At 61.6% G+C, this 114313-nt stretch carries 104 protein-coding genes and 1 pseudogene (1 of these 105 cut by a window edge); 64 read left to right on the plus strand and 41 right to left on the minus strand.

Annotation, left to right across the window (positions count from 1 at the left end):
• From araG to FHX03_RS18150, 9 genes are all read left to right on the plus strand, one after another.
• Positions 1 to 187, plus strand: partial view of an L-arabinose ABC transporter ATP-binding protein AraG gene (araG, locus tag FHX03_RS18110; RefSeq protein WP_183854871.1) — the 3' portion only. The gene continues 1319 nt to the left of window position 1, outside the view; the window shows 187 of its 1506 coding nt (coding positions 1320–1506); the start codon falls outside the window, past its left edge; the stop codon is at positions 185 to 187.
• A 17-nt stretch (positions 188 to 204) separates the two neighbouring features.
• Positions 205 to 1155 (plus strand): L-arabinose ABC transporter permease AraH, encoded by a 951-nt coding sequence (gene araH / locus FHX03_RS18115; RefSeq protein ID WP_097629979.1) that lies wholly within the window; start codon positions 205 to 207, stop codon positions 1153 to 1155.
• Positions 1152 to 2042: an aldose 1-epimerase gene (locus FHX03_RS18120; protein WP_183854873.1), complete on the plus strand. Its 891-nt coding sequence runs from the start codon at positions 1152 to 1154 to the stop codon at positions 2040 to 2042. Before araH ends, FHX03_RS18120 begins: the two co-directional genes overlap by 4 nt.
• Entirely contained in the window at positions 2043 to 2822 is a 780-nt protein-coding gene (locus tag FHX03_RS18125; RefSeq protein WP_131711856.1) for an SDR family oxidoreductase, read from the plus strand.
• Between the two features lie 151 nt (positions 2823 to 2973).
• Positions 2974 to 3405, plus strand: coding sequence for an OsmC family protein (locus FHX03_RS18130; RefSeq protein ID WP_097629982.1), 432 nt, complete (start codon positions 2974 to 2976; stop codon positions 3403 to 3405).
• A gap of 201 nt (positions 3406 to 3606) precedes the next feature.
• Entirely contained in the window at positions 3607 to 4215 is a 609-nt protein-coding gene (locus tag FHX03_RS18135) for a TetR family transcriptional regulator (RefSeq protein WP_097629983.1), read from the plus strand.
• 50 nt (positions 4216 to 4265) lie between these two features.
• Positions 4266 to 5405 (plus strand): efflux RND transporter periplasmic adaptor subunit, encoded by a 1140-nt coding sequence (locus FHX03_RS18140; RefSeq protein ID WP_131711857.1) that lies wholly within the window; start codon positions 4266 to 4268, stop codon positions 5403 to 5405.
• 25 nt (positions 5406 to 5430) lie between these two features.
• Positions 5431 to 8577 (plus strand): efflux RND transporter permease subunit, encoded by a 3147-nt coding sequence (locus FHX03_RS18145; protein WP_183854875.1) that lies wholly within the window; start codon positions 5431 to 5433, stop codon positions 8575 to 8577.
• Between the two features lie 173 nt (positions 8578 to 8750).
• The gene (locus FHX03_RS18150; RefSeq protein WP_183854877.1) at positions 8751 to 10661 is read left to right on the plus strand and encodes a beta-N-acetylhexosaminidase; all 1911 of its coding nucleotides are present in this window, start codon (positions 8751 to 8753) and stop codon (positions 10659 to 10661) included.
• On the opposite strand, the gene FHX03_RS18155 is transcribed toward FHX03_RS18150, so the two are convergent.
• A complete protein-coding gene (locus FHX03_RS18155; RefSeq protein ID WP_183854879.1) occupies positions 10651 to 11574 on the minus strand; it encodes an ROK family protein in 924 nt (307 codons plus the stop codon). The two genes, FHX03_RS18150 and FHX03_RS18155, sit on opposite strands and share 11 nt — an antisense overlap.
• Positions 11575 to 11838: 264 nt before the next feature.
• Here FHX03_RS18155 and FHX03_RS18160 point away from each other — a divergent pair, with 264 nt between their 5' ends.
• From FHX03_RS18160 to FHX03_RS18200, 9 genes are all read left to right on the plus strand, one after another.
• A complete protein-coding gene (locus tag FHX03_RS18160) occupies positions 11839 to 12417 on the plus strand; it encodes an exopolysaccharide biosynthesis protein (RefSeq protein ID WP_179612313.1) in 579 nt (192 codons plus the stop codon).
• Positions 12418 to 12552: 135 nt separating this feature from the next.
• Entirely contained in the window at positions 12553 to 13503 is a 951-nt protein-coding gene (locus FHX03_RS18165) for a sugar-binding transcriptional regulator (RefSeq protein ID WP_003582447.1), read from the plus strand.
• A gap of 144 nt (positions 13504 to 13647) precedes the next feature.
• Positions 13648 to 14958 carry an ABC transporter substrate-binding protein gene (locus tag FHX03_RS18170; protein WP_183854881.1) on the plus strand — a complete coding sequence of 437 codons (1311 nt, stop codon included), beginning with the start codon at positions 13648 to 13650 and terminating at the stop codon, positions 14956 to 14958.
• Positions 14959 to 15095: 137 nt separating this feature from the next.
• A complete protein-coding gene (locus FHX03_RS18175; protein WP_131711872.1) occupies positions 15096 to 15968 on the plus strand; it encodes a carbohydrate ABC transporter permease in 873 nt (290 codons plus the stop codon).
• Between the two features lies 1 nt (position 15969).
• On the plus strand, positions 15970 to 16800 hold the full coding sequence (locus FHX03_RS18180) for a carbohydrate ABC transporter permease (RefSeq protein WP_064819036.1): 831 nt from the start codon (positions 15970 to 15972) through the stop codon (positions 16798 to 16800).
• 17 nt (positions 16801 to 16817) lie between these two features.
• Positions 16818 to 17816 carry an ABC transporter ATP-binding protein gene (locus FHX03_RS18185; protein WP_131711056.1) on the plus strand — a complete coding sequence of 333 codons (999 nt, stop codon included), beginning with the start codon at positions 16818 to 16820 and terminating at the stop codon, positions 17814 to 17816.
• Positions 17817 to 17899: 83 nt separating this feature from the next.
• Positions 17900 to 19381, plus strand: a complete 1482-nt coding sequence (locus FHX03_RS18190) for a mannitol dehydrogenase family protein (RefSeq protein ID WP_183854883.1) — start codon at positions 17900 to 17902, stop codon at positions 19379 to 19381.
• Between the two features lie 97 nt (positions 19382 to 19478).
• Complete coding sequence (locus tag FHX03_RS18195) at positions 19479 to 20168, plus strand: HAD family hydrolase (RefSeq protein ID WP_097628656.1); 690 nt, start codon at positions 19479 to 19481, stop codon at positions 20166 to 20168.
• A complete protein-coding gene (locus FHX03_RS18200) occupies positions 20168 to 21751 on the plus strand; it encodes an FGGY-family carbohydrate kinase (protein WP_183854885.1) in 1584 nt (527 codons plus the stop codon). Before FHX03_RS18195 ends, FHX03_RS18200 begins: the two co-directional genes overlap by 1 nt.
• A 4-nt stretch (positions 21752 to 21755) precedes the next feature.
• Here FHX03_RS18200 and FHX03_RS18205 read toward each other — a convergent pair whose 3' ends face one another.
• The gene (locus FHX03_RS18205) at positions 21756 to 22610 is read right to left on the minus strand and encodes a MurR/RpiR family transcriptional regulator (RefSeq protein WP_097628658.1); all 855 of its coding nucleotides are present in this window, start codon (positions 22608 to 22610) and stop codon (positions 21756 to 21758) included.
• 235 nt (positions 22611 to 22845) lie between these two features.
• On the opposite strand from FHX03_RS18205, the gene FHX03_RS18210 reads away from it, so the two are divergent.
• Positions 22846 to 23559, plus strand: coding sequence for a sulfate transporter family protein (locus tag FHX03_RS18210; protein ID WP_097628659.1), 714 nt, complete (start codon positions 22846 to 22848; stop codon positions 23557 to 23559).
• Between the two features lie 28 nt (positions 23560 to 23587).
• On the opposite strand, the gene nth is transcribed toward FHX03_RS18210, so the two are convergent.
• A complete protein-coding gene (gene nth, locus FHX03_RS18215) occupies positions 23588 to 24394 on the minus strand; it encodes an endonuclease III (RefSeq protein WP_179867169.1) in 807 nt (268 codons plus the stop codon).
• Here nth and FHX03_RS18220 point away from each other — a divergent pair.
• Entirely contained in the window at positions 24393 to 24890 is a 498-nt protein-coding gene (locus FHX03_RS18220; RefSeq protein ID WP_037073447.1) for a DUF2244 domain-containing protein, read from the plus strand. The genes nth and FHX03_RS18220 overlap by 2 nt on opposite strands.
• Positions 24891 to 24968: 78 nt before the next feature.
• Positions 24969 to 25841: a methylated-DNA--[protein]-cysteine S-methyltransferase gene (locus tag FHX03_RS18225; protein WP_088937521.1), complete on the plus strand. Its 873-nt coding sequence runs from the start codon at positions 24969 to 24971 to the stop codon at positions 25839 to 25841.
• 96 nt (positions 25842 to 25937) lie between these two features.
• Here the strand turns inward: FHX03_RS18225 and FHX03_RS18230 are convergent, their stop codons facing one another.
• A complete protein-coding gene (locus FHX03_RS18230; RefSeq protein WP_097628661.1) occupies positions 25938 to 26963 on the minus strand; it encodes a sugar-binding transcriptional regulator in 1026 nt (341 codons plus the stop codon).
• A gap of 417 nt (positions 26964 to 27380) precedes the next feature.
• On the opposite strand from FHX03_RS18230, the gene tal reads away from it, so the two are divergent.
• Together tal and FHX03_RS18240 are read left to right on the plus strand one after the other, a co-directional pair.
• Positions 27381 to 28346, plus strand: a complete 966-nt coding sequence (tal, locus tag FHX03_RS18235) for a transaldolase (protein WP_097628662.1) — start codon at positions 27381 to 27383, stop codon at positions 28344 to 28346.
• Between the two features lie 93 nt (positions 28347 to 28439).
• The gene (locus tag FHX03_RS18240) at positions 28440 to 29108 is read left to right on the plus strand and encodes a DUF1345 domain-containing protein (protein WP_097628663.1); all 669 of its coding nucleotides are present in this window, start codon (positions 28440 to 28442) and stop codon (positions 29106 to 29108) included.
• Positions 29109 to 29178: 70 nt separating this feature from the next.
• Here FHX03_RS18240 and FHX03_RS18245 read toward each other — a convergent pair whose 3' ends face one another.
• Together FHX03_RS18245 and FHX03_RS18250 are read right to left on the minus strand one after the other, a co-directional pair.
• Positions 29179 to 29976, minus strand: a complete 798-nt coding sequence (locus tag FHX03_RS18245) for an anti-sigma factor family protein (protein ID WP_183854887.1) — start codon at positions 29974 to 29976, stop codon at positions 29179 to 29181.
• Positions 29973 to 30722: a sigma-70 family RNA polymerase sigma factor gene (locus FHX03_RS18250; protein WP_097628665.1), complete on the minus strand. Its 750-nt coding sequence runs from the start codon at positions 30720 to 30722 to the stop codon at positions 29973 to 29975. The genes FHX03_RS18245 and FHX03_RS18250 overlap by 4 nt, the downstream gene beginning before the upstream one ends.
• A 298-nt stretch (positions 30723 to 31020) precedes the next feature.
• Here FHX03_RS18250 and FHX03_RS18255 point away from each other — a divergent pair, with 298 nt between their 5' ends.
• From FHX03_RS18255 to FHX03_RS18265, 3 genes are read left to right on the plus strand one after another with little or no spacing between them, the layout of a single operon-like run.
• The gene (locus FHX03_RS18255) at positions 31021 to 31995 is read left to right on the plus strand and encodes an MBL fold metallo-hydrolase (RefSeq protein ID WP_183854888.1); all 975 of its coding nucleotides are present in this window, start codon (positions 31021 to 31023) and stop codon (positions 31993 to 31995) included.
• 20 nt (positions 31996 to 32015) lie between these two features.
• On the plus strand, positions 32016 to 32477 hold the full coding sequence (locus FHX03_RS18260) for a tetratricopeptide repeat protein (RefSeq protein ID WP_097628667.1): 462 nt from the start codon (positions 32016 to 32018) through the stop codon (positions 32475 to 32477).
• Positions 32478 to 32536: 59 nt separating this feature from the next.
• Positions 32537 to 32983 (plus strand): DoxX family protein, encoded by a 447-nt coding sequence (locus FHX03_RS18265; RefSeq protein ID WP_165503906.1) that lies wholly within the window; start codon positions 32537 to 32539, stop codon positions 32981 to 32983.
• Positions 32984 to 33505: 522 nt separating this feature from the next.
• Here FHX03_RS18265 and FHX03_RS18270 read toward each other — a convergent pair.
• Complete coding sequence (locus tag FHX03_RS18270) at positions 33506 to 33679, minus strand: DUF1328 domain-containing protein (protein WP_003590176.1); 174 nt, start codon at positions 33677 to 33679, stop codon at positions 33506 to 33508.
• Positions 33680 to 33952: 273 nt separating this feature from the next.
• Here FHX03_RS18270 and FHX03_RS18275 point away from each other — a divergent pair, with 273 nt between their 5' ends.
• A complete protein-coding gene (locus FHX03_RS18275; RefSeq protein ID WP_183854890.1) occupies positions 33953 to 34576 on the plus strand; it encodes a YjbE family putative metal transport protein in 624 nt (207 codons plus the stop codon).
• Positions 34577 to 34717: 141 nt separating this feature from the next.
• Here FHX03_RS18275 and FHX03_RS18280 read toward each other — a convergent pair whose 3' ends face one another.
• The 6 genes from FHX03_RS18280 to FHX03_RS18305 all read right to left on the minus strand — a co-directional run bounded on the left by FHX03_RS18280 (position 34718) and on the right by FHX03_RS18305 (position 41316).
• Positions 34718 to 36145 carry a gamma-aminobutyraldehyde dehydrogenase gene (locus tag FHX03_RS18280; protein ID WP_183854892.1) on the minus strand — a complete coding sequence of 476 codons (1428 nt, stop codon included), beginning with the start codon at positions 36143 to 36145 and terminating at the stop codon, positions 34718 to 34720.
• 13 nt (positions 36146 to 36158) lie between these two features.
• Complete coding sequence (locus tag FHX03_RS18285; protein ID WP_097628670.1) at positions 36159 to 36971, minus strand: ABC transporter permease; 813 nt, start codon at positions 36969 to 36971, stop codon at positions 36159 to 36161.
• Complete coding sequence (locus FHX03_RS18290) at positions 36961 to 37923, minus strand: ABC transporter permease (RefSeq protein ID WP_097628671.1); 963 nt, start codon at positions 37921 to 37923, stop codon at positions 36961 to 36963. The genes FHX03_RS18285 and FHX03_RS18290 overlap by 11 nt, the downstream gene beginning before the upstream one ends.
• Positions 37920 to 38906, minus strand: a complete 987-nt coding sequence (locus FHX03_RS18295) for an ABC transporter ATP-binding protein (protein WP_097628672.1) — start codon at positions 38904 to 38906, stop codon at positions 37920 to 37922. The genes FHX03_RS18290 and FHX03_RS18295 overlap by 4 nt, the downstream gene beginning before the upstream one ends.
• A gap of 220 nt (positions 38907 to 39126) precedes the next feature.
• A complete protein-coding gene (locus tag FHX03_RS18300; RefSeq protein WP_097628673.1) occupies positions 39127 to 40287 on the minus strand; it encodes an ABC transporter substrate-binding protein in 1161 nt (386 codons plus the stop codon).
• A gap of 120 nt (positions 40288 to 40407) precedes the next feature.
• Positions 40408 to 41316 (minus strand): LysR family transcriptional regulator, encoded by a 909-nt coding sequence (locus tag FHX03_RS18305; RefSeq protein WP_017995223.1) that lies wholly within the window; start codon positions 41314 to 41316, stop codon positions 40408 to 40410.
• A gap of 179 nt (positions 41317 to 41495) precedes the next feature.
• Here FHX03_RS18305 and FHX03_RS18310 point away from each other — a divergent pair, with 179 nt between their 5' ends.
• Positions 41496 to 42236, plus strand: a complete 741-nt coding sequence (locus FHX03_RS18310; protein WP_097628674.1) for a hypothetical protein — start codon at positions 41496 to 41498, stop codon at positions 42234 to 42236.
• 168 nt (positions 42237 to 42404) lie between these two features.
• Here the strand turns inward: FHX03_RS18310 and lysS are convergent, their stop codons facing one another.
• From lysS to FHX03_RS18335, 5 genes are all read right to left on the minus strand, one after another.
• Positions 42405 to 43898, minus strand: a complete 1494-nt coding sequence (lysS, locus tag FHX03_RS18315; protein ID WP_097628675.1) for a lysine--tRNA ligase — start codon at positions 43896 to 43898, stop codon at positions 42405 to 42407.
• Between the two features lie 109 nt (positions 43899 to 44007).
• The gene (gene gltX, locus FHX03_RS18320) at positions 44008 to 45462 is read right to left on the minus strand and encodes a glutamate--tRNA ligase (RefSeq protein WP_097628676.1); all 1455 of its coding nucleotides are present in this window, start codon (positions 45460 to 45462) and stop codon (positions 44008 to 44010) included.
• A 242-nt stretch (positions 45463 to 45704) separates the two neighbouring features.
• On the minus strand, positions 45705 to 46454 hold the full coding sequence (locus FHX03_RS18325; RefSeq protein WP_097628677.1) for a TerC family protein: 750 nt from the start codon (positions 46452 to 46454) through the stop codon (positions 45705 to 45707).
• 157 nt (positions 46455 to 46611) lie between these two features.
• A complete protein-coding gene (locus FHX03_RS18330) occupies positions 46612 to 47451 on the minus strand; it encodes an AraC family transcriptional regulator (protein ID WP_183854894.1) in 840 nt (279 codons plus the stop codon).
• Positions 47452 to 47556: 105 nt separating this feature from the next.
• Positions 47557 to 48237 carry a TetR/AcrR family transcriptional regulator gene (locus FHX03_RS18335; RefSeq protein WP_003590194.1) on the minus strand — a complete coding sequence of 227 codons (681 nt, stop codon included), beginning with the start codon at positions 48235 to 48237 and terminating at the stop codon, positions 47557 to 47559.
• A 152-nt stretch (positions 48238 to 48389) separates the two neighbouring features.
• Here FHX03_RS18335 and FHX03_RS18340 point away from each other — a divergent pair, with 152 nt between their 5' ends.
• The 5 genes from FHX03_RS18340 (at position 48390) to xylA (ending at position 55415) form a co-directional block, all read left to right on the plus strand.
• Positions 48390 to 49610 carry an HlyD family secretion protein gene (locus tag FHX03_RS18340; protein WP_183854896.1) on the plus strand — a complete coding sequence of 407 codons (1221 nt, stop codon included), beginning with the start codon at positions 48390 to 48392 and terminating at the stop codon, positions 49608 to 49610.
• Positions 49611 to 49637: 27 nt separating this feature from the next.
• Positions 49638 to 51236 carry a DHA2 family efflux MFS transporter permease subunit gene (locus FHX03_RS18345; RefSeq protein ID WP_097628681.1) on the plus strand — a complete coding sequence of 533 codons (1599 nt, stop codon included), beginning with the start codon at positions 49638 to 49640 and terminating at the stop codon, positions 51234 to 51236.
• A 207-nt stretch (positions 51237 to 51443) separates the two neighbouring features.
• Positions 51444 to 52466: a LacI family DNA-binding transcriptional regulator gene (locus FHX03_RS18350; protein WP_097628682.1), complete on the plus strand. Its 1023-nt coding sequence runs from the start codon at positions 51444 to 51446 to the stop codon at positions 52464 to 52466.
• Positions 52467 to 52485: 19 nt separating this feature from the next.
• Positions 52486 to 53940, plus strand: a complete 1455-nt coding sequence (gene xylB, locus FHX03_RS18355) for a xylulokinase (RefSeq protein WP_183778577.1) — start codon at positions 52486 to 52488, stop codon at positions 53938 to 53940.
• Positions 53941 to 54104: 164 nt separating this feature from the next.
• Positions 54105 to 55415 carry a xylose isomerase gene (gene xylA / locus FHX03_RS18360; protein WP_097628684.1) on the plus strand — a complete coding sequence of 437 codons (1311 nt, stop codon included), beginning with the start codon at positions 54105 to 54107 and terminating at the stop codon, positions 55413 to 55415.
• Between the two features lie 61 nt (positions 55416 to 55476).
• On the opposite strand, the gene FHX03_RS18365 is transcribed toward xylA, so the two are convergent.
• Positions 55477 to 56508, minus strand: coding sequence for a LacI family DNA-binding transcriptional regulator (locus tag FHX03_RS18365; RefSeq protein ID WP_097628685.1), 1032 nt, complete (start codon positions 56506 to 56508; stop codon positions 55477 to 55479).
• A 272-nt stretch (positions 56509 to 56780) separates the two neighbouring features.
• Here FHX03_RS18365 and FHX03_RS18370 point away from each other — a divergent pair, with 272 nt between their 5' ends.
• The 5 genes from FHX03_RS18370 (at position 56781) to FHX03_RS18390 (ending at position 63148) form a co-directional block, all read left to right on the plus strand.
• Positions 56781 to 58307, plus strand: coding sequence for a sugar ABC transporter ATP-binding protein (locus tag FHX03_RS18370; protein ID WP_097628686.1), 1527 nt, complete (start codon positions 56781 to 56783; stop codon positions 58305 to 58307).
• Between the two features lie 59 nt (positions 58308 to 58366).
• The gene (locus tag FHX03_RS18375) at positions 58367 to 59371 is read left to right on the plus strand and encodes an ABC transporter permease (RefSeq protein ID WP_003590206.1); all 1005 of its coding nucleotides are present in this window, start codon (positions 58367 to 58369) and stop codon (positions 59369 to 59371) included.
• 100 nt (positions 59372 to 59471) lie between these two features.
• The gene (locus tag FHX03_RS18380) at positions 59472 to 60419 is read left to right on the plus strand and encodes a substrate-binding domain-containing protein (RefSeq protein ID WP_003590207.1); all 948 of its coding nucleotides are present in this window, start codon (positions 59472 to 59474) and stop codon (positions 60417 to 60419) included.
• 249 nt (positions 60420 to 60668) lie between these two features.
• Entirely contained in the window at positions 60669 to 61721 is a 1053-nt protein-coding gene (locus tag FHX03_RS18385) for a sugar phosphate isomerase/epimerase family protein (RefSeq protein WP_003566650.1), read from the plus strand.
• Between the two features lie 239 nt (positions 61722 to 61960).
• Positions 61961 to 63148, plus strand: a complete 1188-nt coding sequence (locus FHX03_RS18390) for a Gfo/Idh/MocA family protein (protein ID WP_097628687.1) — start codon at positions 61961 to 61963, stop codon at positions 63146 to 63148.
• A gap of 76 nt (positions 63149 to 63224) precedes the next feature.
• Here FHX03_RS18390 and FHX03_RS18395 read toward each other — a convergent pair whose 3' ends face one another.
• A complete protein-coding gene (locus FHX03_RS18395) occupies positions 63225 to 63629 on the minus strand; it encodes a DoxX family protein (RefSeq protein WP_097628688.1) in 405 nt (134 codons plus the stop codon).
• Positions 63630 to 63866: 237 nt separating this feature from the next.
• On the opposite strand from FHX03_RS18395, the gene FHX03_RS18400 reads away from it, so the two are divergent.
• Positions 63867 to 65252, plus strand: a complete 1386-nt coding sequence (locus FHX03_RS18400; protein ID WP_183854898.1) for a GH1 family beta-glucosidase — start codon at positions 63867 to 63869, stop codon at positions 65250 to 65252.
• 123 nt (positions 65253 to 65375) lie between these two features.
• Positions 65376 to 67589, plus strand: a complete 2214-nt coding sequence (locus FHX03_RS18405) for a putative bifunctional diguanylate cyclase/phosphodiesterase (protein WP_183854900.1) — start codon at positions 65376 to 65378, stop codon at positions 67587 to 67589.
• Positions 67590 to 67641: 52 nt separating this feature from the next.
• Here the strand turns inward: FHX03_RS18405 and FHX03_RS18410 are convergent, their stop codons facing one another.
• The 4 genes and pseudogenes from FHX03_RS18410 to FHX03_RS18425 form a co-directional block, all read right to left on the minus strand.
• Complete coding sequence (locus FHX03_RS18410; protein WP_183854902.1) at positions 67642 to 68571, minus strand: rhodanese-related sulfurtransferase; 930 nt, start codon at positions 68569 to 68571, stop codon at positions 67642 to 67644.
• A 175-nt stretch (positions 68572 to 68746) separates the two neighbouring features.
• Positions 68747 to 69222 (minus strand): annotated as a pseudogene (locus FHX03_RS18415) (VOC family protein).
• A gap of 122 nt (positions 69223 to 69344) precedes the next feature.
• Entirely contained in the window at positions 69345 to 70253 is a 909-nt protein-coding gene (locus FHX03_RS18420; RefSeq protein ID WP_183854904.1) for a CHAD domain-containing protein, read from the minus strand.
• Complete coding sequence (locus FHX03_RS18425) at positions 70231 to 70719, minus strand: CYTH domain-containing protein (protein WP_097628692.1); 489 nt, start codon at positions 70717 to 70719, stop codon at positions 70231 to 70233. Before FHX03_RS18425 ends, FHX03_RS18420 begins: the two co-directional genes overlap by 23 nt.
• 152 nt (positions 70720 to 70871) lie before the next feature.
• On the opposite strand from FHX03_RS18425, the gene FHX03_RS18430 reads away from it, so the two are divergent.
• The 4 genes from FHX03_RS18430 to FHX03_RS18445 all read left to right on the plus strand — a co-directional run bounded on the left by FHX03_RS18430 (position 70872) and on the right by FHX03_RS18445 (position 73298).
• Positions 70872 to 71510 (plus strand): 2-dehydro-3-deoxy-phosphogluconate aldolase, encoded by a 639-nt coding sequence (locus FHX03_RS18430; RefSeq protein ID WP_097628693.1) that lies wholly within the window; start codon positions 70872 to 70874, stop codon positions 71508 to 71510.
• A gap of 106 nt (positions 71511 to 71616) precedes the next feature.
• Positions 71617 to 72336 (plus strand): tellurite resistance TerB family protein, encoded by a 720-nt coding sequence (locus tag FHX03_RS18435; RefSeq protein ID WP_097628694.1) that lies wholly within the window; start codon positions 71617 to 71619, stop codon positions 72334 to 72336.
• A gap of 63 nt (positions 72337 to 72399) precedes the next feature.
• A complete protein-coding gene (locus FHX03_RS18440; RefSeq protein WP_097628695.1) occupies positions 72400 to 73095 on the plus strand; it encodes a GNAT family N-acetyltransferase in 696 nt (231 codons plus the stop codon).
• Entirely contained in the window at positions 73092 to 73298 is a 207-nt protein-coding gene (locus FHX03_RS18445; protein ID WP_183854906.1) for a hypothetical protein, read from the plus strand. Before FHX03_RS18440 ends, FHX03_RS18445 begins: the two co-directional genes overlap by 4 nt.
• A gap of 1 nt (position 73299) precedes the next feature.
• Here FHX03_RS18445 and FHX03_RS18450 read toward each other — a convergent pair whose 3' ends face one another.
• The 3 genes from FHX03_RS18450 to FHX03_RS18460 form a co-directional block, all read right to left on the minus strand.
• On the minus strand, positions 73300 to 74376 hold the full coding sequence (locus FHX03_RS18450; RefSeq protein WP_183854908.1) for a nickel/cobalt transporter: 1077 nt from the start codon (positions 74374 to 74376) through the stop codon (positions 73300 to 73302).
• Complete coding sequence (locus tag FHX03_RS18455) at positions 74370 to 75011, minus strand: DUF1007 family protein (protein WP_131711054.1); 642 nt, start codon at positions 75009 to 75011, stop codon at positions 74370 to 74372. The genes FHX03_RS18450 and FHX03_RS18455 overlap by 7 nt, the downstream gene beginning before the upstream one ends.
• Positions 75012 to 75143: 132 nt before the next feature.
• The gene (locus tag FHX03_RS18460; protein WP_097628793.1) at positions 75144 to 76037 is read right to left on the minus strand and encodes a LysR family transcriptional regulator; all 894 of its coding nucleotides are present in this window, start codon (positions 76035 to 76037) and stop codon (positions 75144 to 75146) included.
• Between the two features lie 529 nt (positions 76038 to 76566).
• Between FHX03_RS18460 and odc2 the strand changes: the two genes are divergently transcribed.
• The 4 genes from odc2 (at position 76567) to FHX03_RS18480 (ending at position 80982) form a co-directional block, all read left to right on the plus strand.
• Positions 76567 to 77700 carry an ornithine/lysine decarboxylase gene (gene odc2, locus FHX03_RS18465; protein WP_038691369.1) on the plus strand — a complete coding sequence of 378 codons (1134 nt, stop codon included), beginning with the start codon at positions 76567 to 76569 and terminating at the stop codon, positions 77698 to 77700.
• A gap of 94 nt (positions 77701 to 77794) precedes the next feature.
• Positions 77795 to 78385, plus strand: coding sequence for a GNAT family N-acetyltransferase (locus FHX03_RS18470; RefSeq protein WP_097628698.1), 591 nt, complete (start codon positions 77795 to 77797; stop codon positions 78383 to 78385).
• A gap of 320 nt (positions 78386 to 78705) precedes the next feature.
• A complete protein-coding gene (locus FHX03_RS18475; protein WP_183855056.1) occupies positions 78706 to 79734 on the plus strand; it encodes a serine hydrolase domain-containing protein in 1029 nt (342 codons plus the stop codon).
• 90 nt (positions 79735 to 79824) lie between these two features.
• On the plus strand, positions 79825 to 80982 hold the full coding sequence (locus FHX03_RS18480) for a GGDEF domain-containing protein (RefSeq protein ID WP_183854909.1): 1158 nt from the start codon (positions 79825 to 79827) through the stop codon (positions 80980 to 80982).
• A 64-nt stretch (positions 80983 to 81046) separates the two neighbouring features.
• Here the strand turns inward: FHX03_RS18480 and cysE are convergent, their stop codons facing one another.
• The 5 genes from cysE to FHX03_RS18505 form a co-directional block, all read right to left on the minus strand.
• Entirely contained in the window at positions 81047 to 81865 is an 819-nt protein-coding gene (gene cysE, locus FHX03_RS18485) for a serine O-acetyltransferase (protein WP_183854911.1), read from the minus strand.
• A gap of 86 nt (positions 81866 to 81951) precedes the next feature.
• A complete protein-coding gene (locus tag FHX03_RS18490) occupies positions 81952 to 82398 on the minus strand; it encodes a GNAT family N-acetyltransferase (protein ID WP_183855058.1) in 447 nt (148 codons plus the stop codon).
• A gap of 65 nt (positions 82399 to 82463) precedes the next feature.
• Positions 82464 to 83453, minus strand: coding sequence for a WD40 repeat domain-containing protein (locus FHX03_RS18495; RefSeq protein WP_097628702.1), 990 nt, complete (start codon positions 83451 to 83453; stop codon positions 82464 to 82466).
• Positions 83453 to 84550, minus strand: coding sequence for a CobW family GTP-binding protein (locus FHX03_RS18500; RefSeq protein WP_097628703.1), 1098 nt, complete (start codon positions 84548 to 84550; stop codon positions 83453 to 83455). The genes FHX03_RS18495 and FHX03_RS18500 overlap by 1 nt, the downstream gene beginning before the upstream one ends.
• A 147-nt stretch (positions 84551 to 84697) precedes the next feature.
• Positions 84698 to 85486 carry a creatininase family protein gene (locus FHX03_RS18505; protein ID WP_097628704.1) on the minus strand — a complete coding sequence of 263 codons (789 nt, stop codon included), beginning with the start codon at positions 85484 to 85486 and terminating at the stop codon, positions 84698 to 84700.
• Positions 85487 to 85571: 85 nt separating this feature from the next.
• On the opposite strand from FHX03_RS18505, the gene FHX03_RS18510 reads away from it, so the two are divergent.
• From FHX03_RS18510 to FHX03_RS18540, 7 genes are all read left to right on the plus strand, one after another.
• Positions 85572 to 86084, plus strand: coding sequence for a MarR family winged helix-turn-helix transcriptional regulator (locus FHX03_RS18510; protein ID WP_003590237.1), 513 nt, complete (start codon positions 85572 to 85574; stop codon positions 86082 to 86084).
• A 120-nt stretch (positions 86085 to 86204) separates the two neighbouring features.
• Positions 86205 to 87227 carry a LacI family DNA-binding transcriptional regulator gene (locus FHX03_RS18515; protein ID WP_003590238.1) on the plus strand — a complete coding sequence of 341 codons (1023 nt, stop codon included), beginning with the start codon at positions 86205 to 86207 and terminating at the stop codon, positions 87225 to 87227.
• Between the two features lie 28 nt (positions 87228 to 87255).
• Positions 87256 to 88212: a 2-hydroxyacid dehydrogenase gene (locus tag FHX03_RS18520; protein WP_097628705.1), complete on the plus strand. Its 957-nt coding sequence runs from the start codon at positions 87256 to 87258 to the stop codon at positions 88210 to 88212.
• Positions 88213 to 88401: 189 nt separating this feature from the next.
• Entirely contained in the window at positions 88402 to 89577 is a 1176-nt protein-coding gene (locus FHX03_RS18525; RefSeq protein ID WP_183854913.1) for a toxic anion resistance protein, read from the plus strand.
• A gap of 22 nt (positions 89578 to 89599) precedes the next feature.
• Positions 89600 to 90307, plus strand: coding sequence for a TerD family protein (locus FHX03_RS18530; RefSeq protein WP_097628707.1), 708 nt, complete (start codon positions 89600 to 89602; stop codon positions 90305 to 90307).
• Between the two features lie 70 nt (positions 90308 to 90377).
• Entirely contained in the window at positions 90378 to 91358 is a 981-nt protein-coding gene (locus FHX03_RS18535) for a hypothetical protein (RefSeq protein ID WP_312865341.1), read from the plus strand.
• 3 nt (positions 91359 to 91361) lie between these two features.
• Positions 91362 to 92141 (plus strand): VWA domain-containing protein, encoded by a 780-nt coding sequence (locus FHX03_RS18540; RefSeq protein ID WP_097628709.1) that lies wholly within the window; start codon positions 91362 to 91364, stop codon positions 92139 to 92141.
• 51 nt (positions 92142 to 92192) lie between these two features.
• Here FHX03_RS18540 and FHX03_RS18545 read toward each other — a convergent pair whose 3' ends face one another.
• On the minus strand, positions 92193 to 92972 hold the full coding sequence (locus tag FHX03_RS18545; RefSeq protein WP_097628710.1) for a gamma-glutamyl-gamma-aminobutyrate hydrolase family protein: 780 nt from the start codon (positions 92970 to 92972) through the stop codon (positions 92193 to 92195).
• A gap of 293 nt (positions 92973 to 93265) precedes the next feature.
• Between FHX03_RS18545 and FHX03_RS18550 the strand changes: the two genes are divergently transcribed.
• Complete coding sequence (locus tag FHX03_RS18550) at positions 93266 to 94372, plus strand: TRAP transporter substrate-binding protein (RefSeq protein WP_097628711.1); 1107 nt, start codon at positions 93266 to 93268, stop codon at positions 94370 to 94372.
• Between the two features lie 86 nt (positions 94373 to 94458).
• Here FHX03_RS18550 and FHX03_RS18555 read toward each other — a convergent pair whose 3' ends face one another.
• Both FHX03_RS18555 and FHX03_RS18560 read right to left on the minus strand, forming a co-directional pair.
• Positions 94459 to 95946, minus strand: coding sequence for a TRAP transporter large permease subunit (locus FHX03_RS18555; RefSeq protein WP_097628712.1), 1488 nt, complete (start codon positions 95944 to 95946; stop codon positions 94459 to 94461).
• Between the two features lie 21 nt (positions 95947 to 95967).
• Positions 95968 to 96507, minus strand: a complete 540-nt coding sequence (locus FHX03_RS18560; protein WP_097628713.1) for a TRAP transporter small permease subunit — start codon at positions 96505 to 96507, stop codon at positions 95968 to 95970.
• A gap of 327 nt (positions 96508 to 96834) precedes the next feature.
• On the opposite strand from FHX03_RS18560, the gene FHX03_RS18565 reads away from it, so the two are divergent.
• The 6 genes from FHX03_RS18565 (at position 96835) to FHX03_RS18590 (ending at position 103754) form a co-directional block, all read left to right on the plus strand.
• Positions 96835 to 99138 carry a putative bifunctional diguanylate cyclase/phosphodiesterase gene (locus tag FHX03_RS18565; RefSeq protein ID WP_097628714.1) on the plus strand — a complete coding sequence of 768 codons (2304 nt, stop codon included), beginning with the start codon at positions 96835 to 96837 and terminating at the stop codon, positions 99136 to 99138.
• Between the two features lie 143 nt (positions 99139 to 99281).
• Positions 99282 to 100034, plus strand: a complete 753-nt coding sequence (locus tag FHX03_RS18570; RefSeq protein WP_007631761.1) for an N-acyl amino acid synthase FeeM domain-containing protein — start codon at positions 99282 to 99284, stop codon at positions 100032 to 100034.
• 343 nt (positions 100035 to 100377) lie between these two features.
• On the plus strand, positions 100378 to 100602 hold the full coding sequence (locus tag FHX03_RS18575; RefSeq protein ID WP_003590250.1) for an aa3-type cytochrome c oxidase subunit IV: 225 nt from the start codon (positions 100378 to 100380) through the stop codon (positions 100600 to 100602).
• A gap of 203 nt (positions 100603 to 100805) precedes the next feature.
• On the plus strand, positions 100806 to 101954 hold the full coding sequence (locus FHX03_RS18580; protein ID WP_097628716.1) for a Re/Si-specific NAD(P)(+) transhydrogenase subunit alpha: 1149 nt from the start codon (positions 100806 to 100808) through the stop codon (positions 101952 to 101954).
• Complete coding sequence (locus FHX03_RS18585) at positions 101954 to 102352, plus strand: proton-translocating transhydrogenase family protein (RefSeq protein WP_003590253.1); 399 nt, start codon at positions 101954 to 101956, stop codon at positions 102350 to 102352. Before FHX03_RS18580 ends, FHX03_RS18585 begins: the two co-directional genes overlap by 1 nt.
• A 7-nt stretch (positions 102353 to 102359) precedes the next feature.
• Complete coding sequence (locus tag FHX03_RS18590) at positions 102360 to 103754, plus strand: NAD(P)(+) transhydrogenase (Re/Si-specific) subunit beta (protein ID WP_183778596.1); 1395 nt, start codon at positions 102360 to 102362, stop codon at positions 103752 to 103754.
• A 62-nt stretch (positions 103755 to 103816) separates the two neighbouring features.
• Here the strand turns inward: FHX03_RS18590 and FHX03_RS18595 are convergent, their stop codons facing one another.
• The 5 genes from FHX03_RS18595 to FHX03_RS18615 all read right to left on the minus strand — a co-directional run bounded on the left by FHX03_RS18595 (position 103817) and on the right by FHX03_RS18615 (position 109261).
• Positions 103817 to 104299 carry a DUF992 domain-containing protein gene (locus FHX03_RS18595; protein ID WP_183778598.1) on the minus strand — a complete coding sequence of 161 codons (483 nt, stop codon included), beginning with the start codon at positions 104297 to 104299 and terminating at the stop codon, positions 103817 to 103819.
• A 67-nt stretch (positions 104300 to 104366) separates the two neighbouring features.
• The gene (locus tag FHX03_RS18600; RefSeq protein ID WP_097628719.1) at positions 104367 to 106019 is read right to left on the minus strand and encodes a sensor histidine kinase; all 1653 of its coding nucleotides are present in this window, start codon (positions 106017 to 106019) and stop codon (positions 104367 to 104369) included.
• Between the two features lie 232 nt (positions 106020 to 106251).
• Positions 106252 to 107118: a tetratricopeptide repeat protein gene (locus FHX03_RS18605; protein WP_097628720.1), complete on the minus strand. Its 867-nt coding sequence runs from the start codon at positions 107116 to 107118 to the stop codon at positions 106252 to 106254.
• Between the two features lie 135 nt (positions 107119 to 107253).
• On the minus strand, positions 107254 to 107466 hold the full coding sequence (gene rpsU, locus FHX03_RS18610; RefSeq protein WP_003585885.1) for a 30S ribosomal protein S21: 213 nt from the start codon (positions 107464 to 107466) through the stop codon (positions 107254 to 107256).
• A gap of 175 nt (positions 107467 to 107641) precedes the next feature.
• Positions 107642 to 109261: an adenylate/guanylate cyclase domain-containing protein gene (locus tag FHX03_RS18615; protein ID WP_183778600.1), complete on the minus strand. Its 1620-nt coding sequence runs from the start codon at positions 109259 to 109261 to the stop codon at positions 107642 to 107644.
• Positions 109262 to 109477: 216 nt separating this feature from the next.
• Between FHX03_RS18615 and FHX03_RS18620 the strand changes: the two genes are divergently transcribed.
• A complete protein-coding gene (locus FHX03_RS18620) occupies positions 109478 to 111649 on the plus strand; it encodes a CHASE2 domain-containing protein (protein ID WP_183778602.1) in 2172 nt (723 codons plus the stop codon).
• A 5-nt stretch (positions 111650 to 111654) separates the two neighbouring features.
• Here the strand turns inward: FHX03_RS18620 and FHX03_RS18625 are convergent, their stop codons facing one another.
• Entirely contained in the window at positions 111655 to 112698 is a 1044-nt protein-coding gene (locus FHX03_RS18625; protein ID WP_183854916.1) for a FecR domain-containing protein, read from the minus strand.
• A gap of 298 nt (positions 112699 to 112996) precedes the next feature.
• On the opposite strand from FHX03_RS18625, the gene FHX03_RS18630 reads away from it, so the two are divergent.
• On the plus strand, positions 112997 to 114250 hold the full coding sequence (locus tag FHX03_RS18630; RefSeq protein WP_049734738.1) for a sarcosine oxidase subunit beta family protein: 1254 nt from the start codon (positions 112997 to 112999) through the stop codon (positions 114248 to 114250).
• Positions 114251 to 114313: the final 63 nt, after the last annotated feature.

Consider the following 114313-nt stretch of genomic DNA (forward strand, 5'->3'; position numbering starts at 1 on the left):
ACTTGCGGCCGGCGGCATGGCGATCGTGGTGATATCAAGCGAATTGCCCGAGGTCATGGGCATCTGCGATCGCATCATGGTGATGTGCCAGGGCAGGGTGGCGGCCAATGTCGCCCGGCAGGATTTCGACGAGCGCGCCATCCTGACGGCAGCACTGCCCGACAAGAATGCCGCCGGCACCATTTAAGATCAGGAATACGGACGATGAATGCGTTGAAAAAAATCCTTCTCGGCGAACAGGGCTTGGTGGTGATCTTCGCCGCCGCCTTCGTGATCGTCTCGCTCTTCGTGCCTAACTTCCTGACCGAGCGAAACATGCTGGGGCTGCTGCAGTCGGTGGTCACCATCGGTATCGTTGCTTGCACGATGATGTTCTGCCTGGCCTCGCGCGATTTCGATCTTTCGGTCGGGTCGATCGTCGCCTTCTCGGGCATGATCGCCGTGATGGTCTCGAACGCCACGGGCTCCATCCCTCTCGGGTTGCTCGCTGCTCTGCTGTGCGGCGCCGTCGTCGGCTTCGTCAACGGCATCGTCATCGCCCGGTTCCGCATCAACGCGCTGATCACCACGCTTGCGACGATGCAGATCGTGCGCGGGCTGGCGCTGATCGCCTCGGATGGCCGTGCCGTCGGCATCAATGATCCGGCCTTTTATCAGCTGGCCCTGTCGCGCTTTCTGACGGTGCCGACGCCGATCTGGATCATGCTGATGCTTTTCATCCTCTTCGGTTTCGTGCTCAACCGGACCGTCTTCGGCAAGAACACGCTGGCGATCGGCGGCAATCCCGAAGCCTCGCGGCTTGCCGGCGTCAATGTTGTCAACACGCGCATCTGGATCTTTGCGCTGCAGGGCCTCATCTGCGGCATTGCCGGCATCCTGCTTGCCTCGCGCATCACCTCCGGCCAGCCGAATGCGGCGACCGGACTTGAGCTGTCGGTGATTTCGGCCTGCGTTCTCGGCGGCGTTTCGCTGGCCGGCGGCCGGGCGGCGATGAGCGGCGTCATCGTCGGCGTACTGATCATGGGCATTGCCGAAAACGTTATGAATCTGCTGAATATCCAGGCATTCTATCAGTATGTCGTGCGCGGGTTGATCCTGCTGATCGCCGTGCTGCTCGACAATTTGCGATCTTCGGCTGCAGGACGACGCGGATGAGTGAAGGGCAGACCGTAAGCGACATCGAACTGAGGCACGGCGATCTCACCGTCCGGGTCAGCCCCCGAGGTGCCGCGGTTACCGCCGCGACGTTTCGAGGCATCCCCTTTCTCGTTGCGGCCGGCGGGCCCGACGGAGCGATGGCGAATTTTGCGATGGTGCCATTCGGCAATCGCGTCGAAGGCAACAGCATGTCTTTTGCCGGACGCGACTACGCCTTCCAGCCGAATACCTCAGACCCGCTCTATCGGCACGGCGACGGCTGGCTCGGCCTTTGGCAGGTTGAAGACTGCAGTTCAGAATATGCGCAATTCGTCTTTTCCCGGGCCGCCGACAGGGTTTCACCCTACGCCTATCTCACCCGGCAGGAGGTTCGGGTCGCTGGCGATGCGCTGATACTGGCGCTCTCCGTCGAAAACCGCGGCGAGGCGGCGCTTCCCTTCGGGCTCGGTCAACACCCTTTCTTCGTACGGACGCCGAAGACGCGGCTCACGATTGCGGCCGATCGCTACTGGAGCGAGCGGCCGGACCACCTGCCTGATGTGCCCGCTCCTGTGCCCGACTATTTCGATTTCAGATCGGAAAAGCTCTTGCCGCAGAGATGGATGAACAATGCCTTCGAGGGCTGGAACGGGCGGGCCGCCATCGCCTGGCCGGACCTTGGATTTCAGGCGGCGCTGGAAGCCGACGGCGCGCTCGATCGCTTCATGCTCTATATGCCGGTCGACCGGAACGACTTCTTCTGCCTCGAGCCGATGAGCCACCTGCCGAATGGCCACCATCTGCCTGATTTCGGCGGGCTCATGCCGCTTGCGCCCGGCGAAATCCTTGCCGGCTCGGTGACGATCCTGATGTCGGCGCTGCCGGCACAATCGGAGGGGAGATAGATGGGCGGCCGGCTGCAGGGCAAGCACATTCTGATAACTGGCGCCGCGCAGGGCATCGGTCTTGCGATGGCGAAGGCCTTCTTGAGGGAGGATGCGGCCGTCTTTCTCGTCGATCGCGACGCCGCACTGCTGGCGAAGTCAGCGAAAGAGCTCCAAAGCATTGGTGGCCGGCTCGGCTATCTGCCGGCCGACATTACCGATGCGGGAACGATCACGACGTTGGTCGCTCAGGCGAATGAAGAGATCGGGCAGTTGAACGCGCTGGTCAACAATGCCGGCGTCAATGTCTTCGCCGAACCACTCGAGACGACCGACGAGCTGTGGAACCGCTGCTTCGACATCAACCTCAAGGGTGCGTGGAACTGCTGCAAGGCGGTGCTGCCTGGCCTCATCGAACAGGGCGGCGGCGTCATCCTCAATATCGCTTCGACGCATGCTTTCACCATCATCCCGCACACATTTCCCTATCCGCTGGCAAAACACGCGCTGCTGGGAATGACGAAATCCCTGGGTCTCGAATATGCGGCCCACAACATCCGGGTGAATGCGCTGGCGCCGGGCTATGTCTCGACGCAGAAGGTGATCGACTACTGGAACGGCTTTGCCGATCCGGAGGCGGCCAAAGCCGAGACGATGAAGCTGCATCCCGGCGGGCGCATCGCCACGCCTGAGGAGATCGCCATGGCTGCCGTTTTCATGATCTCCGACGAGTGCCCGTTCATGAACGCCACCTGCCTGACGATCGACGGCGGTCTCGGCGTGCTGCAGCATCCGGCCTGAAAACGCTTCGGCCGCTGCTGATTTTTACAGGCCTGTCGTCTTCTCAAGATAGAGCATTATATTGTCCATCGGGGAGGCTCTCAGAACTCCCGAAGGCATGGAGCGGCGCCCTGCCGCTTGCTCGAAAGCACAATCGAAACAGGAGGACGGCATGCAGATCAATCGTACGGCTTCGGCCCATTGGACCGGTGGCCTCAAAGACGGCAAAGGCCTGATCTCGACGCAGAGCGGCGCCCTGAAGGACTATCCCTACGGCTTTGCCAGCCGCTTCGAAGGCATTGCCGGCACCAACCCGGAAGAGCTGATCGGTGCTGCCCATGCCGGCTGCTTCACCATGGCGCTGTCGTTGATCCTCGGGGAAGCCGGCTTTACGGCCGAGCATATGGAAACATCCGCCAAGGTAACGCTCGAAAGCGTCGAGGGCGGCTTTGCCATCACCGCCATCCATCTTTCGCTCACCGGCCGTATTCCCGGCGCCGATGAGGCGACCTTCACCGAACTTGCCAACAAGGCAAAGGCCGGCTGCCCGATCTCCAAGGCGCTCGCCGCCGTTCCGATCACGCTCGACGTCAAGCTGAGCTGATATCCTGCCGCCGACGATGTGCCGCGTGCTTCCGAGCCGCGGCACTTTCCATTTTACCGGGTGTTCATCATCTCTCTCTAAACCCTGACCGTCCATCGATTGACGACGCCCGCTCCTCGGCGGAGTATTGACAAATGATGCCTGATATTTTACGACTGACGAAATTCAAAAATCGTCATTCGTAATTCGGGCATCAAAACCATGGACGACATCACGGAAAATACGCTCGACGTCATCCGGCAGGAGAATGTCACCCGCATTCTTGATGCGGCCGAGCGGCTGTTTCGTCACTATGGCTACAGCAAGACGACGGTGGCCGACATTGCCCGCGATCTCGGCATGTCGCCGGCCAATATCTATCGTTTCTTTGCCTCCAAGGTGGAAATCCACCAGGCGCTCTGCGGCCGCATGCTCGCCACCGCCTATCAAATCGCCTACGACATCCGCCATCAGCCGATCAGCGCCAGCGAGCGGCTGCGCCGCTATGTCGAGACCCAGCATCAGTTGACGCTCGATCTGATGCTCGACGAAATGAAGGTCCACGAGATGATCATCGTCGCGATCGAGCGCGACTGGCATGTCATCGAGAAACATATCGACCGCGTCCATGATCTGATTGCCGAAATAATTGCCGAGGGGATTGCTGCGGGCGAGTTCGCCGAGCAGGACCCGGTCGTCGCGTCACGTTGCTTCGGCGCGGCGACGATCAATCTCTGCCATCCGCAGATGGTGGCGCAATGTCTTGCCAAAACCAACCGCGCGAGTGTCGACGAACTGATCGACTACGTGATCAGGGCGCTGAAGAAATAACGGGCGGCAGCCGCCGCCAAGACCCCCGAAACGATCCAGGAGTGCGGAAGATGTTTTCGCTCAAGACCCTCAGCCATCGCATGCCGTCCGTCGCCCGCCTCGTGTTTGTCGGCGCCATCGGCATCGGCGTTTCCGCCTGCTCGGAAGAGAAGGCTGAGGTCAAGCAAGTCATCCGGCCGGTAAAGGTCGTCGAGATCGCCAAGGCCGGCGATACCCGCAAGCTCGACTATTCCGGCTCGGTCAAGGCGCGTACGGAGATGAACCTCGGGTTTCGCGTCGCCGGCAAGATCACAGAGCGCCTCGTCGATATCGGCGACCGGGTGATGCCGGGTGACGTTCTCGCCCGTGTCGACGCCACTGATTACCAGCTGGCGGTCAAGACGGCGGAAGCCAATCTCGCCGCGGCCGAAAGAAGCGTCGAAACCGCCGATCTTGCCAATAAACGCGCCGAGCAGCTTTTCGACAAGAGCGTCGCTCCGAAATCGCAGCTCGAGCAGGCCGCCCTCAGCCACGACCAGGCGATTTCGCAGCGCGATGCCGCGCTCTCCGCACTTGACCAGGCGAAGAACCAGGTGAGCTACACCGAGCTCAAGGCCGGCCAGAACGGCATCGTCACATCAATCAATGCCGATACCGGTCAGGTCGTCGGCTCCGGCACGGCCGTCGTCACCGTTGCCGTCGACGGCGAGAAGGAAGTGCAGATCGCGATTCCGGAAAACGACATTGCCGAATTCAAGCCGGGCAAGACCGTCAAGACAAGCTTCTGGGCCGATAAAAAGCTGCTGCTCGACGGCAAGGTGCGCGAGGTTTCCGGGAGCGCCGACCAGCAGTCGCGCACTTTCGCGGTGCGGGTCAGCCTGCCGAACGATCCGCGCGTGCTGCTCGGCATGACGGCGACGATCGAGGCCGATGTCGATAACGGCAACAGCTATGTCTCCATCCCACTCAGCGCACTGGCTGAGAAAGACGGTAAGCAGATGGTCTGGACCGTCGACCGCGATACGGCGACCGTGCATGGCCGCGACATCCAGGTCGCCGATTTCACCGGCGACGGCGTGCATGTAACCGAAGGCCTCGATACCGGCGATCTCGTCGTCGCGGCCGGCACGCAGTTCATGACCGAAAATCTGAAGGTGAAGGTGCCGGACCAGCAGTCGGCGCTCGCCGATACGGAACAGACCGTCCGCTGATCGCGTCGCAAAAGGGAATAAAACCATGGACGCCAACACCACCGAAAAGCGGCCCTTCAATCTGTCTCGCTGGGCGATCGGCCATCCGAGCATAGCCCGCTTCCTTTTCGGGCTGATCATCATCACCGGAGTGCTCGGTCTGATGCGCATGGGCCAGCGCGAGGATCCCGAATTCACCTTCCGCGTCATGGTTGTTCAGGCGATCTGGCCGGGCGCTTCCATCCAGGAAATGGAAGACCAGGTCGTCAACAAGATCGAGCGCAAGCTGCAGGAAACGCCGCATATCGACTGGGTGAAGTCCTATACGCGGGCCGGCAGTGCGATCATCACCCTGCAGGTCAAGGGCGACACGAATTCGAAGGACGTGGCAGATGCCTTCTACCAGGTGCGCAAGAAGGTCGGCGACATCTCCAGCGAGCTGCCGCAGGGCCTGCTCGGCCCCTATTTCAACGACGAGTTCGGCGATACTTTCATCACGCTGCATTCGATCAGCGGCGAGGGCTATTCCTATCCGGAACTGAAGAAATTCGCGATCCAGGCGCGCGACATGCTGCTGACGACACCTGGTGTCGAGAAGGCGGTGATCATCGGCGACCAGCCTGAGAAGATCTATATCGACGTCTCGTCCAAAGCGCTCGCCGAGCGAGGCCTGACGATCCTCGATCTGCAGAACGCCATCAAGGGCCAGAACAATGTCGATCCGGCAGGTTCCGTCGATACCGGCCTGCGCTCAGTGCGCATCTCCGTCGAAGGCGACGTGAAGAAGGCGGAGGATATCCGCGAGTTGCGCCTTCGCGCCGGCGGCCAGGTGACGCGGCTCGGCGATATCGCCACCGTCAGTTCCGGGCTCGAAGATCCCTATCAGCGCAAGTATCGTTTCAACGGCCATGACAGCGTTCAGGTCGGCGTCGTGATGGCCAAGGGCTTCAACGTCACCGACGTCGGCAAGGGCGTCGAGGCGACCTATCAGCGCTTCGAGGAGGCGCTGCCTTATGGCGTTGCCGTCGATCAGATTGCCAATCAGCCCGACGTGGTGACGGATGCGGTCAGCGAATTCATGCATGCGCTCGGCGAAGCCCTGGTCATTGTGCTTGTGGTCTCGTTCCTGTCGATCGGCTGGCGCTCGGGCCTGGTCATCGCCATCGCCATTCCACTGGTGCTCGCCGCCACATTCGCGCTGATGTACGAACTCGGGATCGACCTGCAGCGCATTTCGCTCGGAGCGCTGATCATCGCGCTCGGCCTGCTCGTCGACGATGCGATGATCGTCGTCGAGATGATGGAGCGAAAGCTGGAGGAGGGGCTGGTCAAGATCGAAGCTGCAAGCTTCGCCTATTCCTCGACCGCCTTCCCGATGCTGACGGGCACGCTGATCACCACGGCCGGCTTCATACCCGTCGGCTTCGCCGCATCGACGGCCGGTGAATATGTGCGTTCGCTGTTTTATGTCGTCGGCATCGCGCTCGTCACCTCCTGGTTCGTCGCGGTCTATTTCACGCCGTGGCTCGGCTATATGATCCTCAAGCAGCGCCATCACGCCGGCGAGCATCACGACGCCTTCGACACGCGCTTCTATCGGCGTCTGCGCGGCACGGTCGGCTGGGCGGTACGCCATCGGGTTATCGTGCTGCTCTTGACGCTCGGCACCTTTGCCACCAGCCTCTGGGCCTTCCAGTTCATTCCACAGAATTTCTTCCCGCAATCGTCGCGGCCGGAAATCCTCGTCGATCTCTGGCTACCCGAGGGCACCAGCATCAAGGAGGTCGAGGTCCAGGCCAAGGCGCTGGAAGCGAAGATGATGGATGATCCTGACAAGCGGTTCATCGCCACCTATATCGGCGAAGGTGCGCCGCGCTTCTTCCTGCCGCTCGACCAGCAGCTGCGCAATCCGAACTTCGCCCAGCTCCTCGTCATGGCCAATGACGAACCGGCGCGCGAGCGGCTGATCGTCAAGCTGCGGACGATCCTTGCGGAAGATTTCCCAGAGATTCGCGGCAAGGTCGATCGGCTCTTCCTTGGCCCGCCCACAGGCTGGCCGGTGCAGATGCGGGTCATGGGGCCCGACCGCCAAGAAGTGCGGGCAATCGCCGATCAGGTGAAGGCGCGCTTTCAGGCCAACCCCATGCTCGGCGCCATCCACGACGACTGGCTGGAACAGGTGCCGGCAATGAAGCTGGTGATCGACCAGGACCGGGCCCGGGCGCTCGGCGTCACCTCGCAGCGCGTGCGCCAGATGCTGCAGACCGCCATGTCGGGTGCCGCCCTCGACGATTTCCGTGACGGCGAGGAGACGGTCTCGATCGTTGCCCGCGAGCCGGACGCCAGCCGTTCTCTGCTGTCGGCGGTCAACTCGGTCTATGTGCCGACGGATTTCGGCGGCTTCGTGCCGGTCTCGCAGCTTGCCAAGGTCGTGCCGGTTATGGAGCAGGGCATCGAATGGCGGCGCGACAGGCTGCCGACCATCACCGTGCGGGCGACGCTGCCGGATGGGGTGCAGCCGAACGACGTGGTGATGAAATTGTATGCCGACATGAAGGACATGCGCGACAGCCTGCCTGCCGGCTACAAGGTCGAAATCCAAGGCGGCGCCGAGGACGCGGCGGAAAGCCAGATGTCGATCGCCGCCAAGGCGCCGATCATGCTTGCGGTGATCATCGTACTGCTGATGGTGCAACTGCAGCATTTCGGCAAGGCGATGCTGGTGCTCGCCACCGGGCCGCTCGGCATCATCGGTGCGGCCGCCGCCCTGCTGATCAGCGGCGCGCCTTTCGGCTTCGTGGCGATCCTCGGCGTCATCGCCCTGCTCGGCATCATCATGCGCAATTCGATCATCCTGGTCGATCAGATCGACCAGGACATCAAGGCCGGCATGCACCGGCAGGAGGCGATCGTCGGGGCTGCCGTGCGGCGTTTCCGGCCGATCATGCTGACGGCGCTGACCGCCGTCCTGGCGCTGATCCCAATCTCGCGCGGCGTCTTCTGGGGTCCGCTCGCCTACGCAATGATGGGCGGCATCCTGGTTGCGACAGTGCTGACAATTCTGGTTCTGCCCGCCGGCTACGCTCTCTTCTTCGGCCGGGAGCCGAAGGCAAGGGACGAACCAGGTCGGGATGCCGACGCCATCCAGGAAGAGGCGGATGACAGACATCCGCCGGCGTTGGCAGCAGAGTGAGGACGGCGCGGCGAAAGCCGCGCCGCTTTCCTTTGCCGACGACAGGTCTTCGTCAAAGTCCGCCCCGTCTGAGTTCGCGCCGATTCCATTGAAGTCCTGAACAGGCTAAGCTGCGAAGGAATGCCGGAAGACCAGCCGTGATCCCGGCCGTTCGTTGACGGGGAGGGCGCGACATGGCCGATTATAGTCTGGAGACAAGCTGGCGCCCGGTCGAAGGCAGTTTCGGGCGCTTGACCTTCACGCTCCACAATCTTTCTGCCGAGCCGTTGTCCGGCTTCTCGCTCTGCCATACGTCGGAGACGCGGGTTGCCGGCAAACATGTCTGCGACGGCGGCAGTCTCAAGCGGCAGGTCGCGCATTTTCATGAGTTCCTGCCGCCTGAAGGGCTGAGTGTACCGCCGGGCGGGCGCTGGCGGTTCACGGTCGAGGGGCTGAGCCGAGAGCCGAAACATGTCACGGCTGGCGTCAAATCTGCTTATCTGACGCTTGCCGACGGCCGTCACCTTCCGGTCGATTTCGGCGATCTGATGCTTGAAGGCCGGGATGGCGGTGTGTCGCCGCCGCTCTTGCCGCCGGGCAAAGCCGATGAACCCTACGCGCTGCTCCCCTGGCCGCTGTCGCTCGGGCTGAACGGGGGCGACTTGCCCGCCACCCTCTATCCGGCCGAGAGGACGCGGCCTGATGCGATCAAGGCCCTGTCCCAGGTTCTTTCTCTCTATCAGCGCCTCTACTCAGCCGAAGACGCGCCGTTTTCGCTGAGTGCCGTCGAAGGCGGGCGGCGCATTCGTTTCGTCGCCGAATCGTCGATCGCTGCCTTCGCCTACGAGCTGCGTTTCACCGCGCATGAGATCGTGCTTTCAAGCGCGGATGACGCGGGCCGGCGCTACGGCCTCATCAGCCTGGCGCAGCTGCTGCATGGCGCCTGCGCCGATGGCGGGAGATTTAAATTCCCCATCTTCGGCACGATCGCCGACCAGCCGCGTTATGACTGGCGCGGCTGCCATCTCGATGTATCGCGGCAGTTCTATCCGGTCGCCGACATCCTGCGGCTGATCGATATCCTCGCCTGGAACAAGCTCAATATCTTTCATTGGCACCTGACCGACGACGAAGCCTGGCGGCTGGAGATCAAGGCCTATCCAGCGCTGACGGAGATCGGCGCGCGGCGCGGGCCGGACGAGGTCCTCGTGGGACAGCTCGGCGACGGGGCGGAAACACGCGCCGGCCATTACACGCAGGATGATATAAGGCGGATCGTTGCGCATGCCGTCTCGCTCGGTGTCGAGGTCGTGCCGGAAATCGACATTCCCGGCCACAACACCGCAACCTTGTTCTCGCTGCCCGAGCTCGTCGACGGGCAGGAAGCGCCGGACAGCTATCACGCAGTGCAGGGTTACGCCAACAATGCGCTCAATCCGGCGGTCGAATTCACCTATGAATTTCTCGGCAAGGTATTCGATGAAGTCGTGACGCTGTTTCCGAGCGAATATATCCACATCGGCGGCGACGAGGTAGCAGAGGGCGCCTGGCTTTGCTCGCCACTCTGTCAGGCACTGATGAAGCGGGAGAAGCTTGCCGGCACCGCCGAGCTGCAGTCCTATTTCCTGAAACGCATCAAGATGATGCTGTCGGAGCGCGGCAGGAAGCTCGCCGGCTGGAACGAGGTCTCGCATGGCGGCGGTGTCGATCGCGACGGCACGCTGCTGATGGCGTGGGAAAAGCCTGCCGTCGGCGTCGAGCTGGCGCAGCAAGGCTACGACGTGGTGATGACGCCGGGACAGGCCTATTATCTCGACATGGCGCAGGCCGAAGCCTGGGCGGAGCCCGGCGCGGCATGGGCAGGCTATTCGGCCCCGGAACATACCTATGCTTACGAAGCCGAGGGCGAACTGCCGCAGGCGCTGCAGGAGAAGATGCGCGGCATCCAGGCTTGCATCTGGACTGAAAACTTTCTCTCTCGCGCCTATTTCAACCGGCTGGTCTTTCCGCGTCTTCCAGCCGTCGCCGAGGCCGCATGGACACCGTCGGACCGGAAGGATTGGGACAGGTTCGCAGCGATCGTGCGGATGTGGCCTATGCTTTAGGATGCAATGCTTCGGCTTTCAGCCCGAGCAGCGCTGCGCCGATCAGGCCGGGTTCGATGCGGCATTGGCTGCGCACCACCAGCGGCCGGTCGAACTTGCGCAGGATGCGGGCGCGCACGGCGTGGTCGAGTTCAGCAAGCAGCGGCTCGACATTGGACAGGCCGCCGCCGACGGGCACGATGGTCGCGCCGGTGATGTTGATCGTCAGCGCCAGGGGCGAGGCGACGAGATCGACATAGACGTCGATCGTCCGTGTCGCCTTCTCCTCGCCACGCTGCCATTGAGCGATGATCTCTTCGCTCGAAAGGTCGAGATCATGCAGCGTCTTGTGCAGGCGCTCCAGGCCACGGGCGCCGCCGACGGTGTCGACGCAGCCTTTCTGGCCGCAGCCGCAGGCATAGGCGGGAATGGCGGCAGGCGGATTGCCGGCTGCCGAGGCGATGATCGGCCCGTGACCCCATTCGCCGGCAAAACCGCCGGCCTCATTGACGAGGCGGCCATCGGCAATCAGGCCGCCGCCGACGCCGGTGCCGAGGATGGCGCCGAAGACGATGCGGTGGCCGCGACCGGCGCCGAGGCCGGCCTCGGCCATGGCGAAGCAGTCGGCGTCGTTGGCGATCAGTGCCGGCAGACCGAGTTCGGCTTCGAGATCGGCGGCCAGAGTGCGGCCATGGATGCAGGGAATGTTGGCGCAGATCAGCCGCTGCGTGTCGGGATCGACGACGCCGGCGATGGACAGTGCAATGCGGCTCGGTTCTTCGCCGGTTTCGGCGATGATGGCACGCAGGGTGTCGACGAAAGCGGCGAAATCATCTTTCGGCGTCGGGCGCCGGCCGAGGGGGACGATGTCGGTCTCGGAACGGGCAATGCCACCCTTGATGGCGGAGCCGCCGATGTCGAATGAGATGATCATTGCCACCCTGCCGTTTCTCTGGTCTGTGGTGTCTGCTCGCACTGTTGGCGGGGAATTACAAGCCTTCATTCGCCGGCCTGCCATGCGCTCGCGGCCTCAATCGCTATTCGGTTCCGCAAGTCATTCAATTGGCATATTGCGTGGCCACAATCCGAGCCTGCACGTCCATCACTCACTGGTATCATGACCATCGAAAACGCCGATTCCCACAGACGCAGAAGACCCCGTCCACCCCGTCCCAAAGGCCGTCGCCTTTCATCCATCCTGCGGCAGCTGGCCGCCGACCGGAGTCGGGAGCGGATTTCGATCGGCGATCTGTTCCAGACGATGGGCGACCGGGCGATCAGCGCGTTGATGCTGATCTTCGCGCTGCCGAACGCTTTTCCGACGCCGCCCGGAACGTCGGCCGTGCTCGGCGCGCCGTTGGTCTTCCTGGCGGTACAGTTGACCTTCGGGCTGAAGCCCTGGCTGCCGAGGGTGATTGCCGACCGTTCGATGCGGCGGGAGGATTTCGAAACCATTGTCGGCCGCATCCATCGCTGGCTCGCCTGGGCGGAGCGGATGCTGAAGCCGAGGTTGGCGATCTTCGCCGAGCCGCCGGCGGAATATCTCGCCGGGGCCGCATGCCTGCTGCTGTCGATCGTGCTGTTGCTGCCGGTGCCGCTCGGCAACATGCTGCCGGCAATCACGATCTCGGTCTTCGCTTTCGGCATACTGGGCCGCGACGGGCTCTTTGCGCTGATCGGCTTCATCATGACGGCCGTGTCGCTGGTCGTTGCCGGCGGCGTGATTTACGGCCTGGTGAAGGCGGCGATCTATCTCGTCATGCAATGGTTTGCCTAAGCAGCGTCGGTTATTTGGCGGAGCTCTTTGCAACAGGCTCGACATTTGCCTGATTTTTGTTTTGATCTGGCGCGATACAATTTCAAATCATGTTCGGCGGCGGCACGCCGGCTCACTTTGCGTGGTAGGCATTCAATGGCAAAAAGATCCGAGACCGCGGCACGCCTCGACGATGCGGCACGTGCCGGCTGGCTCTATTACGTCGCCGGGCGCACGCAGGATGAAATCGCCGCCGCGATGGGCATCTCGCGGCAATCGGCGCAGCGGTTGGTGTCGCTGGCGGTCGCCGAGCGTCTGATCAAGGTGCGGCTCGATCATCCGATCGCCGCCTGCCTGGAGCTCGCCAGCCAGCTGCGGCGGAAATTCGGGCTGAAACATGTGGAGGTGGTGCCGAGCGATTCCGGGTCGTCGGCGACCGTCGGTATTGCCGAGGCGGCGGCGGCCGAGATCGAACGATGGCTGAAACGGGCCGAGCCGATCGTGCTTGCCGTCGGTACCGGCCGTACGCTGAAGGCGGCTGTCGACCAGCTGCCGGCGATCGAATGTCCCAATCACCGCATCGTCTCACTGACCGGCAATATCGCCCCCGACGGATCGGCCGCCTATTACAACGTCATCTTCAGCATGGCCGATGCGGTGAAGGCGCGGCACTATCCGATGCCGCTGCCGGTGCTCGTCACCTCGGCGGAAGAGCGGGAGCTGCTGCACGGCCAGCAACTGGTGCGCTCGACGCTCGATATGAGCGCGCAGGCCGACGTCACCTTCGTCGGCATCGGCGAACTCGGTATCGACGGGCCGCTCTGCGTCGACGGTTTCCTCGAGAAGGACGAGATGATGGAGCTGATGCGCGGCGGCGCCGTCGGCGAGATCTGCGGCTGGATCTTTGACGTCGATGGCAGGTTGCTCGACAACCCGATCAACGAACGCGTCGCGTCGGCGCCGATCCCGTCCCGCGACGCGTCGATGGTCATCGGTCTGGCCAAGGGCAAGCGCAAGTTTAAGGCGATCCGGGCCGCGGTTGTCGGCCAGCAAATCAACGCGCTGATTACCGACGAAGAGACGGCTGAGTTTTTGCTCAGGAATTGAGCAAAAAACACTTGTTTTAAATCAATGGGATAGCTTCCTCCTTCGGCACCGCAGCAACGATTGCCGATTGACATTCTGTATCATTTGTTGAGTAATTGCCCATGAGCGAAGCGAATGCTCACACCCATCTTCTGGGAGGAAGATATGACATTGAGAACTTTTCTGCTGGGCGCCTGCTCAGCACTGGCGTTTGCCGGCATGGCTTCGGCTGAAACGCTGACAATCGCGACCGTGAACAACGGCGACATGATCCGGATGCAGAAGCTGACGGATGATTTCAAGGCGAAGAATCCGGGCATCGACCTTGAATGGGTAACCCTCGAAGAGAATGTGCTGCGCCAGAAGGTCACGACCGACATCGCGACCAAGGGCGGCCAGTACGACGTGCTGACGATCGGCACCTATGAAGTTCCGATCTGGGCGAAACAGGACTGGTTGCTGCCGCTCGACAATCTCGGCGCCAACTACGACGTCGACGACCTGCTGCCGGCCATCCGCAGCGGCCTGACTGTAGACGGCAAGCTCTATGCTGCGCCGTTCTATGGTGAAAGCTCGATGGTCATGTACCGCAAGGACCTGTTCGACGCTGCCGGCCTGAAAATGCCCGACGCGCCGACCTGGGACTTCATTGCCGACGCTGCCCGCAAGATCACCAACAAGGATAAGGAAGTCTACGGCATCTGCCTGCGTGGCAAGGCCGGCTGGGGCGAGAACATGGCCTTCCTGACGGCCATGTCCAATTCCTTCGGCGCCCGCTGGTTCGACGAGAAGTGGAAGCCGCAGTTCGATCAGCCGGAATGGAAGGACACGCTCGATTTCTACGTCAAGCTGATGAAGGATGCCGGCCCTCCGGGCGCTTCCTCCAACGGCTTCAACGAGAACCTGGCGCTGTTCCAGACCGGTAAGTGCGGCATGTGGATCGACGCAACGGTTGCCGCTTCCTTCGTCGCCGATCCGAAGCAGTCGCAGGTCGCCGACAAGGTCGGCTTCGCGCTCGCCCCGGACAAGGGCCTCGGCAAGCGCGGCAACTGGCTCTGGGCCTGGAGCCTCGCCATCCCGGCAGGTACCCAGAAGGCCGAAGCTGCTGAGAAGTTCGTCGCCTGGGCAACCAGCAAGGAATACAGCAACCTCGTCGCCGAGAAGGAAGGCTGGCTGAATGCACCTCCGGGCACCCGCAAATCGCTCTATGCGAATGCGGACTACCAGAAGGCGGCGTCGTTTGCCAAGATGACGCTCGACTCGATCGAGGCGGCCGATCCGACCAAGCCGACCGTCAAGCCGGTCCCCTATGTCGGCGTCCAGTTCGTGGCGATCCCGGAATTCCAGGGCATCGGTACGGCGGTGGGTCAGCAGTTCTCGGCAGCCCTTGCCGGCCAGATTTCGGTCGATCAGGCGTTGAAGAGCGCGCAGCAGCTGGCAACCCGGGAAATGACCAAAGCCGGCTACATCAAATAACAACCTCCTGAGCAAGAGGCGGATTCTTGACAATCCGCCCCTCTGGGCCGCCGATGCCCGAACTGCATCGGCGGCCGCTTTTTCAGACAAAGCCTTCCTGCGGCCGCTCCCCGCTTCAGATCAGATCGGTGATTGCCATGGCAACCTTGCATACCCGCTCCGCAGCGCGCCTGATGATTGCGCCCTCCGTGCTGCTCCTCTTTGCATGGATGATCGTCCCACTTGCGATGACGATCTATTTCTCGCTGCTGAACTACAATCTGCTCAGCCCCGGCATGGAGAGTTTCGTCGGTCTGCTCAACTACGAATACTTCCTGTCCGATCCGGCCTTCATCGCGGCGCTGATCAATACGCTGCTGCTCGTTGCCGGCGTGTTGCTGATCACCGTCATCGGCGGCATCGCCTTTGCGCTGCTGCTTGATCAGCCGATGTACGGACAGGGCATCGTGCGCATCCTGGTGATCGCGCCGTTCTTCGTCATGCCGACGGTGGCAGCACTGGTCTGGAAGAACATGTTCATGAACCCGGTCAACGGCCTGTTTGCCCATCTTGCCAAGGCGCTCGGCCTGCAGCCGATCGACTGGCTGGCGAATGCGCCGCTGTTCTCCGTCATTCTGATCGTCGCCTGGCAGTGGCTGCCCTTTGCCACCCTCATCATGCTGACGGCGCTGCAGTCGCTTGACGAGGAGCAGAAGGAAGCCTCCGAAATGGACGGCGCCGGTCCGATCTCGAAATTCATCTACATCATCCTGCCGCACATGGCGCGGGCCATCACCGTGGTGATCCTGATCCAGACGATCTTCCTGCTTTCGGTCTTTGCCGAAATCCTCGTCACCACCAATGGCGGGCCGGGCACCGACAGCACCAACCTCACCTACCTCGTCTACGCCCAGGCACTGCTGCAGTTCGATATCGGCGGCGCTTCGGCGGGCGGCATCGTCGCCGTCGTGCTTGCCAATATCGTCGCGATCTTCCTCGTCCGCCTCGTCGGCAAGAATCTGGAGGCTTGAGATGGCCAGAAAAGTCACAACGCAGCGCAAGGTCATCGTCACCGCGATCGCCTGGACGCTCGGCATCCTGATCTTCTTCCCGATCCTCTGGACGTTCCTGACCAGCTTCAAGTCGGAAGCCGATGCCATCGCCTCGCCGCCGCAGTTCCTGTTCTTCCACTGGACGACGGAAAACTATGCGGAGGTGCAGAGCCGGTCGAACTATCTCAGCCACTTCATGAACTCGGTGATCATTTCCTTCGGCTCGACGCTGATCGGCCTGATCATCGCTATTCCCGCCGCCTGGGCGATGGCGTTTTCGCCGACCAAGCGGACCAAGGACGTGCTGATGTGGATGCTGTCGACCAAGATGATGCCGCCTGTGGGCGCGCTGATCCCGATCTACCTGCTGTTTCGCAATTCGGGCCTGCTCGACACGCGCACCGGCCTGGTGATCGTGCTGACACTGATCAATCTGCCGATCATCGTCTGGATGCTCTACACCTACTTCAAGGAAATCCCGGGCGAAATCCTCGAGGCGGCCCGCATGGACGGGGCATCGCTGATGAAGGAGATCGTCTACGTGCTGACGCCGATGGCGGTGCCCGGCATCGCCTCGACGCTGCTTCTGAACATCATCCTTGCCTGGAACGAGGCGTTCTGGACGCTCAATCTCACCGCCTCCAAGGCGGCGCCGCTGACGGCCTTCATCGCTTCCTATTCCAGTCCGGAAGGCCTGTTCTACGCCAAGCTGTCGGCGGCATCGACGATGGCGATCGCGCCGATCCTGATCCTTGGCTGGTTCAGCCAGAAACAACTCGTCCGCGGCCTGACCTTCGGCGCTGTGAAATAAGATAAAGGGAGACAAACATGGGCAGCATTACCCTTCAGAAGGTTTCCAAGGTCTTCGGCGAAGCCAAGGTCATCCCTTCGATCGATCTCGATATCAAGGACGGCGAATTCGTCGTCTTCGTCGGCCCGTCGGGCTGCGGCAAGTCCACGCTGCTCAGGCTGATCGCCGGTCTCGAGGATGTCTCCGGCGGCAAGATCGTCATCGACGGCAGGGACGCCACCGAAAAGGCGCCGTCGGAACGCGGCCTGGCCATGGTGTTCCAGTCCTATGCGCTCTATCCGCATATGAGCGTGCGCAACAACATCGCCTTCCCGCTGAAGATGGCGGGCGTCGACAAGGCTGAGATCGACCGCAAGGTGACGGATGCCGCCCGGGTGCTGAACCTTACCGATTATCTCGAACGCAAGCCGCGCCAGCTTTCCGGCGGCCAGCGCCAGCGCGTGGCGATCGGCCGCGCCATCGTGCGCCAGCCTTCGGCCTTCCTGTTCGACGAGCCGCTGTCGAACCTCGACGCAGCGCTGCGTGTCAACATGCGTCTCGAAATCAGCGAGCTGCACCAGCAGCTGAAGACGACGATGGTCTACGTCACCCACGACCAGGTCGAGGCGATGACCATGGCCGACAAGATCGTCGTCTTGAACAGGGGCAATATCGAGCAGGTCGGCTCGCCGCTCGAACTCTATAGCCGCCCCCGCAACCTCTTCGTCGCCGGCTTCATCGGTTCGCCGAAGATGAACTTCATAACGGGCCAGAACGCCGCACAGCTCGGCGCCCATACGATCGGCATCCGCCCCGAGCACATGCTGTTGTCGATGGAGAGCGGCGACTGGAAGGGTAGGGTCGTGGTCGCCGAGCATCTCGGATCCGACACTTTCCTGCATATCGATGCCGACGGCATCGGCATGGTGACGGCGCGCGGCAGCGGTGATTTTGCCGCCAAGGCTGGAGACACGGTCTATCTGACGCCGGACCGTTCGCGTATTCACAAATTCAACGAGGGCGGCCTTGCCATCTGAGGCAGGCCGCCGGCTGGGGGCAGGCATGCGAGCCGGGCGATGGCGCCCGGCCGTTTCGGCAAGACCTTCAAGAGGACTGAAACATGACGTGCAAACTATCGCTGGCAACGCTTTCCGACGCGGCGCGCACCGCCGCCGTCCCTGGATATGACAGGGCGTCGCTGAAAGCCGGCATCGTGCACTTCGGCGTCGGCAATTTCCATCGCGCCCATCAGGCGGTCTATCTTGACGACCTCTTCAACTCAGGCGCGGATCACGACTGGGCGATCGTCGGCGCCGGTGTGCTGCCGTCGGATGCGTCCATGCGCGAAAAGCTTGCAGCCCAGGATTTTCTGACGACGGTGGTCGAGCAGGACAACAACAAGACGGCGGCGCGCGTCACCGCGCCGATGATCGACATCCTGCCGGTCGGCGATCCCGCCGCGATCATCGCCAAGCTCGCCGATCCCGATATCCGCATCGTTTCGATGACGATCACCGAGGGCGGTTATTTCATCGATGCATCGGGCACATTCAATCCGGCCCATCCGGCAATCGCCGCTGACGGAAACAGCCCCGACGCGCCGAAGACGGTGTTCGGCCTGATCGTCGCCGGCCTGAAGGTGCGCAAGGCTAGGGGTATCGGTCCTTTCACCGTCATGTCCTGCGACAACATTCCCCACAACGGCATCGTCACCGCCAATGCCGTGGTCGGCACGGCGGCATTGTCGGATCCCGGCTTTGCCGAGTGGATCCGGGCGAATGTCGCCTTTCCGAATGCGATGGTCGACCGCATCACGCCGGCAACCGGCCAGCGGGAGATCGATTTCCTCAAGGACAATTTCGAGATCGAGGACAATTGGCCAGTCTATTGCGAGGAATTCAAGCAATGGGTGCTCGAGGACAAGTTCACCGCCGGCCGGCCGGCGCTGGAAAAGGTCGGCGTGACCTTCGTTCCCGATGTCACGCCCTATGAGCATATGAAGATCCGCATCCTCAACGGCGGGCATGCGGCGATCGCCTATCCGGCGGCGCTAATGGACATTCATTTCGTTCATGATTCCATGGAAGATCCTTTGATTCGCGCCTTCCTCGCCAAGCTCGAGAAAGACGAGATCATCCCGATCGTGCCGCCGGTGCCGAACACGTCGCTCACGGATTATTTCGCGCTGATCGAACATCGGCTGCTCAATCCGAAGATTGCCGACACCATTCCGCGGTTGGCCCAGGACGGCTCCAACCGCCAGCCGAAATTCATCCTGCCATCGACGCTCGACAATCTCAGCCAGGGCCGGGATGTCGTCGGGCTGGCACTGGTCTCGGCGCTCTGGTGCCGCTATTTCGCCGGCAAGAGCGACAGCGGCAAGGATATCGTCTTCAACGACGCCAGCGCCGAGCGCCTGCATGCGGCGGCGCTGAAGGCAAAAGACGATCCGTCGGCTTTCCTCGCCTTCGACGATATTTTCGGCGAGGTGGCGAAATCCGAACTTTTCCGCAAGCGTTTCGCCCATGCTCTCAAAACTCTGTGGGAAAAGGGCACGCGGGAGACGCTGCAGCTCTATCTCGACGGCAAGCTCGCAGTGTAGGGAATCCGGATGACGGCATTCATTGCCGCCGTCCATCCGGCCTTGCGAGGAAGCGGGACGGTCGTGCGTCCGAAATTGAACTCAGGTTGGGTCCTCCATGGCTGACGCTGAACCACAGCTGATCATCTTTGATTGCGACGGTGTGCTCGTCGACAGCGAGCCGATCTCGATTAGCGTGCTGGTCGGGGCGATGAACGATCTCGGCGTCTCGATCACCGAGGACCAGGCCTATGAGCGCTTTCTCGGCCGCAGTCTGTCGACGATGGTCGACACGCTGGATACCGAATTCAACGTCCATGCCGGCGAGGAATTCCTCGAGCGCATCCGCACCGATCTCTACGCCCGTTTTCGCACTGAATTGAAGCCGATCGACGGTATCGCCGCAGCAATCGATGGGCTCGGCGTTCGCTGCTGCGTTGCCTCCTCAAGCCAGATGGAGCGGATCCGGCTGTCGCTGTCCGTCACCGGGCTGCTCGGCAGGCTGCCCGACATCTTTAGTGCGACGATGGTCAAGCGCGGCAAACCGGCGCCCGATCTTTTCCTGCATGCGGCGCGTGAAATGCGGGTGGAACCTGCACATTGCATTGTCGTCGAGGACAGCCCGGCCGGCGTTGCCGCCGCCAAGGCGGCGGGGATGACGGTGTTTGCCTTCACCGGCGGATCGCATGCCAACTTCGCCGGCTATCGCGCCGAACTCGACCGGCTTTCGCCGGAAGTGGTGTTTGACGCCATGCCTGAATTGATACACCTTGTCCGCAACCATAAGCTGGACGGGATCAAGATTTGATGCGGGATCATGTGGTTGCGGTGGATGTCGGCACCGGCAGTGCGCGCGCCGGCGTCTTCGATGCCCGTGGCCGCTTGCTCGCCAAGGCCGAACATCCGATCGTGATGAACCGGCCGCGCGAAAATCATGCCGAACACGATTCCGAAGACATCTGGTCCGCCGCCTGCACGGCGGTGCGTAGCGCCATGGAGCAATCCGGCATCGCAGCAGCCTCGGTCGGCGCGATCGGCTTCGACGCCACCTGTTCGCTTGTCGTCCGCGATGTCGAGGGCCATCAGCTCAGCGTTTCCACCGGCGGCGAGAGGCGGTTCGACACGATCGTCTGGCTCGATCACCGGGCGCTGAAGGAAGCCGATTTCTGCACGGCGACGGAGCACGCTGTGCTCGAACATTCCGGGCTTGTCATGTCGCCCGAAATGGAGATGCCGAAGCTGATGTGGCTGAAGAAGAAGCTGCCCTCCACATGGGAAAAGGCCGGCTACTTCTTCGATCTCGCCGATTTCATGACGTGGAAATCGACCGGATCGGCTGCCCGGTCGCGCTGTACGCTGACTGCGAAATGGAACTATCTCGCCCATCTCGAAAAGGGCTGGCAGCAGGATTTCCTGGAGCGGATCGGTCTCGAGGATCTTCAGGCGCGCGGCCAGCTGCCGGATGAGACTGTGCCGGTCGGCGGCAGCGTCGGCTGGCTGACACCTGGTGCGGCAGAGGCGCTGGGGCTGACCACGGACTGCCATGTCTCGGCTGGGATGATCGACGCCTATGCCGGCGCGCTCGGTGCACTCGGCGGGTATGCCGCCGATCCTGCTAAGCGCGAACACCAATTGGCGCTGATCGCCGGCACGTCGAGCTGCATTGTCACCTTCTCCAGGGAACGCAAGCCGAGCCATGGCATGTGGGGGCCCTATTACGAGGCGGTCTTTCCACAATCCTGGCTGGTGGAGGCCGGGCAATCGGCGACCGGTGCGCTGCTCGACCACATCGTGCGCATGCATGCCGCCGGCGGCGAGCCGACGGCGGCGCTGCATCAGAGGATCGTCGCACGCATTGCCGAATTGCGGGCCGAGGAAGGTGATGCCTTCGGGGGCCGCATTTTCGTGCTGCCGGATTTCCATGGCAATCGCTCGCCGCTTGCCGATCCGCATGCCGTCGGCGTGGTCAGCGGGCTGAGCCTCGATACATCCTTCGATGGCCTCTGCACGCTCTACTGGCGCACTGCGGTAGCGATTGCGCTCGGGATCCGCCATATCCTCGAAATGATGAAGGAATACGGCTACGTGCCCGATACGCTGCATATTGCCGGCGGGCATGTGAAGAACCCGGTGCTGATGGAGCTCTACAGCGATGCCACCGGCTGCAAGGTCGTGGTGCCGAAGATGAACGAGGCGGTGCTGCTCGGCACGGCGATCGCCGCATCTGTCGCCTGCGGCTTGCACGGGAATTTAGCGGCGGCTGGCGAGGCGATGTATCCGGGCGGCGACGTTCGGCTTCCCGACAAGGGAAAACAGGCGCTCTACGGCCGCGACTACCGCCGCCTTCTCGCCATGCACAGGCATCGCGCCGAGCTGGAAACGATGCAATAACGGTTCAGTGGTTGGCCGTCTCGCCAAGGACTGTCGCAAATTCCAGCATGCGGCGGCGGCGAAGGGCCGCCTCTTCGCCGACTTCGAGGATCACGGATTCCGACAGGCAATCAAGCAGCGCGATCAGTGGCGGTAGATTGTCGAGGTCGGGCGCGCGGGCAGGCGGCAAGGGCAGCATGACGTTCGACTGATCCGCCATCCAGTCCGCCTGCTGCGGTGAAATGAGCACGACCTTATAACCGTAGCGCCGCGCCGTCCTGGCAAGCAGCCGCGCCTTGGCGAAGCGGCGACAGTCGATGATGACGAGCAGCGCGTCGTCGACCGCCAGCCGGGCGAAGAGTTCGGCAAAACGATTGTCGGCACCGTCAAGCGTGCGCACGCCGTCGCGGGCTTGCGTCAGCCGCTGGCAGAAATGATGGGCAAGGCTTGCAAGCCGGGCATGTGTGGCGATCGACACTTCGCGGGCAGTGCTGATCAGGCTGACGGCTTCGGACCAATGCGGCTGCGCCGTCAGATGGTATATATGGTGGAGCGCCTGAATCTGTTCGGCAACCAGCACGGCGAGCGGTTTGCCCTCGGCGGCGTCCTGATGCAGCTCGCTCATGGCGCTTTGCAATTGCGCCGGCGATGTCGTCACGGTCTCGCGAATCTCGACTTTGACACTATCCAATCCCTGATAGCCGAGCGCGCGCAGGAAGCGCCCGACGGTCATCGGCGAGAGATCTAGCCGGTCGGCGACAGACGCAGCCGTCTCGAAAGGCAGGTCGTTCAGATGTTCGGTGAAATATTTCGCGATACGGCGTTCAGCCGGAGTACCGTTTTTTGCGTATTGCCTGAGTTTTTGCACAAAGTCTTCCACGTCAGCCTCCCCCGTTTTTCCTTAGAGGCGTTCCGCGGATGCGCTGTTGCGACCCCTTGTCTTTGCAACTATTTCGGAAGCTGCTTCTCAGGCCCATGCATATTCAGATACGTGACAATACTATATTAGCATTTAATTTTCGACAAGTTTTCTATTACCGCCTGCAATTTTATTCTCTCTTGTGGGTGGCATCAATCTTTCCTACATCTTCGGCGCAACCGGAGAAAGCTGAGACATGATCCTTGACGCCGCTCGACAATCGCTGACCAATTTGTTCGCGCCGGAAACACGTTCGGTCTTCTGGAAAGTGCTCGGGCTGACGATTCTCGTGCTGGTCGGTCTATGGTTCGCGCTGCGCGGGGCCTTCATGGCCTTCCTCTTTCCCTGGTTCACCAGCTTCTTTCCCGATGTGCCGGATTGGGCCGGGTGGCTCGCCCTGATTTTCGCAATCCTTGCCGGTATCGGTCTTGCGCTGATGCTGGCATTGCTGCTGTCGCCGGTCACGGCGCTGATCGCCGGCCTGTTCCTCGACGATGTCGCCGATGTCATCGAAAAACGCGATTATCCCAAGGACGCGGCGGGGACCGCCATGCCGCTCGGCCCGGCGATGGCAAGCTCGATCAAATTCCTCGGCGTGGTGATCCTCGGCAATATCGTCGCCTTGCTGCTGCTGTTCATCCCCGGCGTCAATCTGGTCGCCTTCTTTCTGGTGAACGGCTATCTGCTCGGACGGGAATTTTTCGAATTCGCCGCCATGCGCTTCCGGTCGCCTGAGGAGGCGCGGCTCTTCCGCGCCAAACACGCCTCCACCGTATTTCTTGGCGGGCTGGTGATCGCGCTTTTTCTGGCGATCCCCTTCGTCAACCTTCTGACCCCGCTGTTTGCCGCCGGCATGATGGTGCATCTGCACAAGATGATTTCCGCCCGCGACGCGGGTTTTCGGGCGTGAGGTTAGCCGGGCAGGACGGCGACCTGCTCTACTCGACGGCCTCGCCGATCACCTGCGGCGGTAGTTCGACGAGCGGCGCCGGCACATCCCAACTCTTTTCCGGCGACTTGCAGAGATCGGCGATGACGCAGCGTTCGCATTCGGGGCGGCGCGCCTTGCAGGTGTAGCGGCCGTGCAGGATCAGCCAGTGATGGGCATGGTAGAGGTAATGTTGCGGGATCACCTTCATCAGCCGCGCCTCGACTTCGTCGGGCGTCTTGCCGGGGGCAAGCTTGATGCGATTGGCAATTCGGAAGATATGGGTGTCGACGGCCATCGTCGCCTGGCCGAAGGCCATGGAGAGCACGACATTGGCGGTCTTGCGGCCGACGCCCGGCAATTTCACCAGTTCGTCGCGTGTCTCCGGCACCTTGCCGGCGAAATCATCGACCAGCATCTGCGAGAGGGCGATGACGTTTTTCGCCTTGTTGCGATAGAGGCCGATCGTCCTGATATAGTCGCGCAACCGCTCCTCGCCAAGTTCGAGCATCTTTTCCGGCGTATCGGCAACCTTGAAGAGGGCGCGGGTCGCCTTGTTGACGCCGACATCGGTTGCCTGCGCCGACAGTGCGACGGCGACGACGAGGGTGAAGGGATTGCTATGCTCGAGTTCGCCCCTCGGCTCCGGCCGCTGCACCGAGAAGCGGTGGAAGATCTCCTCACGCTCGGCGAGCGAATAGGCGGTCTTCACCGTCGCCGCCGGTTTGCGGCGAGCGATCACATTCGAGTTTTGCGACGGTCTGGTAACGGATTTGAGTTTCGGATTCGCCATGGTGAATCTATACTCAGCAGCCATGATGGAAAGCAACGCCGACAGCCTCAACGAGCAGCCTGTTTTCGCTGCCGAGCTTTTCCCCCACCGATCGCTCGGCCGCCGGGGCTTCCGGGTGCTGCTGATCCTGTCCGGCGCCGTCTGCTTCCTCTATGGGATGTTCTTCATCGCGACCGGCGCCTGGCCGATCGGCTTTTTCTTCGGGCTGGATTTCGCATTGCTTTACGGCGCCTTCTGGCTGAACTACCGCTCCGGACGAGCGCGCGAGGAGATCACGGTGTCGCGTACCGACGTATCGGTACGCAAGTTTGCGCCATCGGGGCGGATGGTGGAGCACCATTTCAATCCGTTCTGGACGCGCTTCCTCGTTCGCCGGCATCAGGAGATCGGTATTCTCTCGATGCAGATCTTCGGCGAGGGTCGGCGCACCGATATCGGCTCGTTCCTCAACCCCGATGATCGTGAAAGCTTCGCCAAGGCCTTCAAGGGGGCGCTGGCCACGGTCAAGCAGCGTATCTGAACTTACCTCGCGGTGCGCAAGAAACGGGTGGTTTGCGAACAGCCAATTGATTATCTCCTTACGACAAGGAGAAAGACGATGAATATGATTGCGAACCTGCAGACAGACATAACGCCTGACGGCCCTGACTATGACATTGTCCGCCGGGTGATCGAACTCATCACCGAGGATTATCGCGACCAGCCTTCGCTGGAGGCGATCGCGGCGCGGCTCAACCAGTCGCCGACACAGCTGCAGAAGACCTTCACCCGTTGGGCCGGCCTGTCGCCCAAGGGCTTCCTGCAGGCAGTGACGCTCGACCACGCCAAGCGGCTGCTGCGCAAGGAAGACATGCCGCTGCTGGAGACCTCGATCGAGGTCGGCCTCTCCGGCCCGAGCCGGCTGCACGATCTTTTCGTAACCCATGAGGCGATGTCGCCTGGCGAATGGAAGGCGAAGGGCGGCGGTCTTACCATCCGCTACGGCTTCCACATCTGCCCTTTCGGCATCGCGCTGATCATGGTCACCGACCGCGGCCTTGCCGGCCTTGCCTTCAGCGATTCCGGCGACGAGAAAGCCTGCCTCGAGGATATGACCTGCCGTTGGCCGAATGCCCAATATGTCGAGGACCTGCAGGCGACGGTTCCCTATGCCGCCCGCATCTTCGAGCCCGGCAAATGGTCCTCGGAACAGCCGCTGCGGGTCGTGCTGATCGGCACGGATTTCCAGGTCAGCGTCTGGCAAAGTCTGATGAAAATCCCGTTCGGCAAGGCGGTCACCTATTCCGATATCGCCAAGGATATCGGCCGGCCGACGGCGCAGCGCGCCGTGGGGGCGGCGGTCGGGGCGAACCCGATCTCCTTCGTGGTGCCTTGCCATCGGGCGGTCGGCAAGAATGGCGCGCTGACCGGCTACCATTGGGGCTTGACCCGCAAGCGGGCGATGCTTGGCTGGGAGTCGGCGCACGCCTGATAGCAGGGTCCGAAGGATGGGGACCTAGCAGCAACGCGTTCGTCGCTTGTCGCTCCGACCGTTCGCTCCCGGCGTCGCTCACCCCACATCGCCTCGCTATCGCTCCGGCACTTCTCCCCGCTGGGGAGAAGAGGCAGCCGGAGATGTGTCGGCTAATTCCAGCAGCGCCCGTGCCGCGCTTTCATCGGTGATCAGCGTGTTGCAGCCGATGCGCTTGATCGTCGCGCGGATGGCGACGGCGCGGTGGGCGCCGCCGGAGGAGAGCACGATATGCTTGGCCTCCTTCAGCGTGTCGAGATCGACGGACATGACGCGCCGATTGATCGAGTGGTCGACCGAATTGCCGTCCTTGTCGAGAAAGTTGAACATGGTGTCGCAGACGCAGCCGGCAGCGATCAGCTCCCGCAGCTCGGCCTTCGAGATCCAGCCCTCCGACAGCGAGGTCGAATGCGGGCCGATATCGCCGCAGCTGACAATCGCCAGATCGAGGCTCTCGGCCAGACGGTAGATCGTATCCAGCCCGCATTTCTCGATCAGATTGCGCTTGGTCTCGACGGAATCGACGAGAAGCGGCGCCAAGAACATATAACATTCGGCGCCGAGCTGATTGGCCAGCCGCCATGTGTAATCGATCGGGTTCGTCTGGTGCACGGCGACGATGCCGCCGAGCAGCGAGACGACCTTGCAATTGGCGCGGCGCGGCGGCCGGAAGCTTGACAGCGAGGCGGTCATGGTTCGGCCCCAGCCGACGCCGATCGTATAGTCGTCCGGAATGGCTTCGGAGAGAAACTGGCCAAGCGCCAACCCGACATTCTTTGCCAGCGAATTGACGTCACTGCCGACCGGTGACGGCACGACGATTGCCTCGTCAAGGCCATAGGCGCGCTCCAGTCTCACCGAAAGCTCGACGCAGTCGCCGATTGAATCGTTGATCCAGATCTGGACTTCGCTACGCTTCATCGCTTCGTCGAGCAGGCGGATCACGGTGGTACGGCTGATGCCGAGCTGTTCGGCGACGTCCTTCTGGGTCAGACCCTCATTATAATAGAGCCATGCAGCCCTCAGCCGCAGCGAGGATGCTTCCGAAAAGGCCGTGTGCGTGCCGCGTTTAAGCTTGACCACATCTCCTCCGCACAATTCCTGCCCTGAATCCCTCACGAGATGAAAGGTCGCAGCGATACGCTTGTGCCTGGATAATGACGGGCGTGACACTTATGTCAATTGAAATGCACAAATGTCCTTGACTTTTCCCTGGCCGGATGGCGATAGTCCTGACGATAAAAGTCGTTCTGTCCGTCCGAGGAGGACATAGTGCGGGCATGCCGAAAGTCACGACCGGCCTTCCAGCCGCAGGCGGTATCGCTTACGTTCGGCGTGCGGTTTGCCCGGGAACAGGGCTACTGTGCTTCACGTTTATGAATCATCCGTGACGGATGCGCGCATTCTCGCCTGCAGCATGCAGACAATCTGTCGGTAGATCACCTTTGCCGGGCGGAACTCGCGCCGGTCGCAGCCCAAGTTCAACAAGGATTATTGACCATGACATCCAAGCTTGACCAACTCCGCGAGATTACCACTGTCGTCGCCGATACCGGCGATATCGAAGCCGTCGCCCGACTGAAGCCTGTGGATTGCACGACGAACCCGAGCATCGTGCTGAAGGCTCTGGGCACGCCGATGTTTGCCGATGCCATCAAGGAAGCCATCGCCTGGGGCAAGAAGCAGGGCGGCAATTCCGAAGCCGTTTCTTCCGCTGTCGCCGATCGCCTCGCCATCTCCGTCGGCGCAGCCCTGGTGAAGCTCGTCCCGGGCCGTGTCTCGACCGAAGTTGACGCCGATCTTTCGTTCGATACCGAGGCTTCGCTTGCCAAGGCGCGATCGATCATCGCCGCCTACAAGGAACGCGGCATCGATCAGGACCGCATTCTCATCAAGCTCGCTTCCACCTGGGAAGGCATCCGCGCCGCTGAGGTGCTGCAAAAAGAAGGCATCGACTGCAATCTGACGCTGCTCTTCAGCAAGGCCCAGGCAATCGCCTGCGCCGACGCCAAGGTGTTCCTGATCTCGCCCTTCGTCGGCCGCATCCTCGACTGGTACAAGAAATCAACGGGCAAGGACTACACCGCCGAGGAAGATCCGGGCGTCATCTCCGTCCGTGAAATCTACAATTACTACAAGGCGAACGATATCAAGACGATCGTCATGGGCGCCTCCTTCCGCAGCGCCGGCGAAATCGAAGCGCTTGCCGGTTGCGACCGCCTGACCATCAGCCCGAACCTGCTCGACGAACTCGCCAAGGATGAAGGCAAGCTGGAGCGCAAGCTTTCGCCGGAAGGCCGCAAGCCGGATCCGAAGGTTTCTGTCGACGAGAAGACCTTCCGCTGGATGATGAACGAAGATGCGATGGCGACGGAAAAACTCGCCGAAGGCATCCGCGCTTTCGCCAAGGATCTCGGAACGTTGCGCACCATGGTGCAGAAGGAACTGCAGCTCGCAGCCGCCTGATAGGGCGCGGGATGCAATCGAAGGCGCGGCTGCCGGCTGGCAGGCGCGCCTTTTTCGTGCTGTTATCAAGGACATATGCTGTCGGAGACTGGTATGGCGGATGAGGTACGGGCAAATTCGCTTGCAGTATTTGCCTACAAGCATGCGAGCTTCATCATATCAGTCCTTGCCGGACTGGTGGTCTTCTTGGCTGTGACCTCGCGCGACGTCAGCGCCGGCAACATCCTGTTCGGCTGGAATGTCAGCGCCGGCGTTTTTGTCGTGCTCAGCTGGCGCAAGATGCTGCGGGCGACAGTCGAAAGTATCCGGAAAAAGGCCGAGGATCTCGATTTTTCCGATACGGTTCTTTTGGCTCTTTCGATCGGCGCAGCCCTTGCCAGCATCGCCGGCATCGGCCTCGAGCTTCATTCCATCAAGGAAGCGGCGCCCGACGCGGCGCTGGCACGGGCAGGTGCTGCGGTGCTGACGATCCTGATCTCCTGGATGTTTCTGCATACGCTCTTCACCATCCACTACGCCCATTATTTCTATGGCGGGACAGACGGGGAGGGCGGCCTGAAGTTTCCTGATGGGATCGAAGAGCCCGGCTACTGGGATTTTCTCTATTTCTCTTTCACCATCGGCGTTGCCGCGCAGACGGCGGATGTCGCGGTCAGCTCGACCAGCATGCGTAAGCTGACCTTGCTGCATGCCGTGTTGTCGTTCCTTTTCAACACGACGATCCTGGCGCTGGCGATCAATGTCGGTGCGAGCCTGCTTTAGCTCATTGTATTGATGCATATCGTTATCCCCGAACCGCTGCACACTTCTGCACACTTCGGGGCGACATGCATTAACCCTTTGCCGCTGCCCTGAAGAGGGTCTCGAACTCGGCCAGATCGCCTGCAGCCACATCCGAAATCGCCCAGAACACCAACCCTCCGTCCGACCATTGCTTGATGTTGTAGCCGTCATCCACCGTCGTCGTCTGGGTGGCCGCGGCCGCCGGCCAGATGAACAGGTTGATGATATGGCCGTGGCGTCGGTAGACGAGAGCAGCAACGGCGCGATCACCGATGTAGTCGACACGTCCGCCGATCAGCGGAAAACCGCCCTTGGCGAGATCGCTGACCGGTGGTGAAAAATCGATCTTGCCGTTGAACCACGGTTTTACCGTGTGCTGATCAGAGGTCAGCACGTCGGTCAGATGATCGGCCATCATCGACCTGACATGGCTAGCCATGATCTGGTCCTGCAAAAGCAAGGCCGGCGACGGTGCGTTGATGAACAGGAAGGCGCCTGCTCCCAGCGCCGCGAGCGAAGGCACGAAGCTCCATTGCCGGAGGAAATCCAGCGTGCGCCGCCAGACTGGCGCTTGGCGCCGGAGCGGCAGGCCGAATGCGGCTGCCTGTTCGAAAGACAGCATTGACAGCACTTGCGAGCGCAGCGCCTCCGGCAGTTTCCATTTGATGCCATCCTGATCGATGATCTTTCTCACGGCACGAACCTTTTCCATCTCCGCCCTGCAATTCGTGCAGCTGGCAAGATGAGCCTCGAATTGCGCTGTATGGACGGAATCGAGTTCGTTATCGACAAAGCCGTGCAGCATGATGCGCCATTCCGGGCAGTCTTTCTCCTGGGCTTCACTCATGGTGCCGTCTCTCTTTTGCTGCATGCATCCCAGGCTTCGCCAAATTCACGGCGCGCCCTGGCAAGCCGCGACATGACCGTGCCGATCGGCGCATCGATGATCTCGGCGATCTGTCGGTAGGAAAGATCTTCAAGCTCGCGCAAGACAAGGATTTCCCGCATCGCCTCCGGAAGCCGGCTGATGACAGCGCGTACGCACTGCTGTTCGCTTCGTCGGATCGTCGCAGTCTCCGGCGAATCCTCCTCCGAGGCGATCTGGTATTCGCCGCCTTCGTCGAGGTCAGCATAGCCGTCATTGCCCAAAGACTGCTCGAACCGCGCTTTGCGGCGATCCTGCTGGCGCCAGACATGACAGCAGTTCCTGACAATGGCAAAGAGCCAGGCGCGCGGGTCGCCGCCACGATAGGTTTCGAAATTGCGATAGGCGCGCAGAAAGGCTTCCTGGACAATATCCTGCGCGGCATCAGCATCGCGGCTGAGGAAGCGGGCAAAATTATAAGCCGCATCAAGATGGGGAACGATGATGTCCTGAAAGGGCTGCATGAATTCATGCTGCACGCTCGTCTCGGTTGCCGAAGCGCCCCGATCGCTGCGCGATTTATCCGAGACCATGAAATGGAACAGCCACGCCGCACCGCCGAGAAAGACGGCCAGCGGTGATCGTGGAATGCGGGCTGCCGGCGCATGCCGGGCCAGCAGCAAATCGGTCGGTCCGAGAGGATAGGTGATCTGGATGTTTGTCATCATTCTCCCCGCCTCAACAGCAGCCGAATTTGGGCGTCGGACCCGCAGGCATGCAATGCGGCCCCTTGCGGTCTAGACCGATCGGCAAGCGGTTTTATTCCATGTCGACGCCAGTTTTTTGCATGCAGGCGGGCGTCAGTCGTGCGCGATAGAAATAGAACAACATTTTCAACAGCTTGAAGAAAATACTCCCGAGATTGGGAATAAGTGCGCCGTGCCGGCGATCTAGTTCGGCAGCGAGGACATCTGAACAATCCAGTCTTCGCCACCAGAAATGCCATCAACGAGAGGAGGCATAATCATGTTTACCATGTCACGTCGCGCCGTCCTGGGATCGGCTGCCGCGGCGGCTGCATTCGGTCTGTCGTCGAACCTCGAATTCGTCATGCCGGCGCTCGCCGCAACGCCGCTGGAGCCGATGGTCGGCTTCTACAAATACACGATCGGGGATGTCGAAGTCACGGCGATCTATGACGGCATCTGGAAAAAGCCGCATGACCCGACTTTCATCAAGAACGCTTCGATCGAGGACACCAAGGAGGCGCTTTCCAAGGCTGGGCTCACGACCGAATTCATGCCGATTCCGCTGACAGTGGTCGTCCTGAAGCTCGGCGACCGTCTGATCATGATGGACGCGGGCTCGGGCGTCGGTCAATGGCAGGCAAATGCCACGCATCTGCCGGCGAACATGGCGGCCGCCGGCATCGACTACAAGAAGATCGACACGATCATGCTCTCGCATTTCCATCCGGACCATGTCTGGGGGCTGATGGAAAAGGGAACGAACGATCCAGTCTTCCCGAACGCCGAACTCATCGTCAACGCCGTCGAATACAGTTGGTGGACCGAGCCCGGCCGGGTCGAGAAGCTTGCGGAGGGCCGCAGACCGGCCGGCAAACGCATCGCCGAGGTTTTTCCGACATGGAAGAACTGGAAGCAGGTTGACGACGGGGCCGAGGTTGCACCGGGAGTGCTTCTTCTCGCTGCGCCCGGCCACACGCCTGGCCATTCGGCCTATCTTGTCACCTCCGGCAACAAGCAACTGCTTGTCTCGGCCGACATCATGTATGTGCCGGCCCTGCTTGCGCCGCATCCCGAATGGCAAGGCAGCTACGACCAGGACGGGCCGATGGCCGTCGGCACGCGCCGGCGCCTGATCGACCGCATCATCGCCGACAATATCGCGATCTGCGGCTCGCATTTCCCTTTCCCCGGCTCGGGCACCTTCGTCAAGGACGGAAATGCCTATGGCTTTACACCGACAGTCCAGGCCTGAAAGGCCGAAAGGAGACCATCATGAAATATGCAATTCTCGGATTCATCTGGCTTTGTGCCATATGCGCGGGCTTTTCCGCGGTGACGGCGCTTCCCGCCTTTGCCGTCGACAATATGGAATCGACGGACGCTCCCGACCTGTCGTCGGTGCGCGCCAAGATCGATACCAAGGATTACGACGGCGCCCTGGCAGAGCTTCGCGGCCTTGCCGAGGACAACCAGCAGGCGGATGTCTATAATCTGATGGGATATACGCTGCGCAAGACGGGCGACTACAAAACGTCCCTGACCTACTACACCAAGGCACTGGAGCTTCAGCCCGATCACAAGGCAGCGCGTGAATATCTCGGCGAACTCTATATCGAGACAGGCGAGATGACGAAGGCCGAGGAGCAGGTGTCATCATTGAAGCAACTTTGCCCGAGCGGCTGCGAAGAACTCGAAGACCTGCAAAAGGCCATTGCGGCCAAGGGCGGCAAATGACGAGCATATGAACGCAAGAGCAGGCGGCACGACCGCCTGCCCGTCTCAAACCGGAGGATATGATGGAAAGCGCCTCAAGCCGGCCCGGATTGGCCGATCTCATTCTTCTCCTCGGCAGGCTTCTGCTGTCACTGATCTTTCTGCATGAAGCCTGGTCGCTCGCGACGGATATCACCGCGACCGTCGATACTTTCGCAAAACTCGGGCTCTCGGCGCCGGTTGCCTTCGCCACCATCGCCCTTCAAATCGGTGCCGGCCTGTCCATTGCGACAGGCTTTCTCTGCCGGCTTGGCGCCTTGGCGCTGGCGTTCTTCTGCCTGGCGACCGCCTTGCTCTTCCACACCAATCTTGCGAGCCAGAACGAGCTTCTGCATTTCGAGAAGGACCTGGCGATTGCCGGCGGCATGTTCGTCCTGGCGGCGTCGGGCGCAGGATCGATATCGATCGACAATCTGCTGCGAAAGCGAACAAATGGACTGCATCCCTGGCTGCGCGCGGTGCTGTAGTCGAGGCTCTGCGAGCATCCTGCGGCGCAATAAAATCGAATAAAACCGAACAAACGGCGGCATCGTTGCGGCTACACTTATGGCGACAGGTCAGGAGTGTGCCAGTGATGCCTTCCGCGCAAAACAAACAGCAAAAGCCAACTCTCGTCTTTCTGGGAAAGGGCGCTGCAACGATATCGTCTCGAAATTGAATGCGAACGGATATGCCGCGGTTGCTGTATCGGCGCCAAGACTCTTCGACGTCTTGCGATCCGACGGCATATTTCTGCTATGTTGCGCAGCTTCGGCCGAACATGACTGATAAAAGCGGTCGCGTCCCCCAGTTGAAATAGACCGCAGGCTCGAAAAGCGGATGTGCAAAACAGTCAAGGAGTGTCCGCCAGAAGGCCGGGTATACGACGACAGGCACTATCCCGCCAGAGGCGCGTCAGTAGGCCCGCGGCGGCAAGCGCAAGTCATACGATCTTGCTGTCTCAAGCTGCCGCCCATCCATCTCTCCCCAAATCCTGTGTTTGGGGGAATCTAGAAGACCGCCTGGCCGGCCATCAGCGCGAGAACCAGGAAGATCAGGAAGATCACCAGCGCGATGCCGAAGAGAACGCGGGCGATCGTCGCCGTGGCTGCCGAGACGCCGGAGAAACCGAAAAAGCCGGCGATGATCGAAATTACGAAAAATATCAGAGCCCATTTCAGCATGACGTCATCCTTTGCGGTTGCCTGAGAAAGACGCTGCAACGGGCAATTTGTTCCGGATCGTTTGGAATGGAATGACGTTCTCTCCCTAAAGCGCGCCGCATCGAATTCGATTCATGCGACGCGCTTTAGTCCTCTGTTTTTATGCATGTCGTTATTTCCCGGAACCGCTGCACACTTCCGGGCGACATGCATTGGGAATACGGGTCTTTTCAAAGCCTGTCCGATCTGTTTGAAGAGACTGTCGATTGCCCCGTCGATGAAAGCTCGATCACCATGCCAGCTTTTCTGGATCAGCATACGTTTTCCGCCTATTTCGAAGTGATCATGATCAATCTCCTGCTGTCGGGAGACAATGTCATCGTCATCGGCATGGCTGCCGCCGGCCTCGTCAGCGAGCTGCGCGGCAAGGCGATCGCCGTCGGTATCGCGGCGGCCGCCGTCATCCGCATTGTCTTCGCGGTCATCGCCGCCAAGCTTCTGGCGATTACCGGCATCACGCTCGCCGGCGGCCTGATGCTGCTCTGGATCTGCTGGACGATGGGCCGCGAGCTCATTTTGGAGGGCGCGGAGGGGGCTCATGCCGGCGAAGCCGTCGTGCATATCAAGCCGAAACTCTTCCGGCAGGCGATTGGCCAGATCATCTTCGCCGACGTCTCGATGTCGCTCGACAATGTGCTCGCCGTCGCCGGGGCGGCCAAGGACAATATGAGCGCGCTGATCTTCGGGCTGATCCTCTCGGTGCTATTGATGGGCGTCGCGTCGAATTTCGTCGCCAGGCTGCTCAACTGCTATCGGTGGATCGGTTGGTTCGGCCTTGCGATCGTCGTCTATGTCGCGATCGACATGATCTGGAGCGGCGGCGGTCAATTGCTGGCGCTTTATAACCACACAGCCTGAGATCCGCCGGGGCGAACCAATGCAGAACGCCCATCTCCGCCGGCAACGACGGATCGTGGGGTCTGGGTTTCCCTCCGAATCCCGTTCTAAATTAAAGAGTTAGAGCATGATGTCATGAGAAACATCATGCTCTAACGAAGGTCAGCCGTGATTGATCATCACATGGCGCACGGCGGTGTAATCCTCCAGCGCGTAGGTCGACATGTCCTTGCCGTAGCCCGATTGTTTCAGACCGCCATGCGGCATTTCGTTGACCAGCATGAAATGCGTGTTGATCCAGGTGCAGCCATATTGCAGCCGGGCGGCCGTCTTCATGCCGCGGCCAATATCCTTGGTCCAGACCGAGGAGGCGAGGCCGTAATCGCTGTCGTTTGCCCAGGCGACGGCATCGTCGGCATCGGAAAAGCGGGTGACCGAGACGACCGGGCCGAAGACCTCGCGGCGGACGATCTCGTCGTCCTGCAGGGCGCCAGCAATGACCGTCGGGGTGAAGAAGAAGCCCTTGTCGCCCGAGACCTTGCCGCCGGTGGTGACCTCCATGTGCTTGTGCTCGGAAGCGCGGGCGACGAAGCTTTCGACGCGGTCGCGCTGGCGCCTGGAGATCAGCGGACCGATCTCGTTTTCAGTATCGTCGGCCTGGTTGAAGCGGATGCTCGATACTGCCGAGGAAAGATCGGCGACGAAATTGTCGTAGACCCTGGCATCGGCATAGATGCGGCAGGCGGCCGTGCAGTCCTGGCCGGCATTGTAATAGCCGAAGGTGCGGATGCCTGACACGACGGCGTCGATATCGGCATCGTCGAAGACGATGACGGGGGCCTTGCCGCCGAGTTCCAGGTGGGTGCGCTTGACCGTCTTGGCGGCAGCCTGCAGCACCTTTTTGCCGGTGGCGACATCGCCCGTGATCGAGACCATGCCGATCTTGGCATGATTGATCAGCGCGTTGCCGACGCTCTCGCCGCGGCCGAGGATGACGTTGACGACGCCTTCGGGCAGGATTTCGGAAAGCAGCTTGGCCATCTTCAGTGCCGTCAGCGGCGTCTGCTCCGAGGGCTTGAAGACGACGGTATTGCCGCCGGCGATCGCCGGGGCCAGCTTCCAGGCCATCATCATCAGCGGATAGTTCCACGGCGCGATCGAGCCAACGATGCCGATCGGATCGCGACGGATCATCGAGGTGTGACCGGGCAGATATTCGCCGGCGGCCGGTGCGTGCAGATTGCGCACGGCGCCGGCGAAGAAGCGATAACAATCGACGATAGCCGGAATTTCATCGTTGAGCACTGAATTGATCGGTTTGCCGCAGTTCAGCGCCTCCAGCGTGGCGAAGCCGGCGGCATCCTTTTCGATGGCGTCGGCGATCTTCAGGAGGTAGCCGGAACGTTCGCCCGGCGTCGTCTGCGACCAGCTCCTGAAGGCTTTTTCGGCGGCATCGACGGCGGCGTCGACCTGGGAGAGCGAGGCCTCGGGAAGGTCGATCACCGTCTCGCCGGTCTTCGGGTTCAGGATGTGCTCTTCCGTCTCCGTGCCGTTTTCGAAGCGGGAACCGATCAGCATCTGCGTATCCATGATGTTCTCCCTGTTATTTGCCAGCGCCGGCAATCTGGTCGCCGTCGCGGGTGAGGTAATAGGCTGCCAGAATCGGCAGAAAAGTGACGAGCACCACGAGCATGGCGACCACATTGGTGACGGGCCGCTGGCGCGGGCGGATGAGCTCTTCGAGCATCCAGATCGGCAGGGTCGATTGCTGGCCCCCAGTGAAGGTGGTGACGATGACCTCGTCGAAGGACAATGCGAAAGCCAGCATGCCGCCAGCGAGAAGGGCGGTGCCGATATTCGGCAGGATGACATGGCGGAAGGTCTGGAAGCCGTCGGCGCCGAGATCCATCGACGCCTCGATCAGCGAGCCGGAGGTGCGCCGGAAGCGGGCGACCGCATTGTTGTAGACGACGACCACGCAGAAGGTGGCGTGGCCGAGCACGATGGTCCAGACCGAAAAGGGGATGTCGAACAGACTGAAGGCGGAGCGCAGCGCAATGCCGGTGATGATGCCGGGAAGCGCGATCGGCAGGATGACCAGCAGTGAGATCGCCTCGCGGCCGAAGAACTTCGTCTGGCTGACGGCAGCCGCGCAGAGTGTGCCGAGGATGAGCGCGATCGCGCTGGCGATGACGGCGACCTGCACGGAAAGGCCAAGCGCCGACCAGACGTCCGGCCGATTCCAGGCGACAGCGAACCATTGCAGCGTCAGGCCGGGCGGCGGCCATTGATAGCTCTTCTCCTCGATGGTGAAGGCATAGACGAAGATCAGCAGGATCGGCAGGTGCAGGAAGAGCAGCCCGCCGGTGGCAGCGATCTTCAAGGGCAGCGGCGATCTCTTGAGGTCAGAGCGCATCGAAGGCCCCCAGCTTTTTGGCGAGCGACAGGTAAAGCGCCATGATGACGATCGGCACGACGGAGAAGGCGGCAGCGAGCGGCACGTTGCCGGCGGTTCCCTGCTGGGCGTAGACGGCCTGGCCGATGAACAGCCTGGACGAGCCGATGATCTGCGGGATGATGTAGTCGCCCAATGTCAGCGAGAAGGTGAAGATCGAACCGGCGACGATGCCGGGCAGCGCCAAGGGCAGCAGCACGGTGCGGAAGGTCTGGCGCGGCGTGGCGCCGAGATCGGCCGAGGCCTCGATCAGGTTGCCTGGCACACGTTCGAGGGCCGCCTGCGTCGGCAGGATCATATAGGGAAGCCAGATGTAGACGAAGACGATGAAGGTGCCAAGGTAGCTCACCGAGAGCGAATTGCCGCCGACGACGGGCAGATTGAGGATGCCGTCGAGCAGCCAGGAGAGATGTAGCCTCTCGAAGATCCAGGTGAGGATGCCTTCCTTGGCGAGGATCAGCTTCCAGGCGTACACCTTGACGAGATAGCTCGACCAGAGCGGCAACATGACGCCGAGATAGAAGAGTACCTTCCATTTGCCTTGCGCATAACGTGCCGCGTAATAGGCGATCGGAAAGGCGATCAGTGCGGAAGCGATGGTGACGAGCGCGGCCATCACGACCGTGCGGATGATGATGTCGAAATTCGTCGGGCTCAGCAACTGGGCGTAGGTCGAGAGTGTGAATTCGTAATTTACCAGGCCGGAAAAATCGTCGATCGAAAAGAAGCTCTGCAAGAGCAGGGCGATCAGCGAGCCGATGTAGATGATGCCGAGCCAGAGCAGCGGCGGCGTCAGCATCAGGAAAAGCAACAACTTCGGGTGCCGCCAGAAGACATCCGACATCCGGCCGAAGAAACCGCTGCGGCCGGGAAGGATCGATGTCTTGGCGTTGGAGATGGTGAGCGCTGTCATGCCGCATCGTCCATGTAATGGATATCGGCAGGCTGCCAGGCGAGGCGGATACCGGTGCCGACATCAGGCACAGGCGCGCCAGCCGGCAGCATCACATGCAGCCGGCTGCCCCTGAGATCGACGCCGAGACGGGTGGCGGCACCGAGGAAGCTCGCATGTTCGACTGTGGCCTCGATGCCGTCGCCTGCCAGGCGGATCGCTTCGGGCCGCAAGCTCGCCCAGCGTTTCTCGCCGCCGAGCGCGGCCATCAGCTCCGGCGCGATAACATTCGAGGAGCCGACGAAATCGGCGACGAAGCGGGTCTTCGGGCGGCGGTAGATATCCTGCGGCGTGCCTTCCTGGACGATGTTGCCATTGTTGAAGACGGCGACACGATCGGCCATGGACAATGCTTCGCCCTGATCATGCGTCACGAAGACGAAGGTGATGCCGAGCGCGCGCTGCAGGCTCTTCAACTCCTCCTGCATCTGCTCGCGCAGTTTCAGGTCCAGCGCGCCGAGCGGCTCGTCGAGCAGCAGCACCTTCGGCTTGTTGACGAGGGCGCGGGCGAGTGCCACGCGCTGCCGCTGGCCGCCGGACAGCTGACCGGGGCGGCGTGCGCCATAGCCCGGCAGCTTGACAAGCTCCAGGGCATCGCCCGCCGCCTTCATCCGCTCCGCCTTGCCGACGCCCTTGACCATCAGCCCGTAGGCGACATTGTCGAGAATGTTCAGATGCGGGAAGAGCGCGTAGTCCTGGAACACAGTGTTGACGTTGCGGCGATAGGGCGGAACGCCGTCGGCCGTCTCGCCGAAGATCTGGATATGGCCGGCACTCGGCTGCTCGAAGCCGGCGATCAATCTCAGGCACGTCGTCTTGCCGGAGCCGGACGGACCGAGCATGGCGAAGAATTCGCCCGGCGCGATCTCGAGATCGACGCCGTCGACGGCGCGAACCTGGCCAAAATGGCGCGATACCTGCTGGAAGCGGACGGCTGACGTCATTGGGAGCTCCGGGCCTTTCATGTTCATAGAGGGCTTTGGTCTTGGCCAGTGAAGACCCCGCCCCAAACCCCTCCCCACAAGGGGGAGGGGCTTAACCTGCCGTACCGTTTCGCAAATACCTTGGTGTTTCGGCAGGATTCGGCGGTGCCACTTGTCGCCCCTCCCGCTTGTGGGGAGGGGTTCGGGGCAGGGTCTTCAACCACACAAGCTGACCTGGCTATTACCGTCCGCCAATCACGCCAATATAATCCGACACCCAGCGATGATAGGGCACGCATTCGCTCTGTGTCGCGCATTTGGCGACCGGGGTTTTCCAGAACTTGATCTTGTCGAAGTGATCGAAGCCGTTGGTGGCGCAGCCGGCGTCGCCCATCAATTCGTTGCCCTTGCAGGCGGCGGGAACCGAGGGGACAGCGCCGAACCAGGCGGCGGCGTCGCCCTGGACCTTGGCCTGCAGCGAATGTTCCATCCACATATAGGCGCAGTTCGGGTGTTCGCTGTCGGCGTGCAGCATGGTGGTGTCGGCCCAGCCGGTGACGCCTTCATCCGGGAAGGTGGAGGCGATCTTCTGCTTGTCGGCCTGCAGCAGGTTCACCTGGAAGGGCCAGGAACCGGAAGCGACGACGCCTTCGTTCTTGAAGTCGTCGATCTGGATCATTGCATCGTGCCAGTAGCGGGAGACGAGCTTGCGCTGGCCGCGCAGCAGGTCGAGGGCCGCCTTGTACTGGTCTTCGGTCAGTTCGTAAGGATCCTTGATGCCCAGATCCGGCTTGTGGGCCATCAGATAGAGGGCGGCGTCGGCGAGATAGATCGCGCCGTCATAGGCCTGGACGCGGCCCTTGTTCGACTTGCCGTCCGGCAGGGTCTGCTCCTCGAAGACGACGTTCCAGCTGGTCGGCGCCTTGTCCTTGAAGGCGTCGGTATTATACATCAGCACATTCGGCCCCCAGAGATAGGGCACGCCGTAATGCACATCGCCGACCGTATACCACGGGCCTTTCTGCAGGCGCTCGTCGACGGTCTTGAAGCTCGGGATCAGATCGGTGTTGATCGGCTGGACACGTTTGCCGGCGATGAGGCGCAGCGATGCGTCGCCCGATGCCGTGACAAGGTCGAAGCCGCCCTCGTTCATCAGCGATACCATTTCATCCGAGGTGGCGGCGGTCTTGACGGAGACCTTGCAGCCCGTCTCCTTTTCGAAATCGGTGACCCAGTCATAGTTCTTGTCGGTCTCGCCGCGTTCGATATAGCCGGCCCAGGCGACGATGCTGACTGCTCCTTCGCCCTTGCCGAGCGCCTTCAGCGGTTCGGCGGCGATCACCTGTGTCGCGAAGCTCAGGCAGGCGAGTCCTGCCGTGCAGGATTTCAAGAGATGCGTCATCATCAGTCTCCCGGTCTGGTGCCACTTTCCGTGGCGGTTTGTTCCCTAGGAAGAAGGTGAGCCGAAAAAACCGCTTTCGCAAATTCATTTATCAGAAAGGCGTTATCGGAAATTCCGATATCAGCGGATGCGGCCGGAGCGGAGACTCTCGGCGATGCCGACGAAATCGCGTGCGGCCTGCGGCAGGCTGGAGCCCTTGCGCCAGACCATGCCGACCTGGACGACCGGCAACGATCCGGAGACGTCGCGGCTTTCGATCCGGTCGCCTTCGAGCGACCACGGGCGGTAGACGAGATCGGGCAGCAGCGCCACGCCAGCGCCTGTGGCAACCAGGCTGCGCACCGCTTCCACCGAGCGGGTGCGGAAGGCGACGTGCGGGCGGGCGCCGAGGGCCGAAAGCAGCTTGCCGGTATTCTCCTCGATTTCGTCGACCGTCAGCATGATCAGCGGTTCGCGGGCGATGTCGGCGACCGAGATGATGTCGGCCGATACCAGCGGATGGCCCATCGGCAGCCAGAGCCGATAGGGCGAGGTTTCGAGGATCTCGGCCTGCAGCGCCATGCGGTCGCGCAGGTTCGAGATCACCATGACGGCGACGTCGAGTTCGCCGCCGACCAGGAGATGTTCGAGGTACCCGCCATTATCCTCGATGGCGCTGACCTCGATGCCCGGGCAGGCGCGCCGGTATCGCGCGAGGAGGTCGGAGAGCACATAGCCGGCGACAAGCGAGGTGACGCCGATGTTCAGCGTGCCGGAAAGCGCGCTTTGCTGGCCGGAAAAGCTGGTGCGCGCATCGGAGACGGAGGCCAGAATCTTCGTCGCGTGACGCAGGAACTGGTGGCCGTTATGGGTGATCGTCAGGCCGCGCGGATGGCGCTCGAAGAGCGCAACGCCGAGGTCGGTTTCAAGCTCTTTCAGCGCCTCCGTCACCGAGGATTGCGAGATCGACAGGTTCTGCGCGGCGCGCGTTACCGAGCCCTGTTCGGCGACGGCGACAAAATATTGAACCTGGCGAAGCGTGAAGGCCATCAGCGTTTAGAGCATGGCGAAACAGGCCGTGGCAAGCGGCTGAAAAAAGCGGACCTTTTTTGGTCTTTTCTCAAAATGGCGCAGGCTTCGCACCCTCACTTAAACTTTCGGAAACGTCATTTCCTTAGCATTATCAGCACTTGTCCTGCGTTGGAGTTTCAGATGGCGGAGCAGTTGGCGTGAAGGCCTTACTGCGCATGTTCCGGCCTTCCCGGAAATTGGCAATCATCATCGGTGGAGTCGCTCTTCTGGCGGGCGTTTCCGGCGGCGCGGCCGTCTATGTCGGCAAGGACAGGCTGATCGGTGCCGCCGGTGGCGGCTACGGACTCGAATGCAGCGACGTCAATCTGGTGACGATCCGGAAGCAGAACCACATCTGGGTGCGCAAATACATCAAGACCGAACCGACCGACGGGATGACCCGCGTCAGGACAGCGCTTCGTGTCGCCCAGGCGGTTTATGCCGCGCAGAAACCGGATCTGGTCCAGGTGGTCGTGCTCGACGAGAACGGCCCGACATTGCGCGCCGACATTCGCGGCCGGGCAATCGGCGCCGATGTCGTCTATATCCCGCATCCCGACAAGACCGTTCCCGGCCTCGACGACAAGTCCTATACCGCGCGCTACTATGACGGCAGGGCCAGTGAAAACGGGCTGTTCTTCGGCGAGCGGATCGATCTGCCGGTGGATGAGATCGCTATGATCAGCGCCGGTTTCAAGGATCCCGAGGATTGCGTCGACCCGGTCGCCGTCGGCTCGACCAAGAGTGAGGAAAATGGCAAGAAGGCCGCAGGCGGCGCGCATGGCGCAGCACCGGCCGCCGAAAGCGAAACGGTGCCGACCGCCGAGGGCGCCGGCACCGATGTGGTGGCCGAGGCACCGGCTGAAGAACCGCCGGCGGAAGCGCCAAAGACCCACTGAACGAGAGGCATAGAGCGGTTTAGCTTTTCACGGAAGCGCAGAACCGCTCTAAGCTTTTATTTTAACGCAATTCCGGACGGATAACCGCTTCGCACTTTTCCTGGAATTGCTCTAAAAAGCGGAGCGCCGGTCGGCACTCCGCTTATTTTGTTTTGACGTTTATTCCCGTCAGTCGGCCTTGTTGCGGCGGGCTGGGAAGAGGATGACGTCGCGGATCGACGGGGCGTTGGTCAAAAGCATGATCAGGCGGTCGACGCCGATGCCGAGGCCGCCCGCCGGGGGCATGCCCTGGTCGATCGCGTCGAGGAATTCCTCGTCCAGCTGCTTTTCCTTTTCGCCGCGGGCATGGGCCTGTTCGAGCTGCTCGACCATGCGGCGGCGCTGCTCTTCGGGATCGTTGAGCTCGGAGAAGGCGTTGCCGAGTTCCCAGGCGTTGCAATAGGTCTCGAAGCGCTCGACCAGGCGCGGCTCGCCCGGCACTTCCTTGGCGAAGGGCGAGATGTCCTTCGGGAAATGCGTGACATGGGACGGCTGGATCAGTGTGGATTCAACCTTTTCCTCGAAGATGAAGGCAAGGCACTCGCCCCAGGTCCAATCCTTCTCGACCGCGAAGCCGACAGCCTTGGCAGCAGTGCGTGCTTCCTCGTCGGTTTTGATCGCAAGGAAATCGATGCCGGTCGCTTGCTTGACGGCGTCAGGCATCGGCACGCGCTTGAACGGACCCTTGAAGGACAGCTGCTTGTCGCCGAAATCGAATTCGGCGGTGCCATGAATGGAGAGCGCCAGGGTTTCGAACAGCCGCTCGACGAGGTCCATCATGTCCTCGTAATCGGCATAGGCCCAATAACACTCCATCATCGTGAATTCGGGATTGTGCCGGGTGGAGACGCCTTCGTTGCGGAAGTTGCGGTTGATCTCGAAGACCTTGTCGGTGAGGCCGGAGACCAGCGTGCGCTTCAGGAACAGTTCCGGCGCGATGCGCAGATACATGTCGAGCTTTAGCGTGTTGTGATGCGTCTTGAACGGCTCGGCGGTGGCGCCGCCATAGATCGATTGCAGCATCGGCGTCTCGACTTCCATGAAGCCGTCATTCTCCATGAAGCGGCGGATGCCGGAGACGATCTTCGAGCGCTGCTGGAAGCGAAGCTTCGAATCCTCGTTGGTCATGATGTCGAGATGGCGCTTGCGATAACGCAGCTCGATGTCGGAGAGGCCGTGCCATTTCTCGGGCATCGGCAGCAGCGACTTGGTCAGCATCTCGATCTTCTGGGCGTTGATCGTCAGCTCGCCGCGCTTGGTGCGGCGCACGATGCCGGTGACGCCGATGATGTCGCCGATGTCGATCATCGGCAGCAAAGCGCGGGCTTCCTCGCCGGTGACGTCCTTGTGCGAGAAGATCTGGATCTTGCCGGAGGCGTCATGAATATCCATGAACATGCCGGAGTTGCGCGAGGAATAGACGCGGCCGGCGACAGTGACGACATCCTGCGTCTCGACGTCGGGTTCCAGAGATTCGTACTTGGCGCCAAGCTCGGCATTGGTCAGCGTCCGGTGGAAATGCGCCGGATAGACGTCGCCGATCTGCTCGCGCAGCAGCTTCAGCTTCTGGGCGCGCACCTCAGTCACGTCGGAGGAAAGGGTGTTTTCGGTCTTGTCGTTCATGTCATTCGCCTCATCGATGCGGCACGAATTCTAAATCAATGCTTCCGCGGTTCGAAGCGCGGCGGCTGGCTCGGCCTGACCCTCCCCACAAGGGGGAGGGCTTCGGCTGTCATTTCGAGCCGACGAGGGCGGCGACGGCCTGGGATGCGAGCTTCAGGCGCTGGCGCACGACGGAGCGGCCGAGGATCGCCATGGAATCGAAGAGCGGCAGCGAACGCGACGAGCCTGACACGGCGACGAAGAGCGGCGAAACCACGACCTTCAGCTTCTTGCCCATGCGGTCGGCAACGGCGCGCAGCTCCGCCTCGATCGTCTCGACATTCCATTCCAGGATCTTTTCCAGATCCGGCTGAACGGTGTTGAGGATCTCCAGGATCTCTTCCGGCGGAGACTTGATCTTGGCGAAGTCGGACGGCTGCAGGCCGAGATCGGACTTCAGCAGGAAACCGGCGAGATCGGGCAGCTCGCCGAGCTTGGAAATGCGCGTCTGCGACAGGCGGAGACCCGCCTTCAGGCGGTCGTTTTCCATCGCCCAGCTGAGCACCCGCGCCTGGAATTCCTCTTCGGACAGTTTCTCGCGGATCCAGCGGCCGTTCAGCCAGTCGAGCTTCTGGATATCGAAGATCGCGCCGGCCTTGGAAAGGTTCTCCGGGTCGAACTTTTCCGACAGCTCGTCCATCGTAAGCAGCTCTTCGCCTTCGGCGATCTGGATGAAGAACAGGCCGAGGAAGTTCATCAGCGCCTCGGGGATATAACCGAGCGCCGAATAATAGGAGATCGAGGTCGGGTTCTTGCGCTTCGACAGCTTGGACTTGTCGGCATTGCGCATCAGCGACAGATGCATGAAGACCGGCTGGTCCCAGCCGAAATAGCGATAGAGCAGGATGTGCTTCGGCACCGAAGCCAGCCATTCCTCGCCGCGCGCCACATGGGTGATCTTCATCAGATGGTCGTCGATGACGTTGGCCATGTGATAGGTCGGCATGCCGTCGGCCTTGATCAGCACCTGCATGTCGACGGAATCCCAGGGGATGGAGACATCGCCGTAGACGCCGTCGGTGAAGTCGCAGGAGCCTTCAGCCGGGATCTTCATGCGGATGACGGTCGTCTCGCCGGCTGCCATGCGCGAGGTCACTTCCTCGGCCGTCAGGCTGAGGCAGAGGCCGTCATATTTCGGCGGCTTGCCGGCGGCGCGCTGCGCCTCGCGCATCTGTTCTAGACGCGCGGGCGTGCAGAAACAGCGGAAGGCGTGGCCCTTGTCCAGCAGTTCCTCAGCGTAAGGCTGGTACATCGGCTTGCGGTCGGACTGGCGATAGGGACCGTAGGGACCGCCGATATCAGGGCCTTCCTTCCATTCCAGCCCGCACCATTTCAGGGCATCCAATACCTTTGTCTCGAATTCCGGGGTCGAGCGCGTCGCGTCGGTATCCTCGATGCGCAGGATGAACTCGCCGCCGTGCTTCTTGGCGAAAAGGTAGTTGAAGAGAGCGATGTAAGCGGTGCCGACATGCGGCTCGCCGGTCGGCGAGGGAGCGATGCGGACGCGGACGCCGGAAGTTGTCATTGGTATGGCCCGTCAATGAACGCCGGACGGCTTTCCGGGGAAAGCGACGTGCGGCCGAAGGATGCAGATATCTTCATCGGCAAACCGGCCGAAAAAGGGCATGCGCCCGCACTATCCGCCGATCGTCCGTTCGGCTGGCCTTAGGCCATATTCAACCGGGCGCGTCAAGAAAAACCACGTCTGCAAAGGCCCGGGGCAGTGAGGACGGTGCGCCGGTTGCGACGCGCCGTCCCGCTTCCGTCTCAGTGGGCGCCGTCGCGTTTCTGCTTGCGGGCGTTGCGCGCGATCATGTTCAGCACCTCGACCGCTGCCGAGAAGGCCATGGCGGCGTAGATGTAGCCCTTCGGCACATGGAAGCCCATGCCTTCGGCGATCAGCGTCGTGCCGATCATCAGCAGGAAGGCGAGCGCCAGCATGACGATCGTCGGGTTCCGCTCGATGAAGTTGGCAAGCGGGTTTGCGGCCACCAGCATGACGGTGACGGCGGCGATGACGGCGATCACCATGATCGGCAGATGCGGGGTCATGCCGACGGCGGTGATGATGCTGTCGACGGAGAAGACAAGATCGAGCAGCAGGATCTGGCCGATTGCCGATGCGAAGCCGGTTGTGACGGATTTCGCGATGAAATCCTCCTGATGGTCCACGGGGTCGACGGTGTGGTGAATTTCCTTGGTGGCTTTCCAGACGAGGAACAGGCCGCCGGCGATCAGGATCAGGTCCTTCCAGGAGAAGCCGTGTCCGAAGGCCTCGAACAACGGTTCGGTCAGTTGCACGATCCAGGCGACGGTGCCGAGCAGTCCCAGGCGCATGACCAGCGCCAGACCGATGCCGATCTTGCGGGCCTTCTCCCGGTGCTCGGGCGGCAGTTTGTTGGTGAGAATGGAAATGAAGATCAGATTGTCGATCCCGAGAACGACTTCCATCACCACCAGCGTGATGAGCGCCACCCAGGCGGCCGGATCCTGAATGAGCGTCATGATTTCCTGCATCAGCGTATACCTCTTTGCGTCACATGATGAATGACGCGCGCAATGTAATGTCGGCGGCCTGCCACGCAAGCGTCGCAAGGGGGTATACGAGATCGATGCGACTTTTATTCCCTAGAAGAGGATGATGTCGTCCGCAAACCGCTCGCACTTTCCGGCATCATGCTCTGATCGGCAGCCAGATTTCGGTGACGCCCATGCCGGTATAGGGGTCGAAGCGCTCGTCGTAGCGTTCGAACATGTCGGGGGTCTCGCCATGCTCCAGGCCGGAGGTCGGCCACCATGTGCCGAAAATCCGGTGCATGGTCGCGGGGATGCCGGAGACATGGCCGCGATGAGTGAAGACGACGTAGCGCTGGCCCGGAAGCTTGAGCGTTGCAAAATCCGCCGGCAGATCACCGGCATCGGAGATTTCGGCCGCGGCCATATAGCGGAATTTCTCCGCTTCGCCGTCGATATGCGTGCAGATGCCGTAGGCGACGTTGCCTTTCTGGCCCGAAATATGGCCGAAATGGGCATTGAACTTCTGCCAGAGCGAGGGAATGGCGGCATTGCCGCCATAGGGGTAGATCTCCTGCAGGCCGGCAAAGAGCATCGGCTGAAGGGTTTCGAAGCGGGGCGGTTCGAGGTCGTTGAGGTGGACGGGGTCCATTCTGATCGGCTCCAGCAAGACAAGGTTACGGGCGTGCTCCTGCCGGCGCACCGCATCCGGCGTCATGCCGAACTGATCGCGGAAGGCACGGGTGAAAGCTTCGTGCGAGCCGTAGCCCGAGCAAAGCGCAACCTCGAGAATGGTGGATGAGCCGCCGACAAGCGCGGGCAAGGCGCGGCTGAGGCGCCGTCCTCTGATATAGCCGCTGATCGAGTGGCCGGTGACGAGCCCGAAGACGCGTGACAGATGGTAACGCGACAATCCGGCTGCTTCCGATATCTCTTCCAGCGATAGATCGCTTTCGAAATGGCTCTCTATGAACCATATCGCCCGTGCGATGGCGCTCATCCTTACTCCCCTGGTTACCGCTTCTTTCTTAGAGAAATGCCGGCAGCCGGGTTTGATCGTAGTTGCGGAGTTTCGGCCGGTCGGCAGCGGCCGTCAAGGATGCGGTCAGGCGCTCTCGTGCCGGCGCGCGCCGTAGGCGGCCATGAAGACCCGGATCGCGCCGCGGATGACGCGCTCGATTTCGTCGCGATGCGGCGGCTCTTCCATGCTTCCGAACAGGCGGAGCTTGAAGAAACTGCCGCTGGCAAGGTCGAGAAACTGGCCGGCAGCCAGATCGATATCGTCGATCTCGAGCCTGCCTTCGGTGATCTGCCGTTCTAGGAAATCGCGCATGATGGTGCGCAGGTTTTCCGGGCCTTTGAAGAAGCGTTGACAGAGCACCGGCATGCGGTCGCGCACGCCAAGAACGGTGCGCATCGCGTTGATGACCTTTTCATCGGTCATATGGGTGACGAAGCTTATGCCGAATTCGTACAGGCCGGCTTCGGGATCGTCATGTTCGGCAAGGGCTGTCCGTACGGCCGCCACGAAGGCAGCGCGCTCGGCCTCGATCATCGCCGAAAACAGTTCTTCCTTGTTGGTGAAATAGACGTAGAGCGTGCCCTTGGAGACGCCGGCCTCGCGCGTCACGTCGTTCATGCTGGCGGCGTCGAAGCCCATCTTCATGAAGACACGCTTGGCGCCGGCGAGAATCTGCTGGCGCTTGGCCGGGTCTTCGCCCGCGGCAAACCTGCCTCCGCCAACGGGAGGGCTGAAGACGGCGGCGTGGTCGGGTTTCAACGTCATATCTCTATTAACCGTGTTCACGGTTTCGCATTTTCTTTAAAGAAATCGAACCGATTGGTTCTATACATCTTGATATGACGATAAAACAGGTTTAAGTCAACTGAACCGAACCGTTCAGTTCGATTATTTACTCCAAGATCGGTAAAGTGGTCATGTCGAGCAACCAGAAAAGCAACGTCGCGCGGATTGTCACCGAAAACGCCGAAGCCGAAGAGGCAAAGGCCGAAGTCGCGACCGTTGCCGAAGCTCCGATGGCGGAAGCCCTGGAAAAGCCGTCTGCCCCCGCGCAGTCGGCGCCGGCTTCAGCTCCGGTCGCTGCACCTGCAGCTCCGAAGAAGCGCCGCAGCCCGGTACTGCCGATCGTCGTGCTCGCCATTCTGGCGGGTGGCGGCTGGTATGGTTACGAATGGTGGACGAACGGCCGCTTCATGGTGTCGACCGACGACGCCTATATCGAGGGCGATATCGCAACGATTTCGCCGAAGGTCACGGGCTACGTCGCGAAGGTGAATGTGGTCGCCAACCAGGAAGTCAAAGCGGGCGACGTGCTTGCCACGCTTGATAACGGCGACTATCAGAACGCCCTCGATCAGGCGCAGGCCCAGATCGCCACCGAACAGCTTTCGCTGCAGCGCATCGACGCGCAGATCGAAGGCGCCAATGCCAGCCTCGTACAGGCGCGGGCGCAAAAGGTGGCACTCGAAGCGGCCGTTCGCGGTGCCGAGATTACCCAGAAGCGCCAGAGCGAGCTGCAGGCGAAGTCGGTCGGCACTGCCGCCGATCTCGACAATGCCAATATCGCGCTCGACCAGGCCAAGGCCAATCTTGCCGGCGGCGATGCCAATATCACCGCCGCGCAGGCCAACATCACCATCCTTCAGGCGCAGCGCAAGGAGGCCGAAGGTTCGGTTCGGTCGCTGGAAATTTCGCGCGACAAGGCCGCCCGTGACCTCTCCTTCACCGTGCTTAAGGCGCCCTATGACGGCATCGTCGGCAACCGCTCGGTCCAGGAAGGCGATCTCGTTTCGCCCGGCCAACGCCTGATGGCGCTCGTTCCGGTGCGTGAGCTCTATATCGACGCCAACTTCAAGGAAACGCAGATCCAGCATCTGGTTGCGGGCTCGAAGGTCAACGTCCATGTCGATGCCTATAGCGACCATCCTGTCGTCGGCACCGTCGAATCGATCTCGCCGGCGTCCGGCTCGGTGTTCTCACTGCTGCCGCCGGAAAATGCGACGGGCAATTTCACCAAGGTGATACAACGCGTGCCGGTGCGCATCGCGCTACCGCAGGACGCGCTCGACAGCGGGCGTCTGCGCGCGGGCCTCAGCGTCGTCGTCGACGTCGATACCCGCACGGCGCCGAGCAAGTGAGCCTGTAGACAAGGCGGAGGTTCTCCGATGGCCGGAAGCGCGACAGCAACAGCGGGAACGATTCCGGCAGCGCCTGCCCACGCCGACGAGCGCATGGATCCGAGGAAGCTCATCGCCTTCTTCGCGATGGTGCTCGGCATGTTCATGTCGATCCTCGACATTCAGATCGTCTCGGCCTCGCTCGCCGAAATCCAGGCTGGCCTTTCGGCCGGCAGCGACGAAGTCGGCTGGGTGCAGACGGCCTATCTGATCGCTGAGGTGATCATGATCCCGCTTTCGGGCACGCTGGCGCGGATCATTTCGACGCGTTATCTTTTCGCGATCTCGGCCGCCGGTTTCACCATGGCGAGCGCGCTCGCCGCGACGGCGACCAATATCGACCAGATGATCGTCTACCGCGCCATTCAAGGCTTCATCGGCGGCGGCATGATCCCGTCGGTGTTCGCGGCCGCCTTCACCATCTTCCCGGCGTCGAAGCGCAGCATCGTTTCGCCGATCATCGGCCTGATCGCGACACTGGCGCCGACCATCGGCCCGACGGTCGGCGGTTATCTTAGCCACGCTTTCTCCTGGCACTGGCTGTTCCTCGTCAATATCGTTCCCGGCATCATCGTTACGATCGTCACCTGGAACTTCATCGATTTCGACAAGCCGGAACTGTCGCTCTTCAAGAAGTTCGACTGGTGGGGACTGATCTCGATGGGCATCTTCCTGGGCACGATGGAATATGTGCTCGAAGAGGGCAATTCGAACGACTGGTTCAACGACAGTTCCATCGCAATTGCCGCCGTCGCCTCGGGCGTTGGAGCCATCATCTTCTTCTATCGCGCCTTCACGGTGGAGTTCCCCGTCGTCGATCTCAAGGCCTTTGCGAACCGGAATTTCTCCTTCGGCTCGATCTTCTCCTTCGTCATGGGTATCGGCCTCTATGGTCTCACCTATATTTACCCGGTCTATCTCGGCCGCATCCGCGGCTATGATTCGCTGATGATCGGCCAGACGATGTTCGTCTCCGGGCTTGCGATGTTCTTCACCGCACCGATCGCCGGCCGGCTGTCGACGAAGATGGACCTGCGCCTGATGATGGTGATCGGTTTCATCAGCTTTGCCGCCGGCACATACATCATGATCCACCTGACGGCGGATTGGGACTTTTACGAACTGTTCATCCCGCAGATCCTGCGCGGTTTCGGGCTGATGATGTGCATGGTGCCGATCAACAACATCGCGCTCGGCACGATGCCGCCCTCGCGCATCCGCGGCGCATCCGGCCTGTTCAACCTGACCAGAAACCTCGGCGGCGCCGTCGGCCTTGCTGTGATCAACACCGTGCTCACCAACCGGCAGGACGTGCATTACGAGCGCCTGCGGGAAAATATGGACTGGGGCAATCCGGCGGCGATCGACCAGATGAACAATATGACCGCCAATTTCAACACATACGGCATGGATGGCGCCTCGGTTGCGATCAAGCAGATGGTCGGCCTTGCCACCAAGCAGGCGGTGATCCTGTCCTTCAGCGACGTGTTCCTGATCCTGACCGCGCTTTTCGTTGCGATGATCTTCGGTGTCGCGATGATCAAGAAACCCGCACCGCAAGGTGGGGGAGGCGGTGGCGGCCACTGACCTCCGGCCTGCCGCCCCATGGAAAGGTCCTCTCCGGAGGACCTTTTTATTTGCCGTTTTCCAGCCCTTATGTCATCAGCATGTAATCCTCGGTCGGCTTGGTCCCAAGCAGACGGCCGGCGGGAAAAACTGTGCGCCAATCGGCCTGTTCGATTTTTTGATTTACGTACATCAAATTTGGCGCTAATGGTCTCGTCAGGAGGAATGATGAGGCCAACAGTTCACGATATCGCCGCCGCCGCCGGGGTCAGCCTTGCGACTGTCGACCGGGTTCTCAACCAGCGCCCGGGCGTGCGTCACGTCACGCGGGAGAAGGTCGAGACCGCAATCCGCGACCTCGGTTATATCAGGGACGTGGCCGCCGCAAATCTTGCCAAGGGGCGCACCTATCCGCTGGTCTTCATCCTGCCCGCCAGCGACAATTCCTTCATGCATGGGCTGAATGCCGAGATCCGGCAGGCGGTTCTGCGCTCGCCGGCCGAGCGCACCGATATCCGCATCATTGAGGTGCCGGCCTTCGATCCGGCCGCCCTGGTCTCCGTGCTCGAAGGGCTTTCCCGGGAAAAGCCTTGCGGCATCGCGATGGTCGCGACCGATGCGCCTGAGGTGCGCGCCGTCGTCGACAGACTGGTGCGCGAGCGCTTTCCCATCGTCACCCTGGTTTCCGATCTCACCGGGTCGCTTCGCCATCATTATGCCGGCGTCGACAATATCGCGGCCGGCCGGACGGCGGCGCGTCTGCTCGGCCGCTTTCTCGGGCCGCGAAAGGGTGAGATCGCCGTGCTCGCCGGCTCCATGCTGGTGCGCGACCATCGCGAGCGGCTGGAAGGTTTTGCCGCTGTGATGGCTGAAGAATTTCCCGATCTTGCGATCCTGCCGGTTCTCGAAGGCCGCGACGACCCCGAGGTCGCCCACAGGCTGGTTGCCGATGCACTCGGGAATGCCGGCATCGTCGGCATCTACAGCCTCGGCGCCGGCAATCGCGGCCTCATTCGGGCGCTGAAGGAGAAGGCTGCCGACCGGACGCTGACCGTGGTTGCCCACGAACTGACCGCACATACGCGCGCAGCGCTCATCGACAACACGATCGATGCGATCCTCAACCAGGACGCCGGCCATGAAGTGCGCAGCGCCATCCGCATATTGAAAGCCAAAGCGGACGGCCTTGCCGTCATCGCAGCGCAGGAGCGCATCCGCCTCGACATATTCCTGAAGGACAATCTGCCGTAACGGCAAAGGAGAATACCCCATGTATCTCGGTCTCGATCTCGGAACCTCCGGCGTCAAGGCGATGCTGATCGACGGCGATCAGAAGATCGTCGGCTCGGCCGATGGTTCGCTCGACGTCTCGCGCCCGCATTCCGGCTGGTCGGAGCAGGAGCCGTCCCACTGGGTGCGTGCCACCGAAGAGGCCGTCGCCGGCCTGAAGGCGAAACATCCGAAAGAGCTTGCCACGGTCAAGGGCATCGGCCTTTCCGGCCAGATGCACGGGGCGACGCTCATCGATGCCGCCGACAAGGTGCTTCGCCCCTGCATCCTCTGGAACGACACGCGCAGCCACGTCGAGGCTGTAGCCCTCGATGCCGATCCGCGCTTCCGCGCGCTGACCGGCAACATCGTCTTCCCCGGCTTCACGGCGCCGAAACTCGCCTGGGTCAGGAAGCATGAGCCTGAGGTTTTCGCGAAGGTCGCCAAGGTGCTCTTGCCGAAGGACTATCTGCGCCTTTGGCTGACCGGCGACTATATCTCCGAAATGTCGGATTCGGCCGGCACCTCCTGGCTCGACACCGGCAAACGCGCCTGGTCGTCCGACTTGCTCGCTGCCACCGATCTTTCCGAGGAGCAGATGCCGGCGCTCATCGAAGGCACCGAGCAAGCTGGTCAGTTGCGGGCAGAACTTGCGGCGCAATGGGGCATATCCGGCAATGTCGTCGTGGCCGGCGGCGCCGGCGATAATGCCGCCTCGGCCTGCGGCATGGGCACGGTCAGCGATGGCGCTGCCTTCGTTTCGCTCGGCACGTCAGGTGTGCTTTTTGCCGCCAACGGCTCCTATCTGCCGAAGCCGGAAAGTGCTGTGCATGCCTTCTGCCACGCGCTGCCGAACACCTGGCACCAGATGGGCGTCATCCTCTCGGCCACCGATGCGCTCAACTGGCATTCCGGGGTGACCGGCAAGTCGGCGGCCGATCTCACTGGCGAACTCGGCGAGACGCTGAAGGCGCCGACCGGCGTCACCTTCCTGCCCTATCTTTCCGGCGAGCGCACGCCGCACAATGATGCCGTCATCCGCGGCGCCTTCATCGGCCTCGAACATGAAAGCAGTCGTGCCGTTCTCACCCAGGCGGTGCTCGAAGGCGTGGCCTTTGCCATCCGCGACAATCTCGAAGCGCTGCGTTCGGCCGGCACCGGCATCTCCCGCGTCACGGCGATCGGCGGCGGTTCGCGCTCGCATTACTGGCTGGCGTCGATCGCGACTGCGCTCGGCGTCCCGGTCGACCTGCCCGCCGATGGCGATTTCGGCGCGGCCTTCGGCGCCGCGCGCCTCGGCCTGATTGCTGCGACGGGTGCCGATCCGATTGCCGTCTGCACGCCGCCGGTGACATCAGGCACGATCGAGCCGGTGTCGGCGCTGAGCGGCGCTTACGAGGATGCCTATAGGCGCTATCGCGCACTCTATCCGGCGATCAAGTCGCTGGCGCATTGAGAACTGGCCGGCGGCCCCTCATCCGCCTGCCGGCACCTTCTCCCCGCTGGGAGAAGAGATTCGCGGCGGCGCCTCAGTTCCCTTCGCACGTGGGGAGAAGGCTCGGATGAGGGGCCGGATGGCACAACCGATAAGACTGAATTACGAACCCCAAGGAGACCAAGATGAGCACCGGATTTTTCGGCGATATCCAGAAAGTAAAATACGAAGGCCCCGACAGCACCAATCCGCTGGCCTTCCGCTACTACCAGCCTGATGAAATCGTCATGGGCAAGCGCATGGAAGACCATTTGCGCTTTGCGGTGGCCTATTGGCACACCTTCACCTGGCCGGGCGGCGATCCCTTCGGCGGCCAGACCTTCCTGCGTCCCTGGTTCGAGGACACGATGAAGGCCGCCAAGCTCAAGGCCGACGTCGCCTTCGAATTCTTCTCGCTGCTTGGCTCGCCCTACTACTGCTTCCATGATGCCGACGTGCGTCCAGAGGGCAGAAATTTCGCCGAGAACACCAAAAACCTCAATGAGATCGTCGACTACTTCGCCGAAAAGCAGGCCGCGACCGGCACCAAGCTGCTCTGGGGCACGGCGAACCTCTTCTCCAACCGCCGCTATATGTCGGGCGCGGCGACCAACCCCGATCCCGATGTCTTCGCTTTCGCAGCGGCGACCGTGAAGACGTGCATCGACGCGACGCAGAAGCTCGGCGGTGAGAACTATGTGCTCTGGGGCGGCCGCGAAGGTTACGAGACGCTGCTCAACACCGATCTCAAGCGGGAGCTCGACCAGCTCGGGCGCTTCCTCAACCTCGTCGTCGAATACAAGCACAAGATCGGCTACAAGGGCACGATCCTGATCGAGCCGAAGCCGCAGGAGCCGACGAAGCACCAGTATGATTACGACGTCGCGACCGTCTACGGCTTCCTCAAGAAGCACGGCCTCGAAAACGAGGTGAAGCTCAATATCGAGCAAGGCCATGCGATCCTGGCCGGCCACTCCTTCGAGCACGAGCTGGCGCTTGCCAATGCGCTTGGCATCTTCGGCTCGATCGACATGAACCGCAACGACTACCAGTCCGGCTGGGATACCGACCAGTTCCCGAACAATGTTCCCGAAATGGCGCTTGCCTACTACCACGTTCTGGCAGGCGGCGGCTTCAAGACCGGCGGCACCAACTTCGACTCGAAGCTTCGCCGCCAGTCGCTCGACCCGGCGGATTTGCTGATCGGTCATATCGGCGGCATGGATTGCTGCGCCCGCGGCCTGAAGGCCGCCGCCAGGATGATCGAGGACAAGGCTCTGTCACAGCCGCTCGCCGATCGTTATGCCGGCTGGGAAACGGCTGAAGCGCAGAAGCTCTTCCGCGGCGAATATTCGCTGGATGAGATCACGAACTGGGTCGAGACCAAGGACGTCAACCCGCAGCCGAGATCCGGCAAGCAGGAACTGCTCGAAAACGTCGTCAACCGTTACGTCTGATCACGCGTGCCGGCGGTCATCGGCCGCCGGCGCAATTTTTTGTCGCCGGCTATATCTCTGTTCAGCGCTTCAACCAGTTGCGCGATGGTGCGGAGACGGAGTTTCGAACCACCAGATCCGGCCGCAGCAGGATTTCCGTCTCGGTCGGCCGGCCATCGGACAAGAGCTCCAGCAGCAGCGCCATCGCCTGTTTGCCGATTGCCGTTCGCGGCTGGCGGATGGTCGTCAGCGGCGGGGATATGAAGACGGCCTGCGGCACGTCGTCGAAACCGGTCACCGAGAAGTCCCTTGGAATGTCATAACCTCGCGCGCCGAGGCCGACCATGACGCCGATCGCCGTCTGATCGTTCACGCACATGAAAGCGGTGGGAAGCGTGTCGCGCATGAAAAGCTGCTCCACAGCATGCCGGCCGCTTTCGATCGTGCCGTCGCCTTCGAGCACGATCCTCAGATCGGGCGGGATGCCGGCGGCATCGAGACCGGCATCGTAGCCCATGCGGCGCCTGATATAGGCAAGCCGGGTGCGGGAATCACCGATGAAGGCGATCTTGCGATGACCTTCGGCCAATAGCAGGTCCACCGCCTTTCGCGCCCCCTCGGTATCGTCGACGCCGACATAGGGAATACCGCCGTTGAAGACGGGCTCGAAAACACCGACACTCGGCGGCAGCCGCGCCGTCATCGTCTGATGCCCGAAGGGCAGGATGCCGGTGAACAGGATCAGCCCGGCAGCTTGGTTGGAATTCAAGAATTTGAGATATTCGAGCCCGCGCTGGGCGTCGTTCTGCGTGTGGCCGATCAGGATACCGTAGCCATGCGCGCGCGCCTCGTTTTCCAGCCCGACGAGAATGTTGGAGAAATTGGGGTCGCCGATGTCGGGCGCCACCACGAGGATCATGTTGGAACGGCCGAGCCTCAGGCTGCGGGCCATGGCATTGGTGGTATAGCCGGTGACGGCGATCGCCTGGTTGACCTTGAGTCTGGTGGAGTTGGCGACCTTCTCCGGCATATGGATCGCCCGGGACACCGTCGCGATGGAGACCTCGGCGATCCGGGCGACGTCTTCGATTGTTGCGGGTGTGGAATTCGACACTGAGCTCTGCCTTGGGCTGTCTTCGCCGCGACACTACACAGACTTGTCGACAGGTCAAAGGCAGGCTTCAACGGATCTGCGTAAATCCACCATGTAAACCTTTACATGCCAGATGTAAAGGTTTACATAAACTTCAATGCGGACGGGAGCCGCAGCGCACAGCACCCGAAAACAGCAAGCGGTTTTCAGAATGGGAATGTGCGCTAGTTCAAGGTGATGGAGCGGCGCCGGCAGGTTCTGCCGGATGCAAGGCGCTCTTGGGGGAGGGCATAATGACCGTGGAGATCGCCGACACCGCACCCGTGGTGCTGTCCGCCAGGCGTATATGCAAATCCTTCAGCGGCGTGCAGGTGCTTTTCAGCGTCAATTTCGATCTCCGCGCCGGCGAAATCCATGCGTTGATGGGTGAAAACGGCGCCGGCAAATCCACGCTCGTCAAGGTGTTGTCCGGTTTCGAGCAGCCGAGTTCCGGTGAGATCCTGCTTGACGGCAAGCCCGTCGTTCTGCCGCCGAATGGCGCCGCCGAGGCGCTCGGCATCGTCATCATTCACCAGGAATTCAACCTCGCCGAACATCTGACCGTGACGGAGAGCCTCTTCCTCGGACGCGAAGTCACACGCTTCGGCGTGCTCGACCGCAAATATATGCGCTCGGAGACACGCAAAGTTCTCGATGTGCTCGGTTCGCATGTCGATGAAAATGCGCTGATCAGCACGCTGTCCATCGCCGACAAGCAGATGGTCGAAATCGCCAAGGCCATCAGCCGCGACGCGCGGGTCGTGTTCATGGATGAGCCGACCGCAGTCTTGTCGCGGGAAGAGACCAATATGCTGTTCAAGCAGGTCCGCAAGCTGCGCGATCAGGGCACCAGCTTCGTCTTCGTTTCGCATAAGCTCGATGAAGTGATGGAATTGACCGATCGTGTCACGGTGCTGCGCGACGGCCAATGGATCAAGACGTCGCCGACATCCATTCTGGACGGGGAATCGATTGCGCAGCTGATGGTCGGTCGCGAACTTTCCAGCCTTTATCCCGCCAAGGTCGAGCCGGATGTCGACGAGGAGATCGTCTTGAGCGTCGCCTCGGTGTCGACGGGTTATGTCAAAGATGCGAGTTTCGAGGTGCGCAAGGGCGAGATCATCGGTTTTTCCGGCATGATCGGCTCCGGCCGCACCGAGCTGATGGAAGCGATCGCCGGGTTGCGGACCCGTCTCGAGGGCGAGGTGGTGATCAAAGGGGCCGCCGTTCCCTCCGGCGACGTGCATGCCGCCAATCGCTGCGGCCTCGCCTATATGACCAAGGATCGCAAGTCGAAGGGCCTGCTGCTGCGTTCCGGCATGGTCACCAATCTGACGCTGCAATCGCTCGGAAGGCATTCTCGCCGAGGGTATCTCAGCCCCGGCAGCGAAGCGGCCGCGATGGCAAAGGCCAAGCGGCGCTTCGACATCCGGGTTCGCGACGGCAATATCGTCGCCGGCCGGATGTCCGGCGGAAACCAGCAGAAGCTGCTGCTGGCCAAGGTCATGGAGACCGAGCCCGACATCATCATCATCGACGAGCCGACGCGCGGCATCGATGTCGGCACCAAGCAGCAGATCTATCATTTCATCTCGGCGCTGGCCCGGGACGGCCGGTCGATCATCATCGTCTCGTCGGAGATGCCCGAGGTCATCGGGCTTTGCACGCGGGTCGTGGTGATGCGCGAAGGGCATATCGTCGGCGTACTCGAAGGGGACGAGATCTCCGAGCAGGAGATCATGCGTTATGCCGCCGGGCTGAAGAGGAAAGCGGCGGCCTGAGCGCCGCAGCGGACAGATAAGATGCCCAGAAAGAATGGGGCGGGAGGTTGGTTTTGGAAATGAGTGTCAACGAGGAGACCAGGGAAATCCGGCGCCGATCCTGGCGGGATGTCGATCTGCGTGCGGTCGCGCCTTTCGTCGCCCTGGCGCTGCTTCTGATCGTCGGAGCCCTGGTCAATCCCAATTTTATCGGCATCACGAATCTTGCCAATGTCGCGACGCGCAGCGCCTTCATCGCCATCATCGCGGTCGGCGCGACTTTCGTGATCTCGGCCGGTGATCTCGACCTGTCGGTGGGTTCGATGGTGGCCTTCGTCGCCAGCCTGATGATCCTGCTGATGAACTCTGGCGCCATCGAAAACCCCGCTCTGATGCTGACGGTCGCAGTCGTCTTCACGCTGGTCGCCGGCGCGCTTTGCGGCCTGGCGAATGGCCTGATCACCACGGTGGGCAAGATCGAACCCTTCATCGCGACGCTCGGCACGATGGGCATCTATCGCGGCCTGACGACATGGCTGTCGCAGGGCGGCGCGATCACGCTTCGCTCCGCCGATATCCAGACGCTCTATCGTCCCGCTTATTTCGGCACCATCGCCGGAGTGCCGATCCCGATCGTGGTGATCCTGGCGGTGACGGCGGTTGCGGCCTTCATTCTCTACCGCACCCGCTACGGGCGCCATGTCGTCGCTGTCGGGTCGAACAGCGATGTCGCCCGTTATTCCGGCATCGCGGTCAATCGTGTGCGGACGATCGCCTTCGTTATCCAGGGCCTGTGCGTCGCCATTGCCGTGCTGCTCTATGTTCCCCGTCTCGGCTCGACCTCGGCGACGACAGGCATCCTGTGGGAGCTGCAGGCGATCACGGCGGTCGTGGTCGGCGGCACGGCGCTGAAGGGCGGCGCCGGTCGGGTCTGGGGCACGATCTGCGGCGCCTTCATTCTCGAACTCGTCGGCAACATCATGCTGCTTTCGAATTTCATCAGCGAGTATCTGATCGGCGCCATCCAGGGTGCGATCATCATCATCGCCATGTTCGTGCAGCGCTCGCTGGTGCGCAAATCATGAATTGCCCCGGTTTGCATTGATCGGGCTCAGGATTGACCGGACTTACAGGGCGTCCGGTCCCGATATGGAAAAGACCCTGAAATTATTGGGAGGAAATGGCATGCGTAAATTGATGTTGGGCCTGGCGGTTGCGGCGGTGACGTTCGCCGGCGCCGCTCACGCCGAGGATAAGAAATTCACGATCGGTGTGTCCATTCCGGCCGCCGACCACGGCTGGACGTCGGGCGTGGTCTTCCATGCCGAACGTGTCGCCAAGCTGCTGATGGCCGAACATCCCGGTCTCAACGTCATCGTCAAGACCTCGCCGGACGCTGCCAGCCAGGCAAATGCCGTGCAGGATCTCGACACGCAGGGCATCGACGCCCTGGTCATCCTGCCGTCGGATCCGGATCCGCTCGTCAACGCCATCAAGGAAGTCAAGGGCAAGGGCAAGTTCGTCGCTCTCGTCGACCGCGCGCCGTCGAGCAACGACAACTCCGTGCGCGACCTCTATGTCGCCGGCAACAATCCGGCGCTCGGCGAAGTCGCCGGCAAGTACATCAAGGACACCACGCCGGATGCCGAAGTCGTCATTATCCGCGGTCTGCCGATCCCGATCGACCAGCAGCGCCAGGACGGCTTCGACAAGGGCATTGCCGGATCGAAGGTCAAGGTTCTCGACCGCCAGTACGGCAACTGGAACCGCGACGATGCCTTCAAGGTCATGCAGGACTACCTGACCAAGTATCAGAAGATCGACGTCGTCTGGTGCCAGGACGACGACATGGCCGTCGGCGTTCTGCAGGCCATCGAGCAGGCCAAGCGCACCGACATCAAATATGTCGTCGCCGGCGCCGGCTCCAAGGACATGGTCAAGAAGGTCATGGACGGCGACAAGATGATCCCGGTCGACGTTCTCTATCCGCCGGCAATGGTCGGCACGGCCATGGAACTGACGGCGGCCGCCCTCTACGATCAGGTCCCGGTTCACGGCAGCTACATCCTCGACGCGACTCTCGTCACCAAGGACAATGCCAAGGACTTCTACTTCCCGGATTCTCCGTTCTGATCCATCGGCCGGCGACATGCGCCCATTCGAAAGGATGGGCGCATTTTATGCTTCCATATACGTACGCAGCTGAAAATGCTGCACGTACCTCTTGCCCGCCAAAGCCCAGCATGATTAGCTCGCAGCCGTATCGCATCCGGCCTTGCGCCAAAACGCGAGCTGAGGGCGAGGAGGCGCCTTGCGCCCGCCAAATTGCGTGCTACAACACTTCAGAAACGTTTACGGTCGATATTCAGGGAGGAATCTGACATGAAGACGATCAAGGGCCCCGGCCTTTTCCTTGGCCAGTTCGCGGGCGATGCCGCGCCTTTCAATTCCTGGGACGCGATCACCAAATGGGCGGCCGACATCGGTTACAAAGGCGTCCAGGTGCCGACCTGGGCGAGCCAGTTGATCGATCTGAAGAAGGCTGCGACCTCCAAGGATTATTGCGACGAATTCGCCGGCAAGGCCCGCGAAAACGGCATCGAGATCACCGAACTCTCCACCCATCTGCAGGGTCAGCTCGTCGCCGTTCATCCGGCCTATGACGAAGCCTTCGACGGGTTTGCTGCTCCTGAGGTGCGCGGCAATCCCAAGGCCCGTCAGGAATGGGCGGTCGAGCAGGTCAAGATGGCGCTGACGGCATCGAAGAACCTCGGCCTGAAGGCGCATGCGACCTTTTCCGGCGCGCTCGCCTGGCCGTTCATCTATCCCTGGCCGCAGCGTCCCGCCGGCCTGGTCGAAACCGCCTTCGACGAACTTGCCCGCCGCTGGACGCCGATTCTCAACCATGCCGACGAAAACGGCATCGACGTCTGCTACGAGATCCATCCGGGTGAAGACCTGCATGACGGCATCACCTTCGAGATGTTCCTGGAGCGCGTGAAGAACCATCCGCGCGCCAACATGCTCTACGATCCCTCGCACTACGTCCTGCAGTGCCTCGATTATCTGGACAACATCGACATCTACAAGGACCGCATCAAGATGTTCCACGTCAAGGATGCGGAGTTCAACCCGACCGGACGCCAGGGCGTCTACGGCGGCTATCAGGGCTGGGTGGAACGGGCCGGCCGCTTCCGCTCGCTCGGCGACGGCCAGGTTGATTTCGGCGCGGTGTTCTCGAAGATGACGGCCAATAATTTCGACGGCTGGGCCGTGGTCGAATGGGAATGCGCGCTGAAACATCCGGAAGACGGCGCTCGCGAAGGGGCCGAATTCGTTGCCGCCCATATCATCCGCGTCACCGAGAAAGCCTTCGACGATTTCGCCGGCAGCGGCACGGATCAGGCGGCCAATCGGCGGATGCTGGGACTCTGAGACACAAGGCGTGCCGCGAGGACTGGCTGCCCCTCACCCTAACCCTCTCCCCGTTATGACGGGAGAGGGGACCTGCCCCACGAGATGTTGGAGTGGGACGGAGGCGGCGCGACATATCCCTTCTTCCCGCTGGCGGGGGTCTGAAAGACGGGTCGAGACCCGTGGCTCGACCCAGGCAAAGGTGGCGGCAGCCGGATGAGGGGCGCATCCGCACCAAGTTAAATTCCAGGAGGACAAGAATGGCAATCGAAGCATCATCCGAACAGACCCGTGAGCCGCGCATCCGGCTCGGCATGGTTGGCGGCGGCGCCGGCGCGTTCATCGGTGCGGTGCACCGGATCGCGGCGCGCATCGACGATCAGTACGATCTCATCGCCGGCGCGCTGTCGTCGACGCCTGAAAAGGCGGTTCAGTCGGGCCGCGATCTCGGCCTCGATCCGTCGCGGACCTATTCCAGCTACCGCGAGATGGCGATCCGCGAGGCGAAGCTGAAGAACGGCATCGAGGCGGTAGCGATCGTCACGCCGAACCATGTGCATTACGACGCCGCCAAGGAATTCCTGAAGCGCGGCATCCATGTCATCTGCGACAAGCCGCTGACATCGAACCTTTCCGATGCGAAGAAGCTGAAGAAGATCGCCGACGACAGCGGCGCGCTCTTCGTGCTGACGCATAATTACACCGGTTATCCGATGGTCCGCCAGGCACGCGAGATGATCGCCAACGGTGAACTCGGCGATATCAGGGTCGTCCAGGCTGAATATCCGCAGGACTGGCTGACCGAGGCGGTTGAACAGACCGGCCAGAAGCAAGCCGCCTGGCGCACCGATCCGGCACAATCCGGCGTCGGTGGCTCGACAGGCGATATCGGCACCCATGCCTATAATCTCGCCGCCTTCATATCCGGACTGGAACTCGACAGCCTCGCTGCCGATCTCGACAGCTTTGTCCCCGGCCGCCGGCTGGATGACAATGCCCATGTCATGCTGCGCTTCAAGGCAAAGGGTTCGGAGAAGCCGGCTAAGGGCATGCTCTGGTGCAGCCAGGTGGCGCCCGGCCATGAGAACGGCCTGATGGTGCGCGTCTACGGCAGCAAGGGCGGCCTGGAATGGACCCAGAAGGATCCGAACTATCTCTGGTACACGCCATTCGGCGAGCCGAAACGGCTGATCACCCGGGGCGGCGCCGGTTCGGGCGCGGCTGCCGGCCGCGTCACGCGCGTGCCATCTGGACATCCGGAGGGTTATCTCGAGGCCTTTGCGACGATTTACACGGAAGCCGCGCATGCGATCAATGCCCGTAAGAAGGGCAAGACCGTCGACAAGGCGGTGGTCTATCCCACCGTCGATGACGGCGTGAAGGGGGTGGCCTTCGTCGAGGCTTGCGTCGCGTCCTCGAAGAAGAACGGCGCATGGGTCAAGGTCTGACCTTACCGATCCGCATCGCCCAATGAAAAACGCCGAGGTGGGCTTAAAAGTCGCCTCGGCGTTTTGTTTATAGTGATCAGGCAGCAGCGGTACGGCCGCGCTTCAGCAGGTTGTCAACGCTGAGCGGTCCGGCGCCTGCCGCCACCAGATACAGAAAGACGAAGCAGAACAGGATCGCCGCGACGCCGCCGTTCTGTGCAGGGTAGATGCCCTTCGAGGCATGCCCGATGAAATAGGCGAAAGCCATCAGGCCCGAGAGCACGAAGGCTGCGATTCGGGTCTGGAATCCGACCAGAACCAGGAAGCCTAGGGTGAGTTCGATCAGCCCGGCAATCCACGAGAGCGAGCCTGCGGGCGGCACGCTGGCAGCGGCCGGAAAATGCAGAATCTTCTGCGTTCCGTAGCTGAACAGCACAAGTGACGAGACGATGCGCAGCAGGCTCAGCAGATGGGGCTGCAACAGATGGATCGAAGACAGCATCGGATTCCTTTCATGTTTTGCGATGTCTTGTTTGCGATGACTTGGCGGTGTCCGCGATCGCCGGCCCGACATCAAGTCACGACTGGTGACATTCGCGTTATGAGGGCAGTCGCCGCCTGTTTGTGTGTCTCCTGTAACGTTGCAGTTTTTCCACTCCCCGGCCTGTACTTTGCTTTCCGGCTTGGCTAAATCCGAGCCCGGACGATCCATTCACACGCTGAGAAATGGGATTTACAGATGATCGATGCGAAGACGCTTGCAAGCCGCCTTCCCGGCGATTTCACCTTCGGCGTCGCCACCGCCGCCTTCCAGATCGAAGGTGCTGGTAAGGCCGACGGGCGCAAGCCATCCATCTGGGATGCTTTCTGCAATATGCCCGGCCGAGTTTCTAATCGCGATAATGGCGACATCGCCTGCGACCACTATAACCGGCTGGAGCAGGATCTCGATCTTATCAAGGATATGGGTGTCGAAGCCTACCGCTTCTCGATCGCCTGGCCCCGCATCATCCCCGACGGCACGGGTGCGGTGAACGAGGCCGGGCTCGATTTCTACGACCGGCTGGTCGACGGCTGCAAGGCGCGCGGGATCAGGACCTTTGCCACGCTCTATCACTGGGACCTGCCGCTGCTGCTGGCCGGCGACGGCGGCTGGACGGCGCGCTCGACCGCCTATGCCTTTCAGCGCTACGCCAAGACGGTGATGAACCGGCTTGGCGATCGTCTCGACGCCGTCGCGACCTTCAATGAGCCGTGGTGCATCGTCTGGCTGAGCCACCTCTATGGCATCCATGCGCCGGGCGAGCGCAATATGCAGGCCGCCCTTCACGCCATGCACTACATGAACCTTGCCCACGGTCTCGGCGTCGAGGCGATCCGCTCGGAAGCCCCTGCGGTGCCCGTCGGGCTCGTGCTCAACGCCGCCTCGATCATCCCCGGCTCCGAGAGCCCGGCCGATCTTGCCGCCGCCGAACGCGCGCATCAGTTCCACAACGGGGCCTTCTTTGATCCCGTCTTCAAGGGTGAATATCCGAAGGAATTCGTCGAGGCGCTCGGTGAGCGCATGCCTGTCATCGAGGACGGCGACATGATGCTGATCAGCCAGAAACTCAACTGGTGGGGTCTGAATTACTACACGCCCCAGCGCGTCACCGACGATGCCGAACGCAACGGTGATTTCCCCTGGACGGTGAAAGCGCCGCCGGCAAGCGACGTCAAAACCGATATCGGTTGGGAAATCTATACGCCGGGATTGAAGCTGCTGGTCGAGGACCTTTACCGTCGCTACGAACTGCCGGAATGCTACATCACCGAGAACGGCGCCTGCGACAACACCGGTATCGTCGACGGCGAAGTCGACGATACCGTGCGTCTCGATTATCTCGGCGACCATCTCGATGTCGTGGCAGGCCTCATCAAGGACGGTTATCCCATGCGCGGCTATTTCGCCTGGAGCCTGATGGATAATTTCGAATGGGCGGAAGGTTACCGCATGCGTTTCGGCCTCGTCCATGTCGATTATCAGACCCAGTTGCGCACGGTGAAGAAGAGCGGCAAGTGGTATCGCGAACTCGCAGCACAATTCCCGAAGGGCAATCACAAGGCGGGTTTGTGGGACAGCTGACCTTGTTTCTCTCATTTTCCGCATCGGCAGGCAAAGAAATAGGCCCTCGCAAATCTTCAACAGTTGGTTGCTTAAACGTTTTTGAACTCTTGGCTGGCAAAGTCAGACGGTCAGGGAGCCGTGATGCAGACAGCCGGAAAGTCGCAGAGCAAGGGTTTGGGAGTAGGCCGTCACATCACCGTTACGGGGGTGCTTTTCTCCTTTGCCGTCATCGTTGCAATCGTCACCGTCATGGTGCTGACGGCGCTCGAGCGCGTGGCCGAAAATGCCAATCTCCTCGATGACGAGCGCTCGCGCGAAACGACGATCGGGGCGTTGAAGACTTTCGAGGACCAGCTCGGCGCGACGCTCGACGATTACGCCGCCTGGGACGATGCCGCCGTCAACGTCTATTCGCCAGACGGCATGGCCTGGACGGTGAGCAATTACGGCGAGATGTCGGTCAACAGCTCGCTTTTTGACATGGCGATTGTCATCGATGACGGGAAGAAGCCGATCATGGCCTATCGCGACGGCAAGCCGATGGAGGATCCGCTTGCGGATTTCTTCGCGCCGTCGCTCTGGACCCTGTTCGACGCGGCCAAGGCGGCCGACCCGGCCGGGACTCCCCAGGCAGTCGGCTTCGTCACCACCAAACGCGGTGTTGCTGCTGTCGGCGTCGCCCTGGTGCGGAAAAAATCCGGTGCGCTGGATGCGCCTGCCGGCCAGCATCGCTATCTCGTCTTCGCCCGCCATCTCGACAATGACCGGGTGACCGCGCTCGGCCAGACCTATGTCATCGGTGGGCTGAGGCTGGCGCCGGCGAGCTTCGAGGCCGATTATTTTGTGCCGATCGTCGATCCGACGGGGGCAACGCTTCAAAAGCTTGTCTGGACCTCGCGTTCGCCGGGTGATGTCGGCTACGCACAGGTGCGACCGATGGTCCTGCAGGCGCTCGGCCTTGTCGGGCTGTTCTTCGTGGTGCTGCTGGTCATCGGCTGGTTCACCGGCCGCCGGCTGAAGGCCGATGAAAACAGCGCCCGCGAGGAGACGCTGCGCGACCGGCTGAGCGGCCTTTCCAATCGCGACGGTCTTGGGCTTGCCGTCGACCGTTTCGTCGTCGAGGCGCGCCAGACCAAACGCAACGTGCTGCTCCTCTATCTCGACCTCGACGGCTTCAAGGAAGTCAATGACAGTTATGGCCACGGCACCGGCGATCAGTTGATTCGCGCGGTCGCGGCCGGTCTCGACGTGCTTATTCCGCAAGGCGCGGTTCTTGCTCGCATCGGCGGCGATGAATTTGCGATCGCCTTTCTCTCGGATGGCGAGAATGCCGCGGCCCTGCAACTTGCCGAGCAGATCCTTGATTTTCTGGTCGAGCCGCTGGAGATCGGTCGCCGCGTCGTTGTTGTCGGGGCCAGCATTGGCATCGCCATGTCGCCCGCCGGCACCATCGGCCGGGAGGAGCTGGTGCGCCGCTCCGACCTTGCCATGTACAAGGCGAAGGAAGCCGGCCGTGCGCGCATGACGCTTTACGATCCGTCGATGGATGCCGACCGGGAGCAGCGCAATGCGCTGGAACTCGACCTCAGGATGGCCATCGAAAGCGGTGATCTAACGCTCGCCTACCAGCCGCTGATCGATGCGGCCTCGTATGCGCCGACCGGCGTCGAGGCGCTGGTGCGCTGGAACCGTCCGGGTCATGGCCCTATCTCGCCCGAGGTGTTCATCCCGATCGCCGAGACGAGCGGCCTCATCGAATCGCTCGGCCTGTTCGTACTGCGCAAGGCCTGCGAAACAGCCAAGCAATGGCCGGAACTCAACGTTTCGGTCAACGTCTCCCCTGGCCAGTTCCGCAATCCCGCTTTTGCCGATTATGTGCGCTACGTGTTGAAGCAGACGGAGGTCGAGGCCGCCCGCATCACGCTCGAGATCACCGAAGGCTACATGATCCAGAATCCGCAGCGCACCCGCCAGTCGATCGAACGGCTGAAGGCGCTGGGGGTCAAGGTGGCGCTCGACGATTTCGGCTCCGGCTTCTCGTCAATCGGTTACCTCAGGCAGTTCGGCTTCGACCGCATCAAGATCGACCGCTCGCTGGTCATGGGGGTCAATGAGGACAAGCGCCAGCGCGAGATGCTGCAGGCGACCGTGGCGCTTGCCCGCTCTCTCGACATTCCGGTGACCGCCGAGGGCATCGAGACCGAGGAGCAGGCAATCGCCATGCGCCTGTTCGGCTGCGATTGCCTGCAGGGTTATCTGTTCGGAAAACCGATGACCGCCGATCTGATCACCGAGATGCTGCACGCGCGGCATACAGCCGAACCGGAAGGCCGGCGCCGTCTCGGCTCAGCCTGAAGGGCGCTGGGAGATTTTCCTAACACGCGGCTGATCCGGAAAGGATACTGACTCAGCTGCCGATATGCCGCTGGCCGCGTTTCCTGGCGAGGGCGATCTGGTGCTGCCGCTGACGGTAGCGCAGCCGATCCTCTTCGGTGCGGGTGTGGTAGCAATGGCTGCAGGAAACGCCTTCCTCGTAGAGCGCCGAGGTGATTTCTTCCGCGGTGATCGGGTTGCGGCAAGCATGGCATAGCCGGTGTTCGCCTTCCTTCAGCCCGTGCTCGACGGAGACGCGCTCGTCGAAAACGAAGCAGGCGCCGTCCCAGAGGCTTTCCTCCTGCGGCACTTCTTCGAGATATTTCAGGATGCCGCCCTTCAAATGATAAACTTCGTCGAAGCCCTCGGCCTTCATGAAGGCGGTGGCCTTCTCGCAGCGTATGCCGCCGGTGCAGTACATGGCGATCTTGGGCTTGTTGTGCAGGCCGGAATTGTTGCGCACCCAATCGGGAAATTGGCGGAAGGTTTTCGTCTTCGGGTCGAGCGCGCCGCGAAAGGTGCCGATTGCCGTCTCGTAATCGTTGCGGGTGTCGATGACGATCGTATCGGGATCGGAAATCAGTGCGTTCCAGTCCTGAGGCGCCACATAGGTGCCAACCACTTTGTTGGGGTCGATATCCTCGACGCCCATGGTAACGATCTCTTTCTTCAGCTTAACCTTCATGCGCAGGAAAGGCATTTTCGAGGCGCGGCTTTCCTTATGCTCCAGACCCAAGAATTCCGGCTGGGTCCGCAGAAAGGAGAGCACGGCGGCAACACCGGCAGCCGGGCCGGCGATCGTGCCGTTGATGCCCTCATGTGCCAGAAGCAGAGTTCCCTTGACGCCGCTCTCCTCGCAAAGCGCCTGCAGCGGGCCTTGCAGGCTCTCAAAGCGCGGCACGGATACGAAATGGTAGAGTGCGGCCACGAGGAACGGGCTGGTGTGTGTCAGGCTGTCGGTCATGGGGGCGGAAATACAGAAAATCGGCGGATCGCGCAATTGCCTTCACGGGTGGCCGCTTTGGCGGATGAGCGATTAATGCATGTCGCCGGGAAGTGTGCAGTGGTTCCCGAATAACGACATGCATCAAAACAAGAGCTAAAGCGCGTCGCATGAATCAAGTTTGATGCGACGCGCTTTAGGCTTTCGCCTGCCATTCGGAAAACGGCCGCACGCCAAAGCTTGGGTCCGGAGTGTCGTCGAGGATGCTGATGAACTCGATGGAGTGTCCGTCGGGATCCTTGAAATAGATAGACAACGCCGGCATCCAGCCGAGAACCACCGGCTCCGTCGCTGGCTCACCGGTGAAGCCAAGAGGCTCCACCCCCTTTTCCTTGAGGCGGGCGGGCGCCTGCAGCACCCCGTCGGCGGTCATGCGGAAGGCGATGTGCAGCCGCATGTTCAGCGGTCCGGTCCGGCTTCCCAAAGGCCGAGCATGCCGGTCTTCCGGTCGTCCACCCAGAGGAAAGCGACTTTGCGCTCCTCGAAGGAGGCCGGCGGTTCGAGCCCGACGATATCGCGGTAGAAGTCCGTGGAGGTTTGGAGATTGGCAACGGTCAGATGGGTCTCGTAGAGCCCGAGCAGCTTCGGCATCGCGGTATTTTCGGCGGTCATTTCTTCCTCGCGGGTCAGATCTAGGCTTTCTCGACCGCCGGAGGCTAGGACCTCAAGATTGGTTGAGGTCAAAGGTTCTTGTTGAAATATTTCAGAGGCGTTGGCGCCATAGGGATGCCGCCTTAGCTCCCGGCCGTCAGCCAGAGAAGCTCGATGCGCTGTGCTTCCTCGTCGGGATCATCGGCGAAGACGGTTTCGGCTTTGACAAGCGCTTGCCGCCGGTCTTCCTGCTGGCGGAAGATGATGGCGTCGAGCAGATGGGCTAGGTCGTCATTACGGGTGAAGAGCTGCGGCTCGGCCTCGACCAGTTCGGAGAGCACGGCAAGATCATGGATATGGCCGAGATCCTCGACGAGTCCCTTGGCCGCGTCGCGCTTGGCCTTCATCGCCCCGGGCCAAACATCGCGCAACAGGCTATGATAGAGCCGATAGTCGTAGGTGCGTTTGCGCAGCTTGTGGAAGTCGTCGGCAGATGCCTCGCCATGGCAGGCAGCAAGCGCCGCATTCGCCTTTCGTGCGGTGCGGCGCCAGCTCTTCGCCAGCTTGCGGGCATTCTTGCGGTGGCGGCCATTGAACGAGACGCCATCCAGGGCGGCGGACGCCTCCTTCAGAACGTCGGTGGTTTCCGCCAAGCGCTGTTTAAGGCCGCTTTCGGCCTGCGCCATCCAGTCACGGCGGCCTTCAAGCACGGTGATGATGCGGCCGAGTGCCTCGCTCTCTTCTTTCTCGCGGGCAGTCCGCTGCAGATATTGCGCCGTGCCGATGAGGGCGTTGGCATCGCGGATCGCCGAAAGCGAACGGGCGGCATCGCGCAGCCTGGCATTTTCGCGATCCTGGAAATCCGGCGCCTCGCGGGCCACGAGCCGGTAGAGCGAGCGCAATCGTTTCAGGTTCTTACGGAAGGAATGGATCGCCTCATGGGCGCCGTCCGGCTGTTCTTCGATCAGTGCGATCGCATCGTCCAGCTGCTCTTTCGCGGCGCTGCGGAATTCACTGGTGAAATCAGCCTTAGGCCGAATGCGGTAGGCCATGCCTGTCGTGCCCATATTCTGTGGCAAGGGCCTGGTTGGAATAGCGGAAATCGCCGGTTACTTCGCGGCCGAGCCAAGCGGGCAGCGCTGGATCGTCTGTCTCTGCGGTCATCTCGACCTCGGCAATCACAAGGCCGCGATGTTCGCCGGCAAAGACGTCGACCTCCCAGACGAAACCCTCATAGGGAACACGGTAGCGCGTCTTCTCGATGACGATGCCGATCGCGTTCTGCAACAGTTCCTCGGCATCGGCGATCGGGATGTCGTATTCGAATTCGTCACGAGTGATGGCGCTGCGGCCGATCTTGATCGTCAGTCTCGCCTTCCTGCTATCGAGGATACGCACCCGGACGGAACGATCGTCCATGGAGGCGATATAGCCCTGCTTCAGTGCAGACTTCGTCTCGACGGCGGAACGCCATCCATCGCTGCGTACGAGGAACTTCCGCTCGATCTCTTTCGCCATACCAGTGAACCTTTTGTGACGATGCCGCACGGTAGCCCACTTTCCCGGGATTTCATACCCACCCTGTCTTAGGAATTGGTTTTATCTCGACAAGGTTCCATTAGGACGTTATTCGGGGTCGAATTCAATCGTTTCAAGGAAGTCGCACGGCTATGGGCGAGAAAACAGAAAAGCTCCTTTCCATCCTGAAACTCCAGCCTGTCGTTCCGGTCCTGATCGTCGACGATGCCAAGTCGGCCGTAATGCTGGCCCGCGCGCTTGTCGCGGGCGGTCTGAAGGCGATCGAGATCACCATGCGCACGCCGGCGGCACTCGATGCCGTGCGCGCCGTCGCCGCCGAGGTCGAGGGCGCCGAAGTTGGTGCCGGCACGATCCTGAACGCCGCCCATTGGGAAGCCGCCGTCGAGGCCGGCTCGAAATTCATCGTCAGCCCGGGCACGACGCAGGAACTGCTCGATGCCGCAGCCGATTCCGATGTGCCGCTGCTTCCCGGTGCTGCGACCGCCAGCGAGGTCATGGCTTTGCGCGAAGAAGGCTATCAGGTGCTGAAGTTCTTCCCGGCAGAGCAGGCTGGCGGCGCCGCTCTGCTCAAGGCGCTCTCCTCGCCGCTGGCCGGCACGCTGTTTTGCCCGACCGGCGGCATTTCGCTGAAGAACGCCAATGACTATCTGTCGCTGCCGAACGTCATCTGCGTCGGCGGCTCCTGGGTGGCGCCGAAGGAACTGGTCGCGGCCGGCGACTGGGCGGGGATCACCAGGCTCGCAGCAGAGGCTGCGGCGCTGAAGGCCTGAGTTTGGGGCAGGGGATGAGCCTCACGGCACAATTCCCCCTCCTCTGTTTGTATTCCAACCGTCGCAAACCTATGTAGTCCTCCAGCTAACAGGGAGACGACGAGGAATGTTCGACGCGAAGAAGCTTCTCGACCAGTTCTTGGGTTCGCAGGTGCCGGGCCTTGGTGGCTCGGTCCGCGACAGGGCGGGCGAGGCCATGCAGACGGCAAAGAACAATCCGATGAAGACCGGTGCGATCGCAGCCGCGCTTCTCGGCACCAAGACCGGCCGGAGTATTGCTGGCAACGCCCTGGCGATCGGCGGTCTTGCCGCTATCGCCGGCCTCGGCTACCAGGCCTACAAAAATTACCAGGCAGGGCAGGCGCCAGCAGCCCCTTCGGATGCACCCTCGGCCAACAATCCGGTTCTCCTGCCACCGCCTGTCGAATCCGGCTTCGGGCCGGCCTCGCCGGCCGGCAGCAATGAGTTTGTGCTGGTGCTGATCCGCGCGATGATCGCTGCCGCCAAGGCCGACGGTCATATCGACGATGCCGAACGGGCCCTTATCATGGACAAGGTCAAGGCCGCCGATGTCAGCGGCGAGGCTGCGGCCTTCATTGAACGCGAACTCGCTTCGCCGACCGATCTCGATGCACTGGTCGCCGCCGCGACGACGGAAGAACAGCGCGTCGAACTCTATACCGCCTCGCGGCTCACCATCGAGCCGGATTCGCGGGCCGAGCGTGGTTATCTCGATCTGCTTGCCGGCAGGCTCGGCCTTGCCGACCAGCTGGTCGATCATATCGAGGCGACGGTGTCCTCCGCAAAAGTTACCTTGTCACAGTAACATCTAGGCCGGTTGCCTTTGTCGGGCGGCTGGCCTATCCACTCCTGGACAAGGGGAGTGAACATGCGCGATCTTGCAAATTTCAAGGGCTGCCCGGCGCCGAAGCCGGTGACGCTGAAAGGCCGTTTCGTCACCGTCGAACCTTATCGGCGCGCCGAGCATCTCGAGGCGCTGTGGGACGGGCTTGGCGGCATGGGCATCAACCCGCTGCTTCTCTATTTCGCGCAGGACGATTTCTCCGGGATCGAGGATTTCGCCAACTGGCTGGAAACCGTCTACACCAAGTCCGGCTGGCTCACCCATATCTTCCGTGACAACGCCACCGGCAAAATTGTGGGCATGGCGAACTACATGCGCGCCGACCCGGCAAACGGCGTCGTCGAGATCGGCGGGGTGGCGCATGGTGCGGAGATGAAGCGTTCGCCGCTTTCGACCGAGGCGCATTACCTGATGGCCAAGCACGTTTTCGAGGAGCTCGGCTACCGCCGCTACGAATGGAAATGCGACAATAAGAACGAGGCGAGCAAGACGACGGCGGCGCGCTACGGCTTCAGCTTCGAAGGGGTCTTCCGCCAGCACATGATCGCCAAGCACCGCAACCGCGACACCGCCTGGTTCTCGATGATCGATGCCGAATGGCCGCTGCTCAACGATGCCTTCGAGGCCTGGCTTTCGCCGGAGAATTTCGATGCCGCCGGCAATCAGATCCGCCGTCTGCAGGATATTCGCGCCGATCTGGAAAAGGAAAGGCTCGCGTGAGCTCCGAGAGCCGCTCGCAGGCAATCGCCGCCGCCATCATCCTGCTCGGCGCCGGCCTCGTCCTCTATTTCCTGCCGACCATCGTTTTATGGATCGGCAATTTCTCGCCGGTGCTGGGGATCGCCGTCGGCGTCTGCCTGATCATGGCGTTTTTCGCGGTTTTCTGGCTGCGGGCGCGCTATCAGCGCAGCAAGGGGAAGTAGACTATCCCTGCAGCGACGCTCCGAGGAGCAGGGTCCCCATCACGATAACCAGCACGGCGCCGAGGATTTCGATGGCGTTGCCGATCCAGACAGAGGCGGTTGAGCCGCGTCCGGATAGGCGGACGGCGGCACTCTTGGCGGTGACGGCAAGGGTGGCCAGCAGGGAAACGGTGATCGCGGTGCCGAGCGACATGGCGGCAACCGACAGCACGCCCCCGAGATAGAGCCCGTTCAGCAGCGAAAAGGTCATGACCAGCAATGCGCCGGAGCAGGGGCGAAGGCCGACGGCGACGATCGCCGACCATGCCTCGCGGGCACTGAACCTGTCGCCGGCAAGCAGGGCGGGATCCGGCACATGAGCATTGCCGCAGGTCTCGCAGGCCATGCCGGGAACAAAGGTATGGCTGGCTTCGACAGCCTGCGCCTTGCCGTTGAACGCATAGGTCTGGCGTTCGGCGGCATTGTCCTTCCAGTCGAGCATCATGCTGACCGGACCGGCTGACGCCGCCATCAGCCGGCGGTGCGGCATGTTGCCGAGCATCGAGCGCAGTTTGCGGAACAGCAGCCAGCCGCCGAACAGGATGACCATGACGAAGCTTGCGATCTCCATCGCATGGGTCGCCGCCGTCAGCGTGATGCCGGTGCCGCGCAGCACCAGCCAGGCGCCGCCGACCAGCGCCACCGCCACCACGCCTTGAATAAAGGCCGAGATGAAGGAAATCACCACGCCGCGCTTCAGCTCGATCTCGTTGGCGATCATGTAGGAGGAAATGACCGCCTTGCCGTGACCGGGGCCAGCGGCATGGAAGACGCCATAGGCGAAGGAGAGGCCGATCAGCGAGGCCAGTTGCCACGGATCCTCACGCATCGCCTTCAAGGCATCGGTCAGCGCCCGGTAGAAGGCCTGCTGCTCGTAATTCACATAGAGCAAAAGCGGTGCGAGCGGCCCGCCGGTGGGCTGGAAGCTCGGTTCCGCCGTGCCGATGCCGAGCGGCGATTGCGCATGGGCGAGGCTTGCCGCCGCCAGTAGCGCCAAGACCGAGGCGGCAAGGATGAACGGCAGGCGTTTCGTCAGCATGTGACCTCCAGCCGGGTGGCGAAGAGTTTGGACATGTTGGTGCCGGTGGGATCATTGAAGAAGGCGTCGGTCAGCGACTGTTTGTTCTGCGAGATCACCTGGTCGGCATCCGGCCGCACCACCTGATGCTTGCAGGCCTTGAAGCCGTCGCCGACGATTGCCAGTTCGTTGTCGGTGGGAAAGTCGATCGAGGTATACAGCGTCGGGTCGTAGACGCCGAAGCTGAGCCTGCCTTTCAGCGGCATCTTCTCCACCGGCTTGACCGCGAAGAACATCAGCAGCTGGCCATCCTTGTAGTCGACGTGGATGATGTCTGGCTTCTGAACGGTGACGTTCTTCCCGTCGATGGTCAGGTTCATGTAGTAATCATATTCGGCAAGCGACTGCTTTACCGTTTTTCCGACCTCGGCGAGCTCGTTCGGCTCCAGCTTCAGATCGGTGTTCTTGTCGAAATCCATGACGACCGAGGAGGAGAAAACCTCGTCGAAACGCCAGACATTGCGCAGTTCCTCGACGCTGCCATCCTTGCCGGCCACGACCTCGAGGCGCGCCTCCACGAAGATGTGCGGATGGGCAAGGGCGGCGGCCGGCGCCAGCGAAACAAGCGCAGCCATCAATATCGTCGAATATCTCATTTGTTCCGCTGCCCTGTTCGGTGACTCTGACTTCTTGCCAGAAATTGGGACGGAATTGGGACCGGATTCCGCATTGGATTCAGAGAGCCGCGGGTTGGCGCGGGGCGCGATGTCGCAGCCGCAAGAGCGGCGCTAGGGATGTTTCTTGAACCAGTTGTTGAGATAATCGACGAAGATCCTCACCTTGGCCGGTAGGTAGCGGCGGTGCGGATAGACGGCATAGATGCCGCGGTCGGTCGGGAGATAATCATTGAACAGCGTCACCAGCTCGCCGCTCTCGATCGGCTTGCGGGCGATGAAATCTGGGATGAGGGCGATGCCGATGCCGGCGAGGGCTGCGCGCAAAGTCGCATGCGGACTGTTCACCTCCATCGGGCCGGAGACGGCGACGGTGAATGAGGTGTTGTCGGGATTGTGGAAGCGGATGCTCGCCTGGGTGCGCGAATTGGTATCGACGATGAAAGGGACGTTGGAAATGTCACTCGGATGGGCAAGATCGGGATGGCGTTCGAGGAAATCCGGGGTGGCGCAGAGGTGGACGCGAAAATCGGAGATTTTGCGGGCGATCATGCCGGAATCTTCGAGCTTGCTGATGCGAATCGCCACGTCGAAGCCTTCCTCGATCAGGTCGACAAACCGGTCGTCGGCGGCGATCTCCAGCGAAAGATCCGGGTTCTCCCTGGAGAAATCGATCAGCGACTGGCCGACATCGGCATCGACGAAAGTGCGGGGCACGGATATGCGCAGCCGTCCCTTCAGCTGCGCATTGTTTTCACGCACGAGGTCGGCAAGGTTATCGATCTCCTTGAGGATATCGGAGGCGCTACGGTAATAGGTGTGGCCGGCCTCGGTCATGGAGAACTGCCGGGTGGTGCGGTTGAGCAGCAGGGCGCCGAGTTCATCTTCCAGCTCGCGCACATATTTGGAGAGCAGCGCCTTGGAGCGGCCGGTGCGCCTGGCGGCGGCGGAAAAGCCTTCGGCCTCGACGACATCGATGAAGGCGCGTATGCGGGTCAAGGTATCCATGGCCATCCCTTAAACTGTTTCGGAATGTTGAACAAATCGGCTCCTCCTGTTCAATTATTTTTTTGACCCCAAGATCAAAAAAAACGCTTGATTATGAAGGCGAATATTCTTATTTCCACCTCAGCCCAAAGTCGCACGTGCCCATGGGTGTCCGCCGAACCCTCGAATTGGTGAGGAAATCGGTAAGGTACCTGGAATTAACCCCTCCAGTCGCTATTCCGGCCAACCGGAAAATGCGAGGACGCCTGAAGCAACGACGGTGCGGGCCTTTTTGTTCTCTCCCTGCTTTCCATCAGCGGGGGTTACTGAAGAGGCACACCATCATTGCCGGAAGTGCGGTTGGGATTCTCCCTCCAATCCATGGCAGACAAAGCCGAACTTACACCGCATCGCGGCGTTGGTTCACTATCTGCGCATCGAGCGCTTGCTATGGTTCCGGGGTCTCCACCGGCTGGTTCCAATGCGAGTTCTCGTATGCCCTTTGTCCTCCGGCTGATGCCGGAGCTCTGGAATTGGAAGAGGGAACGATATGACCACTCAGCGCATCCGCGACTTTCTCGCAACCCGACGTCCCGACGGTCCCTGCCTCGTGGTTGACCTCGATGTCGTTCGCGACAATTTCCATGCCTTCCGTCACGCCATGCCGGACAGCGCCATCTACTATGCCGTCAAGGCCAACCCCGCCCCTGAGGTGCTGAAGCTGCTCGCAGGGCTCGGCTCCAATTTCGATTGCGCATCCGTTGCCGAAATCGAAATGGCGCTGGAAGCCGGTGCGACCGCCGCACGCATCTCCTTTGGCAACACGATCAAGAAGGAACGCGACGTCGCCCGCGCGCACGCGCTCGGCGTCAGCCTCTTTGCCGTCGACAGCCACGAGGAAGTCGAGAAGATCTCGCGCGCCGCACCCGGCGCCCGCGTCTTCTGCCGCGTGCTCACCGATGGCGAAGGCGCCGAATGGCCGCTGTCGCGCAAGTTCGGCTGCGTTCCGCAGATGGCCGTCGACGTTCTCGTCTACGCCCATCAGCTCGGCCTTCAGTCCTATGGCGTCTCGTTCCATGTCGGTTCGCAGATGACCAAGGTCGATGCGTGGGATTCGGCGCTCGCCGATGCCAAGCGCGTCTTCGTATCGCTTGCCAAGCAGGGCATCCACCTGCAGATGGTCAACATGGGCGGCGGCTTCCCGACCAAGTATCTGCGCGACGTTCCGTCCGCAGAAGCTTACGGCAAGTCGATCTACCAGGCGCTGCGCACGCATTTCGGCAACCAGATCCCGCAGACGATCATCGAGCCGGGCCGCGGCATGGTCGGCAATGCCGGCGTGATCAAGGCGGAAGTCGTGCTGATTTCGAAGAAGTCGGACAATGACGATGCCCGCTGGGTCTTTCTCGACATCGGCAAGTTCGGCGGTCTCGCCGAGACGATGGACGAAGCCATCCGCTATCCGATCCGCACGGAGCACGACGGCGACGAGATGGAGCCCTGCGTCATCGCCGGCCCGACCTGCGATTCGGCCGATGTGCTTTACGAGAAGAACCTCTATCCGCTGCCGATCTCCCTTTCGATCGGCGACGAGGTCCTGATCGAAGGCACCGGCGCCTATACGACGACCTATTCGGCGGTCGCTTTCAACGGTTTCGAGCCGCTGAAGGCTTACGTCATCTAAGGTCGTTTCCGCCGGCCCCGTAACCAGCCGGGGCGGCAATTTCACAATTTTCGTTCATCGCCGCTGATAACGGTATTGGGTACGGGAGGCCAAGATGGCCGCTGTTCTTGATTCTGTCCGCGCATTCTTTGCGCCTACCACTTTCGCCATCGACGCCGAAAATCCGTCTGATGTCGTTGCCCGTGAAAACCTACTCGACCGGGTCATGGGGCCTGACCGCCGCAAGAAGTCGTCGGAGAAGATCCGCCGCAACCGTGTTCCGGCCGAGGGGCTGGCGCTCGTCGCGCGCGATCGCGACGGTCATGTCATCGGCTCGGTACGGCTCTGGAACATCGAGGCCGGCGTCAATGACGAGGGCACACCGATTGATGCGCTGCTGCTCGGTCCGCTCGCCGTCGCGCCGCATCTTGGCGGCAAGGGCATCGGCTCGGCGCTGATGCGCGCGGCGATCCTCGAAGCCAAGAAACGCGGGCATGGCGCCGTCCTGCTCGTCGGCGACGCCGCCTATTACGAGCGTTTCGGCTTTTTTGCCGAGAAGGCCCGCCATCTTGTCATGCCAGGCCCGTTCGAACGCTCGCGCTTTCTGGCGCTCGAGCTCACGGAAGGCTGGCTTGACGGCGCGGCCGGCATGATCGTCCCCTCGGGACGCATGCTGGCCGGCGCGCCGCTTCGCCGCGCCGCCTAGCAATCGGCCGGCCGGGGTTGAACGTCCTTACCCCGGCCGGCAATATCCGCGCCGCTTGACCATGGAGGCAGGCGGGCCTGCCGTGGTTGCGGCGCGGATTGTTTTTTCGGGTGGCGGGTGGATTCACCGGGATGCCTCACGCACTTAAAGCGCGTCGCGTCAAACTTGATTCATGCGACGCGCTTTAGCTCTTTGTTTCTACGCATATCGTTGCCGGAAAACGGCTGCACACTTTTGCGCGACATGCTTTAGCAACACAATCGCGTGAAATGTACTGCCGGCCCGCGACCATGCCAGGCTGATATCCTATCTTGCGCTGCATGATCCGCGTTCTCTCTCTTCTGGTTCTCTTCAGTTTGCCGCTTGCCGCGGCGATGCCGGCCGCTGCCCAGAGCACGGCCCGCACCTTCACGGGGCTTAATCCCCTTCTCGATCGGGCGGCTGGTGACCCGGCGATGCGGCCTCTCAAGACGGTGATCGTCGCACGCGGCGGACGGTTGCTCGCCGAACGCGGCTTCCACGGCCATTCGCCGTCGGAATCCACCAATATCAAATCCGCTTCGAAGTCGGTCATTTCGGCGCTGGTCGGTATTGCCATCGGCAAGGGCCTGCTGGCAGGCCCCGATCAGAAGATCGCGCCGATCCTGAAGGCCGATCTCCCCGCGGCGCCGGATCCGCGCATCAACGATATCACCATCGGTCATCTTCTCTCCATGCAGGCCGGGCTCGATCGCATGTCGGGCCCGAATTACGGCCGCTGGGTCTACTCGCGCAACTGGGTGCGTTTTGCGCTCTCCCAGCCTTTCGTCGATCAGCCCGGCGGGGACATGCTCTATTCCACCGCATCCACGCATCTGCTGTCGGCCATTCTCACCAGGGTTAGCCGGCGGTCGACGCTGGCGCTCGCGCGTGAATGGTTCGGCCCGGTCGACGGTTTCCGCATCGGCGCATGGGAGCGCGATCCGCAGGGCATCTATCTCGGCGGCAATCAGATGGCGATGAGCGCCCGGTCCCTGCTTGCCTTCGGCGAACTCTACCGCAATGGAGGGCGCACTCGGGAAGGGGAGCAGGTCGTGCCTGCCGACTGGATTTCCCAGTCGTGGCAGCACCACACAAACTCGCATTTTTCCGGCGACGAATATGGCTATGGCTGGTTCACTCGGCAGATCGGCGGTGAACAGGTGCATTTCGCCTGGGGTTATGGCGGGCAGATGCTCTACATCGTCCCGTCGCTGGATCTGACGGTCGTCATGACGTCGGAGGAAAGCGGCCCCTCGGCGCGAAACGGATACCGGGATCTGTTGCACACCCTGTTGGCAGATATCATCGGCACGGTGCGGGCCGCCTGAAAAAACGGTGATCGTTAAATTTCTAGCGAAGCCCCCAATCAAACCGCAAAACGCTTGCTGTATGGTCCGCGAGAATTTCGGGAAAGCGTCATGCTGCTGGATCTCAGGACGATCTATTTCATTGTTGCCGTGAGCTGCTTCGTGCTGGGCATCCTCCAGCTCGCAGCCTATGCGACCGGCCGCTTCGAGAGATGGCCGCTCTGGTGGGGCTTGAGCAACCTGCTTGTCGGCGTCGGTTCCTTCCTCGTCGCGCTGCGCAACCTCGTTCCCTATTCGGTTTCGGTCGACGGCGGCAATATCGTGACCATTGCCGGCTACATGCTGATGTTCTTCGCGGTGCGGGTCTTTGCCGGCCGGGCCCTTGACCAGCGCTATTTCTGGCTGGTCATCCTTCTCGTCAGCGTGCCTGTCGCACTTATTGTCAGCGATCCCTCGGCGGTGTCGGCGAGGCTCCTCTATGTCTCCGTCATCTGCTGCCTCTGCGATCTTGCCGTCGCAAGGGAGGCAATCGGTATTGCCCGGCGTGAGAAGCTTTATTCGGCCGGCCTGCTCGTCGGCCTCTATGTCTGCACTGCGATGATCTTTGCGGCGCGCAGCGTTCTTGCGGCGACCGGCGAGATCGGCGGGCCGGATCCTTTCGGCGGCAGTATGGCCCATAGCTGGATGGCGGTATCGGCGGTCGCATTCATCATGCTGCGCAGCATGGCTATGGTGCTGATGGCCGCCGAGCGCAGTCGAAATCAGCTGACCGAACTCGCCCACCACGATCCGCTGACCGGCGCGCTCAATCGCGGCGGCCTTGCCCAGCGCCTGCCGGCCCTCGGTTCTCAGCCGGTATCGCTGCTGATCATCGATATCGATCACTTCAAGCAGTTGAACGACCGGCATGGCCACGCCGCCGGCGACGATATCCTGCGGCTTTTCGCCAGCGTCTCGCGAGGCATCATGTCCTCCCACGATCTGCTCGCCCGTCAAGGCGGGGACGAGTTCCTGGCGGTGCTGAAAAACATTTCCCGGGAAGAGGCGGTGGCAATTGCCGAGCGCATCCGTCTTGCCTTTGCCGCGGCCGTTATGCAGCGGCGGGATCTGGCCGTCTTTCCGACGCTGAGCATCGGCGTCGCCACGCGTGGGGAAAGCGGTGGAGATTTTGAACAGCTGGTAAAGAAGGCGGATGAGGCGCTCTATCGGTCGAAGCGCGAAGGCCGCAACCGGGTCGAAGCCTTCGGAGAAAATCAGCAGGCCGCGTAACGGACGGGGTTTGTTTTACGCAATTCCGGACGCAAAACCGCTTCACGCTTTTGCTGGAATGGCTCTAAATATTCTGGTCCATCGTCTCGGCGGGGATTTCGTCGGCGCGGTGGACACGCACCAGCGTTGCCGGCACGCCGGCGACCGTGCAATGTTCGGGAACCGGCTTCAACACGACGCTGCCGGCGGCTATCTTGCTGAAGGCGCCGATTTCGATATTGCCAAGGATTTTGGCGCCGGCGCCGATCATCACGCCATGGCGGATCTTCGGATGGCGGTCGCCGGTTTCCTTGCTAGTGCCGCCGAGCGTGACATTCTGCAGGATCGAGACTTCATCCTCGATCACCGCCGTTTCACCGATGACGATGCCCGAGCCGTGGTCGAGCATGATGGAAGCGCCGATCCGTGCGGCCGGATGGATATCCGGGCCGAAGACCAGCGAGGCGAGATTGGCGAGCCAGGTGGCGATCTCCGAGCGGCCGGCATTCCAGAGCGCGTGGGCGATGCGGTGCGTCTGCAGTGCATGAAACCCCTTGAGGTTCAGGAGCGCGTGAAGAAATGTCGTGCAGGCCGGGTCGCGTTGGCGCACGGCGACGAGATCGGCCTCGATCGCCCGCATGATATCGTCGTTGAGTGTGGACAGGATCAGATCGAACAGATCGCCCGTTTCCACCTGCGTCGCAACAAGCCGTGCGGCGAGCACGCGGGCGATGATCTCATTGCTGCCGGAGGTGGCCGTTATCTGCGCGGCGAGCAGCCGTTGCAGGATCGGTTCGCGCGCGGCAAGCTCGATTGCCTCGGCGCGGATCACCGCCCAGACGAATGCATTGTCCAAGGACTGCGGCTGTTGCGCGGCCAGACCAAGGCCGGTCGATTTCGGCATTCCTGTTTCCTCTGTCGGCGACTGCGCAGCCAATGCCTGCGCGGATTCATGTTTTGCCCGGGCAAGGCTTTTGACAAGCCCTGATTCTAGCCGCCAGATGGTCGCAGGCCAGGCGTCAACTCCGGAAGCCGACGCCAATGATAGCGCACATCAGCTTCTTTTTCCTCATTGTCGGCGCCGTCGGTCTCTTCCTCGATGGAAAAACCGTGCCGCTCGTAGAAAGCCCGGGCGCCGATATTGCGTTGGAACGTCCAGAGCCTGATTTCATCCATCTCCTCCTTGGCGCAGCCAAGAAGCAGGGAGCCGATGCCCATGCCCTGGAAGTCAGGCAGAACGTAAAGCTGCTCTATCCAGTCGTCGCCATAGGCGATGACGCCGACCAGCCGGTTTCCCATGGCGGCGCCGAGGATCGTGCAATTCGGCAGCAGATGCATACGCCAGTAATGCTCTTCTTCACCAGGTGTATGCAGATCCGGCAGCCAGGGCAGCCGCTGCCACAGCGCCACGCGCCTGATCGTTGCGGCCGCCTGCATGTGGTCGGCGCCGAGCGCCACGATTTCCGCTTCCGTCACGATGTCGTCCTGGCCAGCAATAAGGCTCAAGCCGAAATATCGATGACGCCGCAATCGCCGGCTTCGGAGGCGAAGGCGAGCAGCTTGCCGTTTTTGCTCCAGCTCATCGCCGTGACCGCGCCCTTGCCGGGGCGGCGCAGCAGCGCCTCCTTGCTGTCGGCGATGCGCACGGCGAGGATCATGCCGTCGATGAAGCCGATGGCGAGGATATCTTCGAGCGGATGGAACTTCACCGCGGTCGCCATGATGTTGGCGCGGGTGCCGAGCTCGAGCGGCGCCTTGCCCATCGGCCCGTCCTTGCCCTGGAAGGGCCAGACGATCGCCGCCGGCGCGCCTGACGAAGCGAGCCATTTGCCCTTGACCGACCAGGAGAGTGATTTCACTTTGGTGGGGTAACCGGTCATGCGCATGTGGCGGGCTTCAGCGCCGGGCTTGCTGTCGAGTTTCCAGCCGTGCAGCGCGTTTTCCTGCATGGAGGTGACGAGGAAATTGCCATCGGGCGAGAAGGTGACGCCGGTATGCGCACCCTTCCATTCGAGGTCGATCGGCTTGGCGTTCATACCGATCCAGTGCAGCGACACGCCGTTATAGCGCGCGGCTGCGATGCGCAGGCCCTTCGGCGCGAAGGCAAGGCCTTCGACCGTGCGCTCCTCGGCAAATTCCTTGGTCGTGCCGTCAGCAAGGCGCACGAGCGAACTCTTGCCGTAGGAATAGGCAATGGCGCCTTGCGGGCCGGCCGCGACCTGCGAGATCCACTTGCGCGGCGCGCTGGCGAGTTCGCTGACGCTGCCGTCGGCTGAGATGCGCAGCACCTTGCCATCCTCGCCGCCCGAGATCAGGCTCTCGCTATAGGGATCGCGGATGGCGGTGAGCATGCCTTGGTGGGCTTCTGAAACCCTGTCGCTGCCATCCAGCCGGTGAAACGTGCCGTTGGCGCTGGCAAAGAAGGGGACATCACCTAAAAATTCGACGGCCAGAACGTGGCCGTCGAGATCAAGCGGTGCAACTGTCGGCATCAGGCGGCTGCCTCGCAGGCCTTAAAGGAGGCTTCGAGCTTCTCGCGGTCGAGATCGCGGCCGATGAAGACGAGACGGCTTTCATGCTTCTCGCCGTCCTTCCACGGCCGCTGGTGATCGCCCTCGATGATCATGTGCACGCCCTGGACGACGTAACGCTCGGGATCGTCCTTGAAGGCGATGATGCCCTTGAGGCGGAGAATGTTCGGCCCCTGCGTCTGGGTGATCTTCTGGATCCAGGGGAAGAAGCGCTCCGGGTTCATCTGACCGCCGCGCAGCGATACCGATTGCACCGTCACATCATGGATCGCCGACATGGCACCATGTTGATGGGCGCCATGGTGATGATGCTCGTGCCCGTGGTGATCATGCTCATGATCATGATGGTGGTGGTCGTGATCGCAATCCGGGCCGCAGATATGGTCGTCATGGCCATGCTCAAGGAAATGCGGATCGTTTTCCAGCGCGCGCTCCAGGTTGAAGGCGCCCTGATCGAGCACGCGGGCGAGGTCGACGCCGGAGCGGCTGGTCTTGTAGACACGCGCGGCCGGGTTGATGGCGCGGACGATGTCTTCGATCACATCGAGCTCTTCCGGGGTCACCAGGTCGCTCTTGTTGATGACGACGACGTCGGCGAAGGCGATCTGGTCTTCCGCCTCGCGGCTGTCCTTCAGCCGCAGCGGCAGGTGCTTGGCGTCGACAAGGGCGATGACCGCGTCGAGCTCGGTCTTGGCGCGCACGTCATCGTCCATGAAGAAGGTCTGGGCGACCGGTACCGGATCGGCAAGGCCCGTGGTTTCGACGATGATGCCGTCGAAGCGACCGGGACGGCGCATCAGGCCTTCGACGACACGGATCAGGTCGCCGCGCACCGTGCAACAGACGCAGCCATTGTTCATCTCGTAGATTTCTTCGTCCGACTCGACGATCAGGTCGTTGTCGATGCCGATTTCGCCGAACTCATTGACGATGACCGCATATTTCTTGCCGTGATTTTCGGAAAGGATGCGGTTGAGCAATGTCGTCTTGCCGGCGCCGAGATAACCGGTGAGCACGGTGACGGGAATGGGCTTCTGCGTGGAGATCGCGTCGGTCATGAGAACCTCTAGGATTAGGCGTGCGGCCGAGCCGTTTGGATCGGCTGCTTCAAACGGTTGGTCTCATATAATGGCATGGGCGCGGCAGTTCAAAGGGTTTTATAATGTTATAAGATCACATCGTCTGCACCGCTCGGATGCCGATCTTTACCGGAACTGCGTGATGTCGAAGGCGTCGACATCACGCAGCAATTCCACTAGTCCTTTCACCGCATGGGCAATCAGCGCTTCGCCCTTTTCAGCCGTCGCAGCCGCGGCGTTTCCTGCCGCGCCCTGGGGATTGAGATCCGACATCTTCCAGCCGAAAGCATGCGGCCCGTAGGCGCGCAGATGCTTGAAGCGCCCGGTAAATTCGCTTTGTCGGGAAGGGAAGTCCGCCGCCTTCGCCATATCGACCATGTCGGGATGAAGCGCCAGCATCACCGAGGTCTCGATGTCGCCGCCATGGATGCCGATCGCCTTTTCCTCCGGCGGGATCAGGCCATCGGGCAGACCGAAGCGGGTCCAGCTTGTCGCCACGGCAAGCATGGCGAAGCGGATCCGTGCCTCGGTGGCGACGATCGTCATCAGGGGCGAATTGCCGCCATGGGCGTTCAGCATCACCAGTTTGCGGATATCCTGCTCGGCCAGGCGCTCGGCGATGCCGAGCCAGCGGTCGACCGCTTCGTCGAACGCGAGCGTCTTCGTTCCTTCAACATCCATGTGCTCTATGGAATAGCCGACAGATTCGGCGCGCAGGAAGGTGACCGGCAGGCCGGCTGATAAGGCCGCCTTCAATCGTCCGGCAATGCCTTCCGCAATCAGGGTGTCGGTTTCGAAGGGCAGGTGCGGGCCGTGCTGTTCGTAAGCGCCGAGCGGCAGTACGGCGATCGGGCGGCGCCCGCCGCGGGCGGAGACCGGGTCGCTATCGTCGAAGCGGGGCGAAGGCGTCATCATCCGGTCGTTGCCTCTTGTTTATGACGAGATCCTGGGCAATGTCATATCGCAGCGGCGCCAGCGCTTAAAGATCAAAGGGATGGCTATGGGAAAGAAGCATAAGGACGGTAAGAAGAACAAGTCCAAGAAGAAGGATCAGACCGAGTATACGCTCGTCGACCTTTCGCCGGCGCTAACCCAGGCGGCTCGTTCCATGCGCACGGTGCTCTCTCGCAACCTGCTCGAAAGCGGCCTCTATGCCGGCCAGGACGGTGTCATCCTCTCGCTTGCTGAGAGCGACGGCATGACGGCCGGCGGGCTTGCGCAAAAGCTCGGCGTCAAGGCGCCGACGATGACGCGCACGATCGGCCGCATGGAGGCGCAAGGTTTTCTCGAGCGCAAACCCGATGCCGAGGATGCGCGCCTTACCAAGGTCTATCTCACCGAGCTCGGGCGCGGCAGCGTGCAGGGGATAGAAATGGCGGCCTCGGCCTGCGACAGGCTGGCGACGCAGGCATTCTCCGAAAAGGAAATCCGCAATCTCGTCCGGCTGCTAAAGGCGATCGACGGCAATCTGCAGGCCGAAGCCCTTCATATCGAAGAACCGGACGAAGACTGAAAATACCCTGAAAGACGAATTGCTTCCGCCGGTTAAATCTTTTAATTAAACATTTTAAGGGGGCCGCGCCGGTTAGCCGGCGTGGTCTTGCTGTCTTGCGTGCTGCCTGGAGGAGGACACGTGGTCCAGAAGATCAAGCTTTCCACAATTGCCGAAACACTCGGCATTTCAACGGCGACGGTATCGCTTGCCTTACGCGACAGCCCGCTCGTCGCCGGCAATACCCGGGAAAAGATCAAAGAACAGGCGCGCGCGCTCGGCTATATCTACAATCGCCGCGCCGCCAGCCTTCGCACTTCGCGCTCCGGCATCATCGGCGTCGTCGTGCATGACATCATGAACCCGTTCTACGGGGAAATCCTGAAGGCGATCGAAAGCGAACTCGATCGCAGCCGCCACACCTTCATCCTTTCCAACCATTACGACAATGTCGAAAAGCAGCGCACCTTCATCGAGACGCTTCTGCAGCTCGGCGGCGACGGCGTCATCATGTCGCCGGCGATCGGCACGCCGCCTGAGGACGTGCAACTGGCGGAAGAAAACGGCATGCCGGCGATCTTGGTCGCCCGTTCGATGGAGGGCCAGGACCTGCCGACCTATCGCGGCGACGACAGTTACGGCATCTCGCTTGCCACCAACCACCTGATCGGCCTCGGCCACCGCTCGATCGCTATGATCGGCGGTACGGATCAGACATCCACCGGCCGCGACCGCTATCAGGGTTATGTGAACGCGCTGCGCAAGGCCGGCATCGAGGTCGATCCGAACCTGCGCATCCCCGGCCCGCGCTCGAAACAGGGCGGCTTCGAGGCGGCGGTGCATTTCCTGTCGCTGCCGCAGAAGCCGACGGCCGCCGTCTGCTGGAACGATCTGGTGGCGATCGGGTTGATGAACGGGATTGCCCGTGCCGGCCTAGTGCCGGGACGCGATATTTCCGTCACCGGTTACGACGACCTCGAGGAGGCGTCGATCGCCACGCCAGCGCTGACGACCGTCTGGAACGGCCAGACCGAGGTCGGGCGCCTGGCGGCCCGGGCGCTGCTCGACCGCCTTGCCGGTAGCCACGAGCCTGACGGCATGCATCTGATCAAACCGGAAATGCGCATCCGCCAGTCGACCAGTCCTCATCGGCCCCGCGCCTGAATCAAGACCGTATCCAAGAGGAAAAGCCATGTCCCGCATCGCCATTCTCGTTCCTGGGAAGATACACGAGCGTGTTCTCGAAAGTTTGAAGGATCGTTTTGACATCATCGCCGTCGCGCGCGAGGAAAAGCTTGCGCTCGACGCCGAGACCGCCGGCCGCATCCGCGGCGTCGCTGTCTCCGGCGCTTTCCCGGGTGCGTGGATGGACCAGCTGCCTGCTGTCGAGGTGATTGCCAGTTTCGGCGTCGGCTATGACGGCATGGATGTGAAGCGCGCCGCCGAAAAGGGCATCGTCGTCACCAATACGCCTGATGTGCTGAACGACGAAGTCGCCGATACGGCGATCGGCCTGCTGTTGAACACGATCCGCGAATTGCCGCGGGCCGAGGCGTGGCTGCGCGCCGGCAACTGGAAGCCGGGCGCGACCTATCCGCTGTCGCGCTTCTCGCTCAAGGGCCGCCATATCGGGCTCTACGGCCTTGGCCGCATCGGGCTCGAAATCGCCAAGCGGCTGGAGCCGTTCAAGGTGAAGATCAGCTATCACACGCGCTCGCGCCATGCCGATGCACCCTATGATTATCACCCGACGCTGAAGGGGCTGGCGGAAGCGGCGGATACGCTGATCGCCATCGTTCCGAAGACGCCGCAGACCCATAAGACGATCGATGCCGATATTCTGGCAGCCCTTGGTCCTGACGGTATTCTCGTCAATGTCGGCCGCGGCTGGACGGTGGACGAGGAGGCGCTGAGTGCAGCCCTTGCTTCCGGCGCGCTCGGTGCCGCCGGTCTCGACGTCTTCTATGACGAGCCGACCGTGCCGGTCGGCCTGCTGGAACCGGCCAATGCGGTGCTCCTGCCGCACGTCGCCTCCGCCTCGGTGCCGACCCGCAACGCCATGGCCGATCTCGTCGCCGACAATCTCATCGCCTGGTTCGAGAAGGGTGCGGCGCTGACGCCGGTACCGGAGACGCCGCAGAAGGCCTAGGCGCGGGGCGCGCCGTTCCAGGAGCGATCAGGAGCCTCACCTGATGTCAATCGACTGTTCCTCGATGATATGTTGCCCGACACGAACCCTTCGGCTACATTCCTGCCGATTTTTACAACTTAAGTTCGTAGCTTTCCGGGCGGCTTGAAGCCGAACCGTAAGGCTAGCCGAACAAAAAGGATTGACGGCATGTCGGAGCCAAGCACGCCGAACACCGCGACTCGCGAGACGAGCCCGCGTCTGACGCCTACGCTTTCAACCGGCAATCTGCCCGCCGTCGTGACGGTCGTTCTTCCGCCTGAAAAGGCAGGCGAGGTCAGCGATCTCGCAGAGCGGTTCAGGCTGGCGACCGTAGAGCCGCATGGTCTGATCACCTTCGGCCAGGAGGCTATCGGCGGTTTTGGCGCCAAGCTCGATGCCATCCTTTCGCAGATCACCAATGCGCAGTCGCCGGTGCTGTTCGAATTATTCCGGACGATCCGGGATGGCGTCAACGATGCCGATCTGAAGGGGCTCGAGGCAAGCATCCGGGAGAAGTTGAAGGGCAGCTTCCTCGAACGTTTGCTAATGGCAGTGGGTCTCGGTGATCCCGCCAAGCGCCTCAAGGCGGTGACTGACGAGGTTCGCGGCATGCTACAAAGCAAGGCCAAGTCCCTCGGCGATCTCGTCAGGCCGATGGAGGTGCAGATCGAGGAGGAGAGTGGCAAGCTCATCCTCGATGTGTCGCGCATGAGTACGCTGGCGCAGGGGTATCGCGATACGATCGTGTCTCTCGGCGTCTTCGTCGAGGCCGGCCGCCGTATCGTCGCCGATGCCGGCCGCGAACTTGACCGGTTGACCAAAGAGGCGGCCTCCGGCGATCCGCTCAAGGTGCAGGAAGCCCGCGATTTCTCGCAGAAGCTCGACATCTTCCAGAACCGGGTCCTCGTTCTTGAAACCGCCTATGCCAAGGCTCCGGCTGATCTCGATTCGATCGGGATTGCACGCGGTGCTGCGCTCGCGACCCTTGCGGATACTGTCACCTCGGCCAATGCGGAATTCAACGACATCAAGTCGGTCCTCATTCGGCTGCACGCACTCTTCCAGATGCAGTCGATCCAGCAGATGAACGCCATGCGGCGCGAACTGCGCGCATCGCTTCAGCAATATGGATCGCAGGTGCTCGAGGATGTCTCGGTCAATGCAGTCAAAGCCGCCGGCGAGACCCGGCTTGCCGATGCCGATCTGGTGCTTAGCACCGCCCAGCGGCTGCGCGATATCGCCGACAAGGTGGTCGCCGAAGGCGAGCGAAACAAGGAGCGTTATGCTGCCGCCCGCGTCAAGCTCGAGCAAGCGCGACAAATCGTGACCGATCGCCCGATCTGAGATTTCAGGAGAACCACAGCGCATGGCAACCTTCAAGCTCAACAAGGGTCAGTCATTTCAGATCCAGAAGGAAATCCAGCTCGTCCATTCGGGACTTGTCTGGGATCCGCCCGAAGGTTCAGGCCCGGCCTTCGATCTCGACGTGCATTGTTTTGCGCTGGTCCATCCGGGCGGCGATGCCAACCGTGCGCGACTCTACAATGAAGGCTCGCATGCGCTGTGTTATGCTTTCGTGCGCAGTTCCGGCAATCCGGAAGGCTCGCTCATCAAGAACGCTGACGGCTCCTTCCAGACGGATGACGGCTCGATGTGGCACGAACGTGACGACCGGACCGGACGTGGCGGCCTGATAAAAAGGTCGGAGCCGGACGATGACGGTGACGAAGACGGCCATGGCGGCGGTCACCACGATGAGGGGTTCCGCGAGGAGTTCAAGATCGTGCTGGCGAAGCTGCCGGCGGAGGTCTCGGAGCTTGCCGTCTGGGCGACGATCCATGATGCGGAACGTAAGAGACAAGACTTCGGCAAGGTCAAGAACGCTTATATCGAAGTTTGCGATGCGATGGACGACGAGCTTTGCCGCTACCAGCTTACGGCCGAGTTTGCCGGCAAGACGACGATACAGGTGGCTTCCTTTCTCAAGCAGGCGGATGGATCCTGGCGATTCCATGCCGTCGGCGCGGGATCGAATGCCGGACTTGGCGACGTCATTCAAGCCTATTTCGGCTGAACGGGAGCCTCACTTGACAAGAGGCAAGGCAGATGGACCACCGGAAAAGGAGCCGGACCGGTTGCCAAAGGTGCTTTTTCCGGAAAGCGCATCGCCTGACGTTGCCGGTCCTTCCCGGCCGCCTGCCGAACCGAGAATCCTGTTTGGTTCGCCACAAGCCCCGATACCCAAAGGCGACACACCGCGCGTTCTTGCGGCCGGCGAAGTTCGCCGGCGCATTGCCTGCAGCGTCGAGGCGCTTCTGGAGATCGACGCCAACGCTGCGGCATCGCTTGCGTCAATGGCGTTGCGCATCGTTGACGGGACCAATCTCGACGACCATCATTTCGACGACGTCTTGCGCTTCGGCGCCAGCCTCCAGACAGAGCATGGCAGGCTTGCCGAAAGCGAACTTGCCCTTGTCGACAGCGAAGTGTTGGCGCGCGGAAAGCGCCTGAGTGCCGAGTTGCTCCAGCGTCTCGGCGAGCTCGACCCTGACCGCGTCTTTGCCGTTCGCGGCGGCGTTCTGAGGGCGATCAAAGCGCTGGCGGCGCCGCGCGATCCTGCCGGCCTGTTTTCGCAGCTTTACCCTGAAGTGCAGGCCTTGGCGAAAGAGCTCGATGCGCTTGCTCCCGAGATTGTCACCATCGCGAAAGGGTTGCGCGCCGTCGGCAAAGGCTATGCGACGCTCGACCGCAATCTGGCGGCCCATATCCTGGCGGGGCGCTTCCTCGTTCATTACGTCAGCGCGCTCCAACTGTCCGATCACGAGCGGCAGGCCCATTACGCCTCGCAAGCCGAAGCGATCGAAACGAGGACTGTCAGTCTCGCGGCCACGAAAGCCACGATCGAGGTGAGCACGCGGACCGTTGCTGCCGTTGCACTACACGTCGATGCATTGGGACACGCTGCAGAAGGCCTGTTGCAGGAGGAGCTGCCGGCGTGGCATGCGGCCTATTCCGCGGCGCTGACGGCGGCGCGAACCGCTCTATCACCATCGCAGGCCGGCGCCGGAGCGCCGTTGCGCGGCATTCACGCGCGTATTCTAGGAAAACTCAAATCGGAGGGATGACCCATGACGACATTCAAGCTGCACAAGCCCGAGGAAGAAGTTCGCCGCGTCGGCTTCGTCCTTCAGAAACAGGGCATTCACGAGCGTATTCCGGCGCAGGTCGGCCTCAACATCGATGTCTCGGGCTCGATGAGCGACCTTTTCAAATCCGGCGCGGTACAGGCGGCGCTCGAGCGTATTCTTCCCGTCGCTCTTTATTTCGATGATGACGGGCGTATCGATACCTGGGTGTTCTCCAATCAGGAGAAGATGGCATCGCTCGCGCCGGCTACCGCGAAAAATTACGAAGGTTACGTCGAGCGCGAGATCATCAGCAATAATAAGCTGAAAACCGTGCTCTGGGGTGGCACCGATTATGGCCCAGTCATCCGCTCGAACCTGATGACATATGGTTTGATGGAAGAGGAGGCGGCTGGCGGTCTGCTCGGCATGATCTTCGGCATGAGCCGCGATACGTTCGGCGAGGAGACACGTTCGGGTATTCCGGCGATCAACTATTTCCTGACGGATGGCGAGAATGCCGACCGGGATGCGGCCTGGACGCTGCTACAGAAGGCCGAGCGCGCCGAATCGCAGATCTACTACGTCATGGTCGGCGTTGGCGACGAACGCTTCGACTTCCTGCGTAGCGCGGCAGAGCAATTTCCGAATGTCGGCTTCGTCAGCGTCAAGGATCTTGGGGAGTTCGTCGGCAGCGACGATGCCTATGAGAAACTGCTGCCGGCGGAGCTCTGCACCTGGCTCAAGCATGAGCATGATGACGAGGACGAAGATCACCATTGATCGACGCAGTTCAACGCCCGGCGGGTCTGGTGGCTCGCCGGCATTGCGCCGTCACGCGATCGCCTGCGCGGGGATGACCGGCAGCTTGGCAGCGGCATAGGCGCGGACGGCGTCGCCGAAAGCGGCGAACAGCTGGTTCGAGGACTTGTCGGTTTCAGCCCAATATTCCGGATGCCATTGCACGCCGACAGCGAAAGCCTTGGCGTCGATAACGGAAACGGCCTCCACCGTGCCGTCCTCGGCGACCGCTTCCACCTGCAGGCGTGGGGCGGTCCTGGCGATCGCCTGCCGATGCAGCGAATTCACGCGGACCTCTCCGGGGCCGAGAATGCTTGCGATGCAGGAGCCTTCCTTGACGTGGACGCTTTGGCGAATCGCATACATGCCGTCGCGGTCGACACCGTCCGGTCGGCGATGGTCCCAAATGCCGGGCTGCTCCTGGATCTCGCTTGCCAGCGAACCGCCGAGCGCGACGTTCAGCTCCTGGATGCCGCGGCAGATGGCGAGCAGTGGGATGGCGCAGTCGAGGGCGCGGCGGATCAGCGGCAGGCTGGTGGCGTCTCGGGCGGGGTCGAAGGGGCCGTCCTTGTCATTGGCCTCGGCACCATAGAGCGAGGGGTGCACGTTGCTGGCCGAGCCGGAAACGAGGAGGCCGTCGACGCGGTCGAGGATCGCGTCGGTATCGTAGCCTGCCTCGAAAGCGGGGATGATGAAGGCCATGACGCCGGCCGCATTCAAGGCGGCACGCAGATATTGATGCTGCACGGCATGCCAGGTCGCGCCGTCAAAGCTGCGGATATCGGCAGGAATGGCAACGATCGGTTTCGTCATATCAACCCCGGTAAAAATCTTTCAGCACAGCGTTTCTGGCGCCAGAACGGCCCTTAAGTCAACGCTTGGCTATGTCAGGTGGCCAAAATACGGCCGAAGCAGCCCCCTGGCTCCCGGCTTCGCTGCTAAGCCGCTGATTTTGATAGGCGCACTCGTATTCGCTAGTTGCCGTCTTGATGCCAAAGGCTAATAGACTAAAGCTTGAATCGCGGCCCCCGCCATGCTTAGGTTTGCGCCGGCTGCGGGTGGGGTGAAGATTGGCCGCGCAGTGCCATCCATACGGGAGGTTTTTGATGGATCGTCGTTCGTTTTTCAAGAAGGCGGGAACCGCCAGCGCCGGCGCGGTCGCCGCAACGGCATTGGCAGCGCCTGCGATCGCGCAGGAGAATCCAAAGATCGCGTGGCGTATGACGTCGTCGTTTCCGAAGAGCTTGGATACGATCTATGGCGGTGCCGAGGATATCGCCAAGCATGTCGCCGCTGCGACAGACGGCAATTTCACGATCCAGCCTTTCGCGGCTGGTGAAATCGTGCCCGGCCTGCAGGCCGTCGATGCGGTGGCCGCCGGCACGGTTGAGGCAGCCCACACGACCTCCTATTATTTCGTCGGCAAGGACCCGACCTATGCTATCGGAACGGCCATTCCGTTTGGCCTGAACAGCCGCCTGACCAATGCCTGGTTTTACGAGGGCAACGGCAACAAGCTGATGAATGAATTTTATGCCACACAGGGCATGTATGCGCTGCCTGCCGGCAATACCGGTGCGCAGATGGGCGGCTGGTTCCGCAAGGAAATCAATACGCTCGATGACCTCAAGGGCGTCAAGATGCGCATCGCCGGCCTTGCCGGCCGCGTCATGGAGAAGGTCGGCGTCATCCCGCAGCAGATTGCCGGCGGCGACATATATCCGGCGCTGGAAAAAGGCACGATCGATGCGGCCGAATTCGTCGGCCCCTATGACGACCTGAAGCTCGGCTTCCACAAGGTGGCGAAGTACTACTACTATCCGGGCTGGTGGGAAGGCGGCCCGACGGTGCATGGCTTCTTCAACCTTGAAAAATGGAGCAACCTGCCGAAGCATTATCAGGCAGCGCTGACTGATGCCTGCGCCTTCGCCAACACCAACATGCTGGCAAAGTACGACTCGAAGAACCCGACCGCGCTGAAGCAGCTCGTTGCGGAAGGTGCGACGCTGCGCCCGTTTAGCCAGGAGATCATGGAAGCCTGCTTCCAGGCGGCGACCGGCATCTACAGCGAAATCTCGGGCACCAACCAGTATTTCAAGAAGATCTACGACGACCAGACCGCCTTCAAGCGGGACGCCTATCTCTGGATGCAGCTTTCGGAATACACTTTCGATACGTTCATGATGATCCAGCAGCGGGCAGGAAAGCTCTGAGGGCTTCCATCGGCACACGACACCAACGCATACATAACCCCGGATCGCTTGATCCGGGGTTTTGTTTTGGCTCTTATTTGGCGGGGTTATTTGGCCGGTGGCGGCGGCGCTCCCGGCAAGCCGAGTGGGGGCAGGGTCAGGCCGGGGATCTGCGGCGAGCCGTTGCCGCCGCCGATCGGGGGAAGGCCGAGCTGGCCGCCGAAGCCCGGGACTTCGATCTTGATCGAGTTCGGGTCGACCTTCGGGCCGTGATCCAGCCAATAGGTCACCGATTGCGGCCAGAAGATCACGATCGCCACCAGGATCAGCTGCATGCCGACCCAGGGGAGGGCGCCCATGTAGATATCCGAGGTCTTGACGTCCTTGCTGGCGATCGAGCGCAGGTAGAACAGCGCGAAGCCGAAGGGCGGGTGCATGAAGCTCGTCTGCATGTTGACGCAGATCAGCACGCCGAACCAGATCAGGTCGATGCCGAGATGCGAGGCGACGGGGGCGAGCATCGGGATGACAATGAAAGCGATCTCGAAGAAATCGAGGAAGAAGGCGAGCACGAAGATGAAGATGTTGACGAAGATCAGGAAGCCGACCGGCCCGCCGGGAATGCCCGACAGCATGTGCTCGATCCAGCGCGAGCCATCCATGCCCTGGAAGACCAGGCTGAAACAGGTGGAGCCGATCAGGATCATCACCACCATTGAGGTGATGTGGGTGGTCGATGTCATCGCCTCGCGGATCAGCGGCCAGGTGAGGCGGCGATTCATGGCGGCGAGCGCCATGGCGCCGACGACACCAAGCGCACCGGCTTCCGTCGGCGTTGCAAGGCCCATGAAGATCGTGCCGAGCACCAGGAAGATCAGCACGATCGAGGGCACCATGCCCATCAGGACTTTGGCGAGCAGCGCCCAGTTGAAGTCGCCGCGCACCTCCTTTGGCAGCGGCGGCATCGATTTCGGCCGGAAGATCGACATCACCAGGATGAAGAGCACGAAGATCGACACCTGCAGGATCGAGGGGCCGATCGCGCCGAGATACATGTCGCCGACCGACCTGCCGAGTTGGTCGGCGAGTACGACGAGTACGAGCGAGGGCGGGATCACCTGGGTGATGGTGCCGGAGGCGGCGATGACGCCGGTGGCAAGGCGAGGGCTGTAGCCGTAGCGCAGCATGATCGGCAGCGAGATCACGCCCATGGTGATGACGGAAGCGGCCACCGTGCCGGTGATCGCGCCGAGGACCGCGCCGACGAGGATGACGGCATAGGCAAGGCCGCCGGGTATGCCGCCGAAGAGTTTGCCGGTGCCTTCGAGCAGGTCTTCGGCCAGCCCGCAGCGCTCCAGCACCGCCCCCATGAAGGTGAAGAAGGGGATGGCGAGCAGTAGGTCGTTGGAAAGGATGCCGAAGAAGCGAAGCGGCAGCGCCTGCAGGAAGACTTCGCCGAAATGGCCGGTGACGATGCCGATGATGCCAAAAAACAGGCCGACGGCGGCCAGCGAGAAGGCGACCGGAAAGCCGTAGAGCATGAAGATAACCATGCCCAGGAACATCGCCGGCGGGATGATACCGAAATCAAACAAATCCGTTTCTCCCCGGGAGCGCTATTGCAGCGGCTTTTCGTATGTCGTGTCGATCTGGATGTGGCCGGTCAGGGCGGCGATCCGCTTGATCAGCTCGGAAATGCCCTGAAGGGAGAGCAATGCGAAACCGGCGACCAGGATCAGCTTGACGGGCCAGCGGATCAGCCCGCCGGCATTGCCCGATATTTCTCCCTGCTGGTAGGACAGCGTGAAGAAGGGCCAGCAGATCCAGGTGAGGAAGACGCAAACCGGGATCAGAAAGACGATGAGGCCGACGATGTCGATCCAGATCTTCGCTTTGTCGGACACGGAACCATAGATCAGGTCGACGCGGACATGCTCATTGTTGCGCAACGCATGCGAGGCGCCGAGCATGACGACGAAGGCGAAGAGATACCATTGGATCTCGAGCCAGCCGTTCGAACTGTAGTTGAAGGCGTAGCGGACGATGGCGTTTCCGGCGCTGATCAGACAGCAGAACAGCACCATGTATTCGGAAAGTTTGCCCATGATCCGACTGACCGAATCGATCAGCCGGCTTGCCGCCAGAAGTCCCGACATTCGTTTCCCTTGTTCTTGTCCTGCCGTTTCTCCGGCAGCTTTCCCTCTTGCAATCGATGTAGACCACGGCCTTCGAAATTGGAAGGATAAATGCCGCGGCTTGGAGTATAGTCTTAGATGCGCTGACCGGACCGTGTGACCATATAATAATTAGACAACCCTGGCGTGGATAAAAAATTTCAATAATCTCGCCAAGAGGCTGCATTGACGCGTGTAAGCTGTAGGGTTCATCCTCTGGTTTTAGAAAATTTGACCAAATGTTTGATTCCATTGAAATCAATTTTTAAAGGGTTGGGCTTAGAATTCCCGCGCACAGGGAAAGTGTGGATGAAGCCAGATAACCCGAACAGGGTCCCTTTAGATGTGTATCTGTCGTTTGTGAGTTCCCTGTCCGGGAACCGCATGACGCTTCTTGCTGGCGTGATCGTGCACGTCGCGACATGCCTGGCCGTCGCCGCCAAGACCCAATCCTTCGTCTACATCCTGCTGGCCGCCGCCTTCCTTCTGGTCTTCTGCGTCCGCATGTTTGTCTTCCGGCGGTTCGACCAGGTCGACAAGGAGCGCCTGTCGCACGCCGGGATCGAGCGTTGGGAGCGGATCCTGGTTGCCGGTGCGGCCTGCACCACCGCTCTGCTCGGCCTCGCCAGCGGCTACGCCATCTTCGTCGTGCACGATTCCTTTGCCGAGCTTGCCTGCATTGCCGTCACCATGGCGACCATGGTTTCCGTCGTCGGTCGCAACTACGGTTCGCGCCTGGCGGTCGACCTGCAGACCTTCTCCTGCTGTCTGCCGATGATCGTCTGCAGCCTGATGGCGCTGGACTTCTATCGTGGCCTGCTGTCGATCTTCCTCATTCCCTTCTGGCTGACGACGCGGGCCATGGCGAACGGCGTGCGCGAGTTCCTTTATGAGAATGTCATCGCGCGCCGGGAGATCACCATTATCGCCGACCGTTTCGATACGGCGCTGAACAATATGCCGCATGGCCTCGTCATGGTCGATGCCGAAAACCGGATCCAGGTCGTCAATCGCAAGGCCTGCGAGCTTCTGAAGATCGGCGCGCCGGAGCGGCTGAAGGACCGCGACCTCGGCGCCGTCCTGCGTTACGGCGCGCGCTACAGCTTCATGGACGCCTCGCAGCCGGAGCTCATCCTGCGTCAGCTCACCCAGGTCGCCGAAGGTAACCTGTCGCGCACGCTCGTTCATTTTCCCGAGGGCCTGTCGCTGGAATTCTCCGCCAGCCGGAGAGCCGATGGCGGCGCCGTACTGATCTTCGAAGACGTGTCGAGCCGTGTCAAGGCGGAGCAGAAGATCATGCACATGGTCCGCTTCGATGCGCTGACCGGTCTGCCGAACCGGGAATATTTCGGGCAGCTGGTGCAGGACTATCTCGCCAAACATCAGAGGAAGTCCGGGCCGCTCGGCTTCATGGTTCTCGATATCGACGAATTCAAACATGTCAACGACATGCGCGGCCATGTCACCGGCGACCATCTGCTCTGCGCTATCGCCGCCCGCATCAAGCAGGCTTCCGGCAACGCCATTCTCGGCCGGCTGATGGGCGACCAGTTCATCCTGTTCTTCCCGCATGCGAAGGAGCCGGCCTCGCTCGACATCGAGATCCGCCGCGTACACGCGGCGATCCAGGGGCATTATGAGGTCGATGAGCTGACCTTCCTCGTTTCGCTCAGCGCAGGTTACGCCATCCTCGAAAGCACTGCCTTCGCGATGGACGAATGGAGCGTCAAGGCGGATCTTGCCCTGTTCGAAAGCAAGTCGCGCTTCAAGGGCGGCATATCAGGCTTCGAGCGGGAGATGGACGGCCGCTACATCGAGCAGCAGAAGCTGAAGGCGGATCTGCGTGACGCGGTTTCCGCGCAGGCGCTGCATCTGGTCTTCCAGCCGATGTTCCGGGCCGACGGTTCACGAATCGAATGCGCCGAGGCCTTGGCGCGCTGGGTGCATCCGGAGAAGGGATCGATCCCGCCCGATGTCTTCATCCGGCTTGCCGAGGATATGGGCATCATCTCCGACATCACCCGCTTCGTCCTGTTCAAGGCCTGCAGCGAATGCATGAACTGGCCGGACCATATCGCGGTCTCGGTCAACCTCTCGGCTCGGGACCTCAGGGATGCCGACATTCTCCAGCTGGTCGCCGACGCGCTTGCTCATTCCGGCCTCGATGCGGCGCGGCTGCATCTCGAAGTCACAGAAAGCTGTCTGATCGACGAGCCGGCGGCCGTGCGTGCCATCCTGGCGGAGCTCAGGGCCCGCGGCATCACCATCGCCATCGACGATTTCGGGACCGGCTTCTCCAGTCTCAGCTATCTCGACACGCTGCCGCTTGATATCGTCAAGATCGACCGCTCCTTCGTCCGCAATATCGTCGAGGATACCCGCCGCCTCAAGCTGCTGCGCGGCACGGTCCATCTCGCCCGTGAACTGGGGCTGAAGATCGTCATCGAGGGTGTCGAGACCGAAGAGCAGCTCGCCCTGCTCAACAAACACCGCAGCACCGATCTGGTGCAAGGCTATGTTTTCTCTCAGCCGGTGCCTTCCCAGAATATCCCGCTCTTGCAGCAGGGCATCGGCCGCCGACCCGTTCAACGCCGACGCAACAAGGTCGCCTGAGCGCTCCGCTACGGCCGCTTTTCCACTGACACTCCTCCGCGCCGTTAACCTTAATACTTTATAAACGGGCCGAATTATCGGATTTCCTTGCCTAAATCTCGCCGGCATATGATTAATGATCCGTTAACGAGCGGATCGAGAGAATGTCAGAGACACTGTTCAAGCGTAGCGATTTCAGCGCGAAAATTTTGGAAGTTTTGGATCATGTCGAGTATCGTCGCGTCGAAAGCAGCGAAGACATGGAGCAGGTGGAACGCCTGCGCTACAAGGCCTATAAGGCTCACGACGTGCTCGCGCTCGCCCCGAAAGGGCTGCTGGACGATAGCGATTTCGACAGTCACGCCTATATCTTCGGCCTGTACTATTATGGGGAATTGGTCAGCACCATCCGGGTTCATTATGTGACACCGGAGCATCGCCTCAGCCAATCCGGCGGCGCCTTTCCGGAGGCGATGGATGAGCTTCTGGATGCGGGGCTGACACTGATCGATCCGGCGCGTTTCGCCGCCGACCCCGAGCTCACCGCCGATCTGCCGTGGGTTCCCTATCTGACGCTGCGGCCGACCATCGTGGCAGCGGCGTATTTCCGCGCGGACCGCGTTCTTCAGTTTGTCCGGCCGCCGCATGCGGCCTTCTACAAGCGCGTCTTCTATGCCGATACGGTCGTGCCCGGCCGGCTGGCGAAGAATTACGGTATCGACATGACGCTGATGGCGACGAATGTGATCGAGGTCGGGCGCAAGCTGCTGACGCGCTATCCCTTCTTCATCTCCAGCGCCAGCGAGCAGCGCATGATGTTTTCACGCAATCCCAACGACACCTTGCCGCCGCTCACCATCATTCCGACAGCGCGCTTCGTGCCGCAAGGCGAACTCGGCACCGACCTGCCGCTCTGATTTCTGTTCTCTCACCGAGAGAGCATCAGAGTGAGAACAATGAGGGGCGACGACACTATCCGCAGTCGTCGTCCCTCATGCTTTTTTCGCCTGGGAATAGGTGGTTTTGAAGCCTAAAAGCGCGTCGCATCAAATCTGATTCATGCGACGCGCTTTAGCCCTTTGTTTTGATGCATGTCGTTCTTCCGGAACCGCTGCACACTTCCGGGCGACATGCATGAGCTGCGGCATTCTCATGGATTGCGCTTTCGGCTGTCATTGTGTAATTCCTGCAAGCAGGGATTTCCCTCGCCAGCCGAGGGAATCAGGCAGCGCAGAGGCATTTCAGGGAGACGATATTTTTATGGCCGAACATCATACCGGACCGGTCGAGACCGGCGCGCCGATGGATTACAAAGAACATGAAAAGACCTACGACATGTTCATCACTGCCACCAAATACGGCTCGATGCTTCTCATCGTCCTCCTGCTTGCGATGACCGCCGGTTTCTTTGGCGGCGCTGGCCTTCTCGGCGGCCTCCTCGTCTTCATCATTCTACTCGCTGTCGGCGTCTTCCTGTTCCGCTGAGCGCGGCAAAAGGGAGGGCTTCGCCGAAGCTTTGTGACTGAAGCGCGTTGCGATCTTTCAGATTGGCTCTTCGCGCTTCAGGTCTTTATTTTCTCGCATATCGTTATCGCAGGGCTGCCAGACAGTTTTGCACGACATGCTTTAGGTGCTTGGCCTGCGCAGGGAAGCCTGCGGCGGTCTGGCTGACCCGGAGGAGGGGGCAGTTGGGCAATATCGTTTTCGTTGCAAGGGAAATTGCGGGCGAGGAGACGCGTGTCGCGGCCTCCGCCGAGACCGTGAAAAAAATGAAGAGTTTCGGCTTCGACGTCGTCGTCGAAGCCGGTGCCGGTGCGGCGTCGCGCGTTCCAGACGGAGAGTTCGAGGCAGCCGGCGCCAGGATCGGCAGTTCTGCCGATGCAGCCTCCGCCGACGTCGTGCTGAAGGTGCGCCGCCCGACCGCACAGGAAATTTCAGGCTATAAAAGCGGCGCCGTGGTCATCGCCATCATGGATCCCTATGGCAATGACGAAGCGATCGCCGCTCTTGCCAGCGCCGGTCTTTCGGCTTTTGCGATGGAACTGATGCCGCGCATTACCCGCGCCCAGTCCATGGATGTGCTGTCGTCCCAGGCCAATCTCGCCGGCTATCAGGCCGTCATCGAGGCGGCGGCGGTTTATGACCGTGCCATGCCGATGATGATGACGGCTGCCGGCACCGTGCCGGCCGCCAAGGTCTTCGTCATGGGTGCCGGCGTCGCCGGTCTTCAGGCGATCGCCACGGCGCGGCGCCTGGGTGCTGCGGTTTCGGCCACCGACGTACGCCCGGCCGCCAAGGAGCAAGTCGCCTCGCTCGGCGCCAAGTTCATCGCCGTTGAGGATGAGGAGTTCAAGGCGGCGGAAACGGCCGGGGGTTACGCCAAGGAAATGTCCGCCGACTATCAGGCAAAGCAGGCAGCGCTGGTGGCCGAACATATCGCCAAGCAGGATATCGTCATCACCACCGCGCTGATCCCCGGCCGCGCGGCGCCTCGGCTCGTTTCGCGCGCCATGCTCGCTGCGATGAAACCCGGCGCGGTCGCCGTCGACCTTGCGGTCGAGCGCGGCGGCAATATCGAGGGCGTCGTTGCCGGCGAGATCGCCGATGTCGACGGCGTCAAGGTGATCGGTTTTGCCAACATGCCGGGCCGGGTCGCGGCCAGCGCTTCGGCGCTCTACGCCAAGAACCTCGTCACCTTCCTCGAGACCATGGTCAACAAGGAGGGCCGGAGCGTGGTCGTCAACCTCGACGACGAACTCGTCAAGGCGACGATGCTGACCTATGCCGGCGACGTGGTGCATCCCGCCTTCGGCGGCGCGAAGAAGGGAGATCTCTGATGGCCAGTGAAGCAATGGACAAAGCGCTGGAGCAGCTCGACCAGGCGGTCACCGCTGTCGTCACGGCGGCGGCCCATGCACCGGAAGCGGCCAGCGCTGCGACCGGCGGGGCGATCGATCCCTTCGTCTTCCAGCTGGCGATCTTCGTCTTGTCGATCTTCGTCGGTTATTACGTCGTATGGTCGGTGACGCCGGCGCTGCATACGCCCCTGATGGCTGTCACCAATGCGATCTCCTCCGTCATCGTCGTCGGCGCGCTTCTGGCGGTCGGCATCTCGACAAGCGGGCTTGCGACCGGCTTCGGCTTCGTCGCCCTCGTGCTCGTCTCGGTGAACATTTTCGGCGGTTTCCTCGTGACGCAGCGAATGCTCTCGATGTACCGCAAGAAAGACCGGTGAGGAACCGATGACCAATATCGCAGCCTTCCTCTACCTCGTCTCCGGAGTTCTCTTCATCCTGGCGCTTCGGGGTCTCTCGCATCCAGCCACCAGCCGCAAGGGCAATCTCTACGGCATGATCGGCATGGGGATCGCCATCCTGACGACGCTGGTGCTGGCGACGCCGAATTTCGGCGGTTTCGTGCTGATCATCCTCGGCCTTGCCATCGGCGGCAGCGTCGGCGCCTATGTCGCCCGCACCATCGCCATGACCTCGATGCCCCAGCTCGTTGCCGGTTTCCATTCGCTGGTCGGTCTCGCGGCCGTCTTGGTCGCGGCCTCGGCGCTCTATACCCCCGCCTCCTTCGGCATCGGCGAGATCGGCCAGATTCACACCGAAGCGCGGGTCGAAATGGCGCTCGGCGTCGCCATCGGTGCGCTGACCTTCACCGGTTCGATCATCGCCTTCCTGAAACTTGACGGGCGCATGTCCGGCAAGCCGATCATGCTGCCTTACCGGCATGTGATCAATGCGGCGCTGCTGGTGCTGATCGTGCTGTTCATCATCGGGTTGGCCGCCACCGAAAGCCATTTCGATTTCTGGGCCGTGGTGGCGCTGTCGCTGGCGCTCGGCGTTCTGTTGATCGTGCCGATCGGCGGCGCCGATATGCCCGTCGTCGTCTCGATGCTGAATTCCTATTCCGGCTGGGCTGCGGCCGGCATCGGCTTCACGCTCGGCAATCTCGCACTGATCATCACCGGCGCGCTTGTCGGTTCCTCCGGCGCGATCCTCTCCTACATCATGTGCAAGGGCATGAACCGTTCCTTCGTCTCGGTCATCCTCGGCGGTTTCGGCGGCGAGACGGCGTCCAGCGGCCCCGACACCTCAGACAAGACGGTCAAGCTCGGCTCGGCCGAGGATGCGGCCTATCTGATGGCCAATGCATCGAAGGTCATCATCGTGCCGGGATACGGTATGGCGGTCGCCCAGGCCCAGCATGCGCTGCGCGAACTCGCCGACAATCTGAAGAAGAACGGTGTCGAAGTGAAATATGCGATCCATCCGGTCGCCGGCCGCATGCCCGGCCATATGAACGTGCTGCTCGCCGAAGCCAATGTTCCCTACGACGAGGTCTTCGAGCTCGAGGACATCAATTCGGAATTTGCCCAGGCCGACGTCGCCTATGTCATCGGCGCCAACGACGTCACCAATCCGGCGGCGCGCGACGACAAGACCTCGCCGATCTACGGCATGCCGATCCTCGACGTCGACCGGGCAAAGACCTGCCTTTTCGTCAAGCGCTCGCTCGGCTCCGGTTATGCCGGCATCGACAATACGCTGTTCTATAAGGACGGCACCATGATGCTGCTCGGTGACGCGAAGAAGATGACCGAGGATATCAACAAGGCGATTTCGCATTGATCACCCCAGAACAGCCGCCCCTCGGGCGGCTGTTCCGTTCAGGTCGGACGGGGCCGCTTTGCTCAGGTCTCGCCCGGCACCAGCGTCATCTTTTCGACGCCGATGGCGAGATTCAGCCCTTCCTGCGCCTGGACATTCAGCGGCTGCAGCATGAAAGCTTTGTTGGTGCCCCCGGCAATTACCTTGGCCCCGGCCCCTGCACCGACGCTCGCATCCGCACCGATACCGTAATATTCGCCGGCCAGCGCGAATTGCGGTATATCCGTGCCGGTTTTCGCCAGCACCTGCCAGATCATCACGCTCTTGCCGGTCTGGCCGATGTCGAGACCGAACTTCTCGATTTTGCCGGCATAGACCGCTTTGGCGCCGCCTGACGCCGGCGTATAGGTGCAGATCAGGTTCTTCTGCGAGGTAATGATCAGGCCCTGGCCACCATCCGATCCGCAGACCAGGCGGCCAAGCGTCACATAACTTTCCGCGCCCGCCTGATCTGCCCAGGCAGCGGCCGTCAGAGCCGCGGCGGCGATCATCGTTTGCTTGAACATGGTCTTTCTCCTTGGGAACGACCTGTTCGAAACGGGTAGGGGTGGCGATTGTTCCTGACTTGGATGTTTAGTCCCGTTCCAGCATGGCGCGCTGCGCCGTCAGCACCCACAACAGGCCCTCGGGCCGGAAATCGACCTGCACCGTGCCGCGGAAGGCGGAGGCGGCATGGGCCTTGATAACGGTCGTGCCGAAACCTGAGCGGGTTGGCTCTGCCACAGGCGGGCCGCCGCGTTCCTCCCAGGTGAAGCGGAGCAGGGCATCCGGCTTGTCTTCCTCCCTGACATCGCGCCATTCGAAGCGGACACGGCCTTGCGGGACGGAAAGCGCACCGTATTTGACCGAGTTGGTGGCGAGTTCATGCAGGGCAAGGCCGAGATTTTGCACCGCATCCGGCTTCAGCACGAAATCTTCGCCGGTGATTTCAATCTGTTCGCGCGATTGCGGGAAGGCCTGCAGGTGGATGTCGACGACCCGCCGCAGCGACACGCCTCCCCATTGCTCGCTGGTCAGCAGCTCGATCGAACGTCCCAGCCCCTCGAGGCGGTCGGCGACGGCGGCCTGGAAGGTCTCGACGCTGTCGGCCTGTTTGGCGAGCTGGCGCATCATCGCCTGGGCAAGCGTCAGAAGGTTTTTGGTGCGGTGGACAAGTTCGTGCATGACGAAGCGCAGCCGGTCCTCGGTCTGGCTGCGATCGAAGGAGGCGTTCGAAAGCGCGATCGCCACCTGGTTCGCCTCGATGACGCTGGTCTCGACCGGCGAGACGATATGGCCTTCGCCCATACGGTTGGCCATTTCGGCAATATCGCGGATGGTGGTGCGCACCTGCCGTGCGACGGCATAGGCGCCGAGCACGGCGACGAGCACCAAGGCTACGCCGCCGATGATGAGGAAACGCCAGGTGCTGAGGATCGAAGCCTGGGCGATCGGTCCCCAGATCACAGTTTTCCACGACCAGCCGGGAATCCTGGCATAGCCAAGCAGCATGTGCGGCAGGATCTTCTCGTCCTGGAAGACGCCGCGTGACGCGGTGAATGCCGGCAGGATGCGCGGATCGAAGAGCGTGCCGGGTTCGAGATTGGCGGGGCCGGCACCAGCGACCACATGGCCGCTTTGATCGATGATCGCGGCCGACCAGCCGGGGGCAAGGCCCTCGGTCGTCACGAGCTTGCCCAAATCCTTGGCATCCTGGGTGATGATGAGCGCTGCGACGGGATCGTCTGCCCGCGGCAGGGTGACGTTATAGACCCATTCGCCGCTGGTCCGGCCGCGGAAGACGTCCGATGCCTCGATGCGACCGGAGGCCATGACCGCTTCGAGCGCGGGCAGGTTCGCCGTCTTTCCAAGCGGCGTGCCGAACGCCCGGCGCGTATTTAACAACTGCTGACCGGTGCGATCGACGGCGATGACGAACAGCGTATTGTCTCTGAGGGCCGTTTCCGTGCGCTCGTGGAAGGCGGCGAGATTGCCGTTTTCGAGCTCCGGCGAGCTCGAAAGCAGCCGCAGCGTCGTTGCCATATCCTGAAGCTGACGGTCGATGATGCGCGAAAGCGCAAGCGCATCCTGGGCCGTCTCGCGCCGCAGCGTCGAACGCTGGTTGTCCTCAAGCTGCAGCAGAAGCAGTGTTACAAAGGCGAAGATGGGCAGCGCGATCGCCACCGCCATGGCGACGAGATAGGTGCCTATGGAGGCCTTGGGAAAGAACAACGCGACGATCTTCATCTGTTTCGCCACGTCCCATGCGCTGGCCGGCAAGGGTTTTTGCGAGCGGTCAGGAAAGCAAAGATCCGCATCTCTCGCAAGCCGCCCTCAAACTGTTTCGAACACCTGATAGCAAGCTATCGAAGCAGCGCCATGTTAGGGGGAGCAAGAGCAGGTTGCAACATACTATGATATGTCATCGAGGACGACATACCGTGCGGCGGCCGATATTTCGGCCGCCCAACTGATATCCTTAGCCGGCTGAGGCGCCGACGCGAGCAAGGCCGTCGCGAGCCGGCTGATATTTGGGATCGAGGCCAACGGCGTGGCGATAGGACCGGGCGGCCTTCGCCTTGTCGCCGCGCCGCTCGTAAACCAGCGCCTGGTTGGCCCAAGATTCGGCAATGTTGCCGTTAAGTTCGATCGCATGGTTGAAGTCGGCAAAGGCGTTATCGTTGTCGTTCAGCGCGATATAGGAAATGCCGCGGCCGTTATAGGGCTCGGGCGAATTCGGCGCGAGCGAGATCGCCTTCGAGAAATCGTCGATCGCCTTATCCTGCTGATTGCGCTTCTGATAGATCAGGCCACGATTGTGATAGGCGCGGCCATCGGTGGTGCCAAGCTGGATCGCCTTGTCGAAATCGTTGAAGGCCTGGTCGTCCTGGCCGGCCATGCGATAGACGTTGCCGCGGCCGATATAGGCGACGTCGTAGCTCGGATTGATCTGCAGCGCGGCATTGTAATCACTGATCGCCTGGGCCTGCTGGCCCATGTTGCGATAGACTAGGGCGCGGTTGGCATAGGCCTGGAAAAACCGCGGATTGATTTGCAATGCGGTGTTGAAATCGTTCAGCGCCTGGCGGAACTGGCCGCCGCGGCCATAGGCGGAACCGCGGACGTTGTAGCCTTCCGGATCCTTGGGATTGGCGTTGATGACCGCCGTCAGAGAGGCGATATTCTCTTCCGAACCCTGCGCCTTGTCGATGCGGATCACGGCATCAGTTGTGTTTGTCGTCTCACAGCCGGCAAGGCCGAACATTGCCGCCAGCGCCAAAGCGGGCAGGAATGCGGTTTTCTGCAGGCGCCAGGCGCGGGACGGATTGAAGGTGTTGACAGCCATTCGGGCTCGCTTTCCCCATGCGGCATACCCGATACTGGGATATGCGATCTTCAGCGGCAAACTAAAAAAGGCGGTGGCGAACCCATCGCCCCCGCCACAATGCATCTGAAAACGTCGAAAAAACGACGGCAACGCTCAGCGTGCGACCAGACCTTCGCGCTGGGCGCGCTTACGGGCCAGCTTGCGAACGCGACGAACAGCTTCGGCCTTTTCGCGAGCACGCTTCTGCGACGGCTTCTCGTAGTAGTCGCGCATCTTCATTTCGCGGAAAATGCCTTCGCGCTGCATCTTCTTCTTGAGAGCGCGGAGAGCCTGATCGACATTGTTATCGCGGACAAGTACCTGCACGAGAATCACGTTCCTTTGGTTGGTTGATGCCGGCGGCGGCGCAGCGCCAGGGGCAAAAATATAACGTTCGCGCGGCCGCAGCCTTGCGATTGGTGATGCGGGATATCAGATCGGGTATAGGAAGTCCAGATGCATATGGAAAGCAGGTGGAAAAATCACGCTTGCCCCTGTCCGGTCACGATCCGGCTGCCCCGGGCGCGGTTTCATCAAGCGCGGCGATCGCCTCCTTGAGAGCCGTCCTGACCCGGAGGCGGTCGGCCGGCTCCAGCCTGCTCATATCCAGATGCAGGTCGAGGCCGGCGAGGTGTTCGCTGAGCACGCGGCTCTTGTGGTCCGCTCCGAGGGTCAGGCCATCCACCGCATAGGGCACGATCTCGCGCTGGATGCCCTTCATGGTGATTGGTGGCAGTGGGTGGGCGTCGACGATCTCGTTCACCAGCGCATAGGTTTCGTAGCTGATGACGATTTCTCCTCCCTGGGCGATCGATTGCAGCCGGGCTGCAAGATTGGCCTCCGCCCCGATGATCGTATAGTCCATGCGGTCGCTGCTGCCGAAATTGCCGACGTTGCAATAACCGCTATTGATCCCCATGCGGACGACGAAAGGCTCTTCGGTGCCGTTTCTGCGCCATCTGTCCTTGAGTTCGCCGAGACGGCGCTGCATGTCGACGGCCATGCGCAGACAGGCTTTGGCGTCTTCCTCCGGACCTCTGGTTTCCGGGTCGCCGAAAAACACCAGCATGGCGTCACCGATGAACTTGTCCACCGTGCCGCCATGTTCCAGGGCAATGTTCGACATCTCAGTCAGATATTCGTTGAGCATCGCCGTCAGCGCTTCCGGCTGCAGGCGCTCGGTGGTGGCGGTGAAATCCTTGATGTCGGAGAAGAAGATCGTCAGGCGTTTGCGCTCGGTATGGACGACAACATCCTTCTGCCCGCTGAAGATGCTTTTGTAGATCTGCGGCGAGAGATAGCGCGAAATCTTCAGGGAAACGCTGGCCAGAAACTCGTTTGCCGTTTCCAGATCCCGGTTGGCGCTATGGATCGCGCGCGCCTGCTGCCGCTGGAGGAGAATGAAGCTGATGCCGATGATGGCAACGAACAAAAAATAGCAGAGCAGGTATTTGAAGGCGAAGATGTTGCTCGCATAGGGCTGCCGGATGATGACTTCCTGAATGCCGCGCACATCGCCCACTTTCCAATCGGTCTTCGGGCTTTCGGGATGGGTATTGTGGCAGGCAACACAAGCCTGGCCCATGACGACGGGGGTGATGAAGCGCAAGGTATCGGTCAATCCGACACGAGTGAGATCGTTCAGCGTCTGCTGCGGATTGGCGCGCAGTGCGGCCAGCGCATTCTTTTCGAAATCGTCGAGCTCGTGGGATGCGCGACTCTTGAACGGCAGATCGGAAACGAAGCGGTAGGTGATGTTGGCCTGCTGCTCCTTGATGACATCGCCGAGCTCCAGGGAAAGCGTCGCCGGCAGCGGGATGGCGCCAGGAATATTCGCGTAGTTGTGGGAGACGACCGTGCCTTCGGTCAGGCCGCTGGCATGCGCGGCCAGGACGCGCCCGACGACATTGGCGGAATAATAGGAACGGATGCTCGAGATCAGCGAGCTCATGTCGCGTGCTTGACGCCGCAGGGTATTTCCCGAGAGATCGCTGATATCGAGCCAGACGGCCAGCGGCAGTCCTGCGAGCATTGCCAGCACGACGACAATCAGCCAGTAGCCGCTCCGACGCGCGGCGGTTTCGGAAATCACGGCGACCCCTCGTTCTTCTCTGGAAGGCATTCGACTTTCGATCGCTACAAGAACATTTCGCCGGCTGCCCGGCAAGATCGAAGCCCTGCCATATAGCCAAAAGCCGGCCCAATCTGGATGTGTAGCGCGGCCCATCGAAAGAGAGGATCCGGACGGCATGTGCGAATGGCGTTTGGACCGAAAGCGGCGTAGCCTGCGGCAGGTGCAGGCCGTTTCTGCGGGCCGTGGAGGGACACCGGTGAGATCATGACGCGCGTCCAGCAAATCGGTGTCGTTATCGGCCTCGCGATCGTGGCTCTGCTCACGATCCTGCGGGCCGACGATCCCGGGATTTTCAAGCTGATCCGCGGCGTGACCTTCGATGAATATCAGCGGCTCGTTCCGAGGACCTTCGAGCCGATGCCGGTTCGCGTGGTCGACATAGACGAGACATCCTTACGCGAATTCGGCCAATGGCCCTGGCCGCGGGACCGGATGGCGCTGCTGGTGGACCGGCTTTCCGCGATGGGCGCTTCGGCCATCGCCTTCGATATTCTTTTTGCCGAGCCGGACCGGCTGTCGCCGCGCAACGTTGTCGCCGAGGTCGAAGGCGTCGATCCTTCGCTGGCCGAGAAACTGCCTGACAATGATGAGATATTCGCCCGCGCGATTGCCGAGAAGCCCGTCGTGCTCGGCTTCGGCCTTTCCAACGTGGGCAATTACCGGCCGCCTGTGAAGGCGGGTTTTGCCTTCACAGGCGAAAGCCCCGTTTCCGCGCCGCCCTATCTCGGCGCCTCAACACCGCTCAGGCCGCAATTGGAGGCGAATGCGGCGGGGCTCGGCCATATCAGCCTTAACCCTGGCAATCCTTCGCCGGTGGTGCGGGCGGTTCCGCTGTTTTTGACCGACGGAGAGCAGCTCTATCCAAATCTCGCCATCGAGGCGCTGCGCGTTGCGCAGGGGGCGTCGACCTATGTGCTGTCGGGCGCGCCAGATCGCGCCGGCATCATGACATCGGCGAAGATCGGCGATTTCGTCGTGCCGCTGACGGCGGCGGGCGAACTCTGGCTCTATGTCAGCCCCGATCGGGCCGAGCGGTACATATCCGCCCGGCAGGTGCTTGCGGCCGAAGGGGCCTCTCCCGAGGTTGCGGCTGCCATTAACGGCAGCATCGTCTTCGTCGGCACATCGGCCGCCGGCCTGCAGGACATCCGCGTCACGGCGCTCGGCGAGAACGTTCCCGGCGTGTCACTGCATGCCCAGGCCGTCGAGCAGATCCTGTCCGGCCATTTCCTGTCGCGGCCTGACTGGGCGGACGGGCTGGAAATCCTGACGATTGCCGTGCTCGGAAGCCTGCTCGTCGTCGTGACGACCTTCGTCAGTCCCGCCGTCGCGCTGATCTGCGGTCTGCTGATCACGGCGATGGCGCTCGTAGCCTCCTGGTCGTCGTTTCTGTATGCCGGGCTTCTTTTCGACCCGCTGGCGCCGATCGTCAGCGGATCGATCATCCATTTTGCCGCAACCTCGTTCAAAATCCTGGTGATCGACCGGGAGCGGCGGGCAGTGCGGCGCGCCTTCGGGCATTATCTTTCGCCATCGCTGCTCCATCGTATCGAGCATACCCGTGATCCTTTACGCCTCGGCGGTGACGACCGCGAACTGACGGTCATGTTCGTCGATGTCCGAAACTTCACCGAGATCAGCGAGCGGCTGGCGCCGACGGATGTCGTGGCCTTCCTGAACACGCTGCTCGATGCGCTGAGCCGCCACGTGGTGGCCAATGAAGGCACGCTCGACAAGTTCATCGGCGATTCGATCATGGCGTTCTGGAATGCGCCCGTCGATGTGGCCGATCATGAAACCAAGGCGGTTCGCGCAGCACTTGCCATGCGCGAGACGCTCGCCGAATTGAACGCCGGCGACGCTTTCGGCTTCGGACCCGGACAGCAGGTCGGGATCGGCATCGGCATCCATACCGGCCTTGCCTGCGTCGGCAATATGGGCGCCAAGACGCGCTTCAACTATTCGGCGGTCGGCGATGCCGTCAATGTCGCGGCGCGCCTGGAATCATGCTGCAAGGAAGTCGGTTTCGATATTCTGATATCCGATAGTACGGCAAGGTCGGTGCGGGGCATGGCGCTGCTCGAGGCCGGCGCCATTCCGCTCAAAGGAAAGAGCAGCCGAACGCAGATCCTTGCCGTCGTCGGCGACGAACGGGTTGCCGCATCGGCCGAATTTTCAGCCCTTGTCGTTACTCACCAGCAGCTGATGCAGGCCCTGTTTGCGCATTCGAAGAACACCCGCAAGCTCATCGGCACGGCAAAGCTCAGGGCGGCGGGAGTGATCGACGGCCTGGCGGAATTCTATCAGCGGGTATCCGGCAGGACCGATCATTTTCGCGAGGCGAATGATCGATTCGAGAAGAGCGCGGCCGACTGAACGGGTCAGCGGTTGTGATTGAAACCGTCGCGCCTGTTGTGGTGCCGATCCTTGTCGTGATCACGATCGCCATCGTGGTCGCGATCGTGTTCTTGATGATCCCGGTCATTTCCGTGATGCTGGTCGTGGTGGCCGGTCCGGTCGTGATCATCATGCCCGTCATGCTTGTCGGGACGATCCGGCTTATCATGATGCGGCCTGTCGTGATCTGGCCTGTCGTGATGGGGCCTGTCATGATGCGGTTTGTCGTGATGCGGCATGTCCGGCTTGTTCGGCCGCTCCTTCTTCGGCTCGGCCCGCCTCTGAGGCGGATCCTGCCTTTGCGGAACAGGTGTAATCGCCGGCGGAGGCGGTTTTCTATCTTTTCTTTCCGGCGCGGCCGACGCCATATTGCAGCCGCCGATCATGCCAATGCCGCCTGAAAGCCGCTGATTGCCGGAGAGAAAGGGCAGCGCGCGGGGATTTCCGAGCGTATCGAGAATGCTGGGATCGACCCGGCGCGCCGCCGACATATTGCCATTCGGCTTGGCGACCACGCAATCGCAGCGCTGCTGCAATTGCCGGCAGCCGCCCGGGCCGCAAAACCGGGCCGCGCCATTCAGCAAGACGACGGCGGTCGTGCCATCGGGGCCGACATAGAAATCGAAAGCGGTGCCGCGCACGCCGATCGTGCCGGCGGGCGTCAGGATCTGGTAGGCGGAGGAATTGGAGTTGCCGCTTACCCAGCGGAACGTCCCCTTTGCCGCTCTGATGGTCAGCTTCTTCACCGATTGGGAATCATCGAAGACATATTTGTCGATCACGACCGACGAGCCCCAGCCCACCGCGAGTTTCGTGCCGTCACGAAACAGGAATTGGCCAAGCCCCGATGGGGATGTCTTGATGCGTTCGTTGCGATGGACGCTGCTGTCGACTTCGATTGGGCCGCTCTGTCCCGTCACCTCCGTCTTGATGACGACAGCTTGGCCGACTGGCTCGGCGGCGAGAGCCGGCTGCGCGACGGCAACCACAATGCAAAGTGCTTGGAGTAATGAACGCCGACCCCACATGATACACGGACCCCGGAAACACGGGGAGAATTAACATTTTAGTAACTGCTTGTCTTCTCGCCCACTTGGGCTACGACCGGGCGGCGGCCCCTGGGAAAGGCCGATTTTGCCTCGTCCTGCCGAACGGCCTCGGAAGCAGCGGACGATGTCGCGCGAATACTGCGCAGTTTTCGGCATCATGTCGCTGAGTGTCAAAAGCAAAGCGCTCGACTGTCGCAAAAGAACCGTTGTGCCGCATTTGGATTTGCGATTTGTATGGGCGCGGAGAACAGCCCTTTCCCATAGGAGAACAAGGCGGATGCGGAAATATTCGGTTTTTGCCGTGGCGAGGGAGGCCCTTCGGGGCCATAAGGGCTGGGAGAAGCAGTGGACTTCGCCTGAGCCGCGCGCCGAATACGACGTCGTCATCATCGGCGCCGGTGGTCATGGGCTGGGTGCAGCCTATTACCTCGCCAAGGAGCACGGCATTACCAATGTGGCGGTGATCGAAAAAGGCTGGCTTGGCGGCGGCAATACCGGGCGCAACACCACCATCATCCGCTCGAACTATCTCTATGAAGAGAGCATGCACATCTACGAGCATTCGATGAAGCTCTGGGAAGGGCTTTCTCAGGAGCTCAACTACAATGTGATGTATTCGCCGCGCGGCGTGATGATGCTCTCGCACAATATTCACGACCAGCAGTCGTTCAAGCGGCATATCCATGCCAACCGGCTCTACGGCATCGACAATGAATGGCTGACGCCGGAGCAGGCCAAGGCTTATTGCCCGCCGCTCGACATTTCGGCGAGCGCCCGCTACCCGATCAACGGCGCGGCGCTGCAGCGGCGCGGCGGCACGGCGCGGCACGACGCGGTTGCCTGGGGCTATGCCCGCGCCGCCTCGGACCGCGGGGTGCACATCATCCAGAATTGCGAAGTGACCGGCATCCGCCGCGGCCCCGATGGACGCGTGACCGGGGTCGAGACCTCGCGCGGCTTCATCGGCGCCAAAAAGGTCGCCGTGTCGGCCGCCGGCCACACGTCGACCATCATGAAGATGGCCGATGTGCGTGTGCCGCTGCAATCGAGCCCGCTGCAGGCGCTGGTCTCCGAGCCGCTGAAGCCGATCTTTCCGTGCGTCGTCATGTCGAACACGGTGCATGCCTATATCTCCCAGTCCGACAAGGGAGAGCTCGTCATCGGCGCCGGCACCGACCAGTACAACTCATACTCCCAGACCGGCGGGCTGCAGATCATCACGCACACGCTCGATGCCATCTGCGAGCTCTTCCCGATGTTCCGGCGCGTCAAGATGATGCGGCAATGGGGCGGCATCGTCGACAATACGCCGGATCGTTCGGCGATCCAGTCGAAGACGCCGGTTCCCGGGCTCTACGTCAATTGCGGCTGGGGCACCGGCGGCTTCAAGGCGACGCCGGGCTCGGCCAATCTCTTCGCGCATCTGATTGCCCGCGACGAGCCGCACAAGTTCAATGCCGGGCTGACGCTGGAGCGTTTCCGCAGCGGCCGGCTGATCGACGAGGCGGCGGCGGCGGCGGTGGCGCACTGATGATGAATGCTATTTGGATGTTCGCACCTTTCGTCGCTCACCCCCTCATCCGCCTTTCAGGCG

Origin of the sequence: Rhizobium sp. BK456 (assembly GCF_014194045.1) — a bacterium.
GTDB lineage: Bacteria > Pseudomonadota > Alphaproteobacteria > Rhizobiales > Rhizobiaceae > Rhizobium > Rhizobium redzepovicii.

Excerpts from the sequence above, each read along its gene's own strand:
- araH (WP_097629979.1), top strand. The coding sequence starts at position 205 with ATGAATGCGTTGAAAAAAATCCTTCTCGGCGAACAGGGCTTGGTGGTG.
- FHX03_RS18120 (WP_183854873.1), top strand. The coding sequence starts at position 1,152 with ATGAGTGAAGGGCAGACCGTAAGCGACATCGAACTGAGGCACGGCGAT.
- FHX03_RS18125 (WP_131711856.1), top strand. The coding sequence starts at position 2,043 with ATGGGCGGCCGGCTGCAGGGCAAGCACATTCTGATAACTGGCGCCGCG.
- FHX03_RS18130 (WP_097629982.1), top strand. The coding sequence starts at position 2,974 with ATGCAGATCAATCGTACGGCTTCGGCCCATTGGACCGGTGGCCTCAAA.
- FHX03_RS18135 (WP_097629983.1), top strand. The coding sequence starts at position 3,607 with ATGGACGACATCACGGAAAATACGCTCGACGTCATCCGGCAGGAGAAT.
- FHX03_RS18140 (WP_131711857.1), top strand. The coding sequence starts at position 4,266 with ATGTTTTCGCTCAAGACCCTCAGCCATCGCATGCCGTCCGTCGCCCGC.
- FHX03_RS18145 (WP_183854875.1), top strand. The coding sequence starts at position 5,431 with ATGGACGCCAACACCACCGAAAAGCGGCCCTTCAATCTGTCTCGCTGG.
- FHX03_RS18150 (WP_183854877.1), top strand. The coding sequence starts at position 8,751 with ATGGCCGATTATAGTCTGGAGACAAGCTGGCGCCCGGTCGAAGGCAGT.
- FHX03_RS18155 (WP_183854879.1), bottom strand. The coding sequence starts at position 11,574 with ATGATCATCTCATTCGACATCGGCGGCTCCGCCATCAAGGGTGGCATT.
- FHX03_RS18165 (WP_003582447.1), top strand. The coding sequence starts at position 12,553 with ATGGCAAAAAGATCCGAGACCGCGGCACGCCTCGACGATGCGGCACGT.
- FHX03_RS18170 (WP_183854881.1), top strand. The coding sequence starts at position 13,648 with ATGACATTGAGAACTTTTCTGCTGGGCGCCTGCTCAGCACTGGCGTTT.
- FHX03_RS18175 (WP_131711872.1), top strand. The coding sequence starts at position 15,096 with ATGGCAACCTTGCATACCCGCTCCGCAGCGCGCCTGATGATTGCGCCC.
- FHX03_RS18180 (WP_064819036.1), top strand. The coding sequence starts at position 15,970 with ATGGCCAGAAAAGTCACAACGCAGCGCAAGGTCATCGTCACCGCGATC.
- FHX03_RS18185 (WP_131711056.1), top strand. The coding sequence starts at position 16,818 with ATGGGCAGCATTACCCTTCAGAAGGTTTCCAAGGTCTTCGGCGAAGCC.
- FHX03_RS18190 (WP_183854883.1), top strand. The coding sequence starts at position 17,900 with ATGACGTGCAAACTATCGCTGGCAACGCTTTCCGACGCGGCGCGCACC.
- FHX03_RS18195 (WP_097628656.1), top strand. The coding sequence starts at position 19,479 with ATGGCTGACGCTGAACCACAGCTGATCATCTTTGATTGCGACGGTGTG.
- FHX03_RS18200 (WP_183854885.1), top strand. The coding sequence starts at position 20,168 with ATGCGGGATCATGTGGTTGCGGTGGATGTCGGCACCGGCAGTGCGCGC.
- FHX03_RS18210 (WP_097628659.1), top strand. The coding sequence starts at position 22,846 with ATGATCCTTGACGCCGCTCGACAATCGCTGACCAATTTGTTCGCGCCG.
- FHX03_RS18220 (WP_037073447.1), top strand. The coding sequence starts at position 24,393 with ATGATGGAAAGCAACGCCGACAGCCTCAACGAGCAGCCTGTTTTCGCT.
- nth (WP_179867169.1), bottom strand. The coding sequence starts at position 24,394 with ATGGCTGCTGAGTATAGATTCACCATGGCGAATCCGAAACTCAAATCC.
- FHX03_RS18225 (WP_088937521.1), top strand. The coding sequence starts at position 24,969 with ATGAATATGATTGCGAACCTGCAGACAGACATAACGCCTGACGGCCCT.
- tal (WP_097628662.1), top strand. The coding sequence starts at position 27,381 with ATGACATCCAAGCTTGACCAACTCCGCGAGATTACCACTGTCGTCGCC.
- FHX03_RS18240 (WP_097628663.1), top strand. The coding sequence starts at position 28,440 with ATGGCGGATGAGGTACGGGCAAATTCGCTTGCAGTATTTGCCTACAAG.
- FHX03_RS18245 (WP_183854887.1), bottom strand. The coding sequence starts at position 29,976 with ATGAGTGAAGCCCAGGAGAAAGACTGCCCGGAATGGCGCATCATGCTG.
- FHX03_RS18250 (WP_097628665.1), bottom strand. The coding sequence starts at position 30,722 with ATGATGACAAACATCCAGATCACCTATCCTCTCGGACCGACCGATTTG.
- FHX03_RS18255 (WP_183854888.1), top strand. The coding sequence starts at position 31,021 with ATGTTTACCATGTCACGTCGCGCCGTCCTGGGATCGGCTGCCGCGGCG.
- FHX03_RS18260 (WP_097628667.1), top strand. The coding sequence starts at position 32,016 with ATGAAATATGCAATTCTCGGATTCATCTGGCTTTGTGCCATATGCGCG.
- FHX03_RS18265 (WP_165503906.1), top strand. The coding sequence starts at position 32,537 with ATGATGGAAAGCGCCTCAAGCCGGCCCGGATTGGCCGATCTCATTCTT.
- FHX03_RS18270 (WP_003590176.1), bottom strand. The coding sequence starts at position 33,679 with ATGCTGAAATGGGCTCTGATATTTTTCGTAATTTCGATCATCGCCGGC.
- FHX03_RS18275 (WP_183854890.1), top strand. The coding sequence starts at position 33,953 with ATGCCAGCTTTTCTGGATCAGCATACGTTTTCCGCCTATTTCGAAGTG.
- FHX03_RS18280 (WP_183854892.1), bottom strand. The coding sequence starts at position 36,145 with ATGGATACGCAGATGCTGATCGGTTCCCGCTTCGAAAACGGCACGGAG.
- FHX03_RS18285 (WP_097628670.1), bottom strand. The coding sequence starts at position 36,971 with ATGCGCTCTGACCTCAAGAGATCGCCGCTGCCCTTGAAGATCGCTGCC.
- FHX03_RS18290 (WP_097628671.1), bottom strand. The coding sequence starts at position 37,923 with ATGACAGCGCTCACCATCTCCAACGCCAAGACATCGATCCTTCCCGGC.
- FHX03_RS18295 (WP_097628672.1), bottom strand. The coding sequence starts at position 38,906 with ATGACGTCAGCCGTCCGCTTCCAGCAGGTATCGCGCCATTTTGGCCAG.
- FHX03_RS18300 (WP_097628673.1), bottom strand. The coding sequence starts at position 40,287 with ATGACGCATCTCTTGAAATCCTGCACGGCAGGACTCGCCTGCCTGAGC.
- FHX03_RS18305 (WP_017995223.1), bottom strand. The coding sequence starts at position 41,316 with ATGGCCTTCACGCTTCGCCAGGTTCAATATTTTGTCGCCGTCGCCGAA.
- lysS (WP_097628675.1), bottom strand. The coding sequence starts at position 43,898 with ATGAACGACAAGACCGAAAACACCCTTTCCTCCGACGTGACTGAGGTG.
- gltX (WP_097628676.1), bottom strand. The coding sequence starts at position 45,462 with ATGACAACTTCCGGCGTCCGCGTCCGCATCGCTCCCTCGCCGACCGGC.
- FHX03_RS18325 (WP_097628677.1), bottom strand. The coding sequence starts at position 46,454 with ATGCAGGAAATCATGACGCTCATTCAGGATCCGGCCGCCTGGGTGGCG.
- FHX03_RS18330 (WP_183854894.1), bottom strand. The coding sequence starts at position 47,451 with ATGAGCGCCATCGCACGGGCGATATGGTTCATAGAGAGCCATTTCGAA.
- FHX03_RS18335 (WP_003590194.1), bottom strand. The coding sequence starts at position 48,237 with ATGACGTTGAAACCCGACCACGCCGCCGTCTTCAGCCCTCCCGTTGGC.
- FHX03_RS18340 (WP_183854896.1), top strand. The coding sequence starts at position 48,390 with ATGTCGAGCAACCAGAAAAGCAACGTCGCGCGGATTGTCACCGAAAAC.
- FHX03_RS18345 (WP_097628681.1), top strand. The coding sequence starts at position 49,638 with ATGGCCGGAAGCGCGACAGCAACAGCGGGAACGATTCCGGCAGCGCCT.
- FHX03_RS18350 (WP_097628682.1), top strand. The coding sequence starts at position 51,444 with ATGAGGCCAACAGTTCACGATATCGCCGCCGCCGCCGGGGTCAGCCTT.
- xylB (WP_183778577.1), top strand. The coding sequence starts at position 52,486 with ATGTATCTCGGTCTCGATCTCGGAACCTCCGGCGTCAAGGCGATGCTG.
- xylA (WP_097628684.1), top strand. The coding sequence starts at position 54,105 with ATGAGCACCGGATTTTTCGGCGATATCCAGAAAGTAAAATACGAAGGC.
- FHX03_RS18370 (WP_097628686.1), top strand. The coding sequence starts at position 56,781 with ATGACCGTGGAGATCGCCGACACCGCACCCGTGGTGCTGTCCGCCAGG.
- FHX03_RS18375 (WP_003590206.1), top strand. The coding sequence starts at position 58,367 with ATGAGTGTCAACGAGGAGACCAGGGAAATCCGGCGCCGATCCTGGCGG.
- FHX03_RS18380 (WP_003590207.1), top strand. The coding sequence starts at position 59,472 with ATGCGTAAATTGATGTTGGGCCTGGCGGTTGCGGCGGTGACGTTCGCC.
- FHX03_RS18385 (WP_003566650.1), top strand. The coding sequence starts at position 60,669 with ATGAAGACGATCAAGGGCCCCGGCCTTTTCCTTGGCCAGTTCGCGGGC.
- FHX03_RS18390 (WP_097628687.1), top strand. The coding sequence starts at position 61,961 with ATGGCAATCGAAGCATCATCCGAACAGACCCGTGAGCCGCGCATCCGG.
- FHX03_RS18395 (WP_097628688.1), bottom strand. The coding sequence starts at position 63,629 with ATGCTGTCTTCGATCCATCTGTTGCAGCCCCATCTGCTGAGCCTGCTG.
- FHX03_RS18400 (WP_183854898.1), top strand. The coding sequence starts at position 63,867 with ATGATCGATGCGAAGACGCTTGCAAGCCGCCTTCCCGGCGATTTCACC.
- FHX03_RS18405 (WP_183854900.1), top strand. The coding sequence starts at position 65,376 with ATGCAGACAGCCGGAAAGTCGCAGAGCAAGGGTTTGGGAGTAGGCCGT.
- FHX03_RS18410 (WP_183854902.1), bottom strand. The coding sequence starts at position 68,571 with ATGACCGACAGCCTGACACACACCAGCCCGTTCCTCGTGGCCGCACTC.
- FHX03_RS18420 (WP_183854904.1), bottom strand. The coding sequence starts at position 70,253 with ATGGCCTACCGCATTCGGCCTAAGGCTGATTTCACCAGTGAATTCCGC.
- FHX03_RS18425 (WP_097628692.1), bottom strand. The coding sequence starts at position 70,719 with ATGGCGAAAGAGATCGAGCGGAAGTTCCTCGTACGCAGCGATGGATGG.
- FHX03_RS18430 (WP_097628693.1), top strand. The coding sequence starts at position 70,872 with ATGGGCGAGAAAACAGAAAAGCTCCTTTCCATCCTGAAACTCCAGCCT.
- FHX03_RS18435 (WP_097628694.1), top strand. The coding sequence starts at position 71,617 with ATGTTCGACGCGAAGAAGCTTCTCGACCAGTTCTTGGGTTCGCAGGTG.
- FHX03_RS18440 (WP_097628695.1), top strand. The coding sequence starts at position 72,400 with ATGCGCGATCTTGCAAATTTCAAGGGCTGCCCGGCGCCGAAGCCGGTG.
- FHX03_RS18450 (WP_183854908.1), bottom strand. The coding sequence starts at position 74,376 with ATGCTGACGAAACGCCTGCCGTTCATCCTTGCCGCCTCGGTCTTGGCG.
- FHX03_RS18455 (WP_131711054.1), bottom strand. The coding sequence starts at position 75,011 with ATGAGATATTCGACGATATTGATGGCTGCGCTTGTTTCGCTGGCGCCG.
- FHX03_RS18460 (WP_097628793.1), bottom strand. The coding sequence starts at position 76,037 with ATGGATACCTTGACCCGCATACGCGCCTTCATCGATGTCGTCGAGGCC.
- odc2 (WP_038691369.1), top strand. The coding sequence starts at position 76,567 with ATGACCACTCAGCGCATCCGCGACTTTCTCGCAACCCGACGTCCCGAC.
- FHX03_RS18470 (WP_097628698.1), top strand. The coding sequence starts at position 77,795 with ATGGCCGCTGTTCTTGATTCTGTCCGCGCATTCTTTGCGCCTACCACT.
- FHX03_RS18475 (WP_183855056.1), top strand. The coding sequence starts at position 78,706 with ATGATCCGCGTTCTCTCTCTTCTGGTTCTCTTCAGTTTGCCGCTTGCC.
- FHX03_RS18480 (WP_183854909.1), top strand. The coding sequence starts at position 79,825 with ATGCTGCTGGATCTCAGGACGATCTATTTCATTGTTGCCGTGAGCTGC.
- cysE (WP_183854911.1), bottom strand. The coding sequence starts at position 81,865 with ATGCCGAAATCGACCGGCCTTGGTCTGGCCGCGCAACAGCCGCAGTCC.
- FHX03_RS18490 (WP_183855058.1), bottom strand. The coding sequence starts at position 82,398 with ATGCAGGCGGCCGCAACGATCAGGCGCGTGGCGCTGTGGCAGCGGCTG.
- FHX03_RS18495 (WP_097628702.1), bottom strand. The coding sequence starts at position 83,453 with ATGCCGACAGTTGCACCGCTTGATCTCGACGGCCACGTTCTGGCCGTC.
- FHX03_RS18500 (WP_097628703.1), bottom strand. The coding sequence starts at position 84,550 with ATGACCGACGCGATCTCCACGCAGAAGCCCATTCCCGTCACCGTGCTC.
- FHX03_RS18505 (WP_097628704.1), bottom strand. The coding sequence starts at position 85,486 with ATGATGACGCCTTCGCCCCGCTTCGACGATAGCGACCCGGTCTCCGCC.
- FHX03_RS18510 (WP_003590237.1), top strand. The coding sequence starts at position 85,572 with ATGGGAAAGAAGCATAAGGACGGTAAGAAGAACAAGTCCAAGAAGAAG.
- FHX03_RS18520 (WP_097628705.1), top strand. The coding sequence starts at position 87,256 with ATGTCCCGCATCGCCATTCTCGTTCCTGGGAAGATACACGAGCGTGTT.
- FHX03_RS18525 (WP_183854913.1), top strand. The coding sequence starts at position 88,402 with ATGTCGGAGCCAAGCACGCCGAACACCGCGACTCGCGAGACGAGCCCG.
- FHX03_RS18530 (WP_097628707.1), top strand. The coding sequence starts at position 89,600 with ATGGCAACCTTCAAGCTCAACAAGGGTCAGTCATTTCAGATCCAGAAG.
- FHX03_RS18540 (WP_097628709.1), top strand. The coding sequence starts at position 91,362 with ATGACGACATTCAAGCTGCACAAGCCCGAGGAAGAAGTTCGCCGCGTC.
- FHX03_RS18545 (WP_097628710.1), bottom strand. The coding sequence starts at position 92,972 with ATGACGAAACCGATCGTTGCCATTCCTGCCGATATCCGCAGCTTTGAC.
- FHX03_RS18550 (WP_097628711.1), top strand. The coding sequence starts at position 93,266 with ATGGATCGTCGTTCGTTTTTCAAGAAGGCGGGAACCGCCAGCGCCGGC.
- FHX03_RS18560 (WP_097628713.1), bottom strand. The coding sequence starts at position 96,507 with ATGTCGGGACTTCTGGCGGCAAGCCGGCTGATCGATTCGGTCAGTCGG.
- FHX03_RS18565 (WP_097628714.1), top strand. The coding sequence starts at position 96,835 with ATGAAGCCAGATAACCCGAACAGGGTCCCTTTAGATGTGTATCTGTCG.
- FHX03_RS18570 (WP_007631761.1), top strand. The coding sequence starts at position 99,282 with ATGTCAGAGACACTGTTCAAGCGTAGCGATTTCAGCGCGAAAATTTTG.
- FHX03_RS18575 (WP_003590250.1), top strand. The coding sequence starts at position 100,378 with ATGGCCGAACATCATACCGGACCGGTCGAGACCGGCGCGCCGATGGAT.
- FHX03_RS18585 (WP_003590253.1), top strand. The coding sequence starts at position 101,954 with ATGGCCAGTGAAGCAATGGACAAAGCGCTGGAGCAGCTCGACCAGGCG.
- FHX03_RS18590 (WP_183778596.1), top strand. The coding sequence starts at position 102,360 with ATGACCAATATCGCAGCCTTCCTCTACCTCGTCTCCGGAGTTCTCTTC.
- FHX03_RS18595 (WP_183778598.1), bottom strand. The coding sequence starts at position 104,299 with ATGTTCAAGCAAACGATGATCGCCGCCGCGGCTCTGACGGCCGCTGCC.
- FHX03_RS18600 (WP_097628719.1), bottom strand. The coding sequence starts at position 106,019 with ATGAAGATCGTCGCGTTGTTCTTTCCCAAGGCCTCCATAGGCACCTAT.
- FHX03_RS18605 (WP_097628720.1), bottom strand. The coding sequence starts at position 107,118 with ATGGCTGTCAACACCTTCAATCCGTCCCGCGCCTGGCGCCTGCAGAAA.
- FHX03_RS18615 (WP_183778600.1), bottom strand. The coding sequence starts at position 109,261 with ATGCCTTCCAGAGAAGAACGAGGGGTCGCCGTGATTTCCGAAACCGCC.
- FHX03_RS18620 (WP_183778602.1), top strand. The coding sequence starts at position 109,478 with ATGACGCGCGTCCAGCAAATCGGTGTCGTTATCGGCCTCGCGATCGTG.
- FHX03_RS18625 (WP_183854916.1), bottom strand. The coding sequence starts at position 112,698 with ATGTGGGGTCGGCGTTCATTACTCCAAGCACTTTGCATTGTGGTTGCC.
- FHX03_RS18630 (WP_049734738.1), top strand. The coding sequence starts at position 112,997 with ATGCGGAAATATTCGGTTTTTGCCGTGGCGAGGGAGGCCCTTCGGGGC.